The following is a 100,713-nucleotide window of genomic DNA, read 5'->3' as shown; positions in this document are numbered from 1 at the left end:
GAAGGGAAAATACCTAGCACTAGAGAAGCAGGCTATCAAGTAGCAGAGCAAAGAAGTATCAAGCAAATTGGTTACGAGTTAAAAGAAGTCTACGAAACAGTCTTATCTTAACAAATATTGAAGGCAGTTATTGTTAGATGAAATGGAGGTAATGAGAGTGAAAATTGGTTTTTTTACTGATACGTATTTCCCGCAAGTGAGTGGGGTAGCGACTTCTATTAAGACCTTAAAAGATGAATTAGAAAAGCACGGCCATGAAGTGTATATTTTTACGACAACCGATCCTAACGCGACTGATTTTGAAGAAGATGTCATACGGATGCCTAGTGTGCCATTCGTGTCTTTTAAAGATCGCCGAGTAGTGGTTCGCGGCATGTGGTACGCCTATTTAATTGCCAAAGAGTTGGAATTAGATTTAATTCATACACATACTGAATTTGGTGCGGGTATTTTAGGGAAAATGGTTGGGAAAAAAATGAAAATCCCTGTCATCCATACGTATCATACAATGTATGAAGATTACTTACATTATATTGCTAAAGGAAAAGTTGTTCGTCCATCACATGTTAAATTCTTTTCAAGAGTGTTTACAAATCATACGACAGGTGTTGTTTGTCCCAGTGAACGTGTAATTGAAAAATTACGGGATTATGGAGTGACCGCACCAATGAGAATTATTCCAACAGGGATCGAAATTGATAAGTTTTTACGTCCCGATATTACTGAAGAAATGATCGCTGGAATGCGTCAACAACTAGGTATTGAAGAGCAACAGATTATGTTGTTATCGTTAAGTCGAATTTCTTATGAAAAAAATATTCAAGCAATTATTCAAGGGTTACCACAAATTATTGAAAAATTACCACAAACTCGTTTAGTAATAGTTGGAAATGGTCCCTATCTAGAGGATTTAAAAGAATTAGCAGAAGAACTAGAAGTCAGTGAATACGTTCAATTTACGGGTGAAGTGCCAAATGAAGAAGTCGCGATTTATTATAAAGCTGCTGACTATTTTGTCAGCGCCTCAACGTCGGAAACACAAGGCTTAACTTATACAGAAGCGATGGCTGCTGGTGTTCAATGTGTTGCAGAAGGGAACGCCTATTTAAATAATTTATTTGATCATGAAAGCTTAGGCAAAACTTTTAAGACAGACAGTGATTTTGCCCCAACATTGATTGACTATATACAAGCAAATATTAAAATGGACCAAACTATTTTAGATGAAAAATTATTTGAAATTTCTTCTACAAACTTTGGCAACAAAATGATTGAATTTTATCAAGATACATTGATTTACTTTGATCAACTTCAAATGGAAAAAGAAAATGCGGACTCAATAAAAAAAATTAAAGTAAAATTTACATCTTTAAGAAAATAAACTGCAAAACTTTCCTCCTTCGTTTATACTGAAGGAGGAAAGTTTTTTATTTTAAGAACGGAGGAAGCTACTATGTCTAAAATCGGCTTTATTGGAACGGGTGTCATGGGAAAATCAATTATTCGTAACATGATGAAAAACAATTTATCTGTCAATGTTTACAATCGAACAAAAAGTAAAACAGATGATTTAGTTGCTGAAGGAGCAGTTTGGTATGATACGCCAAAAGCAATTGCGGAAGCGAGTGATATCATTTTTACAATGGTTGGCTTTCCTTCAGATGTTGAAGGCGTGTATTTTAATGAAACAGGGATTTTTCAAGCAGATCTTACAGGTAAAATAGTAGTAGATTTAACCACAAGTACGCCTACCTTGGCTGAAAAGATTGCCAAAAAAGCAGCAGAAGTGGGTGCTCATGCGTTGGATGCGCCAGTTTCTGGTGGTGACTTAGGTGCTAAAAATGGTACTTTAACAATTATGGTTGGTGGCGATCAAGAAAGTTATGACACCGTCTTACCAATTTTCAAAACATTTGGTAAAACGTTTATGCTACACGGCTCAGCTGGAAAAGGGCAACATACTAAGATGGCGAATCAGTTAATGATTGCAGGCACAATGACCGGTTTGACTGAAATGCTCGTTTATGCAAATGCGACAGGATTAACTTTAGAAAAAGTTCTGGAAACAGTCGGTGGTGGTAGTGCTGCAAACTGGTCATTAAGTAATTATGGTCCGCGTATTTTAAAAGAAGATTATACGCCAGGCTTTTTTGTTAAACATTTTATCAAAGATTTAAAGATTGCGTTAGATGAAGCAAAAAAACTTGACCTTCCATTGCCAGCGACGCAAAAAGCGACAGAATTATATGAAAGCCTTGCAGATAAAGGGTTTGAAAATGATGGCACACAGGCCTTAATTAAGCTTTGGTGGACAGATGGCAAGCAACCAACGAATAAAAATTAAAGAACAACAAAAAAATCAAAAAAAATGACGAAAAATCATGCAAGTTAGGCAATGTTTTGTTACAATGGTACAGAACTAGTTTGCAAAAGGAGGCCCACTGATGAAACATTCACAACTTGTGGCGATTATTAAGAGACTGGAAGCAATGATCGAAGCAGCAGATAATGAAGTACAAGTACGCCGCTTTGAACGTGAAGGCGTAGAGAAATGTATTGTAAGTTTTGATAAATCAACAGAAACATTTGAATTAACAGAATCTGATACGCACCAAAGCTATCAATTCGATAACATCGATATTGTAGCAATGGAAATTTACGACTTAATTCAATAATTAATCGTCCTACATTTTAATAAGGGAGTGGAGTAGAAGCACCAAAGCTTCTGGTTCACTCTCTTCTCGTATTATCCAGTCAAGTTGTAGCAATAGCTTAGTGGGAGTTTAAGAATTATATAACAAAAATCACTGGCACTTCTCAATCAGGGGAGTGCCAGTGATGCTTTTTAGTTGCACTTCTTTCCTTTTTCTGTGAAAATAGTTTGGGTATCAAAGTAATTGATCCTTTTTTTAAAAGCCTCGTCCCTTGAAAATGCGCCTTTTTTGAAATATTTGAAGAATATTTCATTAAAAATATAGAAAATTCTCTTGCATTCTTTGCTTATTTACGATATAGTTTGAACATCAAATGTTTTGATAATCAAAGTATATGGATGGTGCACAGAATGGAACCTAATTTAGAAACAGTCAACGATTACTTAGTCAGTGTCTTTAATGACATCTTAACGATTGAAGAATCTGAATTGAAAAAATCACAATTTAATGATTTATCCATTACGGAGATGCACACAATCGAAGCAATTGGTATGTACAAGAAAAAAACGTCTTCAGAAGTAGCCAAGGAACTGTCAATTACCGTCGGAACACTTACTGTAGCGATTAACAACTTAGTTAAAAAAGGCTATGTTGAACGTTTGCGTAGTGAAGATGATCGACGTGTAGTAAAGCTTGGCTTAACCAAAAAGGGAAAATTACTTTTTAGAGTCCATCAGCATTTTCATCGTGAAATGGTTAAAAACATTTTGAAAGGCATGGAGCAAGAAGAAGAACAAGCGCTGTTAAGAGCACTAAAAAATCTTCATGATTTCTTGCAAGAATACAAATAAAAAGTGAGGATCCCCATGAAGAATTATGCACGAATTAGTTGTACAAGCCGTTATGTTCCAGAGAATTGTGTCACGAATCACCAACTGAGTGAAATGATGGATACCTCTGATGAATGGATACATTCGCGAACAGGCATTAGTGAACGTCGCATTGTTACGCAAGAAAATACGTCTGATTTATGTCATCAAGTCGCAAAACAGTTATTGGAAAAATCTGGAAAGCAAGCAAGTGAGATTGACTTTATTTTAGTCGCAACAGTGACACCAGATTTCAATATGCCTTCTGTTGCTTGCCAAGTGCAAGGCGCAATTGGCGCTACTGAGGCTTTTGCTTTTGACATCAGTGCAGCGTGTTCTGGTTTTGTCTATGCCTTAAGCATGGCAGAAAAACTAGTCTTAAGTGGTCGTTATCAAACAGGTCTAGTAATTGGTGGCGAAACATTTTCCAAAATGTTGGATTGGACCGATCGCTCCACAGCGGTGCTTTTCGGTGATGGGGCTGCCGGCGTCTTGATTGAAGCGGCTGAGACACCGCATTTTCTAAATGAAAAATTACAAGCAGATGGACAACGGTGGGCGGCTTTAACGTCAGGCTACACGATCAACGAAAGTCCTTTTTATCAGGGGCATGAGCAGGCTAGTAAGACGCTACAGATGGAAGGACGTAGTATTTTTGATTTTGCGATTAAAGATGTTTCACAAAATATTTTATCACTCGTGACGGACGAAACCGTGGATTATCTTCTACTACATCAAGCAAATGTGCGCATTATCGATAAAATTGCACGTAAGACGAAGATTTCCCGCGAGAAGTTTTTAACGAATATGGATAAATATGGCAATACCTCAGCTGCTAGCATTCCTATTTTGTTGGATGAAGCAGTTGAAAATGGGACCTTAATTTTAGGTTCCCAACAACGCGTGGTGCTAACAGGATTTGGCGGCGGCTTAACATGGGGCTCACTGCTCCTAACGCTGTAAAAAACTGTTCACATATAAATGAAGAAAATGACTATTTTGGAGGAATATACACATGGTATTTGAAAAAATTCAAGCAATTATCGTAGAAGAATTAGGAAAAGATGCTGAAGAGGTACAATTAACTACAAACATTCAAGAAGAATTAGACGCGGATAGCTTAGATTTATTCCAAATCATTAACGAAATCGAAGATGAATTTGATGTGAAAATCGAAACAGAAGATGGCATCCAAACCGTTCAAGATTTAGTAACATATGTAGAAAAACAACAAGCAAACTAATACATGAAAATAGGGGGCTGGGACATTTAATTGCTAAATGACCCAGTCCCTAAAAAAACAAGTAAATAAGCCGGAAAAATCCTTTTTTACTTGAATGAAGTGTACTTATCTTAGAACTAAAGGACGTATAAAATCAATGAATCAACAGTTATGTGAGTTGCTTGGAATCAATTATCCCATTTTTCAAGGCGGTATGGCTTGGGTAGCCGATGCTTCATTAGCAAGTGCCGTGTCAAACGCTGGTGGATTAGGGATTATTGCTGGCGGCAATGCCCCAAAAGAAGTCGTAAAAAAAGAAATTAAAAAAGTTAAAGAATTAACGGAGCAACCCTTTGGTGTCAATATCATGTTACTTTCACCTTTTGCCGATGAAATTGTCGATTTGGTTTGTGAAGAACAGGTTCCTGTCGTAACGACAGGTGCAGGCAATCCAGCCAAATACATGGCTCGTTTTAAAGAACATAACATTAAAGTAATCCCAGTAGTTCCTTCTGTTGCTTTAGCAAAAAGAATGGAAAAAATTGGTGCCGATGCTGTCATTTTTGAAGGAATGGAAGCTGGTGGACATATTGGCAAGTTAACCACTATGAGTGGCTTACCGCAAATCGTTGACGCTGTGTCAATTCCTGTGATTGCAGCAGGTGGGATTGGTGATGGTCGTGGTATGGCTGCGGCCTTTATGTTAGGTGCTGAAGCAGTCCAGTTAGGCACACGTTTTTTAATTGCCAAAGAATGCAACGTTCATCCAGATTATAAACAGAAAGTTTTAAAGGCACGTGATTTAGATGCAGTAATTACCTGTCAACATTTTGGCCATCCAGTGCGTACTTTAAAAAATAAATTAACCGCTCAATATAATCAATTAGAAAAGCAAGAACTCCAAAAAGAAGTGCCTGATTTAGAAATGTTTGAAAAAATTGGTCAGGGCGCTTTGCGCAAAGCTGTCGTTGACGGGGATATGGATTACGGTTCCGTCATGGCGGGACAAATTGCCGGGTTAATAAAAAAAGAAGAAACAGCCCAAGAAATCATTGATTCACTCATGTCTGAATGCAAAGCGATTGTACATAAGATGAATCAGCGTTGGGGCTAAGTGAATAATTTTAACAAAAAATGAGGTGTCGTATGAAAACAGCGATTTTATTTAGTGGACAAGGAGCCCAGTATCAAGGGATGGGTGAAGAATTATATCACCAAGAAGCGATTGTTCGGGAAACTTTCGATGAAGCAAGTCATATCTTAGGTTATGAGATGGCAGAACTTTGTTTTACTGAAAATGAACGTTTAAATGAAACAGAATATACGCAACCTGCTATTTTAACAGTCAGTGTCGCATTTTACCGTCTTTTGCAACAAAAAGGACTAACGCCTGATGTCGTAGCGGGTTTAAGCTTAGGGGAATATAGCGCTTTGGTTGCCAGCGGGGCTTTGCGCTTTTCAGAAGCAGTGGCCTTGGTCCAAAAGCGCGGTCAGTACATGACAGAAGCAGCACCACAAGGAACTGGCAAAATGGTTGCTGTCATGAATGCTGAGCGTGAAGTAATTGAGAAAGCCTGCCAAGAAGCCAGTGCTTTCGGAATTGTGGCTCCAGCAAATTATAATACACCACAACAAATCGTGATTGGTGGTGAGGTTGCTGCTGTTGATCAAGCGATGACACTTCTCAAAGAAGCTGGTGTGAAGCGAATGATTCCGTTAAATGTGAGTGGCCCTTTCCATACGGCGCTGTTACAACCAGCATCAAAAAAATTGGCTCAGGATTTAGCAAAATTGAACTTTCAAACGATGCAAATTCCTGTCATTAGTAATACGACTGCCGAAATTATGCCCCAAGAGGCAATTCAAGCGTTATTGGAAAAGCAAGTCATGTCTGCGGTACGTTTTGAAGACAGTATCGAAACGATGAAGGCTATGAACGTGGGAACGATGATTGAAGTTGGTCCAGGGAAAACATTAACTGGTTTTGTTAAAAAAATTGACAAAACAATTGAAATGCACCGTGTGGAAGATGTTGCAACATTAACAGAAACGTTAACAGCACTTACTGGGAGGTAAAAAATGGAATTAACAGGGAAAAACGTATTTATTACTGGAAGCACTCGTGGGATTGGCAAAGCAGTTGCATTGGCTTTTGCGAAAGAGGGCGCCAATATTGTTTTAAACGGTCGGAGTGAGATTACGCCAGAACAACGACAAGAAATTGAAGCCTTTGGGGTAAAATGTATTGGCCTTTCTGGAGATATTTCCGATTTTGATGCAGCAGGTGAGATGATTCAAGCAACCGTTGACCAATTAGGCTCGATTGATATTCTGGTGAATAACGCTGGGATTACGAATGATAAATTATTATTACGAATGACAAAAGAGGATTTTAATGCCTGTTTAGATATTAACTTGGTAGGAACTTTTAACATGACCCAACAAGCGGTTAAACGTATGATGAAACAACGAAGTGGTCGGATTATTAATATGGCTAGCGTTTCTGGTTTAATGGGAAATGTTGGTCAAGCAAACTACGCTGCGAGTAAAGCGGGTGTCGTTGGTTTTACTAAATCGGTGGCACGAGAAGTTGCGCCGCGCGGTATTACCTGCAATGCGATTGCACCAGGGTTTATCCAAACAGAAATGACGGATGTTTTATCAGAAAAAGTTAAAACACAAATGAATGCACAAATTCCCTTACAAACGTTTGGGCAAGTCGAAGATGTCGCAGCTACAGCGATTTTCTTAGCTAAAAGTCCCTATATTACTGGGCAAGTCGTGAATGTTGATGGCGGCTTAGTCATGCACGGATAAACGAAAGGAGTCAAAAGGATGAATCGAGTAGTTATTACCGGTTACGGTGTCACCTCGCCGATTGGCAATGAACCTGAGACTTTTTTAGAAAGTTTGAAAACAGGGAAAAATGGTATCGGACCGATTAGTAAATTTGATGTTAGTGAAACAGGTGTCACCTTAGCAGCTGAAGTGAAAGACTTTCCAATGGAAAAATATTTTGTTAAAAAAGATGGCAAACGCATGGATAAGTTTTCGTTATTTGGCATTTATGCGGCCTTAGAAGCAATGGCTATGAGTGGCTTGGATACCAGTCAACTAGATGTGGATCGGTTTGGCGTTATGGTGGGTTCCGGGATTGGTGGTTTGGAAACAATTCAAAATCAAGTAATTCGGATGCACGACAAAGGACCTGAACGTGTGGCACCGTTATTTATTCCAATGGCGATTGGAAACATGGTGGCGGGAAATATTGCTTTACGTGTTGGTGCCAAAGGAATTTGTACTTCAACAGTGACAGCTTGTGCTAGTGCAACTCATTCAATTGGGGAAGCGTTCCGCAATATCAAACATGGCTACTCTGATGTCATTATTGCTGGTGGAGCAGAAGCGCCTATTACAGAAATTGGTATTTCAGGATTTGCTTCCTTGACCGCTTTAACAAAGGCGACTGACCCAGAAAAAGCCTCAATTCCCTTTGATAAAGAACGTAGTGGATTTGTGATGGGAGAAGGAGCGGGTGTCTTTATTTTAGAATCATTAGATCATGCTCTAGAACGAGGCGCAACTATTTTAGGTGAAGTGGTTGGCTATGGTGCTAATTGCGATGCCTATCATATGACATCACCAACACCAGATGGGAGCGGCGCAGCGAAAGCCATGGTACTAGCAATGGAAGAAGCTGGGATTTCTCCAGAAAAAATTGGCTATATTAACGCCCATGGAACAAGCACACAAGCCAATGACAGTGCAGAATCTAAAGCAATTGAATTGGCTTTAGGTGATGCCGCAAAAACGGCATATGTAAGTAGTACGAAGAGTATGACGGGACATCTCTTAGGCGCCGCTGGTGGAATTGAAGGAATTGCTACCCTAAATGCTTTACAACATCAATTTATTCCGCCAACCATTAATGTGGAAAATCAAGATGAAGCAATTACGGTGAACGTTGTTTTAAACGAAAGCAAAGAGCATAAATTTGATTATGCTTTAAGTAACTCACTAGGCTTTGGTGGCCACAATGCAGTTATTTGCTTAAAACGCTGGGAGGATTAACATGCAGTTAGAAGAAGTAAAAGCACTATTAACACAATTTGATCAATCAACTTTAACCGAATTTGATTTACGAGAAGGCTCGTTTGAATTATATATGAATAAAAATACAGTTTCTGGACGAAGTGCCGTAGAACCAGTGGCGCAACCACAAGAAATACCAGTAGCCGCTAGTGGTGTGTCAGTGCCTGTTGAAACAGTTTCTGTCGTTGAAGAAACGCCAACTAATACACCGACAACCAATGAAAAGACAGAAGAAATTACGTCACCTATTGTAGGAATCGTTTATTTACAACCAGCACCAGATAAAGAGAACTTTGTCAAAGTAGGAGACACTGTTAAAACGGGTGACGTTGTGTGTATCGTTGAAGCGATGAAATTAATGAATGAAATTACGGCGACAGTTGACGGTGTGATTACTGAAATATTAGTCAACAATGAAGATGTGGTTGAATTTGGTCAGCCGCTATTCCGAGTTGCTAAAGGAGAATAAAACATGAAATTAACAATTACAGAAATTCAAGAAATTTTACCACATCGCTATCCCTTTTTATTATTAGATAGTGTTGAAGAAGTCATTCCCGGGGAACGCGTTGTAGCGAAAAAGAATGTAACGGTTAATGAGCAAGTTTTTCAAGGTCATTTTCCTGGGAATCCTGTTTTGCCAGGAGTTTTAATTATTGAATCGTTGGCTCAAGCAGGCGCCGTGGCATTACTTTCAATGCCTGAATTCAAAGGGAAAACGGCATACTTTGGTGGATTAGATAAAGCAAAATTTAGACAAAAGGTAACACCAGGCGACACATTAATTTTAGAGGTTGAACTTTTAAAAGTCCGCGCTTCTGCTGGAATGGGTAAAGGTGTGGCAAAAGTTAATGGAAAAAAAGTTGCCGAGGCTGAATTAACCTTTATGATTGGATAGGTGAAAAATGTTTTCGAAAGTATTAATCGCAAACCGCGGAGAAATCGCTGTTCGTATTATTCGTGCCTGTCGCGAATTAGGCGTTCAAACAGTTGCTGTTTACTCTGAAGCGGATCAAGAAGCGTTACACACACAGTTAGCAGATGAAGCCATTTGTATTGGACCGGCGAAAGCAACTGATTCTTATTTAAATGTTCAAGCTGTTTTAAGTGCAGCAATTGTTACCAATGCTGAAGCGATTCATCCAGGGTTTGGTTTCTTATCTGAAAATAGTCAATTTGCTTCAATGTGCGAAGAATGTAACATTACTTTTATCGGTCCTAAAGCAGAAACGATTGATGCAATGGGCAATAAAATAAACGCACGTCAACTGATGCAAAAAGCCAAGGTACCTGTTATTCCTGGGAGTGATGGCGTCATTGATTCTGTCGAAGAAGCGTTGACGATTGCTGAAGAAATTGGTTACCCAGTGATGTTAAAGGCAGCTGCTGGTGGTGGCGGAAAAGGAATCCGAAAAGTTCTTTCAAAAGAAGAGTTACCGAAACACTTTACTTCAGCGCAGCAAGAAGCCAAAGCCGCATTTGGTAATGATGATATGTATTTAGAAAAAATTATTTATCCAGCACGTCATATCGAAGTGCAAATTTTAGGTGATCAATATGGGCATGTGATTCACTTAGGAGAACGTGATTGCTCACTACAAAGAAATAATCAAAAAGTGTTAGAAGAATCACCATCGATTGCTATTTCTGAAGAAAAGCGTCAGATGTTAGGCGAAACGGCCGTTCGAGCGGCACAAGCTGTGCATTATGAAAATGCCGGAACCATTGAATTTTTGATGGATCCAGCTGGCGACTTTTATTTCATGGAAATGAATACCCGCATCCAAGTCGAACATCCAGTTACGGAAATGGTAACAGGGATTGATTTAGTCAAAGCACAATTAGAAATTGCTTCAGGTGAACCTTTAGGCTATACCCAAGAGGATGTTACCATGACTGGGCATGCGATTGAGTGCCGAATTAACGCTGAAAATCCTGCCTTTAATTTTGCTCCTTCACCAGGTAAAATTCAAAATCTCTTGTTGCCTAGTGGTGGAATGGGCTTGCGTGTAGACAGCGCTATGTATTCAGGGTATTCAATTCCGCCTTATTATGATTCAATGATTGCAAAAGTCATCGTACATGGTGAAAATCGTTTTGATGCCTTGATGAAAATGCAAAGGGCTTTAAATGAAATTGTAACAGAAGGTATTATTACGAATGCCGAATTCCAATTGGATTTAATTACACATGACAATGTTTTGACAGGTGACTATGACACAAGCTTTTTACAAGAAACATTTCTACCAAATTGGGAGCCAGAAAGCAATCATTAAAGAAAGAACGCCGCAAGAGCTCTCTTGCTTGGAAAGATCAGTGATCTTTTGAAAGGAGCTGAGCTCTTGCCGCTAAAATACGAGGAGTAAGCAAATGGCATTATTTAAAAAGAAAAATTACATTCGCATTAATCCAAATCGTGCTGATGCAAATGATGCATCAAAGAAGCCTTCTGTTCCAGATAATATGTGGGCAAAATGCCCTTCTTGTAAGCGAACACTGTATACAAAAGAAATGGGTGCAGAAAAAATCTGTCCGCATTGTGGCTATAGTTTTCGGATTGGTGCATGGGAACGATTAGCGATAACCGTTGATGAAAAAAGTTTCCACAATTGGGACAGTGAATTAGTGACAAAAGATCCACTAAATTTTCCTGGTTATCTTGAAAAAATTGAAAAAATGCAAGAAAAAACTGGGCTAGATGAAGCTGTCTTAACGGGAGAAGCAACAATTGAAGGACAAGCTGTTGCAATTGGAATCATGGACGCTAATTTTATCATGGGCAGTATGGGAACGATTGTTGGTGAAAAAATTACACGCTTGTTTGAGCGGGCGACAGAAAAGCATTTACCAGTAGTGATTTTCACTGCATCTGGTGGAGCCCGTATGCAAGAAGGAATTTTTTCATTGATGCAAATGGCGAAAATTTCGGCCGCTTTGCAACGGCATAACAAAGCAGGCTTGCTGTATCTTACGGTATTGACTGATCCAACGACTGGCGGTGTTACCGCAAGTTTTGCGATGGATGGCGATATTATTTTGGCAGAGCCTCAGAGTTTAATCGGTTTTGCTGGCCGCCGTGTAATTGAACAAACGATTCGTCAAGAGTTGCCAGATGATTTTCAAAAGGCCGAGTTTCTTTTAGAACATGGTTTTGTAGATCAGATTGTGCCAAGAAATCTTTTGCGTCAACGATTGAGCGACTTGTTACGTTTACATTCTTTGGAAGGGTGGCGCTAACATGGAAAAGAAAACAGCCAATGATGTTGTTACCTTGGCAAGAGCCCAAGATCGTTTGACAACTTTAGAATATATAGAAGCAATTTTTGAGGACTTTTTAGAATTTCATGGGGATCGTTACTTTGCCGATGATTTAGCTGTAGTCGGTGGTGTTGCTACTTTGCAAGGGAAACCAGTTACAGTGGTAGGTATCCAAAAAGGCCGAAATCTACCAGAAAATATTGAACGTAATTTTGGTTCACCTAATCCTGAAGGGTATCGCAAAGCGTTACGTTTAATGAAACAAGCGGAAAAATTTAACCGCCCAGTCATTACCTTTGTGAACACTGCTGGTGCCTATTGTGGAATTGGTGCCGAAGAGCGGGGAGAAGGGGAAGCCATTGCGCAAAACTTGTTAGAAATGTCTGATTTGAAAGTGCCAATCATTTCAGTCATCATTGGTGAGGGTGGCAGTGGCGGTGCTTTAGCTTTAGCAGTCGCAGATGAAGTTTGGATGTTGGAACACACGATTTATGCGGTTCTTTCGCCAGAAGGTTTCGCCTCTATTTTGTGGAAAGATGGCAGTCGTGCGAAAGAAGCAGCAGAATTGATGAAAATCACAGCGACAGAGCTGAAGGAATTAGCTATTGTAGATAAAGTAATTCCGGAAGTTATGAACGGTCAGCCTCTGGAACAAGCAAAAATTAATCGCATGTTACAAAAAGCGTTTATTTCAAAATTAACTGAATTAGCTAAATTAGATACGGAAATGTTACTAGAAAAAAGATACCAACGTTTTCGCAAATATTAGAAGTTACTACTCATCAACGAACTTTTCAGGGGTTGATGGGTGGCTTTTTTTATTTTTTCTTTTATTTTACTTGTTCTTTTACAAGGAACGACCGTCCTTTATAGAAATTTTCAGTAAAATGCAGTATAATACAATAGGTAGAGACTGAAGCATAATTGTTTAGTTATGTTTCAGTCTCTTAAAATCGAAGAAACTACATAGTGTCAGTGAGAGGAGTCACGATGTTTTCAAAATATAAACCGACATGGATGATTGATGCGATTTATAAAATTACCCCCGCACAATTAAAAAAACTGGGGATTAAGGTAGTACTAACTGACTTAGATAATACTTTAATTGCTTGGAATAATCCCGATGGAACAGAAGAATTAAAAACTTGGTTATTAGAAATGAAAAATGCAGGAATTACTGTCCTCGTTGTTTCAAACAACAAAGACAGCCGGATTAAACGCGTTGTTGAAAAGTTTGACTTAGATTATGTAGCACGTGCCTTGAAACCAACCGCACGTGGCTTCAAATTAGCAGAAAAAAAATTAGGCTTGAAGCCATCTGAAATGTTAATGGTCGGCGATCAGATTATGACAGATATTCGGGGAGCTAACGCAGCGGGTATACGCAATGTTTTAGTTCAACCGATTGTCGATACAGATGGCTGGAATACTAGAATCAATCGGTTCTTTGAACGGAAAATTATGAAATACTTATCAAAAAAACATCCAGAAATGACATGGAGAGGCGGATTAGAATGACAGAGGCAATTCATTGTATTGGCTGTGGTGCGATTATCCAAACGGAAAATCCTCATGAATTAGGCTATACACCAAAAACAGCTTTCGAAAAAGGAATGGAAACAGGGGAAGTTTATTGCCAACGTTGTTTTCGCTTAAGACATTATAATGACATTCAAGATGTCCAATTAACAGATGATGACTTTTTACGTTTATTGAATGGTTTAGGAACAGAAGATGCACTGATTGTGAACGTAGTGGATATTTTTGACTTTAATGGCTCTCTTATTCCAGGACTACATCGTTTTATCGGAGATAATCCTGTGTTGTTAGTTGGTAATAAAGTGGATATTTTGCCTAAATCATTAAAAAAACCTAAAATGGTTCAATGGATGAGAGAACGGGCCCATGAAGCAGGATTACGCCCTGTTGATGTTTTACTAACAAGTGGCAAGAAACCACAAGAAATGCAAGAGTTATTAGATACAATCGAAAAATATCGTGAAGGCCGAGACGTTTATGTCGTAGGTGTGACCAATGTTGGAAAATCAACATTAATCAATCAAATCATTCAACAAACAGTGGGTGTTCAAGATGTGATTACGACATCACAATTTCCTGGAACAACGCTAGATAAAATTGAAATTCCATTAGACGATGGCCACTTCTTAATCGATACGCCCGGAATTATTCACCGTCATCAAATGGCACATTATCTAGGTAAAAAAGACTTGAAAATTATTGCACCGCAAAAAGAAATCAAACCGAAAGTTTACCAATTAAATGCTGAACAAACCTTGTTTTTAGGTGGCTTGGCTCGCTTTGATTATGTCCAAGGTGCTAAAAGTTCCTTCATTGCCTACGTTTCCAATGACTTAAATTTACACCGAACAAAAACAGCAACCGCCGATGCTTTTTATGAAAAACATGTTGGTGGCTTATTGCAGCCTCCACGTGCCGATGAAGTCGCTGAGTTTCCTGAATTAGTGCGCTTTGAATTTTCCGTGAAAGAAAAAACGGATATTGTGTTTGCTGGTCTAGGTTGGATTACTGTCACAGAACCTGGTGTAGTCGCTGGTTGGGCGCCTAAAGGTGTCGATGTTTTACGTAGAAAAGCATTAATTTAAATTTTAGAGAGAAGGCAAACAATTTGAAACTTAGAGGAAAACAAAAACGTTATTTACGTAGTCAGGCACACCATTTACAACCTATTTTTCAAGTAGGCAAAGGTGGTTTGAATGACGCAATGATTACACAAATTGATGAAGCGTTGGAAAAACGTGAATTGATTAAAATTACGTTATTACAAAATACAGATGAAGTAGCAGAAGAGGTTGCAGAAGAACTAACAGCAGCCATTCATTGCGATGTGGTACAAATTATTGGTCGCGTGTTGGTCTTATTCAAGCCATCAAGTAAAGAAAAATATCAAAAAATTTCAGCAGCAGTCAAAGAGATTTAATATTGGAGGGATGAACAATGGGAGAAAAAAGACAAGCGCGTCAAGGAGCGGACGTTCTCTTGCAAGAGGAACCGTTACGTTTTCAAACAAGAAAGCAAGTCGGCTTGTTAGGTGGTAATTTTAATCCCGTTCATTTAGCACATCTTGTCATGGCCGATCAAGTTCAAAATCAACTAGGTTTGGACAAAGTTTACTTAATGCCTACGTACTTACCACCACATGTAGACGAAAAGAAAACAATTAGCAGTGAACATCGGTTAGCGATGTTAGAACTAGCAGTGGCTGATAATCCCTGCTTAGATATTGAGCCAATTGAGTTAATTCGCAAAGGCAAAAGTTACACGTATGATACGATGAAAGCTTTAAAAGAAGCCAATCCAGATACTGATTATTATTTTATAATTGGTGGAGATATGGTGGAATACTTGCCCAAATGGCATCGGATTGATGACTTACTCCATTTAGTTCAATTTGTCGGCATTCGGCGTCCTAATTATCCAACGGAATCTACCTATCCAATTATTTGGGTCGATGTTCCGCAGATGGCGATTAGTTCCACTTTGATTAGACAAAAAGTCAAAAGTGGTTGCTCAACACGCTATCTTCTTCCAGAGAATGTGATAAACTATATTCAAGAGAAGGGACTGTATCAAGATGAGCTGGATAACAAATTATGATGCTGCACAACGTGAATTATTAATGCAAAAAGTTCAAATGCAAATGAGTGAACGTCGCTTTCGCCATGTGTTAGGAGTCGAGGAAACAGCTGTGGCCTTGGCAGCGAAATATGGTGCCGATGAAGCCAAAGCAAGTATTGCTGCTTTGACGCATGATTACGCCAAAGAACGTCCAAACGATGAATTCGAGTTGATTATTCGCCGAGATGGTTTTGATTTGGCTTTATTAAACTATGGCAATGAAATTTGGCATGGCTTAGTTGGGGCGGATATTGTTCAACGGGAATTAGCCATTGATGACGAAGAAATCTTGCAGGCAATTCGTGTGCATACAACTGGGGCTGCTAAGATGAGCTTGCTAGATAAAATTATTTATGTCGCAGATTACATTGAACCAGGACGTGATTTTCCAGGTGTGAAAGAAGCCCGTGAAATTGCCCTTGTTGACTTAGATGCAGCGGTTGCTTATGAAACGAAACATACCTTGTTACATTTGATTGAACAAGAACATAAAATTTATCCAAAAACGTTAGAGACCTACAATCAATGGGTCGTTAATCAAAAATAAAAGAAGAAAGAATTACTAGGAGGGAACTATCATAGATAGCCAGAAAATTTTAGAAATTGCTGTCAAAGCAGCAGATTCAAAACGAGCAGAAGAAATTGTCGCATTAGACGTAAGAGAGATTTCATTATTAGCAGATTATTTTTTAATTTGCCAAGCCAATAGTGAACGTCAAATCAATGCGATTGTTGATGAAATTAACGAACAAGAAGCCAAAAATCAAGTAGAAGTCAAACGTGTGGAAGGTAAAGAAGGCGGAAAATGGATTTTAATCGATTTAGGCGATGTTATTGTCCATGTATTCCAATCTTCAGAACGTGCCTTTTACAACTTAGAAAAATTATGGTCAGATGCCCCAATGGTTGATCTAAGCGCTTGGGTCGACTAAAATGGCCTATGAAACGTTTGCTTTCGTCTATGACGAAGTGATGGACGAAAGCCTATACCAAAAATGGTTGGATTTTTCCAATCGTCATCTCCCACAAGGAACCCAACAAATTCTTGAAATGGCTTGTGGTACAGGCGCTTTAGCAGTTGATTTCGCGAAAAGTGGTTACGATGTGACGGCCTTAGACTTATCAGAAGAAATGTTGATGATTGCTAGTGAACGGGCCTTTGAAGAAGAAGTGCCAGTTCAATTTGTTCAGGGAAATATGCTAGATTTATCTGAAGTGGGACAATACCAAGCCATCACTTGTTTTTCTGATTCACTGTGCTATATGGCTAATCGCCAAGAAGTACAACAAGTGTTCGATGAAGTTTATCAAGCGTTAGAAGAGGAAGGAACATTCATTTTTGATGTTCATTCTACTTACAAAATTGATTCAGTTTTTCCAGAATATAGCTATCATTATCAAACAGAAGAATTTGCTTTTCTATGGGATAGTTACGCTGGTGAAAAAGAACACAGCATCGAACATTTCTTAACATTTTTTGTGAAAGAACAGGAAACAGATGAGCACTTTGTTCGGTATGATGAATTGCATCAAGAACGAACCTATTCGTTAGATAACTATTTACGAATGTTAGAAAGTGCTGGTTTCATGAACGTCAAAGTTTATGCAGACTTTACAGATGAAGCACCAACTGAAACAAGTGAACGCTGGTTCTTTGTTTGTCAAAGAGATTAATAAGATTTGGCTTATGAGCTTGGGACAGCGCTTAAAAACGTTTGTCTCTTTGCTGATAAGTCCATTTTTTTATAACGGAGGTGGCTAGAGTGAAAGCCTGTGGCATTATCGTGGAATATAATCCCTTTCATAATGGACATCGCTATCATGCCCAACAAGCTCGCCAACAAAGCGGAGCTGAAGTAGTGATTGCTATAATGAGTGGAAATTTTTTACAAAGAGGAGAACCAGCCTTACTAGATAAGTGGGCCAGAACAGAAGAAGCTTTGCAAAATGGTGTGGATTTAGTCATTGAATTGCCGACAGCTTGGTCGGTACAGTCTGCGGATTACTTTGCCAAAGGCGGTATAAAGTTATTGCAGGCGTTGCAATGTGAGAGCTTATGTTTTGGAACAGATAGTACAAGCGCAATTGATTATGCGGCTTTCGGCCAGTTTGTCCAAGAAAATCAATCCTTAATTGATCAAACGTTCCACGCATTGACAGACAAACAATTGAGTTATCCACAAAAAATGACTGCTGTTTTTCGTCAAGTATATCCTGAAAGCAGGTTTGATTTTTCTTCGCCTAATCATATTTTGGGGATGAGTTATGCAAAGGAAAATGCCACGTATCCAACCCCGATGACGCTCTACCCAATTGCTAGAAAACAAGCGGGCTTTCATGATGCAACGATTTCTGGGAAAGTTGCTAGCGCCACGGCGATTAGGCAAAGTGTTTTTCAACAAGAAATAACGCAAGTGTTGCCAACGGTGCCTTCTATAACCGCACAACATTTACAAACACAGACAATGATTTCATGGGAAAACTACTGGCCCTTCCTAAAGTATAAAATTGTTCAATCCTCGTTAGAAGAGTTACAAGCCATTTACCAAATGACGGAAGGACTTGAATATCGACTAAAAGATCAAATCCAAGCAGCAGGTTCTTTTCATGAATTAATGGAACGTATGAAGACGAAGCGTTATACTTGGACAAGATTGCAACGATTAGCAACTTATATATTGTTAAATATGACCAAAGAAGAAGTTGAAACTGTTTGGCAAAACAGTTATCTCCATGTGCTAGGATTTACGCCAAAGGGACAAGCTTATCTAAAAGAAACCAAAGCACAGATTCAATTGCCGGTAATTTCCAAAGTATCTAAAGAAAACCGCGCAATGCTTTCGTTAGATATTCGCGCCAATCAACTATATCAGATGGGAGATTCTTCTTTAAAAGAACAAAATTTTGGTCGGTTTCCCTTACGATTTTCGCCAGATACCTAAAAAATACTTAACAAAAATCAGTTTCCCCAGTATAATAAACAAGGGATAAGATACTAACAACAAATCAGAGAAAGCGAAGTGAGAATATGGGCCGTAAATGGGCAAATATTAAAGAGAAAAAAGCTGCCAAAGACGCAAACAATAGCCGTGTTTATGCAAAATTCGGGATTGAAATTTACGTAGCAGCGAAGTCAGGAGACCCTGATCCTCATGCAAACCAAAAATTACGGTTTGTAATCGAACGCGCCAAAACATACAATGTACCAAAACATATTATTGATCGCGCTATTGAAAAAGCAAAAGGTTCAGCAGATGAACAATATTCTGAATTACGCTATGAAGGATTTGGGCCAAATGGTTCAATGGTCATTGTTGATGCTTTAACAAACAACGTGAACCGAACAGCAGCAGATGTGCGGGCCGCATTTGGTAAAAACGGCGGAAACATGGGTGTCAGCGGTGCTGTTTCCTACATGTTTGATAATACAGGTATCATTGGCTTTGCTGGTGACGATGCGGATGAAATTTTAGAATACTTAATGGAAAAAGACATTGATGTTCGCGATGTTGTTGAAGAAGACGGTCAAATTATCGTTTACACAGAACCAGAAGATTTCCACCATGCACAAGAAGCGTTAAAAGAAAAAGGCATTGAAGAATTCACGGTTACTGAGTTAGAAATGGTTCCACAAAACGAAGTAACATTAGAAGGCGACGATTTAGCGAACTTTGAAAAAATGTTAGACGTTTTAGAAGATTTAGAAGATGTTCAAAAAGTTCATCATAATGTAGATTTACCTGAAACGGATTGATATAACAGTGTTTTATTGTAAATTTTTAGTCGTTAATTCAATAAAAGGGGCAGAAAAGGGGCAGAATTATTCTTGCTCCTTTTCTTTTTTATTGAGTTTAGAAAGTAAATCAGCCTCTACTTTTTTTGTTACATGAGTATATATTTTTAATGTGGTCATTGGATTTACTTGTCCTACACGTTGCATAATGGCTTTTTGATTCACACCTAATTCAGCTAACTGAGAAATATGCGTGTGTCGAAATATGTGTGTGCTTAAATGTTTGTTCATTTTATTTTCTTTTTTTAATTTTTCCGACACTTTTCGAAGGGCATAATTTATATTACCAGGCGATATTGGATTTCCATTTGCGCTTGCTAATAAAAAGCCCATATCATTATAATATGGATGAATGGCTTTATTTAATTTATTTTGTTCAATCCAATGGTTAAGTATTTTTTTGCTATCATTTGTTAATGAAACGGTCCTGTTAGAATGTACATTTTTAGGGCTTGTAGTCTTACCATCTTTTAAACTAGCATAATTGTAGAATAAGGTTTTATTTATATTAATATTTTCACCATCATAGTCCTCAATTTTTAATGCTGCTAATTCACCATATCTTAAACCAGTCTTAGATAAAAATTCCATTGCTTCTGCGTATCGATTTGATTCAGGCGTTTTCTTTAACTGTCTTAATTCTGATAAAACTAATTTTAATTCGTCAGCTTCGAGATATTTATCTGAAATTTTCTCAATTTGTTCAATGGTTGATTTTTTCTTTTTTATTTTGACATCTTTAACTATGTTATATTCAATTATTCCTATTTGTTTTGCGTACTCAAACATATTACTAAAAAGAGCACGAAGAGAATCTGTGTAAGAATAAGAATAATTTTCTTTGTAATAAAAATCATTTAAAAACTTTTGTATGAAACTTGCTGTAATATTTTTAATAAGAATATCAGTATCTATTCTTTTAGATATAGTTTTAAATAAACTGATGGCCGTTAAATATGTTTGCTCTTTTACCCGTTGCTTATAGATTGGTATCCATTCTTCGTAAAGCATAGAGAGTGATAAATTTGTCTGATTATATTGATTAAGTTTTTTATTAATTTTATCTTGTAATTCAAGAAACGCCTGTTTCTTTGCTTGATTTGACTTTGAGTTAAGCGTAATGGATACACGCCTGTATTTTTCTGTATAGGGATCTTTATAACGTTCAAAGTATTTGAATTTTCCATTAGGTAGTTTTTCAATCCACAAGAAAAAAACTCCTTTCTTTTCGAATGTATGTTCTTTTTAGCGGGATTTAATAATAGCTATTAAAGCTATCAAAATCTGCCGTTTCTTCTAAATATTCCCAATCTACATAGCGCTCAGCCCAGCTAGGAATACCGCAACTTCTCAATAAACATTCTTTAGTTGGGTATTCTGCTAGGTTTACACCATATAATAGAATTTCTATCATGAAGCAATTAGCTTCATACTCATCACCTTGAGCTATAAAACGCATGTTATTACGTGTTAGCTGGTCAGCGTTATTAGTATGACCACAACAGTGATGCCCCAACTCATGAATACAAACTATATATTCTTCCTCTTCTGAATTTCTTGTGTTTAAAAGCAACATCGGTGCACGATTCAATACCGAACGGAAACCCAGAATATTCTTTCCTAAATCCATGTAATAAATAGGTACTCCTAAATAGTCACAAAGTTCATAAGGATTTTTTGTATTATATTTTTCTATTAATTTGTGGGCTAATTTTCTAATATGCTGTCTTTTCATGAAAGAAACACCTCTTTAGGCTAGATCATCATGATTTTCTTTTCGATAATCTTTACGTGTAAATTTCTTTTTTGCGATAAGCTTGGATTGACGTACAACGAACTCTAAAGCTTCAGCTAGTAGTTCAGCATCTTCTTCGTCGATTTCTTCACCATCATTTTTAAAATATGCTAAGGTATGTTTGTTAGTTAATCCATCTTTCATTTCGGATAACATTTTTTGAACATCCCGTTCATTCTTAGCTGAGAATTGTGGTGTGTCTGTACGACCTAATAGGTAATCTGTTGTTACACCAAAGTAGTCAGCAACCTTTTGTAGGGTTTCTGCTTTTGGACTTTGATTTTTCCACTTGTAAATAGTGTTTTTTCCGAATCCTACGTTGTTTTCCAGTTCCGATATAGAAATTCCTCTTTTTTTACATAATTCTTTAACTCTATCAAAAAGCATAATATCACCCTTCTAAGAGCTTACACAAACAAAAATAAGAAAATTGGATAAAAACCATTGACAAAATTATCCAACTGGCTTATTATGGATTTGTAAGCTAGTTAATTAGCTAAAAAGACAAAAGAATAGCATGATAATAAATCTAAACGTTTGCCGACGAATAAAGATTTTATGAGGCTTATCTATAGTCTTATTTAACTATGTCTATATTTTATCTTTTTGGATAGAAAAAGTCAACGTTTTTAGCTAATAAATTAACTAGCTTTAAATCAAACGTAAGGAGGATGTCAAATGTATGTGACAGATTTTGCTGAATTAGCTGAAGTTATGATGAAGCGTAAACAACTTAAGTTAAAAGATATTGCCGAGCATATTGGAACATCATCAGTTTATGCAAAGCAAATAATTGAAGGGTACCAACGTGGAGAAAAAGCAGATTCTTATAAGTTGAAAATTGCTGATTTTTTAGATATTGATCGAAAATATACAAATGTAAAACAAATAATTTAGGAGGTGTAATAAATGTCACAAATAACATTAGCTAAAACAATCTCGTTGACACAAGCCTGGATGGCAAAAGACGAAGCAATTGTGTTTTTTGGTTTTCAAAATCATAAACCAACCTTTCAAGTTTTATTAAAGAAATTTAAAGAGCATAAAGATTATAAAGATGGTTATCGCTTAGTAACTCCCAATGTTCCGATAATAAATATTCAAAAATTTGATGAATTTTTGCTATGGCATGAAAAAAATAAATATAGAAGAAATAAAAATCAACCAACGTAGGAGGTGAGAGGGATGGAAATTGAAGAAAATAAAATAACCATTCTCATGAAAAATGGCGTGTGGGAATGGTCATTACATGGTTTTGGTTTTAAGAAAGGAGACAGAACATGAAGATAACAATCAAAGTAACTGAGCAAGAAATAAGAAATATCCTCTCAACTATCGCAAGTAGTCAAGAGGATAAAAACAGCAAAAACATCACTGAACTGTTATTAAATGGACAAAAGATTATTTAAAGTCTTCTGTCATAGCTTCTAAAGAAGCTTCATATAATTTTTTGTACTCAAGATAAACATCAAAAACGATGTCTTCACCATTTTGTATTCGTTGATCAATTATTGATTTTGCAAAAGGTAATGACGCAATGGCCAAATCATGAGCACGTTGTTCGTTAGTTAAAGACATATTATTCACCTCGCTTTCAAGTAAATTTTATCAAGAGGTGAAAAACAAGACAACCAGTTTAGGAGGTGTAGTCATGTTTTCGCAACCCGAAGTACCAGTACAAGTTAACGTACAAGTGGATAATCAATATCTTGATAAACATCTAAAAGAATATGTTGAACAATATTGTAAAACTTTTTTACAGCCTGAATGGTACACAATGTCAGATATGGAAAAAATCACTCGACATAAACGGGCGTGGATTATGCAAAACATTGTTGATGATCCATATGTAAAAAAGAATAAGCTAGCTAAAAAAGAAAGTGATAGCGTAAATGCGCAATGGCTGTTTGATGCTGACCGCATTAGACCGTTTTTAAAACGGCTATATATCGAATTGCCTGATTATTAAATTTTTTAAGGAGGAAAGAAGATGGAGAATCTAGTAATTATGAAAAACCAACAAGCAGTAACAACTAGTTTACAAGTTGCTGAAGTATTTGAAAAACAACATAAGCATGTTATTGAAGCAATAGAGGCTAAAATTCAATCGGCCGAAAATTCGGCTTATTACCAAAGTATGTTTGTTGAGGGAGAATATAAAGATTCTCGAGGTAGAAAACAAAGATTGTACTACATGAATCGAGATGGCTTTTCTTTCATTGCATTTGGATTCACTGGGAAAAAAGCAGATTCATTCAAACTGAAATACATTGAAGCATTCAATCGAATGGAAAAAGAAATTCAACAGCCTAAATTACCAACCTCAAAGCGAGAATTAGCTTTACTAGCTTTATCAGCAAACGAAGAAACAAACGAACGTGTAGATGTAATCGAAAAAGAAGTAGCTGACTTAAAAAACAATCAAAAAATAGATGCGGGTGATTATAGCTATTTATCACGACGAGTTCATCAGAGAGTTGCAGAAGTGGCGAAAGGATTTGGAAAAATCACAAAAGAACAGCGTAGCAAGCTATACAAAGATATTAATTCAGGCATTAAGCAAATTACTGGTGTAGGGTCTCGCTCCCAATTAAGAGAAAAACATTATGAAACCGTAATTGAATATATCAACGATTGGGAACCGTCCACAGCAACAAAAACAGTTGTAAGACAAATGAGTTTAGGTTTATACAACTGAATAAGAAGCGAGGCTAACTAATAATGAATTTTCCATTTATATTAATTATTTCATGTTTCATTACATTGGTATGCATCATGTTGATGCTGGAGATAGAACCAGAGAATTATTGGTACAAGTATTATGCTTTTTCTATTCTAATTGTTTTCTGTCTTTGGAGCTGGTCCCATTTTTATGGATTTTAAAAATGGAACAATGATTTTATGAAGATCATCTCTGGTTTTTTGCAAGTTATGCTCAACAATTAATGTTTCATATAATTGTTCGAATATCGGAATCATTTCAAATGGAATGATAGGTAATAAAGAAAAATGAGCTTCTTCGAAAGCAGCTTGATTGATGGCTGTATCACTTCCAATAAATTGTCCAACAGCTTTGAGATAATTATCCATTTTTTCACGAACATATAAAAATTCTTTGGTTTGATTCTGTTGATGATATTCTAATTCTTTCATTTTTCGTTGATGTGAGTTGTTTAAATGAGTAGTTAGTAAGGGGGTAATTAATGCACAAAGAGCAATGATTGCTGTAATTGTAAATGATAGATCTAGTTTCAAAATAAGCACCACCGTTTTTAAACAATTATACACTAGAAAGGGATAATCAAAAATACCCAAAAATTCTACTTTATCAAAACGGTATTTCCGCATATTGAAAAGTTTTTACTTTTTTAATAGGAAACCCTAGAAGAGTTGTTTAAAGGGGAAACACAAAGAAGAGATTTATCAATTTCGACGAAAAAATTGCAACAAAAGCATAGGAGGTTAACCATGAAAGCAATCCGAGAAGCACGATTGATAGGAGCATTTTTAGTGATGATTGCACTAGGTGCGTTCTTGAAAAGTCAATTTTCAGTGGTAGTAGTGACCATATTCATTGTACCAATCTTTATACGTTGGTTTTTTGATTGGGACGAGGCCAAGTATCAATACTCTAAAAAAGGAGGCGATAAAAAATGTATGTAGCTGTGGGTGAAGCTAGTAGAGAAACATACGTGACTGGAGAAACACAAGCGGAAGTCTTTAGAAAATTGCTTGAAGAATATCCATATGTTTCATTTGATGAAGGTGTTTATCCAGAGAGATTAAGTATAGTACAAAAAGAGCCCCAATCGTTTGCAGACGATTAAGGCGCATAACAAAAAATATACAAATAAATAATAGCATAATTTACGGAGGAAAACTAGATGATTGAAGTAAGAGGTTTAGGCAACGACATTTACGAATTAATGCTAGCAAACGCACAGAATAACATTGTCCAATCTGTTCGGACATCTGCATCTTATGGCAATACAAGTTGTGTGGTAAGCAGTAAAGGAGCTACAAAACCATTTTTAGATCAACTACAAATGCAAGGTGTCGATTATATCGAATTGGAAGATGAAAAAATAAAACTATTTTGGGAGGGATTGTAATGCCTGAATTTGATTCGTTAGGGGCAAGACAAGAGCCACCCGAAGAAAAAGAAGTATTAGAGCCAACGTGGGAATACGATGAGGAGGAAGATAGTTATGCAAACACTTTATGAACTTAGTAATGATTATTTAAAAGTATTATCACTCGCTGAAGAGCTTGATGATGGTACTTTGAAAGATACGTTAGATAGTATTAACGATTCTATCGATTTAAAGGTTGAAAATACGGCAAAAGTAATTAAAGAACTTGAGAGCACATCGTCAATTGTGGATACGGAAATTAAACGATTACAAGCACGAAAAAAGGCGCTTTCAACTAGTGTCGATAACCTTAAAGGATATTTGCAACAGGAAATGGAAAAAGTTGGTAAAACAAAAATTAAAGGGGAATTATTTAATGTAAGTATTCGGAATAACCAAGCTTCGGTAAAAATTACTGATGAAAAATTAATTCCGTCAGGCTTTTTAATTCCGCAACCTCCTAAAGTAGATAAAAAGGCGTTGAAAGAAGAATTGAAACACGGAGAAGTTGAGGGTGCAGAATTAGTTCGAACAAAATCAATTCAAATCCGATAGAAGGTGAAATATATGAAGTTTTATCCGAATGGAACTGTACCAAAACAAGCGAATATGTATTTCATATATGGTGATGGAGGTACAGGAAAAACCTCATTAGCTAAACAGTTTGAAGGAAATAAATTACTTTTTAGTTTTGATTTATCAACAAACGTTTTAATCGGGGAAAAGGATATATCTGTTGTTCAGTTAGAAAGCGGAGATGCACCTAATATTCAATCATTGATTGATCATTGGGTATTAAAAGCATTGAGCAAACCTGAATATGAAGTAATTATTTTAGACAATATTACTGCGTTACAAAATTTAGTGCTAGAAAATATTGACGGAGCTTCAAGAGATGGACGTCAAAATTATCAAAAATTACAACTATGGTTTAGGCAACTGGGAACTAAATTAAGAGAAAGTAATAAAACAATCTATGCAACTGCACATCAAGTTGACAATGGAGCTAGTGGATTAGATGGTAAAGGGCGGTTTAGTCCAGATATGAACGAAAAAACCTTTAATGCTTTTACCTCTATGTTTGATTTAGTAGGTCGTATCTATCTTGATGATGATAAACGTTTGATTGATTTAAATCCAGAAAATGGAAATCATGCAAAAAATCGAATAGATGACCGAAAACTTATTGAAGCAAGTAATTTAACAAATACTAATAAGGAAGAAGGAATTTAATATGCCACTATTTGTAGTAGATTCACAAAATGTTTTAGGGAAATCAGTAAAAGAAGCAGGAAGCTATAATGTAAAAATTCTTCCTGACTCTGAATGTAAAAAGACCAAAGGGACAAACAATGATATGGCTGTATTCAATTATGAGGTTTTAGATGGAGCGTATAAAGGTGGGAAAATTCTTTATGACAATGTTGTATGGGATCGCAATGATATTGAATTTTCTACTAAACGATTTAATACAATTCTAGCAGCGATTGGTGTGCCAGATGGAACAGCAATTGATAGTATTCAACAATTAGTAAATGCTGCAAAGAATAAGACGTTAAATATTACAGTTGATTGGAAGCACAGTGATTACAATGATCGATGGAATTTATCTGTAAAAGCTTATAACAAGTTTGATACAGAAGGAAGTAAACCTAATGGTGTAGAACGTCCCAACGGTAATGGAGCAAATAAAGAAGCATTCACTCAATCAAATAGTACAAGTGATCCATTTGTAAACAATTCTACAATTGATATTTCAGATGATGATCTTCCCTTTTAAGCAACAAACAACATTATTTGATTCATTGAATCCACCATTAAACAAATAAAGAGGGGATTTTCCCCTCTTATAAGGAAGTGATAAAGTGGCAAGGCCATATAAACAAGGCGTTGACTACTATTCATTAGATGTTGATTTTTTGAAAGATATTAAGTATCGAAAAATTCGAAAATCGTGTGGACCACAAACTTGCGAGATACTACTTTGCTTGCTGAGTTATATCTATGGAGACATGGGATATTTCTTGCGGTGGGATGAAGATTCGGCGTTCTTAGTTGCTGACGATGTTGGGGCGAAAGAGGGTCTAGTAGAAGAAGTTGTAAACAAAGCGGTACAAGTAGGATTTTTTGATCATGATAAATATCAAAAATATAAAATCTTAACATCAAACGGTATTCAAAAAAGATATAAATTGATGACATCTAAGCGGAAAGAAGTAGTCTTACAAGAAGAGTATTTGATTATTGACGGCAATAATTCTCTTTCAACTGTAGTTAATGACGTCAATAACTCACCTTCAACTGTAGTTAATGGTGTCAATAATACACAAAGAGAAAAAGAAAGAGAAAGTAAAGTAAATAAAAGTAAAGTAAACAAAAAAGAAACAGAAAGTTGCATCAATCCGTCGTCACCTGAAACGTCGGTTGAAAAAGCATTCTTTGAAGAGCCGTTAGGTGAAGAAAAGCTAACGGAGTTAATCCGCTATTATTCACAGAATGTAAGTCCTGCTACTCCTGTTAATATCACTGATTTACAATATGATCTTGCTGATTTTGACGGAGACCTCGAATTATTGAAAGAGGCTGTTAATATCTGTGCTAGAAATAACGAACGAAGATATAGCTATTTTGCTGGTATTTTGAAAAATTGGCGAGCAAATGGTGTAAAAACATATGCTGATTATCTAAATAACGAGAGAGAACGAGCAGATAAAAAAACACAAAATAAGCAATATCAAAATAAACCTGTTCGGCAAGAAAAGGTGCCTGAGTGGATGAATCAAGCGAACGGTGAAGAAGAAAAGCTATCACCAGAAGAACAAGCTGAACTTGATAGACAAATAAAAGATTTTTTGGAGGGAAAATGATGGATGAATTAGTTAAATTAGTGGAAGAATGGGCGAAAGAAAAGCGTTTAGATAAAGCAGATCCTGAAAAGCAAATGCTAAAAGTGATTGAGGAAGTCGGAGAAGTTGGCGCTGCATTAGCAAGAAACAACGAAAACGACCTAAGAGATGGTATTGGGGATGTGGTTGTGACGTTAATTATTCTCGCTATGCAAAATAACATGGACTTACACGAATGCTTAAATCAAGCATATAGCGAAATCAAAAATCGCCAAGGGAAAATGGTAAACGGAGTATTCGTCAAAGAAGCCGATTTGTAAGGTTCGAGGTGGAAGAGATGCGAATTATTCTACCGATTGAACCTAAGCCACAAAGTCGCCCAAGGTTCGCAAGACGTGGAAATTATGTTCAAACGTACGAAGATCGAGCGATGAAAGAATATAAAAATCAAGTAAAGAATTATCTGCGTAAATCAAGAGCGAAGTTGATTGAAAAAGGGCCAATTTCCGCTCATGTGACGTTTTATATCCATCCGCCTAAATCAGCTCTAAGCAATAAACAGAAACGCTTAGAAGTGGAATTAGAGCGGAAATATTGCGACAAAAAGCCTGATTTGGACAACTATTTCAAAGCAGTGACAGATGCTGCCGAAGGTATTTTATATAAAAACGATGGACAAATTGCTGTGATGGTTTGCCAAAAGTTGTACAGCATGCGACCACGAACAGAAATTGAAATTATGAGTTTGGAGGAACAAAAGTAGTGGGTAAAAAAGGAAAACGGATCAAAAAGCAAAATCGAAAACGAAAAAAAGCTGCTATTGCAAATGGGACATACAGCAAGCGAGGTAAAAGTGATGGTATGTATAAAATGCAAGGGACAGATGATTATCTGGGAAAAAGATAGATTCGGTCATTCAAAAGCAACTTCTTGTCCGTTATGCAACAAAAGCGAGCAAAGTGTTGCGAAAAAGTTAGCTGAGATTAGGAGTGTTAGCGATGGAAATGGTAAAAATTAGAATTTTTATAAATGGAGCGTTTATGTTGACTACGTATGATACTGAAATAAACAAAAAAGGACTTGATAAATTGATTAATTTACTTAATGATGTCACATACAAAAATAAGCTTGTAAGAATTGGCGATGTTATTTTGAAGCCCCAAACGGTTGAAAGAATAATTGTACTTTAAATAAACAAAAGAAAGGAGTGGAGGTTTGGTCGACCACAAAGAATTCTTTACTCCTTTGAAAATATGGAATTTAACAAAATATATAACGAAGATTGCTTAGAAGGGATGAAACGAATACCAGATAAGAGCATAGACATGATTTTGTGTGATTTACCGTATGGGACTACGAAAAATAAGTGGGATAGTATTATTCCGTTTGAGAAATTGTGGGAACAATATGAGCGAATCATTAAGGACAATGGCGCAATTGTCTTAACAGGATCACAACCATTTACGACAGACATAATCATGAGCAACAGAAAATTATTCAGATACGAATTAATTTGGAACAAAAAACATTCTACTAATTTTTTCTTAGCTAATAAGATGCCTTTGAAGGTGCATGAGAACATTCTTGTTTTTTACAAAAAGCTTCCAACCTACAACAAACAGATGATTCCAAGAATAAGCAAACGAATAGCAGAACATCAAGCAAACGGTTATGTTTTACCAGAATCCACTAATTCGGATAATTACGGAATTATACGAGGTGTAGTAGATTCGAGACATTACGATAAAGATTGGAAAAATCCGATTAGTATTTTAGATATTAATCAAGTGAAAAGTAATGCCCATGAGCGTACAGGACACCCTACCCAAAAACCTGTTGCATTGTTTGAATACTTAATCAAAACATACACAAATGAAAATGAAGTTGTATTAGATAACTGCATCGGTTCAGGCACTACAGCAGTTGCTGCAATTAACACTAATCGTCAGTTTATTGGTTTTGAAAAAGAAAAGGAATATTTTGATATTGCTATTGAGCGAATTAAGAAAGTGAGTGAAGAAAATGAATAAAAATCTTCACTTTTCAAGTGAAAAAGATGACTGGGAAACGCCTCAGAAATTATTTGATGAATTAAACGAAAAATATCAATTCGATATTGATGTAGCAGCAAGCGTTAGAAATGCTAAATTGCCTAAGTATTTTACCAAAGAAGATAACGCATTGATTCAAGAATGGTACGGGAATGTTTTTTGTAATCCGCCTTATGGAAGAGAATTACGAAAATGGTTAGAGAAAGGCTATCAAGAACACCTAAGAGTACCAGAAAGAACGATTGTGTTTCTGATACCAGCTAGAACTGATACTAGTTATTGGCACGATTTTATATTTGGTAAGGCATATATTCAGTTTTTACGAGGACGATTGAAGTTCGAAATGAATGGAGCGAGTGGCAATCCAGCGCCGTTTCCGTCTGCGATAGTAGTTTATGGGAAGAAAGCGAGTGAAGAAAATGAATCGAATGGTTGAAGTTGGACAGGTTTATAAATTAGTCGATGCAAATCCACCTGCATTTGGAAAAGTTAAAAAAATCATAGAACAACAAGTTTGGGAGGAAGATTATTTTGATATCGAGATGATAAATTTAGCATTGGGCGATTGGTATCAATGGGTAGGAGAAGAAGTATATTGCTTACATGGAGCTGGTTTTGAAGTAACTCGTTTAATTAAAGCGACTAGCGAAGAAATAACCATCTATGAACAGAAAGTAGCTGAGTATAAGGAAAGGAATGTAAAAAATGGGTTTCAAGTTTAGCGATTATTATAATGCTGAAAATATTTGTCTGTCAGAAGAAAGAATTAGAGAGTTACTTGTGGATTATTTAGAAGAAGGAGAGCAAGCTAAGAATGAGTGAAATTCATATAAAACCATGTCCATTTTGCGGTTCAGAAAACATTAGTTTCAATTCGTTTAGTATTTCATCAGATGCCTATGTATTGTGTGAACAGTGTAATGCAAGCATTGAAATATCTGTTCCATGGGACGGCATGGATGAAAAAGAGCATGATGAAGTTTGTTTGGAAAAATTATCAGTTCTTTGGAATAAAAGAGCTTCTGAAAGAACTCAATCAGAACTCAATCCTGATCAACAAACTGTCCTTGATTGGCTGAAAGCAAATGTTGAACAAGATAACGTAAGTTCAATGTGCGCTGTATTTCTTCTTGGAGAATGGCAGACGCGGATAGGTTCAAAAGAGCTTAGGAGCGTAGATATATCTTATTGTCGTTTGAATCCAAAGCAACAAGCTCAAGTATTACAAGTGTTTGGTGAATGGTGCAGCGAACGGGAGGAAGCGAAAGATGCTAACTGAGGAATTAGAAAGAGATATTGAAGATTTCATAAACGACTGTTTTGGTTGTGGAATAACAATTTATCAAGCACTTCAATTAGCAGATGCGTACAGTTATTTCTCTTTGCATTATGCGATGCAAGAAGATGATGATATTACGCAAATAGTGTTTCAAAGGTATTTTGAGCGTTTAGAAAAAGAACGTACGTTGGAGTTTTACGAATTGACGTAGAAACAGCAAAAGAACAGGAGGAAAAAGTACAATGAGATATTCAAGAGTAAAAAGATTGTATGAAGTTTTTGGACCTGAAAATATGAATTTTAAAGAATTTTGTTGGTATTTGTATAGAGAGGGAATTATTACGTTTAATGAATGTGTCAAATTTAACAAGATGGAGGGAGAAAATGAGTAAAGCGTTGAAATGGTTAGAAACTGAATCAGAAAGACTTGAAAAAGAATGTGCTACAAATGACGACCAGTTCAAGACAGTAAACCATAGCTTTATACAAGGCTTTAATTATGCACTAGCTAATGTTGAAGTGATTGAGCTTGAGGAATCAGAACTCAACGAAAAACAAGAATATCTATTAAGAGAATTAATCTGTCAGTTTGATACACTTGGTTCGCCACCGAGACCGTTTCAAGCGGTGTATTGGTTAATGAACAATGGCGCTTGGAATGGTTCATCAGATTTACACAAAGCAATTACTAGTTTAGATAACAAGCAACAAGCGCAAGTATTACGAGCTTTTGCTGATTGGATTGAACAGGAGGAAAAATAAATGGCTTATGAAAAATTACGTTTAGTAACAGCATTATTAAGTGGAGATATTTATCTTGGTAAAGCCAAAGACGGCTTGATGGATGTAAATTATCGTCGAGTAATTACAGATGAGGCTATTCAAGCAGTGGCAGATTGGTTTTTTTTAAATAAAAAAAAGACAGTCCAATTTGAAGGTGTTGATGGCAAAGAGCATAGCTTGTTTTATACATCTGATAAAGAAAAAGCGAAAAAAATTCTAGCTATTTTAAAGGAGGAAGCGGAATGAGCTACGAAATAACATATGACGAGAACGTCAGCAATAATGTGCAACAAAAAAATATTGTTGTCAATAGTAGGTATTTATACAAAGTTTATCTTGAAAAAGAAGCCTATCGTAAAAATGGAGAGAAAGGTATCGATTACACATTAGATATTAAATGTGATGAAACTGGCATCAATGTTCAAGCGGTGTTACCACACGGGGTCCTTTATGAATTAAACAAAATGATAGGCGACAGTCTGAATTTTTAGGAGGAACAGCGATGAATAAACGCCAAAAAAATAAGCAGTTAAAAAAGTGGCTAATTAAAAACGGATATTCAGACAAAAAAGGAAAACTTCATTGTTTGGAATGTGGGAACATATTAAGTTTTAAGGACGAATATCAAAAAAGATACTTAGTATGTAATGAATTGTGCTATATGCACAGTGTGGGATTTAGCTGGCGTGATTTTATATGAAAGAAGAGAGAAACAGCAATGAATAAACGTTTTTAATTAATTGCAACTTTTTTACAATAACTAGCTGATTTTTGCAACTAACAAAAAAAGCCAACCGACCACTGGTTGACTAAGAAGAATATTTTACCAGAAAAGTGGTAGCTTGTGATATGCGAGGTTACTTTACCCCAAACATTGGTCACAATAAAAATATTTTATCATAAATAGAAAAACTCAACTAGTTTTTTCTAGTCGAGTTTTCTAGATGACACCACTCAAGATGAATTGAGTTGTTCATATTATATCATGATGAAATATGAAATTTCAATAAGAGTAAATAAAAAAAGCCGGATTGCTCCGACTGTGAGTAATGTTTTCGACATAGTTATTATACCACAAAAGGAGCGATTCCACTTGATTCAATTGCTAAAAGAAGTAGATTTTCGACAAACAAAAGCGAATGCCAGAAATGTGTTGAAGAATTTTAGACGTTTAGAGCGAATAGCTGGTCGCTCTTTAATAGATTTAAAATCACCAATTATTACAGATATGCCTAAAAGCCAAAGTCACGGAAACAAAGCAGAAGATGCACTGGTACAATTAGCAGATGCAGAAGCAGAAAGAGACGCAATTTTATCTGCGCTTATGGCATTGAGCCTAACTAGCAGACAAATTTTGCATTATAGTTTCTGTGTACAGGACCATTACTCTAATTACAAGATAGCTAGGGAAGTTGGATATTCCGAAAGAAGTATTCAACGAATGAAATCAGAGGCTTTAATTGAATTTGCCGAAGCGTATAGGAATGGAAAAATAATTGCATACAAAAGCAAGTGTTGACGTTTTTTTCAAAAAAAAGCAAACTATGAACATAGTATATATAAGGTTTATAGAGATAGTCGCTATTTTTTGGCAGTTTTTTGGCGGAAAGTTGGCGGTTTTTAACAATATTTAGATGTTATTATGGTAGTGTCGAAAGATAAGGAAACGAGGTAAGGCATGCATTACCTTTCTTAGCTCCGTTTCACTTATCTTTTGAGGCTACCTATAAAAAATAAAGAATAAGGATGTGGAAAGTCCAGTTCTTTCTGTCTCGTTTAGTCATAGGTAGCAAATATTGCAATAAACTTGGCATGAAGCTTACACGTAGACGTACGCTGAAAGCACTTGTCAAGATAGCGCTATGTTAGTTGCAATGATCACTCACAAATCAGATGTTCTCAAACTAAAAGAAATGGGGTGTAATTCCTCTCTCTTTTTTCTACAGGTTTGTGAGTGATTTATCGCTGTGGCGGAAGTAGAGAGACGCAAAGGTGAAGATAGAAAGCGTAAGGCGCACTATTGGGACCTTGTACAAAACTAGAGAGGGTTAGTGCATGAGTGGTGCAATCCCACTCCAGCGATATGAGAGTTTGCGGTAATCTCGATTGCCTGTAACAAAAACCGTATAGAGATTGAGCAGTTAGCACGTGGCAATCAGCCACTATGTCATTCTAGGGCTACTGCCGAATGAACGATCTCAAAAAATGGCATAATGTAATTGATACTTTCGGTTGGCGTGTAGCTTAAAGGTAGAGCGTTGGGTGTTCTGTTCAAAATATGCAGGTTCGATTCCTGTCACGCCAATAGGTAGCTTTGCTACTTAAATAAAAGAATCGTCAATAGATGTTTCTGCTACATTCACGTGAGCCACTAGCTTGCAAGTGCCTCTTTTTTTATCTGGTAGAAGAATGAAAAATTATGTATAATAACGTTTGTAGAAAAGTGAAAAGATGGTGGCTAATCTCTTGAATAAAGGGGTGATGCCTATGGTTCATAGCTTTATCCCTAGAAGGGAGTAAGTATGTCTGTATACGAAGCATTATCGCTAATGCTTGCATTCGCAACGTTAGTTTTGCTTATTATAGACCATACGAACACAAAAAAATAACCATCTAACACTTTAGCAGAGAGTAGATGGTTAAACCATTGAAATTAAGCTGCCGTCTTTTTAACGGTTCTACATTTGGGCGTGTTAGCAGCACGTCCTTTTTCTATATACATTATATCATGAAACAAAATAAATTCAATCGAGACTACTCAACGTAAATGAGTGGTCTTTTTTTGTACATAAAAAAGACCACTAGACTATGGGTTCTAGTGGCTAGGTAGCGTTCGTGCACAATTTGTTAGCTATGAGTGTGAACATCTACATCTATTCTAAAGGAGTTGCTACCTATAGATAGTATATCAAGAAATAATTTATTGAATCAAGTACATAAAAACGACTAGGAGAGAAAAATATGAAAAGCTATTGGTATGTATCGCTAACACATAAATATCCACAGCCGAACCGCTCAACTGATTCAATGCGCGTTGTTATGTCTGTGCAGATAAAAAAGAATGCATCTATTGTTGAAATGACGAGAGAAGCCACGCCGAAGGAAATTGATGCGTGCAAGCTTGTTTATTGTGGGCATGGCAGTTGGAAAGATAAGCATATACGAGAGAATATAGAGAAGTATATTTAATTTATAATGTAGGATGTAATTAATTTAATATTGAAATATATTTTAAAGTAAGATATTCTTTTTCTAAAAAAGGAGTATGACAATGAATATTCTTAATCTAATTTTGCTTTTGCCACAAATGTTTTTATTATGTAGTCTTTTGTTTATTTTTTGTTGGCCAATTTATTTTGTGATAATAGTGACTTATTATTATGTACGTTTGTTTAGGAATTTTATCAGAAAAATAGCTACCAAAGAGTGGACATCTCCAAAAATAAAGTTGGAAAGATATTATAGTTTATTTCGAACACCGTTAATTTTTTATTTTAGTTTACCAATGACAGGTGCAATTTTGGAAGAAATTATAACTACGTATTTTTTTAAACATAATTATGGGGGAGGTTCAAGTTTACGAATGTTTGTGGAGTGTGTAATTGTGTTAGCTATATTTTGGGGAAGTGTCTATTTGGTTTTTTCTTTTGAAAATAAGAAAAAAGAAATTAAAAAGACGACTAAAGCACATAAAAAATTTATAAAAGCTACTATGTTTCCATTGGGATTACTTAGCATTCTAGTACCAGTAACTTCAGTAATTAATATGTTTATTGATGCTGAAGTTAAGAAAGAATTTTTATCGGAACTTAGCAAGGCTGATTTTAACCCATTATATGTAGCATTTTGTATATTATTTATTATTATTCTATTACTGGAGGGAATTAGCTTAGTTTTTATTGAATTGATAGAACATTTTTACGACAATGAAAAGGAGTATGGATACTATATAAAAACTGTGTTCAATTGTCTGAAAAGACTAATAACAAAACAAAACTCAACTTAAAAAGAATGCGAGGTGGTGTGTATTGAATGGCAAGGAAACGTGATCCAAGACGTGACAAAGCTAAAAAGATTTGGCTAGAATCCAACGGAGAGAAGCAATTAAAGGAAATTGCTTCTGAGTTAAATGTTTCAGATTCTCAAATTAGAAAATGGAAATCGATTGATAAATGGAGTGCTGAATTGAAAGGTAATGTTACCAATGCAAAAGGTAACGTTACTAATCGGGGAGGCGCTCCTTTTGGTAATCAGAACGCAGTAGGCAACAAAGGTAATAGCCGAGCCTCGCCACCACTTGGTAATAAGAATGCTATTAAAACTGGCGAATACGAAACAATATTTTATGATACATTGAGTGAAGAAGAGAGGGAGATTTATTCTAGCATGAATGATGATCCTTCTCTTGTTTTATTAGAAGAAATTCGTTTATTGAAATTGCGACAATTTCGAATGATGAAAAGAATACAAAAAGCTGAAGCTGGTTTAAACGACGAAGAAGTCGACCGTTTGCAACAACTGAGGAAAATTAAAACACCGATTGAAAAAGACGGTAGAAAGCTAGAAATAAAACGTGAAGTTATGCAAGATGTTCAAGTAACAAGGAAAACTTACAGAAAAATAGATAACATTTTATCGTTAGAAGAGGCATTAACTAGAATCAGTAATAATTTAACGAAAACCATTAAGATATTTAATGAGTTAGAATTACAAGCTGAACGAACTAAGATAGCAGGTATTCAAGCTAGAAAATTATCAGCTGAAACGACAATTATTGAACATGAAGTGGATAAATTAACATCTAGTGGTAAAGTAAATGATTTGCTTCGTTCCTTGTTAGATGTCAAGTTAGGGGGAGATGGTAGTGGCTCAGCTACAATTCAGTCATAAGCAGATTGAAAACATCAATCAACCTATAAAAGGCATCACGTTTGAATTAAACGAAGGTACGCCACGTAGTGGAAAGACTACTTCTGATATTTTTAAAATGGCTGATTTCTATTTGCAGTCACCTGACCAAAACCATCTTGTTACTGCATATAATCAAGAACAGGCTTATCGCATGTTTATGGATGGGGACGGTTTAGGTTTGGTCCATATTTTTGCTGGTTGTTCAGATATACGGCATGATGAACATGGAGACCATCTTTTGCTTTACGCTCCAAATGGAGAAAAGAAAATTTACTATAAAGGTGGCGGGAAGATAAACTCTGTGGGTGCTATTACTGGTATGTCTTTAGGTTCTGTGACATTTCTTGAGTTTAATTTATTGCATAAAGATTTTATCAATGAATGTTTTAGACGGACGTTTGCTGCAGAATGGCGCTATCACTTAGGTGAACAGAATCCGCCAGCACCGAATCATCCTAATTTAGAATTGTTAGAACGTTTTGAGAAATCAGGACGTTTTTTATTTCGGCATTGGACACCAAACGATAATCCAATCTTAAATGAAGAAAGAAAAAAACAATTATATGACGAGTTATCCAGTAGCGAATACTTATTAGAGCGTGACTGGTACGGTCATAGAGTTTTGCCACAAGGTGTTATTTATTCAATGTTTGGGAAGCACAATAAAGCAACTGAAATAAAAGGGAACATAATTGAAACATTCTTTACTGCTGATGGTGGGCAAGCTGATGCAACTACCTGTGCATTTTGGGTTGTCACTTTCTATGAGGGTAAATTTTATCTATATCGTTTAGCGAATTATTATCACAGTGGAACGGATACAGGCGTAACGAAAGCTATGTCTATTTACGCAAGGGAAATAAAAAAGTTTATTGAATGGTGCTATACAAAATGGCGTTCTTTACCTCATTGGAATTGGTTTTTTGTCGATCCAGCCTGCAAAACATTAAGAACAGAATTAGAGTTGATTGGTATTGATACAGATAAAGCTGATAACAATAGTTCTGACAAAGTTTCTAGTAATGGTCTTAAAATTGAAGTGGGTATCGAACGATTGCAAAATACCATGACAAGCGGTCAATTTATTATTTTAGAAACAGGCGATAAATACGATCATTATAATTTTGAAAAAGAATTATCTATGTACGTGAGAAACGACAATGGACTGCCGATAGACAAATACAATCATGCTTTAGATGAAGCTAGGTATGGCAATAACTATTTTTACAAAAATTATATTGCTTAGAATAGAGGTGAGAAGATGTTTAATAAATTAAAAGCTTTATTCAAGATAGGAGGTGCAAAAATAGGAATGGTAGAAACGTTGGACAATATAACAGATCACCCTAAAATTGCTATGAATTCAGTTGAATTAGAGCGCATAAAAAGCAATAAACGTATTTACAAGAATATTTATAAAGATGTTCATTATATCGATAGTGATGGATATGAACAAAAACGACCATTTCATTCATTAAATGTATCTAAAGTGGTTGCCAGAAAATTATCTAAATTAGTGTTCAATGATGGTTGTAATATCAGTTTAGATGATGTAGAAGCTAACAAATTTCTCCAATCTGTGTTTGCCGAAAACAAATTTAGAAAAAATTTTGGCGAAGAGCTAGAAGCTGGATATGCAATTGGCGGGTTAGCTTTAAGACCTTATGTAGATGCCAATACAAGAAAGATAAAGATTGCTTTTTGTCGAGCAGATACTTTTTTTCCGCTTCAATCAAACACAAATGATATTTCAGAAGCTGTTATTGTCAATCTAACACAACAAGCAGAAGGACAAAAAATTATTTATTATACTTTGTTAGAGTTTCACGAATGGGAAAACGGAAAGTATGTTATCAGAAATGAGCTATATCGCTCTGAATATCAGGAACAAGTAGGCGTTAGAATTCCGTTAGACTATTTGGATAAATACAAAAATTTACAAGAAGAAGTCGTTTTGGAAGGCTTTAGCAGACCTTTATTTGTTTATATTAAATTGGCAGGAAAAAATAATATTAATTTAGATAGTCCTTTAAGTTTAGGAATTATCGATAATGCTAAACGTCAACTCAAAGATATTAATGAAAAATACGATGAATTCATGTGGGAAATTGAAGAAGCAAAACGAAGAATCTTAGCATCAGATCACTTTTTCAGAGTCAAATATGATAAGAATGGTATTCCTATTAAGCGATTTGATAGTAAAACGTCTGTTTTTCAACAACTCAAATCAGATGAACCTTTTATCGATGAGTTTGCTCCTTCTTTACGTTCGTCAGAATTTATAGAAAGTATTAATTTTATCTTGCGAATTATAGAATTACAAACAGGTTTTTCTAGTGGTACGTTTAGTTTTGATGGTCAATCTGTCAAAACAGCAACAGAGATTATTAGTGAGAACTCTGAAACATTTTCTACACGTTCAGACAATGTCCTTATCGTTGAAGAAGCGTTGAAAGAGCTGATTATCACAATTTTTGAATTGGCGACAGCTTATGATCTGATTTCCCCAGTAGAAAATTTAGGAATAAATATTGATTTTGATGATGGTATTTTTCAATCACAAGATGCAAAAGCGGACTACTATTCAAAGTTAGTGACTGCTGGTTTAACCTCAAAATTAAATGCTATCCAAAAATTGACTGGAGTTACTGAAAAAGAAGCTAGGAAAATAATCAATGAAATTAGAGCAGAAACGCTTGAAGTAGATTATCAAGAGTTTGAACAAGAGAAGATGAGTAAAGAGCTAGGAGATGAGGAATAATGATTACTCCTCATCAATTAGATTTGTGGTCTTCTAACATGGCACACCTTTATCAATCATTAGAAGGAGAATTAATACGGATTCTCATTAAGCGATTAAATAATGGGCATGACGACATATTAGAATGGCAAAGAGAAAAACTACAAGAATTACACTTGTTTAACAAGGAAACCGTCAAAGTGATTTCTCAAGTAACAGGAATTGCTGAATCTGAAATTGAACGAATGTTTGAAAATACAGGAGAAAAAATTATAAAAGATGTCGATAAAGAATTACCTTATAAATCAAAACCTTTGCCAACCAACTTGTCTAATGTTATGAAAGCTTACCATGATCAAGTGTGGTCAGATATTGATAATTATGTTAACCAAACGTTGTTATCTACGAATTTCGGTTATGGAACGGCAACAACTCAAATGTATAATGACATCATTAATAAGACAGTTGCTGCATTTAATAGTGGCTTATTTACTTTTGAAGAAGCTTTAGCAAGAACGATTCAACAATGGGCGCAAAAAGGGATTAAGTCTGCTTTTATCGATAAAGGGGGACATACATGGAGTTTAGAACGTTATATTAGAACGGTTTTAAAGTCTACCTTATCAAATACCTACGACACGTTGAGAAAAGACCGCATGAGTGAGTATGATGTTCATACAGTTGTTGTGACGAGCCACATGGGTTCAAGACAGGCGTGCTCAAAAATACAAGGAAATGTTGTTGATTTGAGAGAAATGTCTGAATTGCCTCCTAATTGCAAATATCGAAGTATTTATGATCCTTATTGGAATGCTGAATACGGTACTCCAGGCGGTCACAGAGGCGTTAATTGCCAACATTTGCATATTCCGTATATTCCTGGCGTCAACACGAACAATCAGCCTAAAATCGATGCCAAAGAAAATGAAAAAGTAGCTCAATTGACAAATCGTCAACGACAATTAGAACGTCAAATTGTGAAATTCAAAAAGAATCACATGGTTTCTGATGCATTAGGTCAAACTGAAAATGCTAAATATTGGCAACAAAAGGTAAGAGCAAACCAAGCAAGATTACGAGAATTAGTTGATTCAAATGAGTATCTTGCAAGAAATTATGCTCGTGAAAAGGTTTATACACCCATTAACACATTATTGAAGGATTTTCGTTATGACGATTTTTAAAAAGGAGAATCGGTATGAATTTTTTAGAATTAAAGCAAAAGAAAGAGCGCGGAGTAACAAATACAGAGTTCATGAATAGATCAAGGGATTTTTTTGAGAAGGCTGATAGTATTGTAGTAGTCGGTATTAATCCAGACGGAATTATTAGCACTTTCTATACACAATCAACGTCAACTAATGCTATTGGTATGATGGAAATAGCTAAACAACAATTAATATCGGAATTAGAAGTTTAACAATCGTTAAACTTTTTATTTTGCCCTGAATACGGCGTTAAACTGTTCACTCCATCGAGGGCGTAGCCTCGTTAAACAACGAAAGGAAGATAAAAATGAAGCGAGAACAATTAAAAGAACTTGGATTGACAGATGAACAAATTAATTCAGTGATGGGATTACATGGCCAAACGGTTACTGAATTAAACAGCAAACTTGCTACAGCAGAACAAGAGCGTGACCGATTTAAAGAGCAACTTGATTCGAATCAAATCGAATTAGACGCATTGAAAGAATCAGCTAAAGGCAATGAAGAACTAACGAAACAATTAACTGATTTACAGAACAAATTTAATGAAGCTGAAAAAGATGCGCAAGAAAAGCTTGCTGAACAACAAAAAGATTTTGCAATTAAGTTAGCTTTAAAAGAGGTTAATGCTCGTGATGAAGATATTGTATTACAGCTGTTAGACAAAGAAGCAATAAAAGTGACAGATGAAGGTTTAGAAGGATTGAAAGAACAGCTAGATGCGTTAAAAGAAAATAAAAATTTCTTGTTTCAAGAAAAGGAAAATACGCCTTCTGTTCCACGAATTTTTGTAGGCGGGAATCCATCTGCAACCGAAGAAGTTTCTGGGTCATTAGGACAACAAATGAAATCTAAAAACTTTAATTTAACTAATTTTTTAACCAAAGGAGAGAATAAATAATGACAACCGAAATTACAAAATTATTAGATGTGGTAACACCAGAAGTATTTAACACTTATATGAATAACTTTACTGAAGAAAAATCAGCGCTTATTCAATCTGGAGTAGCAGTATCAGATCCTAGCGTATCAGCTAATATTACATCAGGTGGTCTGTTGGTTAATATGCCATTCTGGAATGATTTAGACGGCGAGGACGAAACTTTAGGCGACGGAGAAAAAGCATTATCTACTGGTAAGATTACAGCAAGTGCAGATATTGCAGCAGTTATGTATCGTGGGCGTGGTTGGTCAGTTAACGAATTATCGGCTGTTATTTCAGGCGATGATCCATTAGGTGCTTTGATGAGTAAAATTGCTTCTTGGTGGATGCGTCGAGAACAAAGTGTGCTTATTTCTGTTTTAAACGGCTTATTTGCAGATGGTGGAGCATTGCATGACTCGCACCTATTATCAAAACCAACAGAAGGAATTTCAGGAGATTTAGTATTAGATGCGAAACAGTTATTAGGCGATTCAGCAGGTAGATTAAGTATGATTGTTATGCATTCAGCTGTATATACTACTTTGCAAAAACAAAACTTAATTGCTTTTATTCCAGATGCTCGTGGGGAAGTAAACATTCCTACTTATTTAGGTTATCGAGTAGTTATTGATGATAATGTTCCTTCAACAGGTTCAGGAGATTCAAAAGTCTACACTACTTACCTATTTTCAACTGGTTCTATTGGTCGCAATACGGGTAATCCAGCTAAATTAACTACTTTTGAAACTGCTCGGGTAGCAAATAAAGGAAATGATGAAGTTTACACTAGACGAGCGTTTACGATGCACCCTTATGGCGTTAAATTTACAAATACTGATAGAGAATCAGGAGAAATTACACCTACTAATAAAGATTTAGCCAAACCTAATAACTGGGAAAAAGTCTATGAAGATAAACAAATTGGAATTATTGGTATTCAACATTTGCTATCTTCTGCCCCAAAAGGGTAACCCCATCAACAGATGGGGTTACTTACTCATCGATGAAAGTTTCTGAATTAAAAAATATCCTAGAACAAAAAAATATTCCGTATAAATCCTCAGATAAAAAAGAAGATTTGATTGAATTGTTAAAAAAGGAAGGTCAAAGTAATGACTAGCTATCTAACTTTTGAAGAATTCACAGAATTAACAGGTAGGGAAGTAGTCGTTGATTTGTTCGATCGATATTACAAAAAAGCAGCTTCGGTTTTAGATAATATTACAAATAATTTTTATCAAGTGCATTCAATAGAAAATGATCCAATTGAATTTAGAGTTAAAAAATTTAAATTAGCTTTATGTGCACAAATTGTTTATTTTTATGAAGTTGGCGGAGATAGCAGTGAAAGTTTGAATAAAACTCCGCAAAGCTTTTCTGCTGGACGAACGAGTATTTCTAACAAATCTACAGAAAATGGAAAAGATAAACCGTTAGTAGCTGAAGATGTCTATATTTATCTTGAAAGCACAGGGCTTCTATATCGAGGTGTTTTATCATGTTAATGTCAAAACCACCAATTGATTTTTTAGTAGATTCTTTTATTTATCGAGAATATTTAGGAGAAGGGGATTATAATAAACCTATTTACGGAGAATATGCAATTATAGAAAATTGTCGCATTGATCGAGGAAGTCAGTACACTTTTTCTTCAAGTGGAAAACAATTACTCTATCATGCAGTGATTTTCTGTTATAAGGATTTGACAACCCCTTTGCCTGAATTTAAAGAACAATCATTAGTTATTTATGATGGCAAAGAACACGTTATCACTAAAATTGAGAAAATTTCAGAGGCTTATTCAAACACTGTTTATTCTTATGAATTAGAGGTGATTTGATGGGGGTTAAAGTTGATCTTACTGGTATTAGAGCTAAAGTAAGCCCACAAGCTATGAAGCGAGGAAGGTATGCTCTAGGTAATCAAGCAATGGCTGACATGAATCCGTATGTTCCTAGAAGTTCAGGTGGAGGCATTTTAAGAGGTAGTGCTCATTTAAATAGTGAAGCCTCAAAAATTATTTATGATACTCCTTATGCAAAAGCACAGTTTTATGGTACAAATGGAAAAGCGATATTCAAGAAGTATTCGACGCCAGGTACAGGAAAACGATGGGATTTGAAAGCCAATTCTATTCACGGTGCGGATTGGAAACGAGCTTTTTTGAGAGGAGCAGGAATTAAATAATGGATTTTCTGGATTGCTTAAATAAAAAAATAAATCAGATACCTGATTTACCGTTAAATATTCGAAAAGGTTATCTTTCGGCAGTGGAAAGCTTAGTTATTTATCCATTGCCTGGTGGTAAGGTTGAAACGGAATACTATGACGGAATCAAAGACGAACTATTAAATTATGAAATTGCCATGAAATCAAAAGACGGCAATAAAATTGAACAAACATTGTGGCTTTTGTCGGATGTTTTAGAAGATATTGAAGAATTAACTAGTCAAAATAAATCGTTTGAGTTTAATAAATTAACTATCACGAACAGACCTTACATTAGTGAAGCTGATGAGCAAGGTTGGTTCGTTTTTTTATTGGATTTTCAAGCAAAATTAACCACATTTAAGGAGGAAAAATAACATGATTAAAATGGATTTACAATATTTTGCACGTAAGAAAAATGCCTTGAGAGAACATTATATTGCTGAATATACACCAGGGGAAGAAACTGCTCCAGCTAAAGAAGCAGAAACGTGGTTACCATTAGCAAAATATATTAGCTCAATTGGTGATGATACGGATGAAGAAACAGATGACACTGGCTTTTACGATGGAGACGGTACACCAGAAACAACTGTAACCTCTGTGGCTGGTTCATATAGTCCAGAAGGATTTTATGATCCTGAAGATAAAGCACAAAAATTGATTGCATCAAAAAAATATAAATTAGGAGAAGAACGCAAGGTTTGGCACAAAATTGTTCAAACAAACGGTGATACAGTGATTGGTCGAGCAACAGTTACAGATATTGTAGCTGGTGCTGGAGATGCTACAGAGTATGAAGAATTTAGTTGCAAAATTACATTTGACACCTTGCCAACAGTTACCCCAAAAGGTTAGCCCCGTCAGTTGAGAAGCTTGCTTCTCAATCTGACGATGGGGCGAAAGCTACTTCAAAAAAATCTAAAAAACAAGAGGAGAAAGATTGATGGAATTTCAAATAGAAAAAAGAGGTTTTCCAATTAAAATCGGTGAATTAGAATTTTTCTTTGGAACAACAGTTGAAGAATTGACACGTTTTTTTGATGCACAGGAAGAATACGAAGCAAAAGTAAAAGAATGCGAAGAAAAACTAAAATCAATTAAAAATATTGATCAACCAACAAAAGAAGATACGTTGTTAATTGTTGAATTGTCCGAAGAACTAGCGACTGTTAAGTATGATGCCCTATTGGGAGAGGGAGCTTTCAAAGAAATTTATGAAAAATATACTGATATAGAACAATTATTAGATTTATTCGAAACTTTAGAATTTGAAGTTGCGGAAAAAATAGCTAATGAATCTGCTAAACGACAAGATGCTGTTTCTAAAAAGAAAGCTGATTTATTGAAAAAGAAAGCCTTGAAAAACAAGAAAAAGAAATAGGTGATTAGATGCGGTTAAATGATCCGTTGGTCACTACAGTTGAATTTGAAGGCAAAGAATATCCGCTTGATCTATCTTTTGATAATGTTTTAGATGTTTTTGATATATTATCGGATGAAAATTTGTTTCCAGAAGAAAAAATGAATATGAGTTTAGAACTGTTGATATGTGACTTTGAAAAAGAATTTGAAGGAACGATAGAACAACAGTTCTTACTTTTTAATTTCATTCTTAAAAAGTATATCTATCTAAATGAAGAGGTAGATAGAGCAACTGATCGTTTAGGGAATCCTTTACCAATAAAAAAAGGAAAGAAAGTTATTGATTTAACACATGATGCAAAATATATTTATGCTTCTTTTCGTCAAATAGGGATTAATTTATTTGACGAACAAGGAAAAATGTCATGGGAAGAATTTCAAGCATTATTGGAAAGTTTGCCAGATGATACTATTTTGGCAAAAATTATACAAATTCGTACTTGGGAACCTCAAAAAGGCGAATCCGCCAGAGAGAAAAGTCGAATGAAAAAGCTCCAAAAAAAATATGCATTGCCAGATGAAAAGGTAGGTGAAGAAGATGAGTGATGGAAGAGTTGAAATTGATGTAGAAGTAGATGGTAAAGGTGTAGCCTCATTAAATAATCGACTGAATCAATTGACAGATGTAGGCGGTCGTGCAGGTATTTCAATTAAGAATTTAGTTGTGTCAATGGGACTTTTGAAAGTTGCTTCGGCAGCAATTACGGCTTCTATAAATGCGATAAAAACCTCATTTTCTAGTGCAATTTCTGAAGGAGCAAAGCTTGAACAGTCCATTGGTGGTGTTGAAACACTATTTAAAGAAAATGCAGATATTGTTAAAAATTATGCAAATCAAGCTTTTAAAACTGCAGGAGTTTCAGCAAATAAGTATATGGAAAACGTAACCTCATTTTCAGCAAGCTTGATTGGTAGCCTTGGTGGCGACACAAAAAAAGCAGCCGAATTAGCTAATACTGCTATGATCGATATGTCAGATAACGCTAATAAAATGGGTACTGATATGGAAATGATTACACAAACATATCAATCACTTGCTCGTGGAAACTACGCTATGTTAGATAATCTAAAATTAGGTTATGGCGGTACGAAGTCTGAAATGGAACGTTTGATGAAAGATGCAGAAAAATTAACTGGGGAACATTATACGGTTGGCGATTTTGCAGATACGGTCAAAGCGATTCATGCAGTGCAAGAAAGTTTAGGAATTACTGGTACTACAGCTAAAGAAGCAGCAACTACAATGAGCGGTTCGTTTGCTTCAATGAAAGCAGCAATGCAAAATGTTTTAGGAAAGTTGGCAATTGGCGAAGATATAAAAGATGAATTAAATGATTTAGCCACAACTACTTCAACATTTCTTTTCGGTAATTTTATTCCTATGGTAAAAAGAATTTTGCAAGGATTACCTGAATTATTTTCAACTTTTACTAAATTAGCTGTAGATCACTTAAAAAAAGGCTTGAGTGAGCTTACAGGTAAAGACTTATCGAAACCGATAGACACAGTTGTAGAAGTCGCCTCTAAAGCAATTAAAAATGTAAAAGAAGCGATACAATCAGTAATGGCGGTTTTTTCTAACGTTTCGGGAGGACCAACTGCTTGGGTTTCTACAATCAGCAAAGCTTTTATTGCTTTGAATAGTGTTATTACCGCTAGTGCAAATATTGTAAAGAAATTTATGACAGCACTAGGCGAAACAGGAGCAATCCAAAATGTAAAAAATGCAATTGAAAGTGTTAGTAATACGTTAAAAAAAATAACAGATTCAGTCGGAGACGCCTCCATTTGGTCAACGCTAGGAACAGCGATAGGAAATGTTATAAGTGTCATTGCTCGAGGAGTTCAAGTTGTAGCGGAATTTATATCAAAATTAGATCCTAAAATTATTCAAGCATTTACAAATGTTTTAGTGGGAACAGTTGTCGGTTTTTCAGCTGTTAAAACTGGTATGAAAGGGTTAGATTTTATTCAATCATTCAATCCGTTTAACGCTTTTAGAAAAAACGTTGAAACAGGAATGACTGGAGCAGAAAAAAGCATTAGTCGTTCAAAAAGTACAATTGCACAAATTTTTAGCGGATTATCTAACATCGTAAAATCATCTGGAAATGCAATTAAAGCAAGTGCAACAGGTATTGGAACAGGAATAAAAACAGCACTTACTGGAGTAGCAACTGCTGCGAAAGGTATTGGGGCTGGTTTGGCGGCAACGTTTAAGGGGATAGGTCAAGCTATGAGATTGGCAGGACCTGCAAATATTTTAGCACTTGGCGCTTCTGTTGGAGTAGCAGCAATTAGTATTAGTGCAGGAATAGGAATAATCATTTCCGCATTAACGTTACTAGCTACGCAGGGAGAAGGCGTTGCAACAATAATCAATGCTATAGGAACAGCTTTTTCAATGGTAGCTACAACGATTATAGGAGCATTTGCACAAGCGATAGTAACAGTATCTAGTGTTCTGCCAATAATTACAAGTGCTCTTTCTGGCTTAGCACCTTTAGTGGTTGCCGTCGGAGTTGCAATTGGCGCAATGTCGCCAGCAATAGAAGCTGTAGGAACTGCTATAGGAGCAACTGCTCCAGCAATTACAGCATTAGGAACAGCGATTTCAACCGTTATTAGTGCATTACCACCTGTAATATCAGCACTTGGTTCAGCAATCTCTCAAATTGTAACAGCCATTACACCAATTATCCAAATTCTTGCGGATGCGTTTTTACAGCTTGTGCCAATTGTTGGTAATGCAATTAGCCAAATTATCCAAGCGATAACACCAATTGTTCCAGAAATTACAAAAATGGTTGAAGCAATAGCACCAATACTTGGTAAGATAGTAGAAGCTTTTCAAACTTTAATTCAAGAAATTAAACCTATTGTCGATTCTATTACTAATCTTATCAAGGAATTAGGAACACAAATTAGCAATATATTAACTGAAGCAGGAAATGTAATTAATACTTTTGGAGATAATGTAAAAAAAGTTTTTGATGGTGCTTCAAACGTTGTAAAAAGTTTTGGAGACACTGTTAAAAATATTTTAGATGGAATAGCAGGTATTTTTGATTCTATTGGAAATGCTGCTTTAAACGCTGGAAAAGGCGTTAAACAAATGGCACAAGGGATCAAAATTCTTGTTGATTTAAAATTGGGAGATTTAGGTGCTACATTAGCAGCAACTGCAACAGGATTAGCAGCAATAACTGCTTCTGGTATTGCCACAGCTGGACCAGGCTTACAACAAGCTGGAACAGGCTTAATGATGATTGCCACAGCTGGTCAGACAGCCACTGTTGCTTTGCAAATGCTACCTAATATTTTGACCGTGTTTTCAAATAGTATTGGTAATTTACCAATTAAAATGAACGAAGTAGCCAGTAGCTTTGCTAGTTTTGCTTCACGAGCTGTTATGGGCTTAGCTGGTTTATCTGGAGCAAATATCCATATAACAACTTTCAGAGCACAATTAATGACAATTCCACCAACCTTAAATATGGCCAGTGCTAGCTTTAATTTATTTGTTTCAAGAGCGATGTCAATAGGAACTACATTGATGACGATTCAGACGATGATTACTTCATTTAATGCTAAAGTGATGACTATTTCAGCTACTTTGAATAATGTAAGCAATTCTTTTGGCTCATTAACTAAAGTTTCTGATTCTGTAAAAAACGCTCTTAGTGGTGTTTCTTCTGGGTTAATGAGAGTATCTTCAAGTGCAAATGTTACAAAAAATCAAATTAGTAATATGGTAGCTGGTTCTAATGCACAAATTAAAAGCATGGCAAGTAGTACAAAAATAGTAGTTACATCATTTAATGCAATGAGAGCTCAAATTCAAACCTCCATGTTAAGCATTGTAAATATTCTTATTACTTCTGGAAATAAGATGAAAAATCAAGGAAGAATCATCGGGCAACAAACCGCACAAAATATTGCACAAGGAATACTTAACGCTATCCCGATGGGTTCTAGTGCAATGATTTCTTTAATGCAAGCTGTACTAACGGCTGGAATGTCTAATATAAATGGTATGAGAAATATTGGATTGATGATTGGTTATGGTTTAGCAGAAGGAATGTATGCTTCGTTAGGAGAAGTGACAAGAGCAGCGAATGCTCTTGTAGAGCAAGCTGACCGAGCTGCTAGAGCAAAAGCGGAAATTCACTCACCATCTCGTTTGTTCCGAGATAACGTAGGTCGTTATATTTCTCAAGGGATTGCTGTTGGTATTGAAAAAGATGCCAATAATGCATACTCTGCTATGGATAAATTAATAACTGGTTTAATGCCAAATGTGACTCCTGAGATAGCTTTAGGCACTTCAAAAATAGGGATGGCATCAGTTGGTTCTCAAATTGTTAATAATACAACGAATCAATCGCAATCTTATCGACCAGTATTTCATTTTAATATTGAAAAAGCAGACCTTTCGTCAGATAAATCTATTGAAGAGACATCAGAACGGTTAGCAATACTTACGGAGCGACAAACAAGGGGGCGTTTGAAATAGATTTAACCAATTATCCTCACTTTCAATTTAGAGGAAGAAAATCAAATGAATTTCGAATGCGAATAAGAAATGAGTTAGAATTTGTTATTCCTGAAACTTCTTTAGACTTTATAGAAGTTGACGGTCTTGATTATGATGTCATTTATGATAAGGGAAAACGAAAAGATATTGAAAAAGTTTTCCCTGTTCGCATTTATAAAGAAAAAGATACAACCATAGCCATGCAACTTAGAAATATAGTTGCATGGCTATATTTAGATAAATCCTATTCGCCATTAATTTTTAGCGAACAAGGAGAATATTACTATCAAGCTTTAGGATATAGCCAAATAACCGCTCGAGATAAGCATAGAGAATGGGTAGATATTGATTTTTCGTTTAAATGTCAGCCCTTTGTTTTTCGATTGGATGGAAACAAAGAAAGAGTTGTTTCAAACAATGGAATTATTACGAATCCAGAAGCTTTTTCAAGTTTGCCCATAATTAGTTTCAATAAAACAAGTAGTACACAAGATAGTAATATTTATATTAATGGTCAGCAATTTAGAATTGCTAAAGAGGTTGGTGTAGGAAAAGTTGTTTTAGATTGTGAGCATGGTATTGCTTACAAAGAAAACGGGATAAACGTTACAAAATATTGTTTTTTAAACGATGATGGTTATAATCCAATCACATTACAACCAGGCCAAAATCAGATTAATTACAGCTATATTGATAGTTTTAAAATTATACCGAATTGGAGGACATTAGCGGTATGAGTACTATAGTTTTATATGAAAAGAAAAATAACGATTGGAATTCTTTAGGATTAGGACCTTTAACAGAAGCGATTAATCCACTAGTAACTAGAGAAAAGAATGGTATTTATGATTTGACCTTTGAATATCCAGTAAATGGTAAGTTATTCAATGAATTAAAAGTAGGTCGATGGGTTACAGCTAATGCTGGACCGACGATTGTGGCCAGAAAACAAAAATTTGAAATTGCTCAAATCACTAAACCAAAAAATGGAATAGTTACTGTTTATTGTGAACATTATCGTTATAAATTATTGCGTTCTATTGTGACAATAGGGATAAAACATGAAAATATTCCTGCTCAAACTGCTTTAAATTATTTGAAAGAAAGAATGCAGCCAAAAGGAGATTTTTCTTTTTTTAGTGATGTGGGTACCAAATCATCAATTGATTTTACCGATCCTTCAAAATTTAAAAATGCTCAAGAAGCGCTTGGAGGTGTTGCTGGTTCAATTTTAGATAATTTTGGTGGAGAATATTTATTTGATAATAATCAAGTCAAATTATTAGTTGAAGCTGGCAAAAAAACCAATATCGTTATTGCTTATGGCAAAAATTTAACCGATATTACACAAGAAGAGTCTATAGAAAATACCTATACTTCAATTTATGGCTGGGCCAAAATAGGAACAGGCGATGATGAGGAAATTTTAACATTACCTGAAATCTATATTGATAGCGATTATGTAAATAACTATACAGAGCGTCGTATCCAGATGGTGGATTTTAGTGATAAAGAACCAAAAGACGTTACTACTTTAAGAAGTATGGTTAAAAGTTATATTAAATCAAATAAAGTCGGTGTACCAAAAGTAAGTATTAAAGCAAGTTATGTCGATTTAGCAAGTTCGGTAATGGATACTCAATTAAAAAATTTAGAAGAAATTGATCTATGTGATTGGGTAACGATTACTTTTAATCAGTTAAAAATTAATACTACTGCTCAAATTGTAAAAACAGTGTGGAACGTTTCTCTTGATCGTTATGAATCAATTGAATTAGGAGAGAGTAGAACGGATTTTGCTAAAGTAATAGAAGAATCAAAAGAAGAGATTAAACAAGTCACTAATAAAATCAATTGGTTAGAACAAGCACAACAAGAAGCTACAGATATAATTAAAAATCCAGGAAAAGGACATGTTGTTATTTATCCTTCTTTGGCTGATCCTCAAGAGTTTTTAATTATGGATACTACAGACATTAAAACAGCTAAAAAGGTTTGGCGTTGGAATGTGGGAGGCTTAGGTTTTAGTTCTACTGGGTACAATGGTTCATACGGTTTAGCAATGACTAATAATGGTGCAATGGTTGCAGACAGAATGACTACAGGAACACTTCGAGCAATAAATATTATCGGTGTTGCTATTACAGGTTCAACAATTGATGGTGGAGTAATTACTAATTCTAATGGTTATAGCAAAATAATTTTAAGAGATGGTACAATCAAAACCTATTATAATAATGTATTAAGGTCTGCTGTTTCAGGCGTAAGATTTACTCTTTATGATTCAAAAGGCGTAGCTGTTATGGATTTAGATAGCGATGGCGTAAGTATTAATAAAGAAAATACGACAACAACGCTAGGGTATCTTGGTCGAGGAAGAGATGTAAAGACAGGTAAAGAAGAATTAGCAATGAATGTTAATGTAGGAAATATAGGATGTATAGCTGTACAAGAAAATACAAATGGAATTTATATACGTAAAATAGCGGCCTCATCAGCAGGAGCCCACATATCTAATTTAATAATGGGAGGAAGTTATGTAGGAGGTTCAGGCGAAATCAAAAATGCTAATTTAAAAAATGCAGGAGTTTCAGATAAGTTTACGGTATATAACAATGTAAATTTAGGATTTTATTCTAATTTGAATATGAATGGTTATTCTATTTTAAACCAATCAGATATTCGTCTAAAAGAAAATATTGAAGAGACAAAAATTGATGGTATAGAAGAAACAAAAAAACTAAATTTTGTAGAATTTGATCGAAAACAAAAATATCGAACAAAAGATATAAATAAGCAACCTTCATCAAAACGAGAATTAGGATTGATTGCTCAATATTCACCTTTTTTAGCTATTGAGAGTGATTTTGATAATTATTTAAGTATTGATGTTAATAAACAAATTATGTTAAACAGTTTGACGAACAAGCAATTAATTGAGTTAGTTGAATCGCAAGAAAAAAGAATTACTGAATTAGAAAAGGTGATAAATGATGGCTAATAAAGTATTGAACTTAGATTTTTTGAAAGATCCTATATTACCGCCAATCGTTTATGGTCGAGTGGGTGATGATGGACTACAAACAATCACTATAAATATTACTCGAGGCGATGAAGTAGCTAATTTAACAGGTGGAGTTCTTACTTTTGAAGGTGAGCCAGCTGGGGGAAAAGTAAAAGTATTTGACTCTGATAATATTAGTTCGACAACGGAAGGATTAAGAAAAGGGACATTCGATTATACGTTTCCAAGCAAAGCATTTAGTGTGGAAGGAACATATGAAAGAGCGTATTTCTCATTTCAAAAAAGTGGAAAAAGAGACACGACAAGTGGCTTTAAAATAATTGTACAAGGGAATGCTGATATTGATGCTCCAGAAGCTGAAACAATTATTACAGAATACAATCGATTAGTTGAAAAGTTAAATAAAGCGTATCAAGATGCGTTAAAAAAGATAAATTCTGATTATGATGTAGTTGTTGCAAGAATAGAAGAAATAACTATTGAAATAACTAAATTAAAAGCCCAAATTAGTGAAACTATTGCTAATACAGAAAAACGTATTTCTCAAATTGCAGAAAATGCAGAAACTTCTATCACTACTATTGGAAGAACTGTCACAGAAGCAATGAATCAAGCCTTGGAAGAATTACATGCTGCAGATTTTTATACAAAAGATGAAGCAGATTCTAGGTTTGTAAATAAAACAGCAACAGAAAATGGATTGTTTGTTAGAAAAAATATTGAAATAACAGACTTAAATAATGCTAAAGAACCAGGAATCTATTCGATTCCAGCTACAGGAGTTGAAAATAAACCTTTACCTAATTCTGGTAGCTTGATTGTTAATAAAGATCCTGGGGGAGTCAGACAGCTGTTTCAAACAGAAAGGACTGTCCTTATTCGTCAATTTGGTGGTATTCCTTCAAATTGGACTGATTGGAAAGAAGTAGCGTTTACAACGAATGTTGTGAATTTAACCGAACCTCAACATATTGATGGTATTAAAGAATTTTCAGAGATTCCTTTAGTAAACGGAAAAGAAGTTGCTTTAAAAGAAGACACGTATATTTACAAAAAAACAGGGCTTGATGAAGTAGAAGCTGCATATAAAAGTGCTTTTGGAGCAGAAACCAATATTCTTTTAGTTCGTAAGGGAGATAAAGTAGATGCGTATATACGTGTAAATATAGCTGATGTAACTAAATTAAAAACAGCATTTGTACCGATATTTCTTATTCCAGAGGGCTTTAAATTAGATCCATCATTAAGAGAGGGGTTCTGGAATGTTCCATTGACAGTAAACCAATACACTTTCCCTCAAGGAAATTATGGAGCATTGTATGAATATGGTTCGAAAGGTATTCGATTTGGTAGTGATAGAAAAGGGAATCATTATGTGCATGGTAGTTGGCATACAAATGATCCATTTCCTGAAAATAGTTTAAATGTAACAAAAAAATAATTAAGGAGGACTCCAAATGAAAACGATATGGCAATTCGGGCGAACTGGAGGGTCAGAATTAGAGGTTCCAGATGATTTCTTAGTTCAAGTTCCATTTACAGATATTCCCCCATTAGAAGATGTTGAATTAAATCAACAATTTTTTATTCCTAGTGAGGGACGTTGGAAAGAAATTATGAACCAACTGGATAGGGAAAACTTAGATAATCTTAGTAGCCTTTATTCAAATTTAGAAAAAGAAAATGAAGAGATTAAGGTTAAGGCAAATGATTTAGCGCAATTAAACGGGAAGTTAATGTTATCAACAATGAATCTTCAAAAAGAAAATGCAGAATTGAAAGCAAAATCTGACAGTTTAGCTAAATTAAATTCAAAAGCAATGCTTATGATTGCTGCTCATGATAAGGAAATCAGAGAACTTAGTAATGAATCGAAAGGAAGTGTTCAATAATGTTATTTACATTTGATGATATTAAAATGATGTATGATTGGGGCTGCTTTACAGATGAACAAGTTGCAGAATTTGTACCACTTTGTATAACAGAAGATGAATTTACAAAAATGACAGGAAAACCGTTTAGCAAAGTCTAAGCGGTTTTTATTATTGGAAGGTGGAAGACATGGTGATTATTGATAATCAAGCGTTAATAGCAGAATTTAAAAATTTAATTTCAAACGGCTTTATCCAAGTGTTTGTTTGGATTGTGTTAGGAGATATTGCAACAGGTATTTGTAAGGGAATCTACAGGGAAGAAGGAAATAGTACAAAGGGATTACCTGGATTAATTAAACATTTACTTGTTGTATGTTTAGTTATAGTGACCTATCCATATTTAAAAATAATGGGATTCTCATCTATTGCTGATGGTTTTGTTTTATTTTACATTGCTGTTTATGGTCTTTCGATTACAGAAAACTTAGGGCAGCTAGGTGTTCCGTTACCTTCTTGGGTTAAAAATCATCTAAGCAAATTAAAAGATGAAAATGATAAAGGAGGTGAACCGAAAGATGGTACAGGTAATTAATCAATCTGTTTGTGGAGGAATTGCTGGTAGACGCCCCAACGCAACACCAAAAGGCGTTGTCATTCATAATGATGCAGGAAGTATTTATGCGACTGCTGCGCAATATGTTAATGCTTTAGCTGTAATGTCTCCTACGCAATTAGCGAATGGTTTTGCTCATTATTATATTGATCGAAATACAATTGCACGTGTAGAAGATACATTCAACGCAGCTTGGCATACAGCAAATTCAGATGGAAATTTGAACTATGTTGGTTATGAGGTTTGTCAATCGATGGGCGCTAGCGATGCAGACTTCTTAGCGAATGAGCAAATGACATTTAAGCAAGTAGCCGAAGATATGAAGTTTTGGGGAATGCAACCTAATAGAGATACTGTAAGATTGCACAAAGAATTTGTTCCTACAGCATGTCCTCATCGTTCGTGGGAATTGCACGGAAAAGAAACAAACGCAGTAAAAGACTATTTTATTAGCCAAATAAAAAAATATATGGGAAATCAAAACGAAAACAATAGCAACTCAAGTAATAACAATCAAAATACAATAAAAGGGAGAGAAGCAACGATGTTTTGTTTATATCAACGACCAATTAATAGTAAAACAGGAAAATTAGAAGATAACGGGGATCACTGGGCTACATTCTTCTGTAATGGAGTGAATTGCCGACGTTTATATCATGGCGATGAAGCAGAAGTGATAAAAACAGTATACAGAGAGAACAACGGAAAAGAAATACCGTTTTTTGGTAAAGATAAATGGCCTAAAAACGCACCATGGTACAAACGTTTAGAGACTGTTTGTCCAGTTGTAAAATAGCTTGAAATTTAAAAACATCTGATTTAAAATATAGTTACCTTTTGATATTTCCATATTTGACCTTCTTTTATGAGAGTAAAAGAAGGGTGCACCTATCTTTTCCAAGTCCTAAGATAGGTGCATTTTTTTGTTGAAATTCAAAAAAGAAAGCGGTAAAATGTATTTACCAAACAGTTTTATTTTTCATTTTATTACTACCTCTTGCCGCCTTTCCCAAACGAGGCGGTAACTTTTTACATAAAAATTATTGAACTCAAAAAACAGATATTGTAAAATATTGATACATATTTAAACTCTTATTTTTTCACGCAGACCGTCTTTTCTCAATAAGACGGTCGTTTTTTTGTTGAAAATTGAAAATCAGTAAAGTAAAATTATTATATATCAAGCTATAACCAGTAAGAACTATTTTATCCCCAATAAGGTGGTTCTTACTTGGACCATTAGCTCAGCTGGTTAGAGCAAACGGCTCATAACCGTTCGGTCACAGGTTCGAGTCCTGTATGGTCCATAAAAAAGGTTGATTTACAATAGTTGAAAATGTAAAATTATTTTTATCTAATTAGAGATAAGTATTTTAAAAGGTGGTGGTACTTTGAGCTTACTTTTTACAATTCTATTCTTTATTCTAGCGCTTGCGGTTTTAATTTATGGGATAATAAAGAATAAGAAAGTACTTTTTCCTTTCCTTGCTTTGAGCATTTTAGGAGTATGTTTCTTTGTAAATTTTGTAACCGATGTTTTAGACTTTGATGATGATATTGTATTTGAAAGAGAGTTAGATTTTGACGACTAAGCTATTTTTCATTTTATTACTACCTCTTGCCGCCTTTCCCCAATTAGGCGGCATCTTTTTACATAAAAATATTGAACTCAAAAAACAGATATTGTAAAATATGTTGCTTTGTATTTGTCCTTTTGGTATAATTTGTCAAAATACATTCCAAAAAAGAGGTGTAAAGATGACATATACTTATCTAAGGAAATATAGCTATGGTAATCAAGTTGAATACAATGCAGAAGTGGAAGCTAGAGTAAACAATCCTATTGGAATTAAACTTCCATTTGAAATTCATCCATTTTTCAGAGAACAAAAGCAGTTTGATAAAAAATTTCAATTGTTTTATTTACCAACGAAAGAAATTAGTTTTCTTAGAGAAAAGTTATATGAAAATTCAAAGGAAATAGGGAACCTTTTGCATAGTTTGCCACCTATTGCTCAGAAAAAAGTATTTATCAACAATTTATTAGAGGAAATAAAAGCAACCAATGATATAGAAGGGGTACAAAGTACACGTAAAGAAATAAGTGAAGCAATTGAAGAAGCGGAAAAAAATATTACTAATAACAAACGGTTCAACGGTTTGGTTAAATTATATATGAAATTTAGAGATAGTGAATATAGTGATATAAAAAATGTTGAAGATATTAGAAAAATTTATGATATATTACTTGAGGATGAAATTGAAAAAAAGAATTTACCTGATGGGAATTTTTTTAGAAATGACAAGGTTTATATCGAAAAAAATGGTAAACGAGTACATCAAGGAATTGGCAATTCTAAAAATGCAGAAGTATATATCATTTCTGAACTAGAAAAGCTTGTTGAATTTATGAATAAACATGATGTGCCATCTTTAGAAAAGTGCGTAGTATCACATTATTATTTAGAGTATATACATCCATTTTATGATGGAAATGGAAGGTTAGGAAGATTTATTGCTTGTTCCTATCTATCAAGAAAGTTAGATTTCCTTTCAGCTATTAGTTTTAGTAGTTCTATAAAAAAACAAAAAGGAGTATATGGAACAGCATTTTCGGAGGCATCAAATCCTAGAAATCATGGCGAATTAACCATATTTATCATTGAAATGTTTGGTTTACTTGTGAAAGGACAAGAAAATATTATAGATAATTTGAGAGTAGGTAAATCCTCGTTTGATGCTATAGCATCATATTTAGATACATTGAGTTTAAATGAACTTCAATCTAGTATTCTATTTGTTTTATCTCAAGATTATTTGTTTTCACACACTAATAATAAAATTACTGACATTGATTTAGCAGAAGTGTGTTCTGTGGGGAGGAAAAGATTAAATACAGCTTTAAAATATTTACTCGAGGAAGAATATATAGTGCAAACTCAGCGAAACCCAAAGGCTCATAAACTATCAAATAGGTTTATTAATCATATAAATAACCTGATATCATGATAATAGTAGTGTTTATTTTAGCTCACAGGTTCGAGTCCTGTATGATCCATATATATTTATTTGCAAATAAAATAATAGAGGAGTAGACTTAAAGTATCAAATACTTAAGGAGTGTTATCTATTATGTCAAACTATGAAGAAAAAGAAGCAAAAGCATTAGTAAAAATTGCAGATGTTTTGAACAAACTGGATTCAAATTTAGAAGAATTAGATTCTCTAAATGAAGATGCAAAAAAACATAGTATGAAAAAATGGCTTGTTGAGAAAAGAGCCATGCATGAAATTAAAAAGATTGCACACGAAGCTGGTAAGTATGATAAGTACGATGAAAAAGAATTACAAAAAGAAATTGAACATGTAGAACAATATATGTAAAAATAAAAACTATTCCTTTTAAGGAATAGTTTTTTGTATTTTCCGCACACACATTTTCACTACAACTAGTTGCCGTTTTTGATTATACCTACCATAAACAGCAAGCTCTGTGCCATCAGGTAACATGAGTAATTCATCTGCTAATTCTTTTTTAGAAATAATGCAGTTGATAGTCTCTTTTTGAGTTTGCAAAGAAAAGCGAACTAACATTTCTGGATAAGTAGTTAATACCTTAATTTTATGAATTGTTCCTACATAATTTGGTTTCATAGAAATCAACTCCTTCATGACTTGTTATGTTACAACAAATAGCAATAATTTGATTTTAAAAACAAACTATTTATAACTAGATGCTGATATATCGATTCTTCCGTGAGACAAGTTTTCTTTTATAGGAATGTAGTCTATAGAAAGAGTATTGCCAAGCTTGTAGTTTTCAATCAAAATATTTTTGTCTTTGAAATATGTTAAGGTTTCATCTATTGTATTATCCGATATAGACGAATCTAATACTTGAACTGCGATTTTAAAAAGTTCAAACATGGCTTGATTATCATTAGCATCAGTATTATTGTTTATTGAAAGTGAAAATATTTTTGCATAATTATCGTTAGCGTTCAACATTTCTACGTAACAACCATTAGCATTTCCATGATATTTAGTCCTAATATTGCCTTTACTTATATTAGTGATTTTAAATGGTGATTTTTCATTAAATTCAGAAATGAATTTGTTGACTACTTTATCTTCTGCGTAAACAGTTTCAACGTTTGTTTCTGTAGAGTTGTTAGTAGTCGAATTAGTCTTAGGTTCTTTTGAAGAATCTTCTTTTTTTGTATTTTCTTTATTTTTCTTTTGTTCCTTTTCTTGTGTAGTGGTTGTTGTTTCTATGATATCAGGTAATTTTGAATAAGTTTTATTATTATTTTCCCCTAAAAAACCAATAGCAAAAACAAAGATCCAAATAAAAGCAATAAGTCCATATTTAACAGTTGGCTGCATATCTTTTTTTCTTATTAATAGTATAGTAAGAGGAAGTGGGAAGATAAAAAGCCATCCAAGTATCCATAACCAAATTTTCTTTTTAGAATTTTGTTTAGTTGTAGTTTTCTCGTGTATGTTTTCTTGTGTTGACACACTATTTTTGTCAGCTGTATTATAGTAATTGTTTGTAATATTGATAGAATGTGGTTCTTTAGAAATTTTGCTTTTACAGTATTCACAAATTGTTCCATGTACTTCTGCTCCACAATTTTCACATTTCATATATACCTATCCTTTCAGATATTAAGTGTAAATAAATAATAAAATATCTGTAAATGATTGTAAATGGATTTTTTTTAACCTTCAATTGAAAAGATAAATATTCATTCGAGGGGCAAAAAAGGGGCAAATATTCTAAAAGGTTGTAAAATTATGTGAGTCAAAAATGATGTAAAAGTTCTGAATTTGTATTCTTTTTAAATGGTTGTAGAATACTGTGAAAAAGCAATGTAAAAAGTTCATCATAATGTAGATTTACCTGAATAATCCATTTGTTCGTTTGTTTTAAGATTTAGAAAGTGAGCCATCGGTCATTTTGACTGATGGCTCACTTTTTTTCATATAATATATAGAAAAAAGAAAGTTGATTGATAAGTCCATGTGACACAAAGCATTCAATGACAGGTTCAACTTTTGTCTGTTCCATAAATATTTGTCTAAACAGTTGAATTAATAGTACAATAGTCTAGTAAGATAGATCATTGAACGGGGTGAATAGGCGTGAAAAAGGGAATGCTAGCGTTTTTTTTCGGGCTAGCGGTTTTATCATTAACTGCTTGTCGGGAACCAAAAGAAAAGAAAGTAACCGCTTCAACGGAGGCATCCTCTAAAGTTGAAGAGACGAATGAAAAAACGAGTGAAACAATTGATAAGACAAACGAACAAGCGAGTAGCAGTATCGAGTCTAACGAATCAGTGAAAAGTGAAGAGTCTGCAGCTGATGAAAACAACAGTCAGCTAACCACAGCTGATTTAGACACTACAGCGATTAATGCTGGCGATTTTACTACTTTAGCTGGAACATGGAAAAATGGTAAAGGGGATAGGTTGATCATTCATCCTGATGGTAGTACAAATACCGGAGGAATGATTACGAAGGATTTACCTACTGATGAGTCGCGACCAATTACAAGCTTAAGTATTAGGTGGGGGCCTACTGGTGCTGCGTTATTATTATATAAAATTGGTGTTGAAAATCCTAACGGCGACCAATCGGATAAGACGAAACCGCGATTGTTAATTACTCAAGATAGTGGAAATTATCCTGCGGAAGAGTATTACTATCGTTCTTCTGAAGAGGAAATTCAAGACCAAAATGAAGAGGCAAAAATCATCGAGAACCAAGAACAAGCAGAGGCATGTATCAGAAGTACATTGACTGATGCAGAAAATGATGATACGAACCTTGGATTTTTTGGTATGAATGGAAATGACTTCTTTTTTAGAGCCCAATCGAAACAGATGGTTGCAAATGGAGGGACAGGAACTGTCGGTTTTTACAGAGTATCACCACAAGGAGCAGTCAGAATAACGGATGCACGAGGCAACTAAAGATAGTCTCGTGGCAATCTATTTAATTCCTATAAAAGTAGCAAAATAAGAATGAAATGATCACAAAATCTTCACATTTAGTTTGTAAGATATAAGCATATCAACAAACAACCTTAACAACACAAAACACTTTTTCATTTTTAACTCCTTTCCCGTCCTTACCCAAAGGGCGGGTCTTTTTTTGTGTAAAACGATTCGCTCAAGATACCAAAAAGCCAGCTTGTAGTAAGCTGGCTTTTAACTCTTTACATGTTGGCGCTTGTAGACACGAGATAATAATTAAGGTGTTGGAACAGTTGGTGAATAGTTCGTTTTTCGACCATAAAGTTCTTGTGTCGCCGCCGAGATATACGCAGATGAATCCTTTCCTGGGAGGTTATACATTAGATAAATACCATATTGCTCCGCTTTTGTACGTTTGGCATATTGCGCAGCTAGATTTTGATTGACACCAACTTCAACGGCAGAAGCACCTAAACGAGAAGCAGGCATACCTGCAATTTGTGGTGGATTCCAGGTACTATAATAAGGGTTCCAAGCATAATCAATTAAAGAACTCATTTGAGGATTAGCTGAAGAGTTCGCAGCCGCTGGTCCAATATTATAAAAAGTAATTAATTTATCATTGCCTAAGCGATTTCTTAAGGCTTGAAGTAACCAAATGAACGAAGAATTATTTGGTTGAGACGTCCCATTTTTTCCGTATTCAGCATACTCATCATCAAAATCAATACCATCTAAATGATACGTATTAACGACTTGTTCTAATTGAGCTGCAAAGGCATCCGCACTTTCGTAAGTTGGGAAATTAGCAAAGCCAGCACCTTCATGGTTGCCTAAAATAGACAATAGGACTTTAGTGCCGCGTGCTTGAACTGGACGAATTTGTGTTTCAGCTTCGTTTAAAGTTTGTTGGACCCGTTCATTTAGATATAAGTAAGGTTTTTTATTGACCGTGTCATAATTAATATTGGCTGCAAAAATAATCCCCATATCAAAAGCAGGTTGATTGGTTCCAGCTAAAGTATATTTTCCCACATTGTTAAAATCGTGGTTATTTACTTCTACATACATGACTGTTTTAGGTGTAACAGTTGATGCTGCTTGTACTTCAAATGCAGGTAGTGCAAACAGTAACCCACCGACTAAAAGTATCAAACTTAAAAAAGTTGAAATAATCCCTGTTTTCTTGTTAAAAAAATGAGTGCTCAATTGATGCCCCATAACTTTCTCCTCCTATAAAATAAATATTATTTGTAAGCGCTAACAAAGATATGTTATCATTTTTATAATTTAAACACAAGAAGAAGAGAACAAAAGTGAGCAAATCCACAGAATATAAAAGCGTCCTTCGCAAAATGGTCTTGCGAAGGACTCTCTTTTACCAATCAAAGAGTAAGGCATAGCCTAAAGAAAGCAGCTCTCGACCAAAATTTTTGATATCTTTTGGAAAAGAAGAAGCCGCAGTGATGCCTGAAACATTTGAGATGCCTGCTCGCTTGGCTAAAAGTTGCGAGCGGTACATGTGAAAGTCACTAGTAACAATCACTAGCCGTTTAAAAGAAAGGAGTTTTTGTGAATTGACAATATTTTCTTTGGTGCGTGTGGCACGATTTTCTAAGAGAATCTGTTTTTCTGGAACACCTTTATTTAGCAAGTATTGTTTCATAACCGCGGCTTCCGTAGCCGGCTCATCTGCTCCTTGCCCTCCGCTAACAATAACGGGTGTCTCGGGGTGTTTTTTAATATAGGGGATAGCCACATCTAACCGAGCTTGCAAAACACGGCTGGGCAGTGCGGTTTCTTTAGACGTCCCTAAAACACGGGCTCCTAAAATTAAAATAGCATCTGGTTTATCGGTGGGTTGCGTATTTTTGCCAGTAAAAATAAGTAGACCTAAAATCAAAAGAATACAAAAGCCAAAACTGACAATGGATAAACTTGTTATTTTTAACCAATGCATGAAACATCCCTCCTTGTAATGTTAGTGTATACGAAGTACCATAGAAAAAGCGATAGAAAACAAAAGACTTATAAAAAAATCTATGTTTTAATAGAAACTTTTGAAGAGAGGGAGCGAGTGAATGCGTACAGAAGAAGAAATGTTTCAACTTATTATGGATGTAGCAAAACAAGAAGAACACATTCGAGCTGTGGGAATGGTGGGGTCTCGCACGAATGTGAAAGCGCCAAAAGATAGTTTTCAAGATTTCGACATTGTTTATATTGTAGAACCATGTGCTGAGTTTTTTGAAACAGCAACGTGGACAGCAAAATTTGGTCAACCATTAATTATGCAACGTCCCAAGGAAATGACCTTATTTCCCACAGAACCGAAGACGCGGGAAACATTTTTAATGTTATTTGAAGATGGCCAACGTATCGATTTAACATTGTGTCCTCTCGCAGAAAAAGACAATTGGCATGAAGGAGATTCTTTAGCAATTATCTTGTTAGACAAAGATGAAAATTTGCCACCTTTACCTGTAGCATCTGATAAAAATTATACAGTAACAGTTCCGGATCAGCAGCAATTTAACGATTGTTGCAATGAATTTTGGTGGGTTAGTACGTATGTAGTTAAGGGGCTTTGTCGGAATGAACTATTTTACGCTGTCACACATCTCTATGAATATTGTCAGCAGGAACTGTTGCGCTTACTTTCTTGGCAAGCGGCTTGGCAGGAACCAGAGCCAATTTCTGTTGGGAAACAATTTAAGTATCTGAAAAATTATGTCACTCCTGACACGATGGATCAATTAGCATCGTTGCTGGATTTTTCTAGTAAAGAAGCTTGTTGGAACAGCTTAATAAAGACACAAGCCTTTTTTGACGTCGTCGCTCAGGATTTTGCTAAAATGGCCCAGTTTACGTATCATTTACAAGAAGCAAAAAAAGTCACAGAGTATACAAATTCTTTAAGATTAAAGGATTTACAAGGAAAATAAGCTGAAAACAACGTAAAAATAGTGTATAATTGAAAAAATTAATCTGCGAGAGAAAGGGAAGTTTTTTTGATTGTAGATCACCGCAGTTGTTTGTTGCCTAGATTCTAAGAAATAAACCTAAAATTATTGATATAAAGGATGAACAAATGAAAAAAGAAGAAATGCAAATGCGTAATACACGTCGTCAAAAATCAGGAAAAAATAATAAAAAGAAAGTAATTATTACTTCTTTGGTTGGACTAGCTCTGGTTGCTGGGGGCAGCTATGTTTATTTTCAAAGTCACTTTTTACCAACCACAAAAGTAAATGGAGTTTCTGTAGGCTGGTTAAATGTAAATGCTGCAGAAGAAAAATTAGCGCAAGTTAATCAAACCGAAGAAGTTGTGGTTCAAACTGGGGCAAAAGAAGAAAAAATTCAACTTCCTAAAAAATACCAATTGGATCAAAAATTTTTAAAAGACCATTTACACAGTAGCAAGGTGAAGCTACCGTTAAACGAGGCATTCAAAAAAGAACTAGAAGCCAAATTAGCAACTTTGAGTTTTCCAGAGGGGAAACCAAGCAAAAATGCGAGTATCCGTCGAGGCAATGGCACTTTTGAAATTGTTCCTGAAGAACAAGGCACAGTAGTGGACACACAGCGCTTAAATCAGCAGATTATTGCGGATGTTGAAGCGGGAAAAGGCAACTATCAATACAATGCCAAAGATTTTTATAAAGCCCCTGAAATTACAAAAGAGGATCAAACGTTAAAGGCAACATTGACAACGCTCAATAACAAGTTAAATAAAACAATTACAGTTGATATTAATGGTGAAAAAGTAGCCTTTGATAAAACACAAATTCAAAACGTGCTGAATGATGATGGTACAATCAACAAAGAAAAACTAACTACTTGGGTGACACAATTAGAAACAACATATGGTTCTGCTAATCAACCAGTTTTATTTACGGATGTTCACGGCACGACACGTCGTTTTAAAAACAACGGAAGTTATGGCTGGTCGATTGATGGGGCCAAAACGCAAGAACTACTAGTAAACGCGCTGAATAGCCAAGAACAAACGAATGCAATCACTGCTCCGTTGGTTGGCGATACCAAAGAAAATAGTAAAATTGCCAATAATTACATTGAAATTGATTTGAAAGATCAAAAAATGTATTGTTTCATTGATGGCAAAAAAATAGTCACCACAGATGTCATTACTGGCAGATATAACAAAGGAACTGCAACAGTACCAGGATTCCATACAATTTTATATCGGACAACCGATGTGAATTTAGAAGGTCAAATGCTCGATGGTTCTCGATACAGTGTGCCAGTAAAATATTGGATGCCGTTATTAAGTCAAGGGGGCGTTGTCACACAAATCGGGATTCATGACTCCGACCATAAATTGGATAAGTATGGCGATAAAGAAGCCTTTAAAACCGATGCTGGTAGTAATGGCTGTATCAATACGCCAGGAACAGAAGTTTCAAAAATCTTTGACGTATCCTATGACGGAATGCCGGTAATTATTTACGGACATATCTATGATGATGCACCAGGTGAATTTGATAAACCTGTAGATTACGGCGAAGAAGTATAAATGATTATTTACAGCACCAAAAGGGCAAATGAGCAGTCTTTTTGGTGCTGTTTTAGTTGAATAGATAATTTATAAATGGACAAGCAAGGAGCAAAACCATGGCAGAAAGAATTTTATTAGTAGATGATGAACAAGAAATAGCTGATTTGCTGGAAGTATATTTAACGAGTGACGGTTATGAAGTAGAAAAATTTTATCGAGGGAAACCTGCTCTGGAATCAATGGCAAATAATCAGTTCGATTTAGCGGTACTTGATGTAATGTTACCAGATATTGATGGCTTTCAAATGGTTAAAAAAGCACGGGAAAAATATTTTTTCCCTATTATTCTTTTAACCGCTAAAATTGAGGACATTGATAAAATTACTGGGCTAACTTTAGGCGCTGATGATTATATTACAAAGCCATTTAATCCATTGGAAGTAGTCGCACGTATTAAAACACAACTAAGACGTTTTCGTAAATATAATTCACAGGCGAGTCTACAACAAGAAACAGAAGGAACAGAAATAGATATTCATGGTTTGGTGATAAATAAAATACATCATACAAGTAAACTATACGGGGAGGATATATTTTTAACGCCATTAGAATTTTCAATTCTTTGGTATTTAGCAGAACGTCAGGGAGAAGTAGTCCCAGCAGAGATATTGTTTGAAGAAATCTGGGGTGAAAAATATTTGGAAAACAATGGAAATACCGTGATGGCACATATTGGCCGTTTAAGGGAAAAATTAAAAGAACCACCAAGGAAGCCAAAGTTTATTAAAACTGTTTGGGGAGTGGGGTATAAAATTGACTGAAAAGAAAAAAACAGGAAAACAGCAATTTAAAGAACGAATGATTAAACAACTACTAACAAAGTTTTTGTTTTTTAGTTTGGGAATATTGGCGTTATCAGCAGTCTTGTATTTTTTTAGTAATTTTTTGTTTGGATTACGTAGATGGGGCATGGAAGATCCACTCTACCTTTTAGCCAAAGGAATTGAGGAGAACTACGTTTATTTAATTAGCTTAGTAATTCTAGGTGGTTCAGTAATCATTCTTTTTCGGATATGGTTGCAAAGCATCAATCAATTAACAGAAGTATTGGAGGCAACAGGGAAACTCTATCAGAATTCCGAAGAACCGATAGCCTTGTCAGCAAATTTAATGGAGTTTGACAAAGAGTTGAATCAAATCCGTCAAGAAGTTAACTTACGCCAGCAACAAGCGAAGGAAGCTGAGCAAAGAAAGAATGATTTGATTGTTTATTTAGCACATGATTTAAAAACGCCTTTAACATCAGTCATTGGTTATTTAACACTTCTTCATGATGAACTGGAAATTTCGACGCAATTACGAGAAAAATATTTAGCTATTTCATTAGAAAAAGCAGAGCATTTAGAAGAGTTGATTAATGAATTTTTTGAAATAGCTCGATTTAATCTCTCGAATATTGAATTAGAACCAACGAGTGTTCGCTTGGATCGTATGTTAAATCAAGTAAGTTATGAATTTTTACCTATGTTGAAACAAAAACAGTTAACTATTGAAACAGATTTTACTGAGGCTTTGTCTATTCATCTTGATGTCGATAAAATGCAAAGAGTTTTTGATAACTTAGTTCAAAATGCCATTAACTACAGCTATGCAGGAACAACCATCTCTCTTTCCACTAAAGTTGATAATGAAAATCAACGAGTAAATATTTATTTTACAAATCATGGCCCTACTGTTCCACCAGAAAAATTAGCCCGAATTTTTGAACAATTTTTCCGATTAGATACTGCCCGTCAAACAAACCGAGGAGGCGCAGGACTAGGTTTAGCGGTTGCTAAAAAAATTGTGGAGCTGCATGGCGGGGTGCTTTCAGCTGAAAGCGAAAATGAAAAAACTACCTTTATGATTTCTTTATCGATTTTGTAAGAAAATCGTTAGAAATTCTTGCGAAAAAAAAGAAGGCTCCTTTTTACTAGCTTGCTATACTAATTTTGTTAAGTAAGTAAAGAGGAGAGAAATAAAAATGAAATTTAAAGTTACAATTGGTGTCGCTATTTTAGGGCTTTTTATTGTGGGCATGGCTGTTAAACAAGTTGCTGAGAAAAAAATAGTTTCAATAGGAAATGAGCAAGCCCTCAGTTTAGAGGAAGAGGAAAAAATGAGTTCTCCTGAAGAAGGCGATCAATCATGGAAATTATTATTAGTAAATCAAACGCATCAGATTCCTGAAGATTATCAAATCCAATTAAAAAAATTACCTAACAAACAGGCAGTGGATAAACGAATTTATCCAGCTTTGAACAGGATGTTTAAAGATGCCAAAAGACAAGGCTTCTATCTTGAAGTCACTTCTAGTTATCGAACAAATGAAGAGCAAAAAGAAATTATGGCAGAAAAAGTACAGGCTTTTCAAGATCAAGGATTCAGCGAACAAGAAGCGATTGAAACAGCTGAAAGTTGGGTAGCAGTGCCGAGAACTAGTGAACATGAAGTAGGTTTAGCAGTGGATATAAATGCGCAAAGTAAGCGATCTACTGACGAAGAAGTTTACGCTTGGTTGGCAAAGAACGCCTATAAATATGGATTTATTCTTCGTTATCCTTCAGACAAAGTGGAAATTACGGGTGTTAGTTATGAACCTTGGCATTATCGATATGTGGGTAAAAAAGCAGCACTAGAGATTCAAAAAGCGAGTCTAACGTTAGAAGAATACTTAGCAGAAAATAATAATTAATTGTTTATCAATAAAGCTATCTTAGCTTTTACTGAACATAGGCTATTTTTTATTGACAAGCGTCATAACCCGCTCTATGATACAAACAGAACAAGCAATTTAAATTGGGGGAACGAAGATGCCATTTGTACATGTAGAATTAATTGAAGGCCGCACAGAAGAACAGTTAACTAATATGGTCAAAGATATTACAGAAGCTGTGTCAAAAAATGCTGGTGCACCAAAAGAGAATATCCATGTGATTGTCAATGAATTGAAAAAAGACCGCTATGCACAAGGCGGCGAATGGAAAAAATAAGTTTTCAGAGAATTTCTGTTGAATCACTTGCTTTTTCTGAAAATAAGTGGTTAAATAAGTGCATAAATGATTGATGAGAAAGACAACTGAACTTGCCCGCGATCTATTAGAGAGGAAAATCTTGGCTGAAAATTTTCCAGATTGGCACAAGGGATGACCACTTTCGAAACCTTTGTTGAAACAAAGGCGGTCGCACCGTTAACACGCTAGAGGAACACAGATTATTTGTGTTCAAAATTAGGTGGAACCACGATATTTTCGTCCTAGTATTCGTTAGAATACTAGGACTTTTTGTTTTTTAACAAGGGGAACAGGTGGCTGTTTCGTTTCATTGTGAAAAACAGGAACACAATGAAACGCTTCAAATCAAAAAAATTAAAAGGAGAGAATTTTATTATGTCTATTCACATTACTTTTCCAGATGGCGCTGTCAAACCGTTTGATTCTGGGGTTACAACATTTGATGTTGCTAAAAGTATTAGCAACAGTTTAGCCAAAAAAGCTTTAGCTGGTAAATTCAATGGTGTTTTAATCGATTTAGATCGTCCTATCGTAGAAGATGGTTCGCTTGAAATCGTGACGCCTGATCATGAAGATGCTTTAGGAATTTTACGTCATTCGTCAGCTCATTTAATGGCTAATGCCTTACGTCGTCTTTTCCCTAACATTAAATTTGGCGTAGGTCCTGCGATTGATTCTGGGTTCTACTATGATACAGATAATGGGGAATCCCCTGTGACAGCGGAAGATTTACCTGCAATTGAAGCCGAAATGATGAAAATTGTGAAGGAAAATAACCCAATCGTTCGTAAAGAAATCTCACGTGCAGAAGCGTTAGAATTATTTGCTGATGATCCTTACAAAGTTGAATTAATTACAGATTTACCAGAAGATGAAATCATCACTGTCTATGATCAAGGCGATTTTGTTGATTTATGTCGTGGTGTTCACGTCCCTTCAACAGGACGGATTCAAGTCTTTAAATTACTTTCAGTAGCTGGTGCTTATTGGCGCGGAAACTCTGACAATCATATGATGCAACGGATTTACGGCACTGCCTTTTTCGATAAAAAAGATTTAAAAGAATTTATCAAAATGCGCGAGGAAGCCAAAGAACGTGACCACCGTAAATTAGGAAAAGAATTAGATTTATTTATGGTTTCACAAGAAGTTGGTTCAGGGTTACCTTTCTGGTTACCAAAAGGCGCAACCATTCGTCGTACAATTGAACGTTATATTGTGGACAAAGAAATTAGCTTAGGTTACCAACATGTGTATACACCAATTATGGCAGATGTGGAATTATACAAAACATCTGGTCACTGGGATCATTACCATGAAGATATGTTCCCACCAATGGATATGGGCGATGGCGAAATGCTGGTATTACGTCCAATGAACTGTCCACACCATATGATGGTTTATAAAAATGACATTCATAGTTACCGCGAATTGCCAATTCGAATCGCTGAATTAGGGATGATGCACCGCTATGAAAAATCTGGCGCATTATCAGGGTTACAACGTGTTCGTGAAATGACTTTAAACGATGGCCATACTTTTGTTCGTCCTGACCAAATTAAAGACGAATTTAAACGTACTTTGGAGTTAATGGTGGCAGTCTACGCTGACTTTAACATTACGGATTACCGTTTCCGCTTAAGCTATCGTGATCCAAATAATACAGACAAATATTTTGATGATGATGCGATGTGGGAAAAAGCGCAAGCGATGTTAAAAGCTGCCATGGATGAATTAGAATTAGATTACTTTGAAGCAGAAGGCGAAGCTGCCTTTTACGGTCCGAAGTTAGATGTTCAAGTAAAAACAGCTTTAGGAATGGAAGAAACATTATCAACCATCCAATTAGACTTCTTATTACCAGAACGTTTTGACTTAACTTATGTTGGCGAAGATGGTGAAAATACACATCGCCCAGTTGTTATCCACCGTGGTATTGTCTCAACAATGGAACGATTTGTGGCTTACTTAACAGAAGTTTACAAAGGCGCTTTCCCTACTTGGTTAGCACCAATTCAAGCAACTATTATCCCAGTTTCTGTAGAAGCGCATTCTGAGTATGCTTATGAAATCAAAGAACGTTTACAAGCACAAGGCTTACGTGTTGAAGTCGATGATCGTAACGAAAAAATGGGCTACAAAATTCGGGCCTCTCAAACACAAAAAGTACCTTATCAATTAGTGGTCGGGGACAAAGAAATGGAAGACGCAACGGTGAACGTCCGTCGTTATGGAAGCAAAGAAACGTCTGTCGAAGATTTATCAATTTTCATTGACAGCATGGCTGCTGAAGTTCACAATTACAGCCGTTAAAAAAGAGAAAAAGTCAAAAGGACTTCTGAATTCAGAAGTCCTTTTGACTTTTTTCAACAACAAAATAATTAAATATTTCCTTAGAGCTAGGAATAATCCTGATTTTTTGACTAATTTTTGTTACAATGAGAATGCGAAACTTTTTAGTGAAGGGACTAGAGGTATGAAGAAAAACTCATTTATAGATAAAATAAAAAAAACAGATGCCGCAGCAAAGAGTCAACGAGGTAGAAAGCCACATATTCCTTTTCGATTGAACTTATTATTTTTTGTGATATTCACTTTATTTGTTTCATTAATTGTTCGTTTAGGGTATTTACAGATTGTAGAAGGAGAAGAGTTTAACAAAAAAATCACTGCCAATTCTTCACTACAAATCACGACACCATCCCCTCGAGGACAAATTTATGATTCACAAGGAAAAGTCTTGGTTTCTAACAAAGCCAATTTAGCAATCACTTACACACGAGGAAAAAATATTGAAGGAAAAGATATTTTACCGATTGCGAATAAAGTCAACGAACTTATTAACGTTCCAGTTGATCCAAACTTAACGGACCGTGATAAAAAAGATTATTGGTTAGCGAATCCTGAAAATTTAAAAGCAGCCCAAGCCCGTTTAACCGATCAAGATAAAGAAGATGAAAAAGGCAACAAAATTACGGACGAAGGCACATTATATGCCAAAGCCGTTGAAAAAGTCACCCCTGAAGAAATTGCGTTTGATGACCGAACCTTACAAGCAGTAACGATTTTTAAACGAATGAATGCAGCGTCACAAATGAACACGGTCTTCATCAAGAATGAAGGGGTAACAGAAGGTGAAATTGCGACAATTGGTGAACACACAGCGGAAATATCTGGTGTTTCAACAGGGACTGATTGGACGCGTGATTATTCTCAAAGTGGCGCATTACGTAGCCTGTTGGGCACCGTTTCAACTGAAAAACAAGGATTGCCAGCCGAAGAAGTCGATGAATATTTGAAAAAAGGCTATGCACGAAATGACCGTGTTGGAACTAGCTATTTAGAAAAACAATATGAAGACGTTCTACAAGGTAAAAAAGCAAAATCAGAAGTCGTTTTAGACAATAACGGAAAGATTGTTTCACAAACCCCAATTTCCAAAGGGGAAAAAGGCTCCAACTTAAAATTAACGATTGATTCAAATTTCCAAAACAAAGTTGATGAAATTTTACAACGAAACTATTCACAAATAGTCAAAACCATTGGACCATACTCAGAAAATGCATATGTCGTTGCTATGAACCCTCAAACAGGTGCTATTTTAGCGATGTCCGGATTTCATCATGATTTAGCAACTGGAGAAGTCACACCTAATCCTTTAGCACCTATTTTGAATTCTGAAGTTCCTGGATCAGTTGTGAAAGCAGGTACTTTAACAGCCGGTTATGAAACAGGCGTCATTAAAGGCAATGATGTTTTAACAGATGAAGCTATTTTACTAGCAGGTAGTAATCCAAAAGCTTCTTGGTGGAATGCTTCTGGCGGAACAACCATGCAATTAACTGCGGAGCAAGCGTTAGAATATTCTTCGAATGCTTATATGATGAAATTAGTCTTTAAAATGATGGGTGTGAATTATTATCCCAATATGATTTTCCCTTATGAAGTAGGAGATGACACTGTCTTTAAAGAATTAAGAAAAGCTTTTGCAGAATATGGTATGGGAACGAAAACTGGAATTGATATACCAGGAGAAACAACAGGAATTCAAAACAAGGACTTTAAGGATTCGTCTTCTGCGCCACAAGGCGGTAATCTTCTTGACCTATCTTTTGGGCAATATGATACCTATAGCGCCTTACAATTAGCACAGTACGTTTCCACTGTCGCAAATAATGGTATCCGCGTGCAACCCCATGTGGTAGAAGGAATCTATGGCAATGATGAAAATGGAGCTTTAGGAAAAATTTTAAAAGAAATTGAACCAAAAGTTTTGAATAAGGTGAATATTTCTGAAGACCAGATAGGAATTCTTCAACAAGGTTTCTATAATGTAGTAAATGGAACTAGTCCTTTTACAACTGCACGTGGTTTAAAATCAGACAAGTTTTCGATTGCTGCTAAAACAGGGACCGCCGAAACGCAAGCAACAGATGCTAATGGAGTAAACCATACAACGGTTAATAGTAACTTGGTGGCTTATGCGCCGTACGAAAATCCTGAAATTGCAATTAGCGTTGTTTTACCACACTTAAATGATGAATCTTCCAAACCAAATCAAACGATTGCCAAAGAAGTTTTAGAAGCGTATATGGAAATGTACAAAAAATAAAATTTGTAAAGTAGAACTACTTTACAAATTTGCCCAAAAGGGTAGTCAAATGACAAAAAAAATGGTATGATATTCAAGTCTAAGAAATCTCTTGGAAAGATCAATTATTAGTAGGAGGGGAAAACATGCGCGTAAACATCACTTTAGAGTGTACTTCTTGTAAAGAACGTAACTACTTAACAAATAAAAATAAACGTAACAATCCTGATCGTTTAGAAAAACAAAAATATTGCCCACGTGAAAGAAAAGTTACTTTACACCGTGAAACTAAATAATTTAGTTAGACAGAGCCTAGAATCCTTGTTGTGTAAGGGTCTAGGCTTTTTATCTATTGATTCATTACATGTTCATTTGTAGATGGAATGTAGAGGGAGGATTACCCAAGTTTGGCTGAAGGGGACGGTCTCGAAAACCGTTAGGCGAGTAACATCGTGCAAGGGTTCGAATCCCTTATCCTCCGTACCGAGAAGCAGTTGAGTTATTAGTTGCAAATAAAACGACAGAGACGTACACTTAAAGTAGAAAAATACTTAAGAAGAGGTGTCTATTATGTCAAACTATGAAGAAAAAGAAGCGCAAGCATTAGCAAAAATTGCAGACATTTTGAATAAATTGGATGCAAGTTTAGAAGAGTTGGACTCGCTAGATGAGGATACAAAAAAACATAGTATGAAGAAATGGATTGTTGAAAAAAAAGCCATTCATGAGATTAAAAAAATTGCACACGAAGCTGGTAAGTATGACAAGTATGATGAAAAAGAATTAGAAAAAGAAATGGATCTGTTGGAAAAGTTTATGTAAAAAAGCGCTAGCTTTTGTTCAACAGTTATTTAATTTTGAGTCTAGAATTAATCGTTTTGATTTTTTCTAGGCTTATTTTTTATGAAGTAAGCAAATCGTATCGGGAGAGGTATTGAATTAAGAAATAAAGCATGTATTGATTCAGAAAAAAAGTTGTAGTAAAATGTTCGTCACAACTACTTTTCTTATAATTTCATAGAAGGAAAAGTTGGAATAATGAATTGAGAAGAGTCGATTTTTAGGAGATGATTTTAGGTGACTTTTTATCAATTATTGCAGTTAGATCCATTTATTTTAAAACAAAAAATTCATCAAGCGGACACTAAAAAACAGCGGAGATATTTTTGGCGCGCCTTGTTAATAAGGGATATCTTATTAGTTTCGTTTGCGATTTTATGGGTGTCGACGATTACTTTTTTCTTTGGAAAAGCTGTAGCGCCTTTTTCAATTGTATTATTTTGTTTGCTGTTGAGTATCCGTTTCGTCTCATATGGCTACAGGGAAAAACAGGCCTTGCCTAGTTTAGGAATCGTGTTAACAATTCTAGGTGTTAGTCCACTAATTTCACTGATTTCTGTATCATTTTTACAATTGGGTCTTCATTTTATCTGCTTGCTGGCATTGTTTTTCTTAACTGGTAAAAACCCTAAAATGGGTAATCCTGGCTTGTATACGTTCTCCTACTTATATTTAGTTGGCACGGTTCACTATCAATCGTTTCAGCAATTAGAACAAACTTTCTTTGTATTAGTGTTTGCCTATTTACTTTTAGCTTTTGTTTATCATGTGAAACATAAAAAGTTGGATCAAGAGATTACTTTTATACAGATGGTTACAGAAAATGGTTTTTTTAATCAAAGAAATATTTGGTTTGGTTATTACGCTTTAGGCATTAGCTTATTACTTTTTATAGGAACGCACCTTCAGATTGACCGCTTTATGTGGGCAACATTCGCTAGTTCGTCATTATTTTCTGGGTATGAGACGTTTAAATTGTCTGAACGAGCCAAAGAACGAATAATAGGGGTCGTTATTGGTTCTCTAGTATCGGCTATCTTGTTATTTTATATACCAACGAACCTACTTGGTATTTTAGGAGGACTTTGTTTAGGCTTATGCACATCTTATAAAAGTAAAACGATTTTTAATTGTGTTGGTGCTATCATGGCAGCTTCTATGATATTTGGGCTAGAAACAAGTCTTTACTTAAGAATTTTGTTAAATATGTTGGGGCTAGCTTACGGTTTGCTTTATCATTTTGTCTTTGTAAAAACTATGTCCTATTGCAATCGCAAAGAGTGGCTGAAATTGTCTGAATAAAAGGAGCCTAACATTCTTTCTTGAAAGAATGTTAGGCTCCTTAGACATTTTTGTTTATATTCCATATTATCAAATTATATGCATGCTGTTAATCAATGCCCAACTGCTATATCAAATGTCGCAATTTTTGCTGAGTCAGTCGGTACAAGGTCTAGTTCCACTTCGTCAAACTGATTGCCATCAACTGGTATCCCAAAGTAAATGGTAGATGGTCCAGTTCTACTTTTATAGACTATTATCTATTAGTATACCTAAATTTCTATTTAATTCGTAATGACTGACCAGGATAAAAAACAGAAGTTTCAATGCCTGGATTTAATGCTAATAATTCTTCTAAGGTTAAACCATTTCTTTCGGCTAACTGTCGCCCACCTTCACCACTTCGTACCGTATCGTATATAGGTTGGTCTGATTTAGAATTTTGTATTTGTTCACGAGAATCAGAGTTTTGTGGTGGTTGCTGTTCAGATTGTTCAAAAACTTGTTGAGTTTGATTATTTCTTTCAATTAATTGTTCCAACGTAATATTACCTAGATAAGTGTATATTTGTCCATTAACAGTTAAAGTACCATCATTATTTTTCGTTACTGTTCGGGGCGTATTATTCAAAAGAAACGTCATTGTTTGATTACCATTCTCATCCACAGAAAAACTTACATTTTGAAGAGGAACATTCGATTGAGTAATGCTAGTGAGTGTTCCGTCAGCATTTATAAAAAATAAGTTATCACTTTGAGGAATACCCCAACCGCCTATAAAATCAGCTAAGCTAACTTGTGGTAGCGGTTCTTTAGTAGTAGATGAAGAGGTAGATTGGTTTGTTTCAGATGAGACGTTTTGATAATTAGAGTTGGTTTCTTCCGTTTTATCTTTTTGAGTGGAAGAATCAATACTTTTCTTTGTGTAAGGTTTCAAAACTAGTTTTGCTTGGTTATCAGAATTGTTTGTCTTAATAGGAGTGAAAAGTAGATTTTGCTTTTCTTTTTTTATCTTGTAAGCTACTTCTTTTCCTTCATTTTCCCAACGAATTTGATTGTTTTTTAGATGGTATTTGACTTTGTATTCTATTTTATTTGCAATTTGTTTACCTAATTCTTCGCCTGCTTTTTCCAAATCATTTTTTGCAGTTGATGTGTGTTCATCTGTATTGATTTTGAAAGTAGCGGTATCTTCGCTGAATGATACAATCATTACTACTTCATCAACGTTGGAGTTTACGGCCCACTCGTTTGCCATTAGCTCTTTTGTGGTCACTTTATTTCTGCAAGAAGTAAGGGTCAGTAAGGATAAAAAAACAATCAACCCCAGCAAACTTTTTTTCATTTTTAACTCAATCCTCTTTTCTATTTTTTTGTATCTTCGAATCTCTCTCAACCCCAGCCAACCACTCGCTGATAACAAGTACCAAAACGGCATAAACTGGATTAGATAGCGAGAGCGGCCGCCTTCAAAGAGCAATAAATACAGAATAGCTCCAATGAAAGCTAATTTTAAAATCGCGTAGTTATTTTTTGAATCTTTTAGAGGGATACTGAACAATAGACCTAGTAATGTGAGTAAATAGAAAAAATGCATATAAATTCGTAGATAGTTACTTTTGGGATTTTGCGGATAATACAGTGACCGCAAGTGTTCTTGCCAACGATTTTTAGAAGGTGTTTCTGGGATTAAATCACCGCCATCCCAACCCCAGTCAAAATCACCATTGGCAGTATTATGACGATTTTTTTGAGCCAGAAAACGGAGATAACCGAAGAATCCTTTATTTTTTAAACGGTCTTGAATCGTTTTTATGGTATAAGCTTTTTTGGCTTCTTGTGTAGGCAACTGATTTACTGCTTGTGTATCTGCATCATTGTAACCGCCAGTTCCAGTCAAACCCATCATTACAAAAAGTGTCCAAGGTTTGGCTTGTTCTTTATCGATTTCCGTAATCGTTTGTTTTTCCACAAAAAATTGAAAACTATAATATGCGCTGGCGAAACCAGTCAGTAAAAAGAGAGCAACCACGGTTAATTTTACGATAGACTGTTTGTTCCGATTTACTAAAAGAAGTTGCAGCACTTTGATACAACTAAATGCAATAAAAAAGATAATAGACGAAGGTTTCATTAAAAAACACCAAGCTAGGCCAATCCCAATAAACAGTAATAAACAATATTTTACGAAGGGAGGGGAAACTTTCTCAAAAAGGCTATATGCAAAAAAGACTAGGTTGATGAACAATAAGACGGCCGTATCTGTATAAGGCGTGAGTAACCATGGAGACAATCCGAAAGAAAGAAAAAATAAACTATAAGCAACGAAGGCCGTTAATGGATTGAAGACACGTTTAGAGGCATGATAAAAGAGAAATAAACTGCTATTAATAAACAAGCAATTAACCACTTGCCAACTAAACCAAGTGTTGCTCCAGCTCCCTGTTACATCAATGAAACGCAAAAATTTATTCAGGTAATACATCATGAAAAAGAAAAATTCGTTATTGGGGTTTAAAGAAAGTACGATTTTTGAATAATCCCTATTTTCAGTGGTAATACTATGAAAGTTGTCAAAAACATCCCAGCCAATCGGCACAGTAATCTGCGTCAGGAGTAAAAGTTGCAGTAAAAATAAACTGACCAAACTACCAATAATAACCACACGATCATGGGTTTTTATTAAGTGCCAGAGCGCTTGAATCTTAGTGTAAAGAAATTTTTTGTTTTTATAAATAATCAACAATAGAATAATTAATAGAGGAAGTAAAACAAGCAAGTGCTTAGGCTTTTCCCAAAGAATTTTTACCAGAGAATAGGGAGAGTTAATTGCGCCGTAAAAGACAAATAAAATAAAAAAAGTAAAAATATAATTTTCTAGATTCAGAATCCGTTTAAAAGTAGCCATATTTTCTCCTTCCATTTTTTTAGCTAGACTAGTTCTTATTTTATCATAAAGATTTTAAAATAAGAAAAAAGCCCTTCTTTTAAAAGAAAGGCTTAAAACTTTTCCTTACTTCACTTCTTTGTAACGGAAGAAGAAGCGTAAGACGCTATTTTGGCTAGTTGTTGTTAGTTTATCTGTCGGTAAGACTGTTAGTAAGAAGAAAAACAGACTAATCACAAGAGTGAAAAATAAGAAGACGGGACTGCCACCTGTTATCACAGTATCTGTTTGAACATCATATTTCAGTGTTGACATAACAGAGAAAACTTGTGTATAGCTACAGGCAATAGAAAGTAGATATAAAACAAGCACGCCCCAACCTGTCATCCCAGCATCACGATAACGACGTACACACATTGCCCACGTTGGTAATAATAAAGCTAACCATAAAACAAGTGCAAAAAGCATTAACGGTAATAAGTTTCCAAAATCATAGGTTTCAAAATATTCAGCTGCTAAAATTGCTGACACGGCTTTGCCGACAATGGCAATATAAAAAATAAGTGCTAAAATGCTTAATACCAATGTCATCCACCAATAACCAGCACGTGTGGTCCGACCTTTAAAATCAACATATCCACGAAAATAATCTTTAAAAGCTTGTCCAAATGTTACTTTACCTTTTTCCTCAATTTTAACCATAAAAACACCCCTTTGTATTTAATAAAATGATTATAACGGAAAGTAATAAAATAGGAAAATGCGAATTCGCATATTTTGTGATTTTTTTGATAAATCATATAAAGAGCAGGTTTTATCAAAAAACGGTAAAATAAGAGAAGATATTTTATAATGGAGGAATCATGAATGAAAATCAGTATTAGACATCGCTACATAGCAAAAATTCCAGCATTAGAAGTGACAACAGAAGAGCAAAAAAACGAAGCATTACCTTTAATTGTTTACTATCATGGTTGGCAATCAGCTAAAGAATTATCTTTAACACAAGCAAGAAAATTAGCACACGAGGGGTTTCGGGTCATTTTACCAGATGCCATGAACCATGGAGAAAGAAAAACAGGACCTATTTCCACGATTCCATCGATTACATTTTGGAGTAGCATTCAATATAATTTGATTGAATTTCCAGTAATTATCCATCATTTTCATAAATTAGGGTTGATTAAAGAAAATTGGATTGGCGTAGGTGGTGTATCCATGGGCGGTATTACTACCAGCGCTCTTATGACCCAACATCCTGAGATTCAAGCGGCTGCTTGCTTAATGGGAACACCCTATCCGGCGCGCTATATTCAGCGAGTGATTCAACGGGCGAAAGAATTTGCTATTTTTGTGCCTAAAGACTTGCCACTGTTGCTAAGTTGGGTGCATCAATACGATTTATCACAAACGCCAGAAAGACTGCAAGAACGACCGATGCTGTTTTGGCATGGAACGGAAGATGAAAAAATTCCTTATGAAGACATGGCTGATTTTGAACAATTAGTGTCTGGGAAAACGTATGCGAGAAATACGCAATTTATAACGGAAATCGGTGAGCGGCATTTAGTGAAAGGAGAAACAATGGATTTGGTTGTTGACTTTTTTAAAGAAGCGTCAAAAACGTTAGAAAAATAACGGGATTTTTCAAATAGAAAAGGGGAATCAGCTTGTTTTTTAAGAACACTTTCTATAAACTTAACAGAAAAGGGGTTGAAGGTGTACATGGAGAAAAACAAGTTGAGAAAAGTGGGCTTAACTGCCCTGGAATGGCTAAAACAACATCCAGAAATTAAACAACATAAAGAATCAAGTCTCTATGAACAGTTGTTTGCTAGTCAGCAATGGCAACAAGCACAAACAATCGGAATGATTCGGGCGTTACCGCTAGAATTATCAACACAGCCAATTTTCGAACGGGCCATGCAAGAAGGCAAGCAAGTGGCGGTGCCGCGAACATTTAAAGGAGGAAAAATGTACTTTTATCAAGTTTTTCCAGAGACGGTTTATGACACCAGTGCATTTGGCGTGGAAGAACCTCCGTTAACAGCGGCAGAAATAACAGCTACAGCGATTGATTTATTGATTGTGCCAGGGATTGTTTTCAATCGTGCTGGCTATCGAATAGGCTTCGGCGGTGGTTTTTATGATCGTTATTTGGAACATTTTTTGGGCCATTCATGTAGTTTAGTTTTTAGTGAACAACTCCATGAACAATGGCAACCAGAAGCGTTTGATCAGCCAATCGAACAATTATTTATACAATAGGAGGAATGGAATGAACTATCAAACAGAAATGAAATTGAAACGGCTAAAAAATCAGCCGTTCATTACGTATGCCCTTTTAGGTATTTCAATCATTGTTTTCCTTGGATTGGAATTAACTGGAGGATCAGAAAATATTTTAAACTTAGTTAATTGGGGAGCAATGGTTCGTCCACTGGTAGCTCAAAATCATGAATACTGGCGGTTTATCACGCCAATGTTTCTTCACATTGGGTTTATGCATATTATTTTGAATATGGTTACTCTTTATTATATCGGCGCACAGGTTGAGGCAATTTATGGGCATTGGCGCTATTTGGGAATTTATTTATTGAGTGGGATTGCTGGAAATATCGCCAGTTTTGCCTTTGGGACACCCAACAGTGTCTCAGCGGGTGCTAGTACAGCGCTTTTTGGTTTGTTCGGCGCATTTGTTATTTTAGGACGCCATTTTAGAGACAATCCAGCGATTATGTATATGGTGCAACGCTATTCAATGTTTATTGTGATTAATTTGTTATTTAACTTGTTTAGTAGCTCTGTAGATATGATGGGTCATGTTGGCGGTCTAATCGGTGGACTATTAGTCGCGACGGCTTTTGCTGTTCCAAATCGTCAAGAAGCATTTAATAAGCACGAGCGAATTATGGCCACGTTAATTTTTATTTTTCTTGTCGTAATTTGTCTGTTATTGGGTTTTAAAAAATACGGTTTACCTGTATAATAAGGAAGTGTTTTCGTATGGAAACGTTATATGATGTACAACAACTTTTTAAACAGTTTGGGATGTATATTTATGTCGGTGCACGGATTTATGATATTGAGTTAATGATGATTGAATTAAAAAAATTGTATGAAGGTCAATTGGTAGACCGAGATACGTATTTACAGGCCCGGCATATTTTGCAAAGAGAGCATCGAATAGAAGAATCTAGAGGGAAGCAGAAAGGAATCGACTAAATGGATAAGAAGATTATTGGGATTGATTTAGGTGGAACGACCATCAAATTTGCTATTTTAACAACCGATGGCGTTGTTCAACAAAAATGGAGTATTGAAACGAATATTTTAGAAGATGGCAAGCATATTGTGCCATCAATTATTGAAAGTATTCGTCACCGTATAGATCTTTATAATATGAAAAAAGAAGATTTTGTGGGAATTGGTATGGGAACACCAGGAAGTGTCGACATTGAAAAAGGAACTGTTGTAGGTGCCTATAATTTAAACTGGACGACTGTACAGCCTGTCAAAGAACAAATCGAATCTGCTTTAGGAATTCCGTTTGCATTAGATAATGATGCCAATGTTGCCGCTTTAGGTGAGCGTTGGAAGGGCGCGGGGGAAAACAATCCCGACGTGATTTTTATTACTTTAGGAACAGGTGTTGGCGGAGGCATTGTTGCAGCGGGAGAATTGCTCCACGGTGTTGCTGGCTGTGCTGGTGAAGTTGGGCATGTGACGGTTGATCCTAACGGCTTTGACTGTACCTGTGGGAAACGTGGCTGTTTAGAAACTGTTTCTAGCGCCACTGGTGTCGTTCGTGTTGCACGTCATTTATCAGAAGAGTTTGCAGGTGACTCTGAACTGAAACAAGCGATTGATGATGGACAAGATGTTTCGAGTAAAGATGTTTTTGAATTTGCTGAAAAAGGCGATCATTTTGCTTTAATGGTTGTGGATCGTGTTTGTTTCTATTTAGGCTTAGCCACAGGAAACTTAGGTAACACGTTAAATCCAGATAGCGTGGTTATCGGTGGAGGTGTTTCTGCAGCAGGAGAATTTTTACGTAGTCGTGTCGAAAAATATTTCCAAGAATTTACTTTCCCACAAGTTCGAAATAGTACAAAAATCAAATTAGCAGAGCTAGGTAATGAGGCCGGCGTCATTGGTGCCGCTTCACTAGCATTACAATTTTCAAAAGAGAAATAGAGAGGGCTTTTTAGAATGAGTATTTTATGGGTAATCAATGGCATTTTGCTAGTTATTGTACTAGCGATGGTATTCAATGAATTATATTTGAAAATTATGGTGAAACGTTCAGCAAAAATGCTGACGGAAGAAGAATTTAAAGAAACAATGCGTAAAGCACAAGTGATTGACGTTCGTGAGAAAGATACATTTGATGCTGGGCATATTTTAGGGGCGCGCAGCATGCCATACAGCATGTTAAAAACAACAATTGGTTCTCTTCGTAAGGATCAACCTGTTTATCTTTATGATCAGAAGAAAGCTTTAAGTATCCGAGCAGCTAATTTATTACGCAAAAATGGCTATACTGATATTTATATTTTAAAAGGCGGCTATGATGGCTGGACTGGGAAAGTGAAAAAGAGAAATAGTTAATAACAAAAAGAGTTGGTCTTCATTGAGACCAACTCTTTTTGTATAGGAAAGCTTAATAGAGATGTTGCTTTTTGTCAGTCCTCACTTTTTGAGCTACAATAAAGAGAAGAGGTGAAGGCAGATGATTCAAATCAAGCGAGCATATGAAGCACCGACAGAGCAAGATGGCTACCGTGTTTTAGTTGACCGTGTTTGGCCACGAGGAAAATCCAAGGAATCTGAAAAGTTAGATGAATGGCTCAAAGAAGTGGCCCCAAGTACAGAGCTACGGAAATGGTTTAATCATGAAGCAAATAAGTATCCTGAGTTTAAACAAAAATACCAAGAAGAATTGAAACATGAGCCAACTGCCACAGCGTTTAAGCAGTTACAGACGATTGTAAAAAATCAGCCAGTAGTCACGCTGGTCTATGGGGCGAAAGATACAGTGCATAATCAAGCGGTTGTCTTAAAAGAATTATTAGAAAAATAGAGTAGGTGATTGGATGAAAATTGCAATTGTAGGTGCTGGACCCAGAGGCTTATCAGCTGCAGAACGAGTCATTGAATGGGCTCGTAAAACGGAAATAAATGTTCAGCTCACGTTGTTTGATCCATACGGTCCAGGTGGGAAAATTTGGCGAGCAGAGCAACCTAATTATTTATTAATGAACACCGTGATTAGCCAAGTCACTTTATTTACAGATGAATCTTTTAGTGGCGAAGGACCAATTGTCAAGGGCCCCACTCTCTATGAATGGACCCAAACAGAAGCTGCGCAGTACATTCAACAGCAACAACCCTATAATTATCTTGAGTTGTTGAAAGAATGTCATCGCCTTGGACCGAATGATCACTGCTCAAGGGCTTTTTATGGCATGTACCAAAAATGGTTTTATACGTATTTAGCCACGCGGTGTAACGAACAAACATCGCTGACGTTTTTTAAAGAGCCAGTAACTGCTGTGCGGGCAGGAGAGGATAACTATTATGTGTATACTCAATCCATTGAGTTTACGGCAGACAAAGTAATTTTAGCTTTGGGTCACCAAGAAAATGAATTAACGACTGTTGAACAAGAGCTTGCGGACTACGCCAAGGAGCATCGTTTGTTTTATTCTTCTCCTAAAAATGCAGCGGATGCTTTATTGGCACTTGCCAATATACCCGCAAAACAACCCGTTGTGTTAAAAGGCTTAGGTTTGGCATTTTTTGACTATTTATCTGCCTTGACGATTGGCCGCGGGGGTGTTTTTTCTCGTCAAAATGGCCGCTTACGTTATGAACCTTCTGGAAGAGAGCCTATTATTATTGCTGGTTCTGGTCGCGGTTTTCCTTCTCATCCTCGAGGGATTAATCAAAAAGGCTACGGGGAAACCTATCAGCCTGTTTTTTTAACCGAAACGTATTTAGCTGAATGTCGTAAAAGAGGACAGGTTACAGGCGCAGAGTTTTTTGGGTATTTAAAAAAAGAAGTGGAATATGTGTATTACACTTGCTTAATCGAAGAAAAATATCCGCATCTTTCTAAAGAGGCCTTTCAACAGCTGTTTATTCAAACCAAGGGAGCGCCGGAAAGCTTAGCCCACTTTGAAAAACAAGATTGGTTTGATTGGCAAGCGTTAGAACATCCTGAAACAAAGAAAACCACTCATGAAAGTTTTCGTTCGTTTTTACTAGAGTATTTAAAATGGGATATTCAAGAAGCAGAGAAAGGCAATCTTAGCGGTCCTTTGACCACTGCTTTAGACAGTTTAAAAGATTTAAGAGATCAGATTCGCTTTGTTTTGGATGAAGGGTTATTAACGAATGACGAGAGTCAAAAGTGGTTGTGGCATTGGTTTACCCCGTTGAATACCTTTTTGTCAGTGGGACCTTCTGTTGAAAGAACAGAAGAGCTACAGGCGTTAGTTGAACTGGGATTAGTCACGATTCTGGGGCCAGAAATGCGTGTCGAAATGAAAGCGGGTCAATTTATTACTTATGCTAATTTGTTTCCGGAAAATCGGTATAATAGTCACTTTTTAATTGAAGCGCGCATTCCCAAAGTTAATAATGAAAAAAGTTTGAATCCTTTAACGAGGCAGTTGTTAGCCGATAAGCTAGCTACGCTCCATCAACTGGCATTAGCTGATGGTCAAATAGTCAAAACAGGTGCACTCTTGATTGTGCCTGCCACGAATCAAGTCATCACAAAAGATGGACAGGTGGCGACAGGCCTTTTTAGTTGTGGTATTCCAACAGAAGGGATTCATTGGTTAACAGCCGCTGCAGCTCGTCCTGGTGTGGATCCTTGGAATATGCGCGATATGGATCGGATTGCTGCTACTATTTTTAATAGTTAAGAAAAATAGTCAGCTCCTTTGGTAAAAAAGAAAGCATAACAAGTGGTCATCCATCGCTTTGATGGATGACCACTTGTTATGCTTAAGAGAATCAACCAAGCCAGAAGCGCTCCTGTTGATTTCTTGCCGTTAGATTTTTTATCTCAACGTCACAGCTATTTTTTAACGTGCAATACGTTTACGCATCGCTTTTTTACGGTTTTCTTCAATCATATCTTCTTTTTCTTCAATTGGATCAATGACTGTTTTTTTAATAGTTGTAGCCACACCGGCTAAAGCAGCAACTGTGATAGCAGTACCGACTAACATACCTGATACAAATTTTTTCATCGTTCATTCCTTCTTTCAAATTGTATTTGTTTCTATTATGACGGAAAAAAGCAAAAAAATCCAATAGTTACAATGATTTTTCATAAACTCTACGACTAATTTAGAGATTTGTTAAAATTTACCAAATCTTTTCTGTATTTTTATAGGAAAAATGAATAAGGAGAAATGGCCAAATTAAATCCTGTTTACAAAATGAAATAATTCAGAAGTAGACCTTATTTAATGGTACAATAGAAAAAGAAATTAGAGAGTAAAAGGAGCGTATTTATGTCTATTTTAGTATTAGGTGGCGCAGGCTACATCGGCTCACATGCCGTTGATCAATTAATTTCAAAAGGATATGCCGTTGTGGTTGTTGATAATTTATTAACGGGGCATCGTGCAGCAGTTCATGAACAAGCGACTTTCTATGAAGGCGATATTCGTGATAAAGCTTTTTTACGTAGTGTCTTTGAAAAGGAATCAATTGAAGGGGTGTTGCACTTTGCGGCCAATTCTTTAGTAGGAGAATCCGTGGAGAAACCGTTAATGTATTTCAATAACAATGTTCACGGCACTCAAATTGCCTTGGAAGTCATGCAAGAATTTGGAGTGAAACATATTGTTTTTTCTTCCACAGCGGCCACTTATGGCGAACCAAAAGCAATGCCTATTACAGAAGAAACCCCAACGAATCCTAAAAACCCGTATGGGGAAAGTAAATTAATGATGGAAAAAATCATGAAATGGTGCGACAACGCTTATGGAATGAAATATGTTGCTTTGCGTTATTTTAATGTTGCGGGAGCAAAAAAAGATGCCTCAATTGGTGAGGATCACACGCCAGAAACGCATATTGTGCCAATTATTTTACAAGTGGCATTGGGCCAACGAGCAGAGCTAAGTATTTTTGGGGATGATTATGATACACCAGATGGCACGTGCATTCGAGATTATGTTTATATTGAAGACTTGATTGCAGCACATATTTTGGCTTTAGAATATTTGAAAAATGGCGGCGAAAGTGACGTCTTTAACCTGGGTAGCAACAACGGCTATTCTGTTAAAGAAATGTTAGATGCTGCTCGCGAAGTGACAGGCCAAGAAATTCCTGCGACAATCGCGCCACGCCGAGCAGGGGATCCTAGTACATTAATTGCTTCTAGTGAAAAAGCCAAACGAGTTTTGGGCTGGCAACCAGAAGTAACTGAGGTCAAGGACATTATCGCCACCGCTTGGCAATGGCATCAAGCTCATCCACATGGATATCAAGAAAAGTAATAGGAGGAATGAATCGATGACCACGAGTCAAATGATTGCCGATTTTACCACACTTGCTATTCAAGCAGGTGGTTGGATGGAATTGGATCGCTTATATCTTCAGAACCGTTTATTATCAATGATTGGTGAACAAGAATTAGGCGAAGTAGACATACGGCCTGTGGCAACACCCGCCGCTGATTTGGCGGAACAATTGTGTCAAGTTGCGAGTGCCAACCAACTTGTAAAAACAGAGCAACAAAAAGAACAGTTCATGGTGCAATTGATGGATTTGTTGACACCGCCACCTTCCGTGGTTAATGCTTTTTTTGCACAACATTATGCCAAAGAGCCACAAGAGGCTACCGAGTATTTTTACCAACTTTGTCAAAAAAACGGTACGGTCATTGAACAGGAAGAACCTGTTGTTTTTTCAACAGTCTATGGTGATTTTTTAGCAAATAAGGTCCACAGTGAGGCGCCAAAAGCAACGCTCTCTGCACATAGCTATCCCCGCTGTGAATGGTGCATGGCAACAGAAGGCTACCAGGGAAGTCAGCAATTTCCTGCGAATACGAACCATCGAGTGATTCGAATGAACTTAGATGGCGAAAGCTGGGGGTTTTCCTTTGTAAAACAGGCACAATATCAGCAACAAGGTGTGATTGCGTTTGAAAAACATCAGGCAGCGAAACGTTCAATTAAGACTTTTCAGCAATTGTTGAAAATTGTTGAGGTCTTTCCTCATTATTTTGCTGGGATTGATGCTGACTTTGAACAAAATGAGCATGTCTATTATCAAACGGGTTTGCAACAATTTCCATTAGCCGAAGCGAGCATTTCAGAATATGTTGAGTTAGCTAACTATCCTTTAATCAACGCAGGAATGGTGAATTGGCCAGTTGCGACATTTCGCTTAGAGGGACCGAATGCGTCAGAAGTTGCCCAAGCCGCAAATGATATTTTTGAGCAGTGGCAAATGCTAAAACTGCCAACGGATGAGATACAAATCGTTGCCCGACGAAAAGAACTTTTATATGTCATGGACTTAATTTTTAGTCGACCTCAAGCAAAGCCTTCGTTAACGTTAGCAGAAGTCCAAGGTTTAACGACTTGGAACAACCAGAAAACGCAGGCACTTGAAACTGTCGCTTCAGCGTATCAACAGCGATTAAAAGAAGCCAGTGCGTTTGCAGAAACAAGTGAAGGAAAAGCGGCTTTTTTAGCAATGGTTGCGCCAGTGACTCATTAAAAGAAAAAAGATGCCGAATGACTAAAAATCACGTATAATAGATAAGAATGAAAAATAAGGGAGGGTAAAAAATGGCTTATCAAGCACTTTATCGGGTCTGGCGTTCACAACGTTTCGATGACGTAGTAGGACAAAAAGCAATTACTCAGACACTGAAAAATGCGATAGTGCAAAAGAAAACATCTCATGCCTATTTATTTACTGGCCCTCGTGGTACAGGTAAAACCAGTGCCGCAAAAATTTTCGCTAAAGCGATTAACTGTAAACATAGTCAAGATGGTGAACCTTGTAATGTTTGTGAAACCTGTGTAGCCATTACGGAAGGTCGTTTAAATGATGTCATTGAAATTGATGCGGCGAGTAATAATGGCGTGGAAGAAATCCGTGATATTCGTGATAAAGCAAAGTATGCACCGACACAAGCCGAGTACAAAGTTTATATTATTGATGAAGTTCATATGCTATCAACAGGCGCGTTCAATGCACTTTTAAAAACCTTGGAAGAACCGCCACAAAATGTTATTTTTATCTTAGCAACGACTGAACCACACAAGATTCCGTTAACGATTATCTCACGGACGCAACGCTTTGATTTTAAGCGAATTAGTACGCAAGATATCGTCGATCATATGGCCCATATCATGCAGGAAATGGCTCTCGATTATGAGGAACAAGCCCTTTATGTGATTGGGCGTGCTGCGGAAGGCGGGATGCGAGATGCCTTGAGTATCTTGGATCAAACGATTTCCTTTAGTGATGAAAAAGTAACACTGGAAGATGCAATGCAAGTGACAGGCAGCCTAACCTATGAAATGATGGATCATTATATTCAGTGTTGTGTCGCCGGTGATGTTGAACGAGCATTAGAAGGCTTGGAAAGTATTTTAGGCGAAGGCAAAGAAGCGCGCCGTTTCTTAGAAGATTTGTTATTATATTGTCGAGATTTGCTGATGTATCAGCAAGCACCGAAGTTATTAGCAGAAAAAGCAGGAACTTTGACAGAAGCATTTAAGGAACTAGCTACACAAACACCAGCTGAAAAAATCTACCAACTAATCCAAATTTTAAGTGACACACAAAATGAGATCCGCTTTACCAACAATGCGAATATCTATCTGGAAGTAGCCACTGTCAAATTGGCTAAAACGGTGCAACCCAATAAACACAACACGCCAGAAACAACTAATCAAGGTGGTAGTGCAGAGGGAAATCCAGAATTAGCAGATTTACAAAATCAAATCGGGCAACTGAAGAAAGAACTGGCTGAATTAAAGAAACACGGTGTAGCTGTCAAAGAAGCAGATGCGCCACGTCAACAAGCACGACCACAAGCGCCAAAAAGTTCGTTCCGCGTACCCACAGAACGCGTATATCAAGTCTTAAACGAAGCGACTAGAACACATTTAATGAATGTGAAAAATGTTTGGGAAGACTTACTGCAAACATTATCTGTGACTCAACGAGCGATGCTAAAGGCTAGTGAACCTGTCGCAGCAAGTCCTAAGGGGATCGTGGTGGCATTTGACTATGAGATTGTTTGTGCTCGTGCAACAGACGATGAAGAGATGCAGTTAGCTTTCAATAATAATTTAAGCCGTTTGATGGACTATACACCAGAGATGGTCTGCATTACTAGAGAAAGCTGGCCAAAACTAAGACAAAGTTTTATTAACCAAAATCAGGGCAGTTTGAATCATTCTGAACCTGAAAATGAAATGGCTCGTCTAGCGGACGAACCGCCTGTAACAAATGAACATTCACAAGAAAATCCAGTAGTAGATGAAGCAATCGCTATGTTTGGTGAAGAGCTTGTCGAAGTACTAGATGATTAATATGAAGGAGTCGAGGAATTATGATGCGAGGAATGGGCAACATGCAAGGCATGATGAAACAAGTACAAAAAATGCAAAAAGAAATGGCCAAAGCGCAAGAAGCGCTAAATGAAAAAGAATTTATCGGTGAAGCCACCAATCAACTTGTGACAGCGACCTTTACTGGTGATCGCACAATGAAAGATTTGACCATTAAAGAAGACGTGGTTGATCCTGAAGACGTTGATATGTTACAAGATTTAGTCATTATGGCTGTCAACGATGCGTTAGTAAAAATTGAAAAAGAAACTGAAGCAACTTTAGGTAAATATACCAAAGGAATGCCAGGATTCTAAAAAATAAGACAAACGAAAGTATGAAAAACATCATGCCCAAAAAATCGAACTTTTTGGGCATGACGTTTTTTCTGTTTTTGTGGGAAAACTCTTTGGCAATTTTAGTAGTCGCTTCCAAAAAACTATGCTATACTAAAGCCAATTGAAGAGAAACATTTGGGGTGCTATTAGCTGAGATTATACCCATGGAACCTGAAACAGTTAGGACTGGCGCAGGGAAATGTCTTGAAATTTTGACCGATTATTGCACCCAACTACGTTTATTTGTGGTTGGGTTTTTCTGTCTTTTTCAGTCGCGCCTCCTTTTGCTTCTCGCAGAAAGGAGTTTTTTTACGTGGAAAAAAATCGAATCCACAGAGTTACGTTACTAGCTTTAATGATTGCGATGGACGTCGTATTATCACCGTTAATGCGAATTGAGGGAATGGCCCCTATGTCCAGTGTCATGAACATTATTGCCGGAGTTTTATTAGGTCCTCTTTACGGAACGCTCATGGCACTTGTCTGCGGCTTAATCCGTATGACATTCTTAGGTATTCCGCCATTAGCGTTAACAGGTGCCGTCTTTGGCGCATTTTTTGCTGGTTTATTTTATCAATGGGGACAAAAATTAGGCTGGTCGATGCTAGGGGAAATTTTTGGTACAGGCATCATTGGCTCGTTATTGTCCTATCCTGTAATGGTTTGGTTTACTGGCAGTAAGCAGAATTTTTATTGGTTCATTTATACACCACGATTTATTGGTGCCACACTGATTGGTTCAGTGATTGCTTGGCTTGTCTTAGTAAAACTGAAAGAAACTCGAGTATTTAAACAAACACAGGAATTATTTTTGGGAGGGTACTTTTATGAAAACAAGCGTTAAGTTTGAAACGATTTTTCCACTGACAACGGCACCATTAATTCAGTGCATTACGAATGAAATTACGTGTGAGTCTATGGCGAATGCATTACTTTATATTGATGCTAAGCCCATTATGGCAGATGATCCCCGGGAATTTCCGCAGTTGTTTCAGCAAACCAGTGCTTTGGTTTTGAATTTAGGCCATTTATCACAAGAACGAGAGCAAAGCTTGTTAGCAGCTAGTGATTATGCTCGGCAAGTGAATAAACTGACCGTAGTCGATTTAGTTGGTTATGGCGCTAGTGATATTCGCAATGAAGTCGGGGAAAAGCTGGTGCACAATCAGCCAACCGTTGTGAAAGGGAATCTTTCAGAAATGCGGACTTTTTGCCAGTTGGTGAGTCATGGTCGAGGAGTAGACGGCAGCCCTTTGGATCAAAGTGAAGAAGCAATTGAGGAACTGATTCAAGCTTTACGTCAACAAACGCAAAAGTTTCCCCAGACGGTATTTTTAGCAACAGGGATTCAAGATGTTTTGGTTAGCCAAGAGCAAGTGATTGTCTTACAAAATGGCGTTCCTGAGTTGGATTGTTTCACTGGCACGGGCGATTTAGTCGGCGCATTAGTTGCCGCTTTATTAGGTGAAGGCAACGCGCCAATGACTGCGGCAGTAGCCGCAGTGAGCTATTTTAATCTTTGCGGAGAAAAAGCCAAGACTAAGAGCCAAGGGCTGGCCGATTTTCGCCAAAATACGTTAAATCAGTTATCTCTTTTAATGAAGGAGAAGGATTGGTTTGAGGCGGTGAAAGGACGAGTGCTATGAGAGAGCAATTGAAAGTTTATTTGGTGACAGGACGGTATGATTTTAGTGATACTGAATTTTTAAAACGAATTGAAACTGCTTGTCGCAGTGGAGTGACATTGGTCCAACTGCGTGAAAAGGAAGTGTCAACACGGCGCTTTTACGAATTAGCAGTGAAAGTTAAAGCGGTAACAGATGCGTATCAGATTCCGTTGATTATTAATGATCGTGTCGATATTTGCTTGGCAGTGGATGCGGCAGGTGTGCATATAGGGGATGATGAATTACCGGTTGCTCTTGTGCGAAAACTGGTTGGGTCCACAAAAATCGTAGGTGTTTCAGCCAAAACGGTGGCACGAGGAGTTGAAGCGGAAAACGAGGGCGCCGATTATTTAGGCGTGGGCGCAATTTTCCCCACAACGACTAAGGACAGTCCGTTAACTTCTTTGCAGACACTTTCTGAAATTGCCGCAGCAGTCACGATTCCTGTTGTAGCGATTGGTGGAATCAAAGAAGAAAATATAGAACAACTTATGGGAACGGGAGTGGCTGGTGTTTCACTGGTCAGTGAAATTATGCTGGCTGAACAGATAACCGAGAAAGTTCAAGGGTTGATGCGTGTAACGGAGCGAATGTTGGAGGTGAGAAAATGACCGAATATAATTTGACCCCACAAGTAGTCACGATTGCTGGTTCTGATTCTGGTGGGGGAGCTGGCATGCAAGCAGATTTAAAAACATTTCAAGCACGGCAGGCATTTGGCTTAAATATTGTCATTGCATTGACGGCACAAAATACGTATGGCGTGCAAGATAGCTTACCGATTCCTAGTTCATTTATTGATGAACAATTCCAATCACTGGCGGCTGATTTTAAAATTGGGGCAGCGAAAACGGGGATGTTAGCAGATAGTGAGCGTGTCGAAGCTGTTGTTCGCAATTTGCAGAAAGTTGATTTTGGTCCGTTGATTGTCGATCCTGTAATGGTGGCTAAAGGTGGACATCATTTGTTAGAAGCCGAGGCAGTTCAAACAATTAAAGAGCAACTGTTGCCATTAGCAACGGTCGTGACACCTAATTTACCAGAAGCGGAAGTTTTACTAGAGACGACCATCAAGACAGAACAAGAAATGCAGACCGCAGCAAAAAAATTACAGCAATTGGGCACAAAAAATATTATTATGAAAGGCGGACATAGCACAAATCAACAAGCGGCTGATTATGTGTTAATGGAAGACGGTTCGAGCTTTTGGCTAAGTGCACCACGAATTGTAACGAAAAATACTCATGGAACAGGAGATACTTTTTCAGCGTGTATCGCAGCCGAATTAGCAAAAGGTACGCCGTTAGAAGCGGCGATTGTGATTGGCAAACAGTTTATACAAGGGGCCATTAGCCAAGCAATTTCTGTTGGACATGGTCACGGACCTACTAATCATTGGGCCCAATTAACGCAAGATATTCAAGTTATTAAAGCATAAGAAGAGCCTGGGGAAAAATCTAAAATGATTTTTCCCCAGGCTTTAAATAGCTTAAAGTTCCCTCTTAATATAGTTTATAAACGTTTTGTTCACTAATCTTCACATTTTAAATAAATTTCTTGGCCTTGTTCTTGCAAATGAGCCACGTGGGATTCTCCCCAATTACATAAGTTATCTAAGACAGCAGAGAGGCTTTGACCATAATCGCTTAAATAATATTCGACTTTTGGTGGAACTTGGTTGTAAACTTTTCGCTCGATAATGTTGTCTTCTTCGAGTTCCCGTAATTGTTGTGTCAGCATTTTTTGACTAATGCCAGTAATACCGCGTTTTAAATCGCTGGGGCGCATGGCGCCGTGCCGTAAATTACACAGAATAATTGGCTTCCATTTGCCACCAATAACATCCATCGTTGCTTCGACACCAATCGCATATGTACGAGTTTCCAAAAAACATTCCTCCTTAACAGGTTGATAATAAACAAGAGTTACTAAAAGGTACCTATGATACAAAAAAGTAGGTACTTATCAAAAATTCAATCTTAGTATATAGTAATTTTTGTTGAAATTCAAATGTTTTTTAGGAGGAAGAGAATGGAAAAGAAAATTTCACCAAATTTAACGCTCTTTGCATTAGCTATCAATGCTTTCGCAATCGGTTCAACAGAATTTATTAGTGTGGGTTTATTACCAATGATTGTTAAAAGTTTTCATATTAGTCTTTCTCAAGCGGGTTTGACTGTTTCTTTGTACGCTTTAGGTGTGACGATTGGGGCGCCGTTATTAACAATTTTGACAGGGAAATGGAATCGTCGCTCATTAATGCTGGGGATTATGCTTCTTTTCATTAGTGGGAATTTAATTGCTGCATTTGCGCCAACGTTTATTATTTTATTGGTAGGGCGGATACTTTCTGCATTGGCGCACGGTATTTTCATGTCTGTTTCGACTGTCATCGCCGCAGATGTTGTGCCGCCATCACGTCGTGCTAGCGCCATTGCTATTATGTTTACGGGGTTAACGGTTGCAACAGTGACTGGCGTACCTTTAGGGACGTTTATTGGGCAACAAACAGCTTGGCATATGTCCTTTCTTTTTATAGCCAGTATTGGCTTGGTGGGACTGATTGCTAGTTATTTTTTAGTTCCCAAAAATTTACCGATACCAGGGAAGGTTGACTTAAAAGGAATCACGCGGATTTTTACGAACAAACCCCTCGTTTTCTCTTTTCTAATTACTGCTTTTGGTTATGGTGGAACGTTTGCTGCATATACGTACTTGTCACCGTTATTGGAAAATTTAGGCTTTTCAGCCAACGCGGTAGTGATTATTTTAGTTGTTTATGGCGTAATGGTCGCAATTGGCAATACAGTAGGTGGTCACTGGGCAAATAAAAAACCCTTAGATTCGTTAGTAAAAATGTTTAGCTTATTAATTCTGTCCTTAGTCTTTTTATTTATTACTGTTTTAATGGATAACAGTCTTCTAGGCTTATTAGCAAGTTTGATGTTGGGTCTATTTGCCTTTATGAATGTACCTGGTTTACAACTATATGTTGTAGAATTAGCGGAAAAGTATGTTCCAGAAGATATCACTTTGGCTTCAGCTTTTAATATTGCAGCCTTTAATATTGGGATTACCGTCGGCTCAATGACAGGTGGGGTGGTCACAGATCATTTATCAGTAACATATACACCGATTTTTGGTGGTTTTATCGTGCTAATTGCTGTCTTGTTCGTACTTTATATTCGGAAGCAAGAAGAACAAGAAAACAACTATCTTTAGAAAACTAAAAAAAGCAGCTGGTCACTACGGAACTGACCAGCTGCTTTTTTTTAAGCTTTTTTGCGGAAATAATTCCAGGAAGCAATTAAAACAATTACTAATAAGGTTAACAAGAAAATCAGAGAAATGAGGGAGCCCATCGTTGTCCCCTGAGCAAAATTATCTGCGTGGTCTTGAGCGATATTAATAATCGTCGCTACAATGGCCGTCGCAATAGCGCCAGAAAATTGTTGAAGTGTATTAAATAACGTATTGCCGTCGCCAAAATCTTTCTCCTCTAACAAGCTCATACCAGTCGTCATCATATTACTGTATGCAAAACCTAGACCAATCATATAGGTAACATGTCCAGCGACGAATCCTAATAAAACAGGCATCTCTAGTAAAATTGTTAAAGCTAGCCAACCGATTGTCGCCAAACTTAAGCCAAATAATATAGGTTTTTTAGCGCCGTATTGATCCAACACTCGTCCAGAAAGTGGTGCCAAAATGGCCCCGACTGTAGCACCTGGCAGCATGACTAGCCCAGCTACAAACGCATTTTTTCCAAGGACGATTTGAACAAAGTTTGGTAAGACAAAGGAAATACCTAACAATAAGAATTGACAAACTAAAAAGCCACATAAAAATAAAACAAAGGCGGGATTTTTTAAAATTGTCAAACGTACTAGTGGCTGTTCAGCGGTCGTTGCTCGTTTATAAAAAATAACAAAGCCAATAACGGCTGCCAGAAGTGAAAGCCAGCCAAACAATGTGCCAATTTTACTTAAAAACATTAACAAACCACTAAATAACAGGGCAATACCAATTAAACTAACCAAATCAAGAGTGGTGGTTTTTTTAACAGGTATTTCTGGAATAGCAGATAATCCCATAAACAAAGAAAGTATTAAAATAGGAATTAAGAATAAAAAGATGGCGTGCCAAGATAGGGAAGATGTTAAGATTCCACCATACGTTGGACCAATGGCTGGAGCAATTGAAGTGGTCAATGTGCCTACCCCCATCATCGTTCCTCGTTTTTCCAGCGGGGTAAAGTTCAAAATAATATGAAACATCAGTGGCAAAGCAATCCCAGTGCTAGCCCCTTGGAAGAGTCGGCCTAATAACAAGATACTGAAAGATGGCGAATAGACATCAATCGCTAAACCAATCAAAAAGAAAAGATTCGCAACGATAAATAAGCGTCTTAGTGAATAGGTTTTTAATAAATAATTGGATAAGGGCACCATGATAGAAATAACTAATAAATAAATCGTTGTCACCCACTGCACGGTACCGGTGGAAACACCAAATTCCTTTGTTAATGTCGGAAAGGTTACATTCATTGCTGTTTCAATTAATACGCCAGCAAAAGACATAATTCCTGTCGCTAAAACGGCAGGGAATAATCGTACGTTTTTTTGTTCCATTTAATCACCTCTATAGTTTTCATTTTTTCGTAAAAAAATAGAAGCAGTTTCTATAAGAATAGAAACCGCCTCTCTCTCGACACGCAACTTGCGTGTTATCTGTACGATTTGTTTACATGTTGCATTGTAAACAGTTTTTAGGCAATCGTCAAGCAGAAAATAATTAACGTTGCATGAAGAAACTAATAATTGCAAAAATAGCAATGTGAGCTGGATAGAAAATATAAAAGAAATTCCGCATGCCACGGCCTTTTTCACCATTATAAAGAACAATTGGAATCGCTGCTAAAATCATCATCCATTGGTGGTTCACCCCGAATAGTTCTTGGAAATTATAGCTGGCTACTGAAATCAACGCAACAACGCCAATTGCTGAAATTTGTAACCACTTTTTGCCATGGAATAAATAAAAAGCCACGGCCAAGAGAACAAATAAAAACCCACCTTCTGTCATCATTAGTGATGGCACAATCAGATTGAAAATTTGGAAACCAATTAAGATAGCAGGGTTGCTTAATATGTCTGGAGAACTAAAAACAACGAGAGGTAGAGCACTGATTAATAAAGGCACAATAAACCAAAGAAGCCCTTTACCAATTTGTTTTTGTTTAAAATAGTCCATAGACTGCATGTAGACCGTACCTAAAAATAACGTCCCAAAAATATTATTGATAATTAAGCCACCTGTTGAAAAATACGCATTTAAAATGCCGTTCAGAATCCCCATAATCCAGAAGCCTAACAATAACCGGAACATGTATTTTCGCCGATTGCTTGTGTGAACGAAGCCTTCAGAACTTTCAAATAAGAAAATAGGTGCAGCAATTCGTCCAATCCATCCGAACCAACCAGGCACGCCTAAAAAACTAAAAAATTGCAATAGATGGTCAAAGACCATTGAAATAACTCCAATGACTTTCAAGTGAAAGCCAGTTAATGTTTTACCCATAGTATAAACGCCTCTCTTTCATAAAGAACAATATAACAAAGTCCAGAAAAACCAACCATTTATTTGCCTAACAGTTATCTTACAAAATTGTTTGATTTCTTCAGCTTTTGATGAAATAAAAAAGTGCCAAGACTAGTTTTTATAATTATTCTATGCTATAGTAAAAGTACATTTTAATAAAAAACATTTGGGGTGCTGTTATGGCTGAGATGATACCCATTGAACCTGATGCAGTTAGTACTGTCGCAGGGAAATGCCGATTTACTTTGATTTTTCACGCACTCATTCTGTCTTAGGATGAGTGTGTTTTCTTTTATCAGGGTTTATTTAAGTCACTCCTTTTGCTTTTTGTTAAGAGAAAGGAGTTTTTTTATTGAAAAAATGGTCATTGCAACAAGTCGTCTTACTCGCTTTTTTAGCCTTTTTGTTTGGCGGTGTTTTTATGGGGGCAGGGTTCCTCTATGCGTTATTGAATGCTGCGCTGTTACCATTAGGACTGAGTCCATTTGCCAATGAGCTTTTATTTGGAATGTGGACCATGGTGGCACCAATTGCAGCGATGCTGATTCCACGAGCGGGAAGTGCTGTTTTGGCGGAAGTTTTAGCCGCTTTGGCAGAAATGCTTTATGGTTCGTATTTCGGACCTAGTGTATTAATTTCTGGTGTGATTCAAGGCCTAGGTAGTGAAAGTGGCTTTTTTGTGACACGCTACAAACGGTACGATACACTAACGTTATTTTATAGTGCGATTGGGACGACTATTTTTAGTTATGTGTATGAATACTTTAAGTTTGGTTATGGCAATTACGGTCTGGGGATGAACATTGCTTTAATTAGCGTTCGGTTCGTTTCCATTTGTTTCTTTGGTATTTTCTTAACGAAAGTTATTTTACGAATGTATCAGTCTGCGCAAGGGTTAGCTGTGAAGGCAAAATGAATAGTATCCAATTAAAAGCTGTGTCCTTTTCACGAGAACAACCCTTGTTTGAAAAGACAAATTTAGCAATTCCTCAAGGAACGTTTTCCTTATTAATTGGCGATAGTGGTAGTGGAAAATCAACGCTCTTACGATTGATTGCCGGATTTGCTCCGCTTGATTACCAAGGAGAAATTTTGATTGAAGGAATGGAGCGCCGACAATTATCAACTCGTGAAAAGGCGCAAAAAATTGGCATGCTGTTTCAAAATCCCAGTCAACAATTTACAATGAAAACCTTGGAACGAGAACTGATTTTTGCTTTAGAAAATTTAGGAATCTCGCCTGAAGAAATGAATCGAAAAATCCAAACAGCGCTTCAACTTGTTCAGACTCAAACCTTATTCACACGAGAATTAGCGACGTTATCTGGTGGTGAAAAACAAAAAGCGGCGTTGACAGTTCTGCTAGCAATGAACCCAGATATTCTTTTATTAGATGAACCTTTTGCAAGTATTGATCCAACCTCTCGAAAACAATTTATTCAAATTTTAGCAAGACTCCATCAAGCAGGCAAAACGATTTTGGTGTGCGACCACGATTTCAGCGATTACGCTGATGTTGTGGACCAAGTCGTCACGTTGAAAAATGGCCAGTTTGAAAAGCAACCGTTGACGTTTATCAAAACAAAACCGCAGACATTTCAGCTTACAACTTCTGTGGTAAAACAACCAATGCTCCAATTGAAAAATTTTCGTTTGTCTCAGGGAAAACGAGTGCTACTTGAAGAAAAAGAAGCGCTTTTTTTTAAAGGAATTACCACGTTGACGGGGCCAAATGGGGCGGGGAAATCCACCTTATTAAAAGCCATCGTTCAGAGACAAAAATATCAAGGAAAAATGTTCTTGGCAGGCCGCCGCTTGCGGGCTTCAAAAAAATTGTATCAACACATGACATTAGCGGTGCAACAAGCCAATCGTCAGTTTGTCACGTTGACTTTACGAGAAGAGCTTTTGTTTGGTCAGAACATGACAGCAGAAAAAAGAAGAAAACAAGAGGAAGCCTTAACTTTTTTAGGTTTAAAAGAAAAACTAGAGCACAGTGTTTTTCAACTAAGTGAAGGGCAAAAAAAGATGGTGCAATTAATTAGTTTGCTGAGCTTAGATTTGGACTGTTTACTTTTAGATGAACCTTTTGCTGGATTAGATGAGCGAGCATGCAATTATTTTGTTGAATGGATCAAAGAAAAAAGTGCGCAACAAGATTTTCTAATCGTCACGCATCGGCTAGAACCTCTCTCTGGCGTGAGCAATTACCGAATAGAATTGCTGCAGCAACAACTGATTATCTGGCAGGAGGGAACCACATGCAAATAAAGCAAACAAATGCAGCAATTTATGCTTCTTTGATTCTTATTTTGACCTTTGAATTATCTTTTTCTCAGTCAATTTTGGCAAATTTGGCGGTTTTTATGGGTTGTGTCATTTTTTTAATAGGCCAGCGAAAATCCCGCTTACTGCTTTGGTTATTTTTCTTGCCACTTTTACCAGCA

Annotated in this window: 126 protein-coding genes, 3 tRNA genes, 1 pseudogene and 2 riboswitches (2 of these 132 running past the window's edge); of the genes and pseudogenes, 114 read left to right on the top strand and 16 right to left on the bottom strand. The window is 36.1% G+C overall.

The genetic code is table 11. From position 1 onward, the window contains the following. From bgsA to IGJ90_RS11815, 25 genes are all read left to right on the top strand, one after another. Window positions 1-111: the 3' end of a cell wall glycolipid biosynthesis glucosyltransferase BgsA gene (gene bgsA, locus IGJ90_RS11935; protein WP_002356269.1), read on the top strand. 894 nt of this gene lie to the left of the window's left edge; only the last 111 of its 1,005 coding nucleotides appear in the window; the start codon falls outside the window, past its left edge; its stop codon occupies window positions 109-111. 46 nt (window positions 112-157) lie between these two features. Beyond that, on the top strand, window positions 158-1,381 hold the full coding sequence (gene bgsB / locus IGJ90_RS11930) for a cell wall glycolipid biosynthesis glucosyltransferase BgsB (protein WP_002389260.1): 1,224 nt from the start codon (window positions 158-160) through the stop codon (window positions 1,379-1,381). Between the two features lie 72 nt (window positions 1,382-1,453). Further along, window positions 1,454-2,344 carry an NAD(P)-dependent oxidoreductase gene (locus tag IGJ90_RS11925; RefSeq protein WP_002356274.1) on the top strand — a complete coding sequence of 297 codons (891 nt, stop codon included), beginning with the start codon at window positions 1,454-1,456 and terminating at the stop codon, window positions 2,342-2,344. A 100-nt stretch (window positions 2,345-2,444) separates the two neighbouring features. Then, on the top strand, window positions 2,445-2,675 hold the full coding sequence (locus tag IGJ90_RS11920) for a YkuJ family protein (RefSeq protein ID WP_002379802.1): 231 nt from the start codon (window positions 2,445-2,447) through the stop codon (window positions 2,673-2,675). A gap of 389 nt (window positions 2,676-3,064) precedes the next feature. Beyond that, a complete protein-coding gene (gene fabT / locus IGJ90_RS11915) occupies window positions 3,065-3,505 on the top strand; it encodes a fatty acid biosynthesis transcriptional regulator FabT (protein ID WP_002362455.1) in 441 nt (146 codons plus the stop codon). A 15-nt stretch (window positions 3,506-3,520) separates the two neighbouring features. Continuing rightward, on the top strand, window positions 3,521-4,486 hold the full coding sequence (locus IGJ90_RS11910) for a beta-ketoacyl-ACP synthase III (protein ID WP_002359378.1): 966 nt from the start codon (window positions 3,521-3,523) through the stop codon (window positions 4,484-4,486). A gap of 52 nt (window positions 4,487-4,538) precedes the next feature. Then, window positions 4,539-4,766: an acyl carrier protein gene (locus IGJ90_RS11905; RefSeq protein WP_002356278.1), complete on the top strand. Its 228-nt coding sequence runs from the start codon at window positions 4,539-4,541 to the stop codon at window positions 4,764-4,766. Window positions 4,767-4,902: 136 nt separating this feature from the next. After that, window positions 4,903-5,859 carry an enoyl-[acyl-carrier-protein] reductase FabK gene (gene fabK / locus IGJ90_RS11900; protein WP_002356279.1) on the top strand — a complete coding sequence of 319 codons (957 nt, stop codon included), beginning with the start codon at window positions 4,903-4,905 and terminating at the stop codon, window positions 5,857-5,859. A 32-nt stretch (window positions 5,860-5,891) separates the two neighbouring features. Then, window positions 5,892-6,821 carry an ACP S-malonyltransferase gene (gene fabD / locus IGJ90_RS11895; RefSeq protein WP_002356280.1) on the top strand — a complete coding sequence of 310 codons (930 nt, stop codon included), beginning with the start codon at window positions 5,892-5,894 and terminating at the stop codon, window positions 6,819-6,821. Window positions 6,822-6,824: 3 nt separating this feature from the next. Next, the gene (gene fabG, locus IGJ90_RS11890) at window positions 6,825-7,562 is read left to right on the top strand and encodes a 3-oxoacyl-[acyl-carrier-protein] reductase (RefSeq protein ID WP_002356283.1); all 738 of its coding nucleotides are present in this window, start codon (window positions 6,825-6,827) and stop codon (window positions 7,560-7,562) included. An 18-nt stretch (window positions 7,563-7,580) separates the two neighbouring features. Further along, the gene (fabF, locus tag IGJ90_RS11885; protein ID WP_002356284.1) at window positions 7,581-8,816 is read left to right on the top strand and encodes a beta-ketoacyl-ACP synthase II; all 1,236 of its coding nucleotides are present in this window, start codon (window positions 7,581-7,583) and stop codon (window positions 8,814-8,816) included. A gap of 1 nt (window position 8,817) precedes the next feature. Then, complete coding sequence (gene accB / locus IGJ90_RS11880; protein ID WP_002367304.1) at window positions 8,818-9,306, top strand: acetyl-CoA carboxylase biotin carboxyl carrier protein; 489 nt, start codon at window positions 8,818-8,820, stop codon at window positions 9,304-9,306. Window positions 9,307-9,309: 3 nt separating this feature from the next. After that, entirely contained in the window at window positions 9,310-9,735 is a 426-nt protein-coding gene (gene fabZ / locus IGJ90_RS11875) for a 3-hydroxyacyl-ACP dehydratase FabZ (RefSeq protein WP_002356286.1), read from the top strand. A gap of 7 nt (window positions 9,736-9,742) precedes the next feature. After that, a complete protein-coding gene (locus IGJ90_RS11870) occupies window positions 9,743-11,113 on the top strand; it encodes an acetyl-CoA carboxylase biotin carboxylase subunit (protein ID WP_002367303.1) in 1,371 nt (456 codons plus the stop codon). A gap of 94 nt (window positions 11,114-11,207) precedes the next feature. After that, window positions 11,208-12,074 (top strand): acetyl-CoA carboxylase, carboxyltransferase subunit beta, encoded by an 867-nt coding sequence (gene accD / locus IGJ90_RS11865; RefSeq protein WP_002356293.1) that lies wholly within the window; start codon window positions 11,208-11,210, stop codon window positions 12,072-12,074. A 1-nt stretch (window position 12,075) separates the two neighbouring features. Further along, window positions 12,076-12,864, top strand: coding sequence for an acetyl-CoA carboxylase carboxyl transferase subunit alpha (locus IGJ90_RS11860; protein ID WP_002407956.1), 789 nt, complete (start codon window positions 12,076-12,078; stop codon window positions 12,862-12,864). Window positions 12,865-13,085: 221 nt separating this feature from the next. Next, window positions 13,086-13,613: a YqeG family HAD IIIA-type phosphatase gene (locus IGJ90_RS11855; RefSeq protein ID WP_438768193.1), complete on the top strand. Its 528-nt coding sequence runs from the start codon at window positions 13,086-13,088 to the stop codon at window positions 13,611-13,613. Next, window positions 13,610-14,719 carry a ribosome biogenesis GTPase YqeH gene (yqeH, locus tag IGJ90_RS11850; protein WP_002381381.1) on the top strand — a complete coding sequence of 370 codons (1,110 nt, stop codon included), beginning with the start codon at window positions 13,610-13,612 and terminating at the stop codon, window positions 14,717-14,719. Before IGJ90_RS11855 ends, yqeH begins: the two co-directional genes overlap by 4 nt. 23 nt (window positions 14,720-14,742) lie before the next feature. Then, window positions 14,743-15,054: a ribosome assembly RNA-binding protein YhbY gene (gene yhbY / locus IGJ90_RS11845; protein WP_002356298.1), complete on the top strand. Its 312-nt coding sequence runs from the start codon at window positions 14,743-14,745 to the stop codon at window positions 15,052-15,054. 17 nt (window positions 15,055-15,071) lie between these two features. Then, a complete protein-coding gene (locus IGJ90_RS11840) occupies window positions 15,072-15,731 on the top strand; it encodes a nicotinate-nucleotide adenylyltransferase (protein WP_002365150.1) in 660 nt (219 codons plus the stop codon). Further along, window positions 15,709-16,299, top strand: a complete 591-nt coding sequence (yqeK, locus tag IGJ90_RS11835) for a bis(5'-nucleosyl)-tetraphosphatase (symmetrical) YqeK (RefSeq protein WP_002356300.1) — start codon at window positions 15,709-15,711, stop codon at window positions 16,297-16,299. The genes IGJ90_RS11840 and yqeK overlap by 23 nt, the downstream gene beginning before the upstream one ends. A 46-nt stretch (window positions 16,300-16,345) precedes the next feature. After that, entirely contained in the window at window positions 16,346-16,684 is a 339-nt protein-coding gene (gene rsfS, locus IGJ90_RS11830; protein WP_033072556.1) for a ribosome silencing factor, read from the top strand. Window position 16,685: 1 nt separating this feature from the next. Beyond that, window positions 16,686-17,426, top strand: a complete 741-nt coding sequence (locus IGJ90_RS11825) for a class I SAM-dependent DNA methyltransferase (RefSeq protein ID WP_002356302.1) — start codon at window positions 16,686-16,688, stop codon at window positions 17,424-17,426. Window positions 17,427-17,506: 80 nt separating this feature from the next. Beyond that, complete coding sequence (locus IGJ90_RS11820) at window positions 17,507-18,694, top strand: nucleotidyltransferase (RefSeq protein ID WP_002407646.1); 1,188 nt, start codon at window positions 17,507-17,509, stop codon at window positions 18,692-18,694. 86 nt (window positions 18,695-18,780) lie between these two features. Beyond that, on the top strand, window positions 18,781-19,506 hold the full coding sequence (locus IGJ90_RS11815) for a YebC/PmpR family DNA-binding transcriptional regulator (RefSeq protein ID WP_016632496.1): 726 nt from the start codon (window positions 18,781-18,783) through the stop codon (window positions 19,504-19,506). A gap of 66 nt (window positions 19,507-19,572) precedes the next feature. Here the strand turns inward: IGJ90_RS11815 and IGJ90_RS11810 are convergent, their stop codons facing one another. From IGJ90_RS11810 to IGJ90_RS11800, 3 genes are read right to left on the bottom strand one after another with little or no spacing between them, the layout of a single operon-like run. Beyond that, window positions 19,573-20,754: a tyrosine-type recombinase/integrase gene (locus IGJ90_RS11810; protein WP_016632497.1), complete on the bottom strand. Its 1,182-nt coding sequence runs from the start codon at window positions 20,752-20,754 to the stop codon at window positions 19,573-19,575. 46 nt (window positions 20,755-20,800) lie between these two features. Then, window positions 20,801-21,280 carry an ImmA/IrrE family metallo-endopeptidase gene (locus IGJ90_RS11805; RefSeq protein WP_016632498.1) on the bottom strand — a complete coding sequence of 160 codons (480 nt, stop codon included), beginning with the start codon at window positions 21,278-21,280 and terminating at the stop codon, window positions 20,801-20,803. A gap of 15 nt (window positions 21,281-21,295) precedes the next feature. Continuing rightward, window positions 21,296-21,727 carry a helix-turn-helix domain-containing protein gene (locus IGJ90_RS11800; protein WP_411859991.1) on the bottom strand — a complete coding sequence of 144 codons (432 nt, stop codon included), beginning with the start codon at window positions 21,725-21,727 and terminating at the stop codon, window positions 21,296-21,298. Between the two features lie 291 nt (window positions 21,728-22,018). On the opposite strand from IGJ90_RS11800, the gene IGJ90_RS11795 reads away from it, so the two are divergent. The 3 genes from IGJ90_RS11795 (at window position 22,019) to IGJ90_RS11785 (ending at window position 22,749) form a co-directional block, all read left to right on the top strand. Next, window positions 22,019-22,237: a hypothetical protein gene (locus IGJ90_RS11795; protein ID WP_016632500.1), complete on the top strand. Its 219-nt coding sequence runs from the start codon at window positions 22,019-22,021 to the stop codon at window positions 22,235-22,237. Between the two features lie 12 nt (window positions 22,238-22,249). Beyond that, window positions 22,250-22,513 (top strand): hypothetical protein, encoded by a 264-nt coding sequence (locus IGJ90_RS11790; protein ID WP_438768189.1) that lies wholly within the window; start codon window positions 22,250-22,252, stop codon window positions 22,511-22,513. A gap of 107 nt (window positions 22,514-22,620) precedes the next feature. After that, window positions 22,621-22,749 (top strand): hypothetical protein, encoded by a 129-nt coding sequence (locus IGJ90_RS11785; protein ID WP_258078502.1) that lies wholly within the window; start codon window positions 22,621-22,623, stop codon window positions 22,747-22,749. Here the strand turns inward: IGJ90_RS11785 and IGJ90_RS11780 are convergent. Beyond that, entirely contained in the window at window positions 22,742-22,918 is a 177-nt protein-coding gene (locus IGJ90_RS11780; RefSeq protein WP_181035821.1) for a hypothetical protein, read from the bottom strand. The genes IGJ90_RS11785 and IGJ90_RS11780 overlap by 8 nt on opposite strands. Before the next feature lie 73 nt (window positions 22,919-22,991). Here IGJ90_RS11780 and IGJ90_RS11775 point away from each other — a divergent pair, with 73 nt between their 5' ends. Together IGJ90_RS11775 and IGJ90_RS11770 are read left to right on the top strand one after the other, a co-directional pair. Continuing rightward, entirely contained in the window at window positions 22,992-23,309 is a 318-nt protein-coding gene (locus IGJ90_RS11775; RefSeq protein WP_438768186.1) for a DUF771 domain-containing protein, read from the top strand. A 21-nt stretch (window positions 23,310-23,330) separates the two neighbouring features. Continuing rightward, entirely contained in the window at window positions 23,331-24,038 is a 708-nt protein-coding gene (locus IGJ90_RS11770; protein ID WP_438768184.1) for a Rha family transcriptional regulator, read from the top strand. Between the two features lie 137 nt (window positions 24,039-24,175). On the opposite strand, the gene IGJ90_RS11765 is transcribed toward IGJ90_RS11770, so the two are convergent. Further along, a complete protein-coding gene (locus IGJ90_RS11765) occupies window positions 24,176-24,688 on the bottom strand; it encodes a hypothetical protein (protein ID WP_129275139.1) in 513 nt (170 codons plus the stop codon). A 120-nt stretch (window positions 24,689-24,808) separates the two neighbouring features. Here IGJ90_RS11765 and IGJ90_RS11760 point away from each other — a divergent pair, with 120 nt between their 5' ends. From IGJ90_RS11760 to IGJ90_RS11510, 51 genes are all read left to right on the top strand, one after another. Continuing rightward, window positions 24,809-25,003, top strand: coding sequence for a hypothetical protein (locus IGJ90_RS11760; protein ID WP_016632625.1), 195 nt, complete (start codon window positions 24,809-24,811; stop codon window positions 25,001-25,003). After that, entirely contained in the window at window positions 24,994-25,167 is a 174-nt protein-coding gene (locus IGJ90_RS11755) for a hypothetical protein (protein WP_010711582.1), read from the top strand. The genes IGJ90_RS11760 and IGJ90_RS11755 overlap by 10 nt, the downstream gene beginning before the upstream one ends. Window positions 25,168-25,224: 57 nt before the next feature. Further along, window positions 25,225-25,452, top strand: a complete 228-nt coding sequence (locus IGJ90_RS11750) for a hypothetical protein (protein ID WP_002405008.1) — start codon at window positions 25,225-25,227, stop codon at window positions 25,450-25,452. Window positions 25,453-25,548: 96 nt separating this feature from the next. Then, entirely contained in the window at window positions 25,549-26,028 is a 480-nt protein-coding gene (locus IGJ90_RS11745) for a siphovirus Gp157 family protein (RefSeq protein ID WP_438768182.1), read from the top strand. A 12-nt stretch (window positions 26,029-26,040) separates the two neighbouring features. Further along, complete coding sequence (locus tag IGJ90_RS11740) at window positions 26,041-26,706, top strand: AAA family ATPase (RefSeq protein WP_129240361.1); 666 nt, start codon at window positions 26,041-26,043, stop codon at window positions 26,704-26,706. A gap of 1 nt (window position 26,707) precedes the next feature. Then, window positions 26,708-27,253: a DUF669 domain-containing protein gene (locus tag IGJ90_RS11735; RefSeq protein ID WP_438768180.1), complete on the top strand. Its 546-nt coding sequence runs from the start codon at window positions 26,708-26,710 to the stop codon at window positions 27,251-27,253. A gap of 85 nt (window positions 27,254-27,338) precedes the next feature. Further along, a complete protein-coding gene (locus tag IGJ90_RS11730; protein ID WP_438768178.1) occupies window positions 27,339-28,340 on the top strand; it encodes a Lin1244/Lin1753 domain-containing protein in 1,002 nt (333 codons plus the stop codon). Further along, complete coding sequence (locus IGJ90_RS11725) at window positions 28,340-28,639, top strand: MazG-like family protein (protein ID WP_228180271.1); 300 nt, start codon at window positions 28,340-28,342, stop codon at window positions 28,637-28,639. Before IGJ90_RS11730 ends, IGJ90_RS11725 begins: the two co-directional genes overlap by 1 nt. A gap of 8 nt (window positions 28,640-28,647) precedes the next feature. Beyond that, on the top strand, window positions 28,648-29,082 hold the full coding sequence (locus IGJ90_RS11720; RefSeq protein WP_002368216.1) for a RusA family crossover junction endodeoxyribonuclease: 435 nt from the start codon (window positions 28,648-28,650) through the stop codon (window positions 29,080-29,082). After that, on the top strand, window positions 29,082-29,225 hold the full coding sequence (locus IGJ90_RS11715; protein WP_438768176.1) for a hypothetical protein: 144 nt from the start codon (window positions 29,082-29,084) through the stop codon (window positions 29,223-29,225). The genes IGJ90_RS11720 and IGJ90_RS11715 overlap by 1 nt, the downstream gene beginning before the upstream one ends. Window positions 29,226-29,317: 92 nt before the next feature. Further along, window positions 29,318-29,509 (top strand): hypothetical protein, encoded by a 192-nt coding sequence (locus IGJ90_RS11710; protein WP_438768174.1) that lies wholly within the window; start codon window positions 29,318-29,320, stop codon window positions 29,507-29,509. 63 nt (window positions 29,510-29,572) lie between these two features. Next, window positions 29,573-30,349, top strand: coding sequence for a site-specific DNA-methyltransferase (locus IGJ90_RS11705; RefSeq protein ID WP_174114336.1), 777 nt, complete (start codon window positions 29,573-29,575; stop codon window positions 30,347-30,349). After that, a complete protein-coding gene (locus IGJ90_RS11700; RefSeq protein ID WP_192411241.1) occupies window positions 30,342-30,806 on the top strand; it encodes a DNA N-6-adenine-methyltransferase in 465 nt (154 codons plus the stop codon). The genes IGJ90_RS11705 and IGJ90_RS11700 overlap by 8 nt, the downstream gene beginning before the upstream one ends. Continuing rightward, window positions 30,799-31,092 carry a hypothetical protein gene (locus IGJ90_RS11695; protein ID WP_438768171.1) on the top strand — a complete coding sequence of 98 codons (294 nt, stop codon included), beginning with the start codon at window positions 30,799-30,801 and terminating at the stop codon, window positions 31,090-31,092. Before IGJ90_RS11700 ends, IGJ90_RS11695 begins: the two co-directional genes overlap by 8 nt. A 92-nt stretch (window positions 31,093-31,184) precedes the next feature. Next, a complete protein-coding gene (locus IGJ90_RS11690; protein WP_438768169.1) occupies window positions 31,185-31,649 on the top strand; it encodes a Lar family restriction alleviation protein in 465 nt (154 codons plus the stop codon). Then, window positions 31,639-31,860, top strand: a complete 222-nt coding sequence (locus IGJ90_RS11685) for a hypothetical protein (protein ID WP_174126777.1) — start codon at window positions 31,639-31,641, stop codon at window positions 31,858-31,860. Before IGJ90_RS11690 ends, IGJ90_RS11685 begins: the two co-directional genes overlap by 11 nt. A 173-nt stretch (window positions 31,861-32,033) precedes the next feature. After that, window positions 32,034-32,411, top strand: a complete 378-nt coding sequence (locus tag IGJ90_RS11680) for a hypothetical protein (RefSeq protein WP_438768167.1) — start codon at window positions 32,034-32,036, stop codon at window positions 32,409-32,411. Beyond that, on the top strand, window positions 32,412-32,678 hold the full coding sequence (locus tag IGJ90_RS11675) for a DUF7446 family protein (RefSeq protein ID WP_289865437.1): 267 nt from the start codon (window positions 32,412-32,414) through the stop codon (window positions 32,676-32,678). Beyond that, window positions 32,675-32,923 (top strand): hypothetical protein, encoded by a 249-nt coding sequence (locus tag IGJ90_RS11670; RefSeq protein WP_438768165.1) that lies wholly within the window; start codon window positions 32,675-32,677, stop codon window positions 32,921-32,923. The genes IGJ90_RS11675 and IGJ90_RS11670 overlap by 4 nt, the downstream gene beginning before the upstream one ends. 11 nt (window positions 32,924-32,934) lie before the next feature. Beyond that, window positions 32,935-33,132 carry a hypothetical protein gene (locus IGJ90_RS11665; RefSeq protein ID WP_016632871.1) on the top strand — a complete coding sequence of 66 codons (198 nt, stop codon included), beginning with the start codon at window positions 32,935-32,937 and terminating at the stop codon, window positions 33,130-33,132. A gap of 393 nt (window positions 33,133-33,525) precedes the next feature. Next, a complete protein-coding gene (locus IGJ90_RS11660) occupies window positions 33,526-33,951 on the top strand; it encodes an ArpU family phage packaging/lysis transcriptional regulator (RefSeq protein ID WP_172760774.1) in 426 nt (141 codons plus the stop codon). Window positions 33,952-34,665: 714 nt separating this feature from the next. Then, a tRNA-Glu gene (locus IGJ90_RS11655) sits at window positions 34,666-34,737 on the top strand. Between the two features lie 217 nt (window positions 34,738-34,954). Continuing rightward, the gene (locus IGJ90_RS11650; RefSeq protein ID WP_219842374.1) at window positions 34,955-35,041 is read left to right on the top strand and encodes a putative holin-like toxin; all 87 of its coding nucleotides are present in this window, start codon (window positions 34,955-34,957) and stop codon (window positions 35,039-35,041) included. Between the two features lie 352 nt (window positions 35,042-35,393). Continuing rightward, window positions 35,394-35,621, top strand: a complete 228-nt coding sequence (locus tag IGJ90_RS11645; RefSeq protein WP_438768162.1) for a hypothetical protein — start codon at window positions 35,394-35,396, stop codon at window positions 35,619-35,621. Between the two features lie 82 nt (window positions 35,622-35,703). Next, window positions 35,704-36,438, top strand: coding sequence for a hypothetical protein (locus IGJ90_RS11640; RefSeq protein ID WP_202579544.1), 735 nt, complete (start codon window positions 35,704-35,706; stop codon window positions 36,436-36,438). 26 nt (window positions 36,439-36,464) lie between these two features. Then, a complete protein-coding gene (terS, locus tag IGJ90_RS11635; protein ID WP_438768160.1) occupies window positions 36,465-37,322 on the top strand; it encodes a phage terminase small subunit in 858 nt (285 codons plus the stop codon). Beyond that, entirely contained in the window at window positions 37,291-38,589 is a 1,299-nt protein-coding gene (locus IGJ90_RS11630; RefSeq protein WP_438768158.1) for a PBSX family phage terminase large subunit, read from the top strand. Before terS ends, IGJ90_RS11630 begins: the two co-directional genes overlap by 32 nt. Before the next feature lie 15 nt (window positions 38,590-38,604). Beyond that, window positions 38,605-40,104: a phage portal protein gene (locus tag IGJ90_RS11625; protein WP_263307603.1), complete on the top strand. Its 1,500-nt coding sequence runs from the start codon at window positions 38,605-38,607 to the stop codon at window positions 40,102-40,104. Beyond that, window positions 40,104-41,267, top strand: a complete 1,164-nt coding sequence (locus IGJ90_RS11620; RefSeq protein WP_172759939.1) for a phage minor capsid protein — start codon at window positions 40,104-40,106, stop codon at window positions 41,265-41,267. The genes IGJ90_RS11625 and IGJ90_RS11620 overlap by 1 nt, the downstream gene beginning before the upstream one ends. A gap of 14 nt (window positions 41,268-41,281) precedes the next feature. Continuing rightward, window positions 41,282-41,503: a hypothetical protein gene (locus IGJ90_RS11615; protein ID WP_438768156.1), complete on the top strand. Its 222-nt coding sequence runs from the start codon at window positions 41,282-41,284 to the stop codon at window positions 41,501-41,503. 95 nt (window positions 41,504-41,598) lie between these two features. After that, entirely contained in the window at window positions 41,599-42,192 is a 594-nt protein-coding gene (locus IGJ90_RS11610; protein ID WP_438768154.1) for a phage scaffolding protein, read from the top strand. Then, window positions 42,192-43,187, top strand: coding sequence for a major capsid protein (locus IGJ90_RS11605; RefSeq protein WP_438768152.1), 996 nt, complete (start codon window positions 42,192-42,194; stop codon window positions 43,185-43,187). Before IGJ90_RS11610 ends, IGJ90_RS11605 begins: the two co-directional genes overlap by 1 nt. Window positions 43,188-43,219: 32 nt before the next feature. Next, the gene (locus IGJ90_RS11600; protein ID WP_016632587.1) at window positions 43,220-43,336 is read left to right on the top strand and encodes a HeH/LEM domain-containing protein; all 117 of its coding nucleotides are present in this window, start codon (window positions 43,220-43,222) and stop codon (window positions 43,334-43,336) included. After that, window positions 43,329-43,721 (top strand): hypothetical protein, encoded by a 393-nt coding sequence (locus IGJ90_RS11595; protein ID WP_033918994.1) that lies wholly within the window; start codon window positions 43,329-43,331, stop codon window positions 43,719-43,721. Before IGJ90_RS11600 ends, IGJ90_RS11595 begins: the two co-directional genes overlap by 8 nt. Next, window positions 43,715-44,056, top strand: a complete 342-nt coding sequence (locus tag IGJ90_RS11590) for a putative minor capsid protein (RefSeq protein WP_016632589.1) — start codon at window positions 43,715-43,717, stop codon at window positions 44,054-44,056. The genes IGJ90_RS11595 and IGJ90_RS11590 overlap by 7 nt, the downstream gene beginning before the upstream one ends. Beyond that, the gene (locus tag IGJ90_RS11585) at window positions 44,056-44,403 is read left to right on the top strand and encodes a minor capsid protein (RefSeq protein WP_016632590.1); all 348 of its coding nucleotides are present in this window, start codon (window positions 44,056-44,058) and stop codon (window positions 44,401-44,403) included. Before IGJ90_RS11590 ends, IGJ90_RS11585 begins: the two co-directional genes overlap by 1 nt. Further along, on the top strand, window positions 44,403-44,801 hold the full coding sequence (locus IGJ90_RS11580; protein ID WP_016632591.1) for a minor capsid protein: 399 nt from the start codon (window positions 44,403-44,405) through the stop codon (window positions 44,799-44,801). Before IGJ90_RS11585 ends, IGJ90_RS11580 begins: the two co-directional genes overlap by 1 nt. 1 nt (window position 44,802) lies before the next feature. Next, entirely contained in the window at window positions 44,803-45,282 is a 480-nt protein-coding gene (locus IGJ90_RS11575; RefSeq protein WP_070363852.1) for a phage tail tube protein, read from the top strand. Between the two features lie 88 nt (window positions 45,283-45,370). Next, the gene (locus IGJ90_RS11570; protein ID WP_016632593.1) at window positions 45,371-45,808 is read left to right on the top strand and encodes a hypothetical protein; all 438 of its coding nucleotides are present in this window, start codon (window positions 45,371-45,373) and stop codon (window positions 45,806-45,808) included. Between the two features lie 8 nt (window positions 45,809-45,816). Then, complete coding sequence (locus IGJ90_RS11565) at window positions 45,817-46,395, top strand: Gp15 family bacteriophage protein (RefSeq protein ID WP_016632594.1); 579 nt, start codon at window positions 45,817-45,819, stop codon at window positions 46,393-46,395. After that, window positions 46,388-50,365, top strand: coding sequence for a phage tail protein (locus tag IGJ90_RS11560; protein WP_438768150.1), 3,978 nt, complete (start codon window positions 46,388-46,390; stop codon window positions 50,363-50,365). The genes IGJ90_RS11565 and IGJ90_RS11560 overlap by 8 nt, the downstream gene beginning before the upstream one ends. A gap of 56 nt (window positions 50,366-50,421) precedes the next feature. Further along, a complete protein-coding gene (locus IGJ90_RS11555; RefSeq protein ID WP_195805037.1) occupies window positions 50,422-51,123 on the top strand; it encodes a phage tail protein in 702 nt (233 codons plus the stop codon). Then, complete coding sequence (locus IGJ90_RS11550) at window positions 51,120-53,387, top strand: phage tail spike protein (protein ID WP_438768148.1); 2,268 nt, start codon at window positions 51,120-51,122, stop codon at window positions 53,385-53,387. The genes IGJ90_RS11555 and IGJ90_RS11550 overlap by 4 nt, the downstream gene beginning before the upstream one ends. After that, a complete protein-coding gene (locus tag IGJ90_RS11545) occupies window positions 53,380-54,852 on the top strand; it encodes a BppU family phage baseplate upper protein (protein ID WP_438768146.1) in 1,473 nt (490 codons plus the stop codon). The genes IGJ90_RS11550 and IGJ90_RS11545 overlap by 8 nt, the downstream gene beginning before the upstream one ends. A 16-nt stretch (window positions 54,853-54,868) precedes the next feature. After that, complete coding sequence (locus IGJ90_RS11540) at window positions 54,869-55,303, top strand: hypothetical protein (protein ID WP_016632599.1); 435 nt, start codon at window positions 54,869-54,871, stop codon at window positions 55,301-55,303. Then, window positions 55,303-55,443 (top strand): XkdX family protein, encoded by a 141-nt coding sequence (locus IGJ90_RS11535; protein ID WP_438768144.1) that lies wholly within the window; start codon window positions 55,303-55,305, stop codon window positions 55,441-55,443. The genes IGJ90_RS11540 and IGJ90_RS11535 overlap by 1 nt, the downstream gene beginning before the upstream one ends. A 29-nt stretch (window positions 55,444-55,472) precedes the next feature. Next, entirely contained in the window at window positions 55,473-55,877 is a 405-nt protein-coding gene (locus IGJ90_RS11530; RefSeq protein WP_010710709.1) for a phage holin family protein, read from the top strand. Further along, window positions 55,861-56,694: a peptidoglycan recognition protein family protein gene (locus IGJ90_RS11525; protein WP_438768142.1), complete on the top strand. Its 834-nt coding sequence runs from the start codon at window positions 55,861-55,863 to the stop codon at window positions 56,692-56,694. Before IGJ90_RS11530 ends, IGJ90_RS11525 begins: the two co-directional genes overlap by 17 nt. 437 nt (window positions 56,695-57,131) lie before the next feature. Beyond that, window positions 57,132-57,205 (top strand) — tRNA-Ile (locus IGJ90_RS11520). A gap of 451 nt (window positions 57,206-57,656) precedes the next feature. Then, a complete protein-coding gene (locus IGJ90_RS11515; protein WP_438768140.1) occupies window positions 57,657-58,907 on the top strand; it encodes a Fic family protein in 1,251 nt (416 codons plus the stop codon). 123 nt (window positions 58,908-59,030) lie between these two features. Beyond that, a complete protein-coding gene (locus IGJ90_RS11510; protein WP_002403783.1) occupies window positions 59,031-59,282 on the top strand; it encodes a hypothetical protein in 252 nt (83 codons plus the stop codon). Between the two features lie 18 nt (window positions 59,283-59,300). On the opposite strand, the gene IGJ90_RS11505 is transcribed toward IGJ90_RS11510, so the two are convergent. Further along, window positions 59,301-59,552 (bottom strand): hypothetical protein, encoded by a 252-nt coding sequence (locus tag IGJ90_RS11505; RefSeq protein ID WP_002363390.1) that lies wholly within the window; start codon window positions 59,550-59,552, stop codon window positions 59,301-59,303. A 66-nt stretch (window positions 59,553-59,618) separates the two neighbouring features. Beyond that, window positions 59,619-60,548 carry a hypothetical protein gene (locus IGJ90_RS11500; protein ID WP_016632605.1) on the bottom strand — a complete coding sequence of 310 codons (930 nt, stop codon included), beginning with the start codon at window positions 60,546-60,548 and terminating at the stop codon, window positions 59,619-59,621. Window positions 60,549-61,046: 498 nt separating this feature from the next. Between IGJ90_RS11500 and IGJ90_RS11495 the strand changes: the two genes are divergently transcribed. Then, the gene (locus IGJ90_RS11495) at window positions 61,047-61,877 is read left to right on the top strand and encodes a DUF6287 domain-containing protein (RefSeq protein WP_263307683.1); all 831 of its coding nucleotides are present in this window, start codon (window positions 61,047-61,049) and stop codon (window positions 61,875-61,877) included. A 279-nt stretch (window positions 61,878-62,156) separates the two neighbouring features. Here IGJ90_RS11495 and IGJ90_RS11490 read toward each other — a convergent pair whose 3' ends face one another. Then, window positions 62,157-63,101 (bottom strand): endo-beta-N-acetylglucosaminidase, encoded by a 945-nt coding sequence (locus IGJ90_RS11490; RefSeq protein WP_002392342.1) that lies wholly within the window; start codon window positions 63,099-63,101, stop codon window positions 62,157-62,159. 157 nt (window positions 63,102-63,258) lie between these two features. Continuing rightward, window positions 63,259-63,840 (bottom strand): YdcF family protein, encoded by a 582-nt coding sequence (locus IGJ90_RS11485; protein WP_002362357.1) that lies wholly within the window; start codon window positions 63,838-63,840, stop codon window positions 63,259-63,261. 121 nt (window positions 63,841-63,961) lie between these two features. On the opposite strand from IGJ90_RS11485, the gene IGJ90_RS11480 reads away from it, so the two are divergent. The 12 genes from IGJ90_RS11480 to IGJ90_RS11425 all read left to right on the top strand — a co-directional run bounded on the left by IGJ90_RS11480 (window position 63,962) and on the right by IGJ90_RS11425 (window position 76,185). Continuing rightward, window positions 63,962-64,825, top strand: a complete 864-nt coding sequence (locus IGJ90_RS11480; protein WP_002367295.1) for an aminoglycoside 6-adenylyltransferase — start codon at window positions 63,962-63,964, stop codon at window positions 64,823-64,825. Between the two features lie 146 nt (window positions 64,826-64,971). Further along, complete coding sequence (locus IGJ90_RS11475) at window positions 64,972-66,417, top strand: L,D-transpeptidase family protein (protein WP_010817630.1); 1,446 nt, start codon at window positions 64,972-64,974, stop codon at window positions 66,415-66,417. Between the two features lie 98 nt (window positions 66,418-66,515). Continuing rightward, a complete protein-coding gene (gene vanR / locus IGJ90_RS11470; RefSeq protein ID WP_002356311.1) occupies window positions 66,516-67,220 on the top strand; it encodes a VanR-ABDEGLN family response regulator transcription factor in 705 nt (234 codons plus the stop codon). Further along, window positions 67,213-68,325, top strand: coding sequence for a sensor histidine kinase (locus IGJ90_RS11465; protein ID WP_002365141.1), 1,113 nt, complete (start codon window positions 67,213-67,215; stop codon window positions 68,323-68,325). Before vanR ends, IGJ90_RS11465 begins: the two co-directional genes overlap by 8 nt. Window positions 68,326-68,422: 97 nt before the next feature. Next, the gene (locus IGJ90_RS11460) at window positions 68,423-69,133 is read left to right on the top strand and encodes a M15 family metallopeptidase (protein WP_002356314.1); all 711 of its coding nucleotides are present in this window, start codon (window positions 68,423-68,425) and stop codon (window positions 69,131-69,133) included. Window positions 69,134-69,251: 118 nt separating this feature from the next. Next, window positions 69,252-69,431 (top strand): 2-hydroxymuconate tautomerase, encoded by a 180-nt coding sequence (locus IGJ90_RS11455; protein WP_002356318.1) that lies wholly within the window; start codon window positions 69,252-69,254, stop codon window positions 69,429-69,431. 396 nt (window positions 69,432-69,827) lie between these two features. Continuing rightward, the gene (gene thrS, locus IGJ90_RS11450) at window positions 69,828-71,765 is read left to right on the top strand and encodes a threonine--tRNA ligase (RefSeq protein WP_002359397.1); all 1,938 of its coding nucleotides are present in this window, start codon (window positions 69,828-69,830) and stop codon (window positions 71,763-71,765) included. Window positions 71,766-71,928: 163 nt separating this feature from the next. Then, a complete protein-coding gene (locus IGJ90_RS11445) occupies window positions 71,929-74,064 on the top strand; it encodes a peptidoglycan D,D-transpeptidase FtsI family protein (protein ID WP_002359399.1) in 2,136 nt (711 codons plus the stop codon). A gap of 125 nt (window positions 74,065-74,189) precedes the next feature. Beyond that, complete coding sequence (rpmG, locus tag IGJ90_RS11440; protein ID WP_002356321.1) at window positions 74,190-74,339, top strand: 50S ribosomal protein L33; 150 nt, start codon at window positions 74,190-74,192, stop codon at window positions 74,337-74,339. 95 nt (window positions 74,340-74,434) lie between these two features. After that, window positions 74,435-74,524: transfer RNA gene (locus IGJ90_RS11435), tRNA-Ser, on the top strand. Window positions 74,525-74,613: 89 nt separating this feature from the next. Continuing rightward, window positions 74,614-74,865 (top strand): hypothetical protein, encoded by a 252-nt coding sequence (locus tag IGJ90_RS11430; protein WP_010713122.1) that lies wholly within the window; start codon window positions 74,614-74,616, stop codon window positions 74,863-74,865. 255 nt (window positions 74,866-75,120) lie between these two features. Beyond that, complete coding sequence (locus tag IGJ90_RS11425) at window positions 75,121-76,185, top strand: FUSC family protein (RefSeq protein WP_438768136.1); 1,065 nt, start codon at window positions 75,121-75,123, stop codon at window positions 76,183-76,185. Window positions 76,186-76,444: 259 nt separating this feature from the next. Here the strand turns inward: IGJ90_RS11425 and IGJ90_RS11420 are convergent, their stop codons facing one another. From IGJ90_RS11420 to IGJ90_RS11410, 3 genes and pseudogenes are all read right to left on the bottom strand, one after another. Continuing rightward, window positions 76,445-77,377 carry a DUF4950 domain-containing protein gene (locus IGJ90_RS11420; protein ID WP_438768334.1) on the bottom strand — a complete coding sequence of 311 codons (933 nt, stop codon included), beginning with the start codon at window positions 77,375-77,377 and terminating at the stop codon, window positions 76,445-76,447. A gap of 147 nt (window positions 77,378-77,524) precedes the next feature. Next, window positions 77,525-79,087, bottom strand: a pseudogene (locus tag IGJ90_RS11415) (hypothetical protein); the annotation flags it as partial. Window positions 79,088-79,177: 90 nt separating this feature from the next. After that, window positions 79,178-79,753: a DUF805 domain-containing protein gene (locus tag IGJ90_RS11410; protein WP_002356327.1), complete on the bottom strand. Its 576-nt coding sequence runs from the start codon at window positions 79,751-79,753 to the stop codon at window positions 79,178-79,180. A 165-nt stretch (window positions 79,754-79,918) separates the two neighbouring features. Between IGJ90_RS11410 and IGJ90_RS11405 the strand changes: the two genes are divergently transcribed. From IGJ90_RS11405 to IGJ90_RS11370, 8 genes are all read left to right on the top strand, one after another. Next, on the top strand, window positions 79,919-80,689 hold the full coding sequence (locus IGJ90_RS11405; protein WP_002356329.1) for an alpha/beta fold hydrolase: 771 nt from the start codon (window positions 79,919-79,921) through the stop codon (window positions 80,687-80,689). 87 nt (window positions 80,690-80,776) lie between these two features. After that, window positions 80,777-81,319 (top strand): 5-formyltetrahydrofolate cyclo-ligase, encoded by a 543-nt coding sequence (locus tag IGJ90_RS11400; RefSeq protein ID WP_002410102.1) that lies wholly within the window; start codon window positions 80,777-80,779, stop codon window positions 81,317-81,319. 10 nt (window positions 81,320-81,329) lie between these two features. Then, window positions 81,330-82,040 (top strand): rhomboid family intramembrane serine protease, encoded by a 711-nt coding sequence (locus tag IGJ90_RS11395; RefSeq protein WP_002367232.1) that lies wholly within the window; start codon window positions 81,330-81,332, stop codon window positions 82,038-82,040. Between the two features lie 17 nt (window positions 82,041-82,057). Then, entirely contained in the window at window positions 82,058-82,276 is a 219-nt protein-coding gene (locus IGJ90_RS11390; RefSeq protein ID WP_002356332.1) for a YqgQ family protein, read from the top strand. Further along, window positions 82,277-83,248 (top strand): ROK family glucokinase, encoded by a 972-nt coding sequence (locus IGJ90_RS11385; RefSeq protein WP_002356333.1) that lies wholly within the window; start codon window positions 82,277-82,279, stop codon window positions 83,246-83,248. It abuts the gene before it with no gap. 15 nt (window positions 83,249-83,263) lie between these two features. Further along, complete coding sequence (locus tag IGJ90_RS11380) at window positions 83,264-83,662, top strand: rhodanese-like domain-containing protein (protein ID WP_002356334.1); 399 nt, start codon at window positions 83,264-83,266, stop codon at window positions 83,660-83,662. A gap of 121 nt (window positions 83,663-83,783) precedes the next feature. After that, window positions 83,784-84,134: a DUF488 domain-containing protein gene (locus IGJ90_RS11375; RefSeq protein ID WP_002362343.1), complete on the top strand. Its 351-nt coding sequence runs from the start codon at window positions 83,784-83,786 to the stop codon at window positions 84,132-84,134. Window positions 84,135-84,147: 13 nt separating this feature from the next. Further along, window positions 84,148-85,986 carry an FAD/NAD(P)-binding protein gene (locus tag IGJ90_RS11370; RefSeq protein WP_104659746.1) on the top strand — a complete coding sequence of 613 codons (1,839 nt, stop codon included), beginning with the start codon at window positions 84,148-84,150 and terminating at the stop codon, window positions 85,984-85,986. A gap of 162 nt (window positions 85,987-86,148) precedes the next feature. Here IGJ90_RS11370 and IGJ90_RS11365 read toward each other — a convergent pair whose 3' ends face one another. Beyond that, window positions 86,149-86,316, bottom strand: coding sequence for a DUF3042 family protein (locus IGJ90_RS11365; RefSeq protein WP_002356337.1), 168 nt, complete (start codon window positions 86,314-86,316; stop codon window positions 86,149-86,151). A gap of 267 nt (window positions 86,317-86,583) precedes the next feature. On the opposite strand from IGJ90_RS11365, the gene galE reads away from it, so the two are divergent. The 8 genes from galE (at window position 86,584) to thiD (ending at window position 94,100) form a co-directional block, all read left to right on the top strand. Then, window positions 86,584-87,576 carry a UDP-glucose 4-epimerase GalE gene (gene galE / locus IGJ90_RS11360; RefSeq protein ID WP_002367230.1) on the top strand — a complete coding sequence of 331 codons (993 nt, stop codon included), beginning with the start codon at window positions 86,584-86,586 and terminating at the stop codon, window positions 87,574-87,576. After that, on the top strand, window positions 87,557-88,807 hold the full coding sequence (locus tag IGJ90_RS11355; RefSeq protein WP_438768133.1) for a UDP-glucose--hexose-1-phosphate uridylyltransferase: 1,251 nt from the start codon (window positions 87,557-87,559) through the stop codon (window positions 88,805-88,807). Before galE ends, IGJ90_RS11355 begins: the two co-directional genes overlap by 20 nt. Before the next feature lie 71 nt (window positions 88,808-88,878). Beyond that, window positions 88,879-90,639: a DNA polymerase III subunit gamma/tau gene (gene dnaX / locus IGJ90_RS11350; RefSeq protein ID WP_002367228.1), complete on the top strand. Its 1,761-nt coding sequence runs from the start codon at window positions 88,879-88,881 to the stop codon at window positions 90,637-90,639. Window positions 90,640-90,659: 20 nt separating this feature from the next. Further along, window positions 90,660-90,974 (top strand): YbaB/EbfC family nucleoid-associated protein, encoded by a 315-nt coding sequence (locus tag IGJ90_RS11345; RefSeq protein WP_002382484.1) that lies wholly within the window; start codon window positions 90,660-90,662, stop codon window positions 90,972-90,974. A 147-nt stretch (window positions 90,975-91,121) separates the two neighbouring features. After that, a riboswitch (TPP riboswitch) is annotated at window positions 91,122-91,210 on the top strand. 140 nt (window positions 91,211-91,350) lie between these two features. After that, window positions 91,351-91,839, top strand: coding sequence for an energy coupling factor transporter S component ThiW (gene thiW / locus IGJ90_RS11340; RefSeq protein ID WP_002356342.1), 489 nt, complete (start codon window positions 91,351-91,353; stop codon window positions 91,837-91,839). Further along, window positions 91,823-92,641, top strand: coding sequence for a hydroxyethylthiazole kinase (locus IGJ90_RS11335; protein WP_002367227.1), 819 nt, complete (start codon window positions 91,823-91,825; stop codon window positions 92,639-92,641). Before thiW ends, IGJ90_RS11335 begins: the two co-directional genes overlap by 17 nt. Continuing rightward, entirely contained in the window at window positions 92,638-93,273 is a 636-nt protein-coding gene (thiE, locus tag IGJ90_RS11330; RefSeq protein WP_002365071.1) for a thiamine phosphate synthase, read from the top strand. The genes IGJ90_RS11335 and thiE overlap by 4 nt, the downstream gene beginning before the upstream one ends. Further along, on the top strand, window positions 93,270-94,100 hold the full coding sequence (gene thiD / locus IGJ90_RS11325) for a bifunctional hydroxymethylpyrimidine kinase/phosphomethylpyrimidine kinase (RefSeq protein WP_002367225.1): 831 nt from the start codon (window positions 93,270-93,272) through the stop codon (window positions 94,098-94,100). Before thiE ends, thiD begins: the two co-directional genes overlap by 4 nt. A 92-nt stretch (window positions 94,101-94,192) precedes the next feature. On the opposite strand, the gene IGJ90_RS11320 is transcribed toward thiD, so the two are convergent. Further along, a complete protein-coding gene (locus IGJ90_RS11320; RefSeq protein ID WP_002356348.1) occupies window positions 94,193-94,549 on the bottom strand; it encodes a winged helix-turn-helix transcriptional regulator in 357 nt (118 codons plus the stop codon). Window positions 94,550-94,693: 144 nt separating this feature from the next. Between IGJ90_RS11320 and IGJ90_RS11315 the strand changes: the two genes are divergently transcribed. After that, window positions 94,694-95,884, top strand: coding sequence for an MFS transporter (locus tag IGJ90_RS11315; RefSeq protein WP_002367223.1), 1,191 nt, complete (start codon window positions 94,694-94,696; stop codon window positions 95,882-95,884). Window positions 95,885-95,934: 50 nt separating this feature from the next. Here IGJ90_RS11315 and IGJ90_RS11310 read toward each other — a convergent pair whose 3' ends face one another. Continuing rightward, window positions 95,935-97,296 carry an MFS transporter gene (locus IGJ90_RS11310; RefSeq protein ID WP_002367222.1) on the bottom strand — a complete coding sequence of 454 codons (1,362 nt, stop codon included), beginning with the start codon at window positions 97,294-97,296 and terminating at the stop codon, window positions 95,935-95,937. A gap of 163 nt (window positions 97,297-97,459) precedes the next feature. Continuing rightward, window positions 97,460-98,245 carry a TraX family protein gene (locus tag IGJ90_RS11305; RefSeq protein WP_438768130.1) on the bottom strand — a complete coding sequence of 262 codons (786 nt, stop codon included), beginning with the start codon at window positions 98,243-98,245 and terminating at the stop codon, window positions 97,460-97,462. Between the two features lie 178 nt (window positions 98,246-98,423). After that, window positions 98,424-98,514: riboswitch (TPP riboswitch) on the top strand. A gap of 104 nt (window positions 98,515-98,618) precedes the next feature. On the opposite strand from IGJ90_RS11305, the gene IGJ90_RS11300 reads away from it, so the two are divergent. The 3 genes in view from IGJ90_RS11300 to IGJ90_RS11290 are tightly spaced (each overlapping or abutting the next) and all read left to right on the top strand, a layout consistent with a single transcriptional unit that may run on beyond the window. Further along, on the top strand, window positions 98,619-99,182 hold the full coding sequence (locus IGJ90_RS11300; RefSeq protein ID WP_002359429.1) for an ECF transporter S component: 564 nt from the start codon (window positions 98,619-98,621) through the stop codon (window positions 99,180-99,182). Beyond that, window positions 99,179-100,537, top strand: coding sequence for an ABC transporter ATP-binding protein (locus IGJ90_RS11295; RefSeq protein WP_002367221.1), 1,359 nt, complete (start codon window positions 99,179-99,181; stop codon window positions 100,535-100,537). The genes IGJ90_RS11300 and IGJ90_RS11295 overlap by 4 nt, the downstream gene beginning before the upstream one ends. Further along, window positions 100,528-100,713: the beginning of a CbiQ family ECF transporter T component gene (locus IGJ90_RS11290; protein WP_002362491.1), read on the top strand. The gene runs 468 nt beyond the window's last position; the window shows 186 of its 654 coding nt (coding positions 1-186); the start codon lies at window positions 100,528-100,530; its stop codon lies off the right edge, out of view. Before IGJ90_RS11295 ends, IGJ90_RS11290 begins: the two co-directional genes overlap by 10 nt.

The organism is Enterococcus sp. AZ129, from assembly GCF_051714505.1.
Lineage (GTDB): Bacteria > Bacillota > Bacilli > Lactobacillales > Enterococcaceae > Enterococcus > Enterococcus faecalis.
This window is presented reverse-complemented; position numbering and strand designations above follow the sequence as displayed.

Bases quoted from the DNA above. Each gene is read 5' to 3' on its own strand.
- IGJ90_RS11785 (WP_258078502.1), top strand. From the start codon at position 22,621: ATGAAGATAACAATCAAAGTAACTGAGCAAGAAATAAGAAATATCCTC.
- IGJ90_RS11380 (WP_002356334.1), top strand. From the start codon at position 83,264: ATGAGTATTTTATGGGTAATCAATGGCATTTTGCTAGTTATTGTACTA.
- IGJ90_RS11385 (WP_002356333.1), top strand. From the start codon at position 82,277: ATGGATAAGAAGATTATTGGGATTGATTTAGGTGGAACGACCATCAAA.
- IGJ90_RS11790 (WP_438768189.1), top strand. From the start codon at position 22,250: ATGTCACAAATAACATTAGCTAAAACAATCTCGTTGACACAAGCCTGG.
- IGJ90_RS11705 (WP_174114336.1), top strand. From the start codon at position 29,573: ATGGAATTTAACAAAATATATAACGAAGATTGCTTAGAAGGGATGAAA.
- IGJ90_RS11685 (WP_174126777.1), top strand. From the start codon at position 31,639: ATGCTAACTGAGGAATTAGAAAGAGATATTGAAGATTTCATAAACGAC.
- IGJ90_RS11905 (WP_002356278.1), top strand. From the start codon at position 4,539: ATGGTATTTGAAAAAATTCAAGCAATTATCGTAGAAGAATTAGGAAAA.
- IGJ90_RS11365 (WP_002356337.1), bottom strand. From the start codon at position 86,316: ATGAAAAAATTTGTATCAGGTATGTTAGTCGGTACTGCTATCACAGTT.
- IGJ90_RS11815 (WP_016632496.1), top strand. From the start codon at position 18,781: ATGGGCCGTAAATGGGCAAATATTAAAGAGAAAAAAGCTGCCAAAGAC.
- IGJ90_RS11550 (WP_438768148.1), top strand. From the start codon at position 51,120: ATGAGTACTATAGTTTTATATGAAAAGAAAAATAACGATTGGAATTCT.
- IGJ90_RS11570 (WP_016632593.1), top strand. From the start codon at position 45,371: ATGGAATTTCAAATAGAAAAAAGAGGTTTTCCAATTAAAATCGGTGAA.
- IGJ90_RS11925 (WP_002356274.1), top strand. From the start codon at position 1,454: ATGTCTAAAATCGGCTTTATTGGAACGGGTGTCATGGGAAAATCAATT.
- IGJ90_RS11665 (WP_016632871.1), top strand. From the start codon at position 32,935: ATGAATAAACGCCAAAAAAATAAGCAGTTAAAAAAGTGGCTAATTAAA.
- IGJ90_RS11640 (WP_202579544.1), top strand. From the start codon at position 35,704: ATGAATATTCTTAATCTAATTTTGCTTTTGCCACAAATGTTTTTATTA.
- fabF (WP_002356284.1), top strand. From the start codon at position 7,581: ATGAATCGAGTAGTTATTACCGGTTACGGTGTCACCTCGCCGATTGGC.
- IGJ90_RS11690 (WP_438768169.1), top strand. From the start codon at position 31,185: ATGAGTGAAATTCATATAAAACCATGTCCATTTTGCGGTTCAGAAAAC.
- IGJ90_RS11510 (WP_002403783.1), top strand. From the start codon at position 59,031: ATGTCAAACTATGAAGAAAAAGAAGCAAAAGCATTAGTAAAAATTGCA.
- IGJ90_RS11680 (WP_438768167.1), top strand. From the start codon at position 32,034: ATGAGTAAAGCGTTGAAATGGTTAGAAACTGAATCAGAAAGACTTGAA.
- IGJ90_RS11460 (WP_002356314.1), top strand. From the start codon at position 68,423: ATGAAATTTAAAGTTACAATTGGTGTCGCTATTTTAGGGCTTTTTATT.
- IGJ90_RS11615 (WP_438768156.1), top strand. From the start codon at position 41,282: ATGAATTTTTTAGAATTAAAGCAAAAGAAAGAGCGCGGAGTAACAAAT.
- fabZ (WP_002356286.1), top strand. From the start codon at position 9,310: ATGAAATTAACAATTACAGAAATTCAAGAAATTTTACCACATCGCTAT.
- yqeK (WP_002356300.1), top strand. From the start codon at position 15,709: ATGAGCTGGATAACAAATTATGATGCTGCACAACGTGAATTATTAATG.
- IGJ90_RS11405 (WP_002356329.1), top strand. From the start codon at position 79,919: ATGAAAATCAGTATTAGACATCGCTACATAGCAAAAATTCCAGCATTA.
- IGJ90_RS11585 (WP_016632590.1), top strand. From the start codon at position 44,056: ATGGGGGTTAAAGTTGATCTTACTGGTATTAGAGCTAAAGTAAGCCCA.
- thiW (WP_002356342.1), top strand. From the start codon at position 91,351: ATGATTGCGATGGACGTCGTATTATCACCGTTAATGCGAATTGAGGGA.
- IGJ90_RS11565 (WP_016632594.1), top strand. From the start codon at position 45,817: ATGCGGTTAAATGATCCGTTGGTCACTACAGTTGAATTTGAAGGCAAA.
- IGJ90_RS11920 (WP_002379802.1), top strand. From the start codon at position 2,445: ATGAAACATTCACAACTTGTGGCGATTATTAAGAGACTGGAAGCAATG.
- IGJ90_RS11775 (WP_438768186.1), top strand. From the start codon at position 22,992: ATGTTTTCGCAACCCGAAGTACCAGTACAAGTTAACGTACAAGTGGAT.
- IGJ90_RS11485 (WP_002362357.1), bottom strand. From the start codon at position 63,840: ATGCATTGGTTAAAAATAACAAGTTTATCCATTGTCAGTTTTGGCTTT.
- IGJ90_RS11525 (WP_438768142.1), top strand. From the start codon at position 55,861: ATGGTACAGGTAATTAATCAATCTGTTTGTGGAGGAATTGCTGGTAGA.
- IGJ90_RS11800 (WP_411859991.1), bottom strand. From the start codon at position 21,727: ATGCTTTTTGATAGAGTTAAAGAATTATGTAAAAAAAGAGGAATTTCT.
- IGJ90_RS11305 (WP_438768130.1), bottom strand. From the start codon at position 98,245: ATGGGTAAAACATTAACTGGCTTTCACTTGAAAGTCATTGGAGTTATT.
- IGJ90_RS11825 (WP_002356302.1), top strand. From the start codon at position 16,686: ATGGCCTATGAAACGTTTGCTTTCGTCTATGACGAAGTGATGGACGAA.
- IGJ90_RS11595 (WP_033918994.1), top strand. From the start codon at position 43,329: ATGACTAGCTATCTAACTTTTGAAGAATTCACAGAATTAACAGGTAGG.
- IGJ90_RS11390 (WP_002356332.1), top strand. From the start codon at position 82,058: ATGGAAACGTTATATGATGTACAACAACTTTTTAAACAGTTTGGGATG.
- IGJ90_RS11795 (WP_016632500.1), top strand. From the start codon at position 22,019: ATGTATGTGACAGATTTTGCTGAATTAGCTGAAGTTATGATGAAGCGT.
- IGJ90_RS11310 (WP_002367222.1), bottom strand. From the start codon at position 97,296: ATGGAACAAAAAAACGTACGATTATTCCCTGCCGTTTTAGCGACAGGA.
- fabD (WP_002356280.1), top strand. From the start codon at position 5,892: ATGAAAACAGCGATTTTATTTAGTGGACAAGGAGCCCAGTATCAAGGG.
- IGJ90_RS11870 (WP_002367303.1), top strand. From the start codon at position 9,743: ATGTTTTCGAAAGTATTAATCGCAAACCGCGGAGAAATCGCTGTTCGT.
- IGJ90_RS11575 (WP_070363852.1), top strand. From the start codon at position 44,803: ATGATTAAAATGGATTTACAATATTTTGCACGTAAGAAAAATGCCTTG.
- IGJ90_RS11670 (WP_438768165.1), top strand. From the start codon at position 32,675: ATGAGCTACGAAATAACATATGACGAGAACGTCAGCAATAATGTGCAA.
- IGJ90_RS11530 (WP_010710709.1), top strand. From the start codon at position 55,473: ATGGTGATTATTGATAATCAAGCGTTAATAGCAGAATTTAAAAATTTA.
- IGJ90_RS11355 (WP_438768133.1), top strand. From the start codon at position 87,557: ATGGATATCAAGAAAAGTAATAGGAGGAATGAATCGATGACCACGAGT.
- IGJ90_RS11710 (WP_438768174.1), top strand. From the start codon at position 29,318: ATGGAAATGGTAAAAATTAGAATTTTTATAAATGGAGCGTTTATGTTG.
- IGJ90_RS11750 (WP_002405008.1), top strand. From the start codon at position 25,225: ATGATTGAAGTAAGAGGTTTAGGCAACGACATTTACGAATTAATGCTA.
- IGJ90_RS11500 (WP_016632605.1), bottom strand. From the start codon at position 60,548: ATGAAATGTGAAAATTGTGGAGCAGAAGTACATGGAACAATTTGTGAA.
- IGJ90_RS11315 (WP_002367223.1), top strand. From the start codon at position 94,694: ATGGAAAAGAAAATTTCACCAAATTTAACGCTCTTTGCATTAGCTATC.
- IGJ90_RS11600 (WP_016632587.1), top strand. From the start codon at position 43,220: ATGAAAGTTTCTGAATTAAAAAATATCCTAGAACAAAAAAATATTCCG.
- IGJ90_RS11395 (WP_002367232.1), top strand. From the start codon at position 81,330: ATGAACTATCAAACAGAAATGAAATTGAAACGGCTAAAAAATCAGCCG.
- IGJ90_RS11535 (WP_438768144.1), top strand. From the start codon at position 55,303: ATGTTATTTACATTTGATGATATTAAAATGATGTATGATTGGGGCTGC.
- IGJ90_RS11335 (WP_002367227.1), top strand. From the start codon at position 91,823: ATGAAAACAAGCGTTAAGTTTGAAACGATTTTTCCACTGACAACGGCA.
- IGJ90_RS11860 (WP_002407956.1), top strand. From the start codon at position 12,076: ATGGAAAAGAAAACAGCCAATGATGTTGTTACCTTGGCAAGAGCCCAA.
- thiE (WP_002365071.1), top strand. From the start codon at position 92,638: ATGAGAGAGCAATTGAAAGTTTATTTGGTGACAGGACGGTATGATTTT.
- IGJ90_RS11805 (WP_016632498.1), bottom strand. From the start codon at position 21,280: ATGAAAAGACAGCATATTAGAAAATTAGCCCACAAATTAATAGAAAAA.
- rpmG (WP_002356321.1), top strand. From the start codon at position 74,190: ATGCGCGTAAACATCACTTTAGAGTGTACTTCTTGTAAAGAACGTAAC.
- IGJ90_RS11735 (WP_438768180.1), top strand. From the start codon at position 26,708: ATGCCACTATTTGTAGTAGATTCACAAAATGTTTTAGGGAAATCAGTA.
- IGJ90_RS11560 (WP_438768150.1), top strand. From the start codon at position 46,388: ATGAGTGATGGAAGAGTTGAAATTGATGTAGAAGTAGATGGTAAAGGT.
- IGJ90_RS11625 (WP_263307603.1), top strand. From the start codon at position 38,605: ATGTTTAATAAATTAAAAGCTTTATTCAAGATAGGAGGTGCAAAAATA.
- IGJ90_RS11770 (WP_438768184.1), top strand. From the start codon at position 23,331: ATGGAGAATCTAGTAATTATGAAAAACCAACAAGCAGTAACAACTAGT.
- IGJ90_RS11515 (WP_438768140.1), top strand. From the start codon at position 57,657: ATGACATATACTTATCTAAGGAAATATAGCTATGGTAATCAAGTTGAA.
- dnaX (WP_002367228.1), top strand. From the start codon at position 88,879: ATGGCTTATCAAGCACTTTATCGGGTCTGGCGTTCACAACGTTTCGAT.
- IGJ90_RS11375 (WP_002362343.1), top strand. From the start codon at position 83,784: ATGATTCAAATCAAGCGAGCATATGAAGCACCGACAGAGCAAGATGGC.
- IGJ90_RS11555 (WP_195805037.1), top strand. From the start codon at position 50,422: ATGCGAATAAGAAATGAGTTAGAATTTGTTATTCCTGAAACTTCTTTA.
- IGJ90_RS11490 (WP_002392342.1), bottom strand. From the start codon at position 63,101: ATGGGGCATCAATTGAGCACTCATTTTTTTAACAAGAAAACAGGGATT.
- IGJ90_RS11540 (WP_016632599.1), top strand. From the start codon at position 54,869: ATGAAAACGATATGGCAATTCGGGCGAACTGGAGGGTCAGAATTAGAG.
- fabG (WP_002356283.1), top strand. From the start codon at position 6,825: ATGGAATTAACAGGGAAAAACGTATTTATTACTGGAAGCACTCGTGGG.
- IGJ90_RS11745 (WP_438768182.1), top strand. From the start codon at position 25,549: ATGCAAACACTTTATGAACTTAGTAATGATTATTTAAAAGTATTATCA.
- thrS (WP_002359397.1), top strand. From the start codon at position 69,828: ATGTCTATTCACATTACTTTTCCAGATGGCGCTGTCAAACCGTTTGAT.
- IGJ90_RS11505 (WP_002363390.1), bottom strand. From the start codon at position 59,552: ATGAAACCAAATTATGTAGGAACAATTCATAAAATTAAGGTATTAACT.
- IGJ90_RS11580 (WP_016632591.1), top strand. From the start codon at position 44,403: ATGGATTTTCTGGATTGCTTAAATAAAAAAATAAATCAGATACCTGAT.
- IGJ90_RS11650 (WP_219842374.1), top strand. From the start codon at position 34,955: ATGTCTGTATACGAAGCATTATCGCTAATGCTTGCATTCGCAACGTTA.
- IGJ90_RS11295 (WP_002367221.1), top strand. From the start codon at position 99,179: ATGAATAGTATCCAATTAAAAGCTGTGTCCTTTTCACGAGAACAACCC.
- fabK (WP_002356279.1), top strand. From the start codon at position 4,903: ATGAATCAACAGTTATGTGAGTTGCTTGGAATCAATTATCCCATTTTT.
- IGJ90_RS11675 (WP_289865437.1), top strand. From the start codon at position 32,412: ATGGCTTATGAAAAATTACGTTTAGTAACAGCATTATTAAGTGGAGAT.
- IGJ90_RS11545 (WP_438768146.1), top strand. From the start codon at position 53,380: ATGGCTAATAAAGTATTGAACTTAGATTTTTTGAAAGATCCTATATTA.
- galE (WP_002367230.1), top strand. From the start codon at position 86,584: ATGTCTATTTTAGTATTAGGTGGCGCAGGCTACATCGGCTCACATGCC.
- IGJ90_RS11345 (WP_002382484.1), top strand. From the start codon at position 90,660: ATGATGCGAGGAATGGGCAACATGCAAGGCATGATGAAACAAGTACAA.
- IGJ90_RS11695 (WP_438768171.1), top strand. From the start codon at position 30,799: ATGGTTGAAGTTGGACAGGTTTATAAATTAGTCGATGCAAATCCACCT.
- IGJ90_RS11605 (WP_438768152.1), top strand. From the start codon at position 42,192: ATGACAACCGAAATTACAAAATTATTAGATGTGGTAACACCAGAAGTA.
- IGJ90_RS11410 (WP_002356327.1), bottom strand. From the start codon at position 79,753: ATGGTTAAAATTGAGGAAAAAGGTAAAGTAACATTTGGACAAGCTTTT.
- thiD (WP_002367225.1), top strand. From the start codon at position 93,270: ATGACCGAATATAATTTGACCCCACAAGTAGTCACGATTGCTGGTTCT.
- IGJ90_RS11420 (WP_438768334.1), bottom strand. From the start codon at position 77,377: ATGATTGTATCATTCAGCGAAGATACCGCTACTTTCAAAATCAATACA.
- IGJ90_RS11455 (WP_002356318.1), top strand. From the start codon at position 69,252: ATGCCATTTGTACATGTAGAATTAATTGAAGGCCGCACAGAAGAACAG.
- vanR (WP_002356311.1), top strand. From the start codon at position 66,516: ATGGCAGAAAGAATTTTATTAGTAGATGATGAACAAGAAATAGCTGAT.
- IGJ90_RS11430 (WP_010713122.1), top strand. From the start codon at position 74,614: ATGTCAAACTATGAAGAAAAAGAAGCGCAAGCATTAGCAAAAATTGCA.
- IGJ90_RS11645 (WP_438768162.1), top strand. From the start codon at position 35,394: ATGAAAAGCTATTGGTATGTATCGCTAACACATAAATATCCACAGCCG.
- IGJ90_RS11755 (WP_010711582.1), top strand. From the start codon at position 24,994: ATGTATGTAGCTGTGGGTGAAGCTAGTAGAGAAACATACGTGACTGGA.
- accB (WP_002367304.1), top strand. From the start codon at position 8,818: ATGCAGTTAGAAGAAGTAAAAGCACTATTAACACAATTTGATCAATCA.
- IGJ90_RS11700 (WP_192411241.1), top strand. From the start codon at position 30,342: ATGAATAAAAATCTTCACTTTTCAAGTGAAAAAGATGACTGGGAAACG.
- IGJ90_RS11400 (WP_002410102.1), top strand. From the start codon at position 80,777: ATGGAGAAAAACAAGTTGAGAAAAGTGGGCTTAACTGCCCTGGAATGG.
- IGJ90_RS11855 (WP_438768193.1), top strand. From the start codon at position 13,086: ATGTTTTCAAAATATAAACCGACATGGATGATTGATGCGATTTATAAA.
- IGJ90_RS11765 (WP_129275139.1), bottom strand. From the start codon at position 24,688: ATGCGGAAATACCGTTTTGATAAAGTAGAATTTTTGGGTATTTTTGAT.
- IGJ90_RS11740 (WP_129240361.1), top strand. From the start codon at position 26,041: ATGAAGTTTTATCCGAATGGAACTGTACCAAAACAAGCGAATATGTAT.
- IGJ90_RS11780 (WP_181035821.1), bottom strand. From the start codon at position 22,918: ATGTCTTTAACTAACGAACAACGTGCTCATGATTTGGCCATTGCGTCA.
- IGJ90_RS11620 (WP_172759939.1), top strand. From the start codon at position 40,104: ATGATTACTCCTCATCAATTAGATTTGTGGTCTTCTAACATGGCACAC.
- IGJ90_RS11840 (WP_002365150.1), top strand. From the start codon at position 15,072: ATGGGAGAAAAAAGACAAGCGCGTCAAGGAGCGGACGTTCTCTTGCAA.
- IGJ90_RS11630 (WP_438768158.1), top strand. From the start codon at position 37,291: ATGGTAGTGGCTCAGCTACAATTCAGTCATAAGCAGATTGAAAACATC.
- IGJ90_RS11760 (WP_016632625.1), top strand. From the start codon at position 24,809: ATGAAAGCAATCCGAGAAGCACGATTGATAGGAGCATTTTTAGTGATG.
- IGJ90_RS11480 (WP_002367295.1), top strand. From the start codon at position 63,962: ATGCGTACAGAAGAAGAAATGTTTCAACTTATTATGGATGTAGCAAAA.
- fabT (WP_002362455.1), top strand. From the start codon at position 3,065: ATGGAACCTAATTTAGAAACAGTCAACGATTACTTAGTCAGTGTCTTT.
- yqeH (WP_002381381.1), top strand. From the start codon at position 13,610: ATGACAGAGGCAATTCATTGTATTGGCTGTGGTGCGATTATCCAAACG.
- terS (WP_438768160.1), top strand. From the start codon at position 36,465: ATGGCAAGGAAACGTGATCCAAGACGTGACAAAGCTAAAAAGATTTGG.
- IGJ90_RS11475 (WP_010817630.1), top strand. From the start codon at position 64,972: ATGAAAAAAGAAGAAATGCAAATGCGTAATACACGTCGTCAAAAATCA.
- IGJ90_RS11910 (WP_002359378.1), top strand. From the start codon at position 3,521: ATGAAGAATTATGCACGAATTAGTTGTACAAGCCGTTATGTTCCAGAG.
- IGJ90_RS11370 (WP_104659746.1), top strand. From the start codon at position 84,148: ATGAAAATTGCAATTGTAGGTGCTGGACCCAGAGGCTTATCAGCTGCA.
- IGJ90_RS11445 (WP_002359399.1), top strand. From the start codon at position 71,929: ATGAAGAAAAACTCATTTATAGATAAAATAAAAAAAACAGATGCCGCA.
- IGJ90_RS11610 (WP_438768154.1), top strand. From the start codon at position 41,599: ATGAAGCGAGAACAATTAAAAGAACTTGGATTGACAGATGAACAAATT.
- accD (WP_002356293.1), top strand. From the start codon at position 11,208: ATGGCATTATTTAAAAAGAAAAATTACATTCGCATTAATCCAAATCGT.
- IGJ90_RS11725 (WP_228180271.1), top strand. From the start codon at position 28,340: ATGGATGAATTAGTTAAATTAGTGGAAGAATGGGCGAAAGAAAAGCGT.
- IGJ90_RS11590 (WP_016632589.1), top strand. From the start codon at position 43,715: ATGTTAATGTCAAAACCACCAATTGATTTTTTAGTAGATTCTTTTATT.